The sequence below is a fragment of the Nocardia rhamnosiphila NBRC 108938 genome (genome assembly GCF_000720425.1).
GTDB classification, from domain to species: domain Bacteria; phylum Actinomycetota; class Actinomycetes; order Mycobacteriales; family Mycobacteriaceae; genus Nocardia; species Nocardia rhamnosiphila.
Window position 1 is genome coordinate 1 of record NZ_JOAJ01000012.1, and the last position, 115,343, is coordinate 115,343.

Consider the following 115,343-nt stretch of genomic DNA (forward strand, 5'->3'; position numbering starts at 1 on the left):
CGACGTCGGCGGAAAGGTGGGCGGTGGGGCTGGTGGTGGTCATTTCCGGTCCTTCGGGTCGGTCGCGCCGGGTCGGTGGCGCGTTCAACCGATACGACGACGCACCGCCCCGGAAGTCATCGCTGTGCGCGAGGATTTCTCGGAACCGCCGCGGGACATCTAGGCATCGAAGAGAAGGTAGAGCCCGGTGAAGGTGAACCCGACCATGAGCAGCATGAGCGCGAGCTGCCCGGTGAGGCGATGCGCCCGCGGCAGCAGCTGCAGGCAGCGATCGTGTGCGGCGGCGACACCGACAATATGCCCCGTCACCACCGCGAGCACCTTGAGTGTGCCCAGCACCGCCGGTTGCGCGGACAGCACATACGCGACCTCGCGATCGGCCAATCCGAACAGGTTCCAGCCGGCCCCGAAAGGGTCCGCGAACAAAATCACCGTCGCCTGGCCCTTCTCGACCAGGAAGCTCAGGTAGTGGGCGATCACGTACCCGGCGATGATCGGTGTCAGCGTATAGGCGAGTTTTCGTGGCAACATCCGGCGGTCGGCACGGGAGAGACCGCCGGTGGCCGCCGCGGCGAACCGGAAACTCACCCCGACCACGCCGATGAACACCAGCAACCCCAGAGTGGACACCAGCGTGGGCGCGAGCCCCGCGTCGGATACCAGTGCTCGCCACCACGGGAACAACGAAAAACTGTCGAATGCCGTGGAACCCAGCAGGGTCGCCGCCACCGCCACCGATCCCGCCCCCACCGGTGTCCCCGCGAGATTCGCCGACGGCGTACGCAGGACGAGGGCGCCCGCCTCGCCCCGGCCGAGCGGGCTCAACCGCCCGAGCAGACTGCTGTACACCTCGAGCGGGTCCGCCCGTTCGGCCCATGCGGTACCGAACACGACCAGCCCGGCCACGGTGACAACCAGGTACCCGGTGAGCCACAGGGTCACCCCGGTGACCGAGCCCGGATTCGGCGCGGCGAGTTCCAGCCAGACGAAGGTGAACAACCCCAGCGCCGCCGGCCACCTCCCCCACGCCTCGGGGTACCGCAGCAGGCCGGTCTCGGGTGGGCGGCGTGTGAGCGCGCAGTACCCGCGATACACCGCCCGCGCCGGGGACAGCACCTTCCACACCGGCCCGGCCAGGAGCGAGGCGACGGCCACCCCGACCCACAGGAAGATGTAGAGGACACCCGGGACCGGGTTACGGGCCGTATCGGCCGGGCCGAACACGCCGATCGCCAGTACCGTGCCGAAGGCCACCACGCTCATCGCCGCGATCCCCGCGCGCACCACCGGCGCGTCCACGACCGACCGCACGACCGCCGGCACACCGATACCGGGCGAATCCGGGTCCAGCCGCGGTTCCCGCCAGGCGAAGGCGATTACCGCGAACGAGAAAGTGAGTGCCCAGGCCGCGCCGATCAGCGCGTAGGTCAGCGGAATCGGCAGATCCGCGGCGCCGCCCAGGCCGTGGGCGAACAGGGTCATTCGCGAACGAGCAGGGTGGCCACCGTACGACCGGCGTGATGCAGTTCGATCTCCACCCGCCCCGGGATCTCGACGGTGAACCGGAAACGCTCGCCCGTTCCGGGTGTGATGGCGAAGGTGTGATCGGGCTCGGCGTGCACATGCAGTTCGTCGGCGGCGTCACTGTCGACGACGATCTCGATCGGCTGGCCCACCCGGGCCTCGAGCCTGGCGTCGGCCGGGGTCACCGTGCCGTCGGCGATACGCACCGGGACGACCACGGCCGCGGCGCTCGGTGCCGCACTCGCACTGCTCGCGGTGGGTTGTTGCGGTTCGCTGCGCGCGCAGCCGGCGGCGAGCAGCCCGGCGGCCAGCACCGCAACGCACCGGCGGGAGACGGACGGCATCAGTCCTCCTTGTCGAGATCGGGGTCGGCGGGCGGGTCTTCGTCGTCGTCCCCGCGCCTGCGGTCGCGCACAGCGACGACGATGACGACCGCGGCGATGAGGAACGCGGGGAGAAAGGCGGGAACCGCGAGCAGGATCGAATGGTCGGCGAGCAGATCCACGCCGTCGTATCGATCGGTCATCGCGCGGGCGCCCGTTCCTTCTGCCCGGTGGGTGACTCGCGCAGGTACCGATCGTTGATCCGGGCCGCGCCCCAGGACAGTGCGGCGACCAGCGCCAGGCTGCACCCCAGCACGACCAGCGAGGCCACCGCGAACAACCACGCCGGATGGTCGAACGAACGCTCCCGCTGCAGCACCGTGATCTCGGAGACGAAAGGCCGGGTGAACGAGTCGAGCGCCGGGATCTCCGCGGCGCCGATACCGGGGTCGGCGGCCATGAAGATCGGTAGCGCGGTCAGCGTCCGGCCGTCCTGGACCCGCAGCAGCGTTTTCCACGAGCCGTGTACCGGTACGGGTTTCGTCGAGACGTAGTGTCCCGCGCCCGCGCGCCGGAGCTGGTCGACCACCAGCCCCCGGCCGGGGCTGTCGCTGCCCACACCGCCCTGCCAGGACAGGATCTCGACCCATTCGGGGTCGGTGCCGACCAGATCCGCCGGCGTGATCCGGATATCGGCGTACACCATCCGTCCGCCCTGTTCAGGGGCGTCCCGCAGTTCCACCGCCGCCCGGGCCCTCTCCGGCACCTCGATCATCAGGCCGTTGGTGGTGGCCGCGGCCACCACCGCCACCGCCGCCACCACGAGTGTCCGGCGGACCGCGGGCCGCGGCAGCGGCTCCCCCAGCAGCACGATGGCCAGCATGGCCCCGACGACACCGCCCGCGATCCCGGTGGGCACCGCCATGGCCAGCAGTTCGGGCCACATCGCCGCCGGCCACGGATTCACGAACATGGCACCGACCCACAGGGATTCGAGCCAGAGTCCGAGGGTGGCCGCCACCAGACCGCAGACCGCGCCCCAGACGATCCGGCGCCGGACCAACGGCAGCAGGGCCAGCAGTTCCACCACCACCGCCACGCCGAGATACAGCGGGAACACGTTACGCGGCGCATCGATGATCGGACCGCCCACCAGTACGGCGACAACGGCCCGCACCGCCGCGGCGAAACCGACCACGACCAGCGTGCCGCCCGGACCGAGGACCGGCCGCGCGGCGACCAGGGCGATCGTCGCTGCCGCGACGATCAGCATCGGCTGTAGCACCAGCCGGAACTGTTCCACGCCGAAGTCGTATTCGACCTGGAACACCGACAGCCCGATGAGCAGGCCCCCGAACGCGAAGGCACGCAGCAGCCACATCCGGCGTGTCTCCCGCTCGCCCGGTTCCGGCCGGTTGTGCCTGCCCTCGTACTCGAGCAGCAGTACCCCGATCAGCGAGAACCCGGCGCCACCGATGAGCATCAGATGCGTCGGACCCCACAGGGTGACGTCCTGGCCGAAGATGCGGTGCCACACATCGTCGAGCGGGAAGCCGATCAGGGCGTAGAGGCCGGCCCCGGCCAGCAGGATTCCTCCGACGGGCGCGTACCACGTCCGGGTGATCCGCACCGCCGCCGGACCGGGTTTCTGGTCCAGGGGCAGCACAATGGCCGCCATCCCGGCCGTGAAGAGGAAGAACAGTCCGGCGAGGATGAAATAGTGCGCCGGATTGGCCAGCGGTCCCTCGTCGCGGCCGTTACCGATGTGCAGGCTCACATCCCAGATGAAACCCAGCAGCGCGGTCAGGATGGTCGCGAGGAACATCGCCAGCGGCAGCGCCACCCAGCCGGGCCGGTTGAATGCCCGGCCCAGGCGATCGGCGAGCCGTTGTAGCCAGGTGATGCGGCGGTTCCGGTGGAGGTATCCGACCCACAGCAGCGCCAGTGCGATCACCCCGGCCGCCCCGGTCATGATCGCGACCTGGTCCAGCGCCGCGCCACCACCTTCGCCGGCGGGCGCCGCCGACCACCCGAACAACTCGTACGTACCGTCCGGCACCGAACCTCCACACCCTGACTGGAATATGTGTGACGAAAAGTAGCATGAATTTTTACCGGAGAGGGAGGGTTACCGGACGTGTCACGATGTCACTGCGACACGCCGATTCCGTCCGTGACCGACCACAGCGGGCCCACACCCCACCGGGCCGCGGGCCCGGACGGCGGCCGACGGAAACCCGATGGTCGAGAGCCGCCCCGGCTGCTGCGAGCGTACGCCGGGAGTGCCGGTGAAAACCGTGTCCGGAAGTACCGATCGGATCGCGATGGGCGCGCGGTCAGCAGAACCTGATGACCGAAGCGAGACCGGCGATCAGCGAGTACACCGCGAAGGGCAGCAGGGTGCGGGTCTGGAAGTATCGCTCCAGGAACCGGACGGCGAACCAGGACGAACCGCCCGAGACCAGCGCACCCACCAGTATCGGCCCATGGATACCCTCGGCTTCCGGTCCCAGAAGTTCGGGAAGCTCCACCAGGCCCGCGCCCAGGATCGCCGGGGTGGCGAGCAGGAATGCGAATTTGGCGGCGTGCGCGTGTTCCAGGCCGCGCCACAGCCCGCCCACCATGGTCAGGCCCGCCCGGCTGAAACCGGTCAGCAGGGCACCGAGCTGCGCGACACCGATACCGAGGGCGTCACGCATATCGAGGGCGGCGAGCCGCCGGTCGGCATGACGGCGCGCGTTCTCCTTACCGGCCGATCGCCGCCGTCCCGACCCCTGGAGCGCGAAACGCCGGCCGTACTCCGCCAGCGTGGGCTCGTTACGCCGCCGCAGCCCCTCGCCGAGCAGCAACACGATGCCGTTGAGGGTCAGGAAGAAACCGGCGCAGACCGGCGCGGCGAACAAGGCGTGCAACGGGTGCACCAGCAGCGGGCCCAGGACCGCCACCGGAACAGAAGCGATCACGATCAGCCACGCCAGCCGTTGCGCCACCGTGGCGGCTCGCCGCGTCCGCAGCGTGGTGAGGAAACCGGCGACGATGGCGTACCAGTCCCGCCGGTAGTGGCAGAGCAACGCGACCGCGGTCGCCACATGCAATGCGACCACGAAGGCCAGGTACGGCGTTTCCGCTTCGGACTCGTCCGCGCCGATCAGGGTCCGCCAATCGCCCCCGAGCCAGGCGGCGAACAGCACCGAGTGGCCCAGGCTCGACACCGGGAACAGTTCGGTGACACCCTGCACCACACCGATGACCGTGGCTTGAACGTAGGTGAGCATCGCGACGATTCTTACACGGTCCCGACCGGGTCTCGCGGGCGACCGAAACGTCCGGAATCGCACTTTCGCAACACGTTTCGCGCCCGGCGACCGATGGCCCGAGGCGTAGCGGGGGGAGCCGGCGGGCGCCGGGACACGGTCGTTCACAGCGCCACCGCCACCGCTGCCGCGGGTAGGCTGCGGTGCATGGCCAGTCACGAATCGGAGAGTGCGCCCACCACACCGGCTCGTACGACCGCCCGCTATCTCTTGTCGGCGGCGCTGGTGTTCGCGGGTCTGAGTCATCTGTTCTGGGCCCGGAAGGAGTTCCAGGCCCAGGTGCCCGATTGGGTCCCGCTGGACAAGGACGGTGTCGTGATGGCCTCCGGCGGTGTGGAGATCATGCTCGGCGCGGGATTGGCGGTGATGACCCGGGATCGGGTCCGGATGGGGCGGATCGCCGCGCTGTTCTTCGTCGCGGTGTTCCCCGGCAATATCGCCCAGTGGCGGGACCACCGATCGGCCTTCCGGCTGGACACCGACGTAAAACGCTTCGTACGCCTGCTGTTCCAGCCGGTCCTGGTCCTGTGGGCGCTGTGGTCCACCGGTGTTCCCCGCGACGCCGGGAGCTGAGCGCCCGTGCCCGAAACAGATTCCGCGGGCGCGGTGCTGTTCGACATCGACGGAACCCTGGTCGATTCGAACTATCTGCACGTCTACGCCTGGACCCGGGCGTTCCGGGAAGTCGGCGCCGAGGTGGATGCCTGGCGGGTGCACCGGAGTATCGGAATGGACGGCTCACTGCTGGTGAGCACCCTGCTGCCCGACGCCGACGACGACACCCGCGACCGGGCGAAGGACCTGCATCTGCGCTACTACCTGGATTCCGGTGCGCTGATGCGCCCGGTCGGCGGGGCACGCGAGCTCCTCGAGCGGGTCGCGGCGGCCGGGCTCACCGTGGTGCTGGCGACCTCCGCGCCGGAGGACGAACTCTCGCTACTGCGCGAGGTCCTCGGCGCGGCGGAGGTGGTATCGGCACAGACCTCCAGCGAGGACGTCGATACCGCGAAACCGCGCCCCGATATCGTGCGCACCGCGCTCGACCGGGCCGGTACCGGGGCCGGGTCGGCGCTCTTCGTCGGTGACACGGTATGGGACGCCGAAGCGGCCCGGCGGGCGGGAGTAGACTTCATCGGATTCCGATCCGGCGGGATCAGCGCCGCGGAACTGCACGAGGCGGGCGCGGTCGCGGTCTACGACGATCCCGCCGAACTGCTGGCCGAGTTCGATCGCAGCCCGCTCGCCGAACTGGGCGGATCGGTGGGCGACCGGCCCCGCGGCGGGATGTGAGCGGGCCCGTCCCGGCAGGGCGGGCCGTCTAGGCTCGTGCCATGCGTGACCGAGTTCCCACCGTCGACCGGCTGCGGCCCTTCGCCGCCACCATCTTCGCCGAGATGACCGAACTCGCGGTCCGGCACGAGGCGATCAACCTGGGGCAGGGCTTCCCGGACAGCGACGGGCCCGCGGGCATGCTCGAGGCCGCCCGCGACGCGATCGCCGCCGGACTCAACCAGTATCCGCCCGGCCGCGGTATGCCGGTGCTGCGCCGCGCGATCGCCGCGGACCGTGCCCGCCGCTACGGGACGCACTACGACCCGGACACCGAGGTGCTGGTGACGGTCGGCGCCACCGAGGCGATCAGCGCAGCGGTCCTCGGCCTGGTCGAGCCCGGCGCCGAAGTGGTTTTGATCGAGCCCTACTACGACTCCTATCCCGCGGCGGTGGCCCTGGCCGGCGCGCACCGGCGCACCGCCCGGCTGGTCCCCGACGGAGACCGTTTCGTCCTGGACCACGACAGTCTGCGCGCCGCGATCACCCCGGCCACGCGCATGCTGATCCTGAACTCACCGCACAATCCCACCGGCACGGTTCTCGACCGCGCCGATCTGGCCGCCCTCGCCGAGCTCGCCTGCGCACACGATCTGCTGGTGCTGACCGACGAGGTGTACGAGCACCTGGTGTACGGCGACGCCGAACATTTGAGCATCGCCGCCTTCCCCGGGATGGCCGAACGGACACTGGTGGTGTCGAGCGCGGCGAAAACGTTCAGCGTCACCGGCTGGAAGATCGGCTGGATCTGCGGGGCGGCTCCGCTGATCGACGCGGTGCTCGCCGCCAAACAATTCCTCACCTTCGTGGGCGGCGGACCGTTCCAGCCCGCCGTCGCGCACGCGCTCACCCATGAACTCGAGTGGGTGGCCCGGTTGCGCACCAGACTCTCGGAGCAGCGGCTGCGCCTGTCCGCGGCGCTGACCGAGACGGGTTTCCGGGTACATCCGAGCGCGGGAAGCTACTTCGTCTGCGCCGATATCCGCCCCACGGGCGAGGACGACGGAATCCGGTTCTGCCGGGACCTGCCCGCACGACTCGGGGTCGCCGCGGTGCCGGTCAGTGTTTTCACCGACGATCCGGCCGCCTGGCGGCATCTCGTCCGCTTCACCTTCTGTAAGCGTCCCGAGACCTTGGACGAGGGCGTCCGGCGGCTACGAAAGGCGAGTGCCCGCCGGCCCCCCGGATAGCCGGCGCACCCCCGTGATCAGCGCGGCGCCCGCAGCATCCGGCCCGCCGCGTCGACAGCAGGACCGGAACTACCCGCATCGGCGACGAACACCGCGAAGGCCAGATCGTCCTGGATTCCGATGAACCAGCCGTGCGCGCTGCTGTTGTCACCGTATTCCGCGGTGCCGGTCTTCCCCAGCAGATTCGGTATATCGGTCAGCCGGGTGGCGGTGCCCGCGGTGACGGTTTCCCGCATCATGGTTTTCAGATCGCCGGTCACCGCGGCGGGCAGCGGCTGCGGGGTCCGGTCCGGTACGCCCGGCGAACCGGTCACCAGTACCGGAGCGGGCGCGCTCCCGTGTGCGACGGACGCGGCGACCAGCGCCATACCGAACGGTGAGGCCGTCACCTGGCCCTGGCCGATACTGGCCTCCACCCGCTCCGCCGGACTCTGCGCGACCGGAACGCTGCCGGTCACCGTGGTCAGCCCGGGCGTCACGTAGTCCACCCCGAGACCGAGCCGCTCGGCGGCGGTCCGCAGCGCGTCCGGAGGCAGCGTGACGGCGAGCCCGGCCATGGTGGTGTTGCAGGAGTGCGCGAACGCGGTATGCAGCGGGACCTGTCCCAGGTCGAAACTGTCGTCGTTGGGTATGCGGCGACCCTCGATATCGGCGACGCCGGGACAGGGCAGCACGGTGTCGGGGGTGGCGCGTCCCGCGTCCAGCACCGCGGCGGCGGTGACCGTCTTGAAGGTCGAGCCCGGCGGATACAGACCGGTGAGCGCTATCGCCCCCGCGCCGTCGGCGGCGGCATTCTGCCCGACCGCCAGGATCTCGCCGGTCGAGGGTCGTACCGCGACGATCGCCGCGGGGGTGCCGATCGGGTCCAGCGCGGTTTCCGCCGCCCGTTGCAGCCCGATATCGATAGTGGACCGGATATCGGCGGTGGGTCGCGGATCCGCGCCGGCGATACGCACCGTGCCGTCCGCGGTCTGCGCGCGCACCGCCCAGCCGGCGGCGTCGTCGGCCTGCTGCTGCCAGAGTTCGCTCAGCCCCGACAAGGTCGGGGCCGATATCGCCTTGTCGGTGGTCAGCAGCCGCGTCTGCGGGGCGAGAGTCACCCCGCGGACAGCGGTCAACGCGTCCCGCACCGGTGCGATATCGGCTTCGCGGAGGCTTATCGCCGTCACCGGTTTGCCCTGCGCGGCAGCCAGTTCGGCATCCAGGGAGGCCGGCGTGATCCCAGGGGCGAGCGGAGCGAGCAGGGCCGCCGCGGCGGCGGTATCGGCGCCCGGCGACAACTGGACGAGCGTCACCACCTGCTCGGTCATGAGCTCACCGCCCCCGGCGTCCAGGACCCGGGCGGGCTGCGGGTACACCGGTGCGTAGCTCAGCGGCCCGGTATCGAGCCCCGGCGCGACGGTGGCCGGGTTCCAGTGCACCTTCCAGCCGTCGTCGGTCTCGCCGGCGGTCCCGGTGGTCGTGTACTTCCATTCTTTGCCGCCGTCGGCCCCGAGTTTCCAGGTCGCTTCGAGGGTGAAGGTGTCCTCGTGCACCCCGGCGACCGCGAAGGTCGCCTCCTTGCCCAATCCGTCGTAGAGGGAGCCGAGCGTTTCACCGGCCTGCGCCGGATCATCGGTGAGCGCCGCGGCCACAGCGAGATCGTCGCTGTTCAGCGCCTCGGTGAAACGTTCGGCGACGGTGTCCGGCTCGGGCGGCGCGGAGGAGCAACCGGCCAGCGCCAGACCCAGGGCGGCCATGAGGACGACGAGTTTCCGATCGATGCGCACCGTTTCGACTGTATCGACCGGACGCGCGGCGGACGCGGATGGTCCACCTTCCGGTGTTGCGGATCGCATCGCCGGACCCGACCACGACCGTGCCCGGGCAAACCGGTTGCCCGCTACGCACCGGTGCCGAGATGATGGCGAGGTGAGTACCGCCGACCCGCCCGCACTGGCCCCCGGAATCGTTCCACCGCAGCGGATCGACCTCGGTGACCTCGTGGTACGGCGCTGGGAAACCGGAGATCTGACAGCCCAGTGCGAGGCGATCAACGCCTCGTTCGACCATCTCCATCCCTGGATGCCGTGGCTGCCCACGCCGCGCACCCTGGAGGAACAGCGAGTCTTCAACGATATCGCCGCCACCGGATGGCCGTCGGCCGACGGCGATTTCGGCTACGGCATCTTCGATACCGAAGGCACTCTGCTCGGCGCGGTAGGACTGCACGATCGAGTGGGACCCGCGGCCCTGGAGATCGGCTACTGGTGCCATATCGCGTATACCGGCCGGGGGATCATCACCCGCGCGGTCGCCGCGCTCACCGATGCCGCACTGCGGCTGCCCGGTATCGAGCAGGTACAGATCCGCTGCGACGCCGCCAACGAGCGCAGCGCCGCCGTACCCCGCCGCCTGGGCTACCGGCTGGACCGGACCGAGGTGCGCGAAGTGAGCGCACCGGCCGAAACCGGGCACGGGCTGGTGTTCGTTACGGGCGGTTGATCCGCGACCGGCCCGGTTACCGCGTCAGCGTGCGGGCGAACAGTTCGCGCAGTTCGCGAAAGTGCCGTTCCGCGCCCGCCTCCTGGTAGGCCGCGGTATCGGCCATGGTGTAGCCGTGTACCGCGTCCGGGTATACGGCAGTGCGGTGGTCGAGGCCGGCGTCTCGCAGCGCCGTGTCGAACACGGCGATCTGTTCGGGAGTGTTCGAGCCGTCGTTGTCGGCGTGTCCGGCCAGTACCGCCGCCCGGATGCCGGCGACCTCGAGATGCGGGCTGTCCGGTTCGTCGATGACTATTCCGCCGGCTTCGGCGGATCCACCGGGCATTTCGATCTCGACTGTCGGCACGATCGTGACCCTACCCAACATTTTCCGGCGAGCAGCGCGGCGCCCTCGCGCGGCAACGAATCAGGCCCGCAGTTCCTTCGCCGTGCCGAGCAGCAGCTCGACCGCGTGATCGACCACCTGGTCCAGGATTTCGGCGGGTTCGCCCTCGAACAGCCGGAACGAGGCGGTGACCCGACCCTCGACCGCGACAGCGAACCACACCGACCCCGGCTCCTGCCCGTCCTGCGGGTCGGGGCCACCGGCACCGGTCACTCCGACGGACAGTGTCGCGTCGAACAGCGTTCGCACCCCTTCGGCCATCGCCCGGGCCGACGGCTCGGAGACCACCGGCCCCTCCGGTACGCCGAGCACCCGGTGCTTCACCTCCCGGCTGTAGGCCACCACCGCGCCGCGGAACCACTCCCCCGAATTGCTCGCCGCGCCCAGCGCCGCCGCGAGCTGGCCGGAGGTCAGCGATTCCGCCACCGCCACCTGGAGACCCGTACGCTCGGCGATGGCAGCCAACTCCTCGGCGCGGTCATGGGCTCGCCCCAGTACAGCCGGCACAAGTACTCCTTCGGATTCGGATTCCGTCGACATCAGTACCCCACTTCCGCATGCCGTACCCCGCCGGTGACACCGCGAACAGTCCACGCGCCGCCCACCGCGATGCGCTGCCGTGCGGCCCAGGTCCGGGAACCGACCATTCCGTGCTGCAATACGCAGGACAGTTTAGACACGCGGGTACGCGGGCAGCCGACGGCGAATCCGCCGGGCGGGCCACCACCACCACCGCGCGCGACTTCGCCGACCCGCCCCGAGGCAACACAACCCCCGTCAGGGCCGGCGATCCGGGTACACCGGGACATCGTCGTCCCACGGCTGGCGCACGACCATATCGGCGACCCGCACCGAACCGCTCTCGAATTCTCCGGTCGCGGCGTCCACGAGCCGGTAACGCTGGGTCTGCCGATGGATCGGCTGCGCGTCCAGCAGCACCACCCGGACTTCCCCCGGCTCGAACCCGCAGCGCTGCTGCAGGGCGGCGATCAGTTGCTCGCTGTGCAGATGACCGTCGCCGAAGTTCCAGCCGAGCGCGGTGGAGCAGATGCGCTCCCCGTCGGTCAGGACGTAGTCGGCCTCGTCGTGACCGGCCATCGCGCGATGGGCGAGCGTGAACAGCGCCTTGCCGTGGGTGTTGAAGGCCCGGAAGGCGTAGCCGAGATACAGCGGGATCTGCGCGGCCTCCGGGCTGCCGTAGAACCGTTGCAACTGCGCGGCGGGCATGGTCGCGACGGCGACGATGCCCGCCCGGATCTTCGCGTCGGCCGAGGGCCGGATACACCAGAGCGTGGTATCCCAGTTGCCCGCGTAATAGCGCATCCCGGGCAGGAACGACACCTTGCGCGGGAACAGGTTCCCCAGGGTGACCACTCCGGCGAGAACGATCAGCAGCAGCACCAACGGCACCGGGTTGCCGACCGCGGAGAGGCCCACCTCGGCGTGTGCGACGAACAGGGTCAGCACACCGAATATCATGAAGACGTTCCACTCCAAGGGGACGCCCATCGGTATCGCGGTGAGGATCACCAGGTGGAAGCCGATCAGCGCAGTGGCGGCGACGGCCGTGGGCCAGCCGCCGTGCGCGAAGAAAAGCACCAGCGGCGCACCCATTTCGACCGCGGTACCGCCGTGGGCGAACCACCGCGACAACCGTCCCGGCCGCAGATCGTCGGGAAAACGTTCGAAGAACAGCCGTTTGAGGGCCCGGGGCCGCACCACCGGACTGTTCGACATCATGGTCGACACCACGAACGGGAAATGCTTGTTCAGCTTCGAGACCGCCGCGCCGATCCAGATGACGACGAAAACGATCTTGGCGCCGACGATCAGGTCCGCGCCGCCGAAGAGGAACGTGACCGCAAGCGCCGCGTACACCTCACCCCGCGCCGCCAGGAAGATGGTCTTGTCGCGTAGTCCCAGCACGGCGAGCACACCGAGTATCGCCGCGATCTGCCAGACCGGCAGGACACCCACGCTCGTCCCGAGCGCCGCGTCGGGTCCGGTCCCGTTCGACACCAGCGCCACCAGCAGCATGATCAACAGCGCCGCGTACAACACCACTTCGAACAGCGTGCGGCGGGTGCCCCGGGTACCCGGCACCCGATCCGGCCAGGGTGGCAGCCGGATGGTCCCCGGACGCAACCAATACAGGATCGATCCCATGGGCGGGAAGAACCGGTTGTTCAGCGGACCGAACCCGCAACCCAGCCCGACCACCTCGAACAACATGGTGAACAGCACGACCTTCTGGAAGACGATCGGCTCCGACCACCAGGTACCGACCGCGGTGAACCCGTCGATACCTTCGGTCGTCAGGGCGAACAACCACCCGCCGAGCAGGTAGAGGCCGATTTTGACGACGTAGAGCAGGTGCAGCGGCACCGGTGTACCGAAACCGACCTCGGCCCAGTGCCGCGCCATCGGCCGGAGTTTCTCCGCCCGGGTACCCCTGCTCCATTCGTCGAAATCGACCACCGGCAGGCTCGGCCGGAGGATGCCGAACAACCGATCTGTTCCGCCCACTACGCTCTCGTTCCTACGCCGTTCGATCAGTGCAGAGAACACCTCCGGTAGCGGATGCGCGTTTCCTCGGATGCTCTCTCGTCGCGCGGAGACCACCGTCCCCGGACGCCGTGACGGACGGGAGTCACCCTCGTGACGAACCGGCCGACGACCGAGATCATCGCACCTCCGCTGCCCCCACCGAGTGAAAATCGGCGGGCTCACGACAGGCGATTCGCGGGCGGGCCCGGCTCGGTTGCCGACGATCGGATCGTGCGGCGGCCTGCCATTGCCAGGTGAATCGATTTCGCATCATTAGACGAGTAGCGTGAAGACTCACAGGCACCCGAGAGGAGGCACAGCCAGCTGTCCGGCGCGGGAAAGGTGTATGCGGCCGTGCGCGAGACCGACCCGACAGATGATTCGGCGATCGGGTTCACCGTCGGTACGGTGGCCCAGGCCCTGGACATTCCGGTGGCGACCCTGCGCAGCTGGAACCAGCGCTACGGTCTGGGACCTCCCCGCCGCAACCCGGGTGAGCACCGGTACTACACGCCGAGCGACGTGGCGGTGCTGGGCCGCATGGTCGATCTCGTCCGCGCCGGCGTCGCCCCCGTCGCCGCCGCGAAGGCCGCGCGCTCAGCGGCCGAGCCGGCGCCCACGTTCGGCGATATGGGACCCGCCCTGGCGGCCGCCGACCGGCTCGACGCCGCGGAACTCCTGGCGATCTGCACCGCCCATCTCGCGCATTTCGGCGTGGTGAGCACCTGGAACCGGTTGTGCCGCCCGGTATTCGCCGACATCGTCGACCGGCAGACCGGCGAATCGGGGTTGGTCGAGGTGGAACATGTCCTGTCCTGGGCCGTCACCACCGCACTGCATCGGGCGGTGCCGCCCATCCGGTACACGGCCGGGCGTGCCCCGGTACTGCTGGCCTGCACCGCCGGCGAGAACCATGTCCTCCCGCTGGAAGTACTACGGGCCGCCCTGACCGAAGCCGGCATACCGGCCCTGCTGCTCGGCGCCGCGCTCCCCGCCGAGGCACTGGCCGCAGCGATCGCCCGGCAGCCGCGCGAGCCGGTGGTGGCGCTGTGGTCGCAGACGGAGCGGACGGCGGCACCGGCCCCGATCCCGCCGGGGTGCCGGACACCTGCCCGCCTGCTCTTGGCCGGGCCCGGATGGCCGGGGACCGCCGCATTCCCCGGTGCCCGCCGGGTCGACTCGCTCGAGGACGCGCTCGGCGACATCGTCCGGTCGGTGCACATTATTTGAACACGCATCGTTTACGCATCGAAAAGGGTCTACGATGGGATGTGACCCGCACCATGCAATGGAGTCGAGGAGCTGTGATGGACACACAGATCGTGGGATCCCGGCGCACAGAGCCCACCAGGACCCACGGTACGGCCGGGCTACCCCAGCAGACGACTGCCGAGTGGCAGCAGACGGTCCGCGCTCGGGTGCTGGCCGAGCTGGCCGAGTTCGTGCAGCAGAGATCCGTCGAGTCGGCCGTACGGCCGGCGGTGCAGCATGTGTTGTGGCAATACGTCGGCGGCGGCAAGTGCGTGCGGTCGGCCTTCATGTACGCGGGATGGTTGTGCGGCGCCACCGAAGCCGACACAGCATTGCGGGCCAGCGCGGCACTGGAACTGTTGCACGCGTTCGCGCTGCTCCAGGACGACGTAATGGACGAGTCCGCCCGGCGCCGGGGTGAACCGACCGCGCACCGGCGGCTCGCCGACCGGCACCAGCGGAACGGACTGCCCGGTTGCCCGCGCCGCTTCGGCGAATCCGCGGCCACGCTGCTCGGTGACATATGTCTGATCTGGGCCGAGCAGATGCTGCGCGAGAGCGGAATGGACGAGTCCGCGTTGGCGCGGGTCCGGCCCCATTACGACCGCATGCGAATCGAGCTGGCCATGGGTCAGTTCGCCGATCTGAGCAACGATATCCGCAGCACACCCACCCTGGACGGCGTGCTGGCGATCGCACGCGCCAAATCCGGCGACTACACCGTGAAATGGCCCCTCGTCCTGGGGGCGGCGATGGCGGACTGCGACCGGCACGTGACGGTCGCGCTGTCCGACTATGGACGGTCGATCGGCGAAGCCTTCCAGCTACGCGATGACATCCTCGGCGTCTACGGCCTTCCGGAAGTCACCGGAAAACCCGATAACGACATCGCCCAGCACAAGGCGTCCACCCTGATCGTGGCGGCAATGGAAATGGCCGGCTCGCGCCTGCATCGCGAACTGTACAGCCTGCTGCAGGCGCCGACGCTCGGCATATCCGAGGTTGCCCGGGTCCGCGCCCTGATCACGGCCACCGGCGCTCCGGCGCGCATCGAGGCGATGATCGACAACCGGGTCACCGAGGCCCGCCACGCGCTGGCCGCCGCGCCGCTGGCCGACGACCGGCGCCAACTACTGGACGGCATGGCCGCCCGGTGTACCGTCCGCGAATTCTGAGAGGAGAGACGATGCGCAGCGTCGCAGGCCGCTGTGATCACGTCGTGGTGATCGGCGCGGGGCTGGCCGGACTATCGGCCGCGATCCACCTGGCCGGTCGCGGGGTCGCGGTCACCGTCCTCGAGCGTGAACCGGTACCCGGGGGGCGCGCCGCCCGCGCCGATATCGGTGACTACCGCCTCGATCTGGGGCCGACCGTGCTCACCATGCCCGAGCTGATCGACGAGGTGTTCGCCGCCGTCGGCGCGCACACCGACGATCATCTGCGCCTCGTGCCCATCGACCCGGCCTACCGGGCCCATTTCGCCGATGGCCGCTCCCTCGACCTGCACACCGGTCCCGGACCGATGGCCCGGGCAATCGCCGAATTCGCCGGCGTCCGTGAGGCGGACGGCTACCTGAAATTGCGGGATTGGCTGACCCACCTCTACCGCACCGAATTCGATCATTTCATCGCCACCAATGTCGATTCACCGCTATCGCTGGTGACCCCGGCAGCGAGGCGGCTGGTCCTGGCCGGCGGGCTGCGCCGCTGGGACCGGGCGGTCGCCGACCATCTGCGCGACCCGGACGTGCGCAGACTCTTCACCTTCCAGTCCCTCTACGCCGGAGTCCCGCCGCAGCGCGCGCTGGCCGCCTACGCCGTGATCGCTTATATGGACACCATCGGCGGAGTCTTCTTCCCGCTGGGCGGAATGCGCGCGCTACCCGACGCCCTGGCCGCCGCCGCGACCGCGGCCGGGGTGCGCTTCCACTTCGGGATCACCGCGGAATCAACCCGGCGTTCGGGATCCCGGATCCAGGCCGTCACCACTGCCGACGGACGAGATATCGATTGCGACGCGGTCGTCGTCACCACCGAGTTGCACCACGCCTACCGGCTGATCGGTCACCGCTCACGACGCCCGCAACGGCCCACCGCGTCACCTTCGGCCGTAGTGGTGCACCTCGGCAGCGATCCCGCCCCACATCTCGCACATCATTCGCTGCTGTTCGGGCGCGCATGGCGGCAGACCTTCGACGACATCCTCCGCCGTGGGCAGCCCATGCGGGACCCGTCACTGCTCGTCACGCGCCCCACCGCCACCGATACTCTGCTGGCCCCGCCCGGGCGCGAGCTGCTGTCGATCCTCGCGCCCGCGCCCAACCTGGCACGGGCGCCGATCGACTGGGATCGGCTCGGACCCGCCTACGCGGACGAACTCGTCGCCACGGTGAACCAGCGCCTGCCCATTCCCTTGACCGGCGTGGACATCCTGCAGGTGATCACACCGGCGGACTGGGCGCGGCAGGGCATGCTCGCGGGCAGCCCCTTCGCACTGGCGCACACCCTGTCCCAGACCGGCCCCCTGCGGCCGGCCAATATGATCCGCGGCCTGGACAACGTCGTCCTCGCGGGCAGTTCGACCGTCCCCGGGGTCGGCGTACCACCGGTACTGATCTCGGGGCGGTTGGCCGCCGACCGCATCACCGGCGCGCCGGCCACCGACCGCACTGCCGCACCCATGAACACAGGGGGTCTCCGTTCATGATCAGCGCAGAACTCGACGCCGCCGCGATCACCGACCCGCGCCTGCGCCGGGCCTACCGGCACTGCCGCGACCTCAATGCCCGGCACGGCCGCACCTTCTTCCTCGCCACCCGCCTGCTCGCCCCCGCGCAACGCCCCGCGATCCACGCCCTTTACGGATTCGCCCGCTGGGCAGACGATATCGTCGACCTACCGGATCCCGGCGCCGGAACGCCCGGGGCACGCCTGGACGATCTGACCCGGCAACTGTCGAGCGGTCTCGATACCCCCGGGTGGGGCGAGCCGGTGGTCGCCGCGGTGGGTCACACCGCGGCGCGATACAACCTCGACAGCAATCTCTTCCAGGCTTTTCTGGACTCCATGCGGATGGATCTGACCGTCACCGACTATCCCGATCGTCCGGCCCTGGACCGCTATGTGTACGGATCGGCCGAAGTGATCGGGTTGCAGGTGCTGCCCGTCCTGGGCGCCGTCTGCCCACAGTCCGAGGCGGCCCCACATGCCGCCGCGCTCGGTAAAGCGTTCCAGCTCACCAACTTTCTGCGCGATATCGCCGAAGACCTCGATCGCGGGCGGGTGTACCTACCGGCCGATGAACTGGCCGCCTTCCGCGTCGACCGCGACCGGCTGCAATGGTGCCGCGATCACCGGCGCACCGATACCCGCGTCCGGGCTGCCCTGGCCGCCCAGCACGCCGTCGCCCGCCGGTGGTATGCCCGTGCCATGCCGGGCATCGACCTGCTGCACCCGATTTCACGACCCTGCGTGGCAACCGCCGCCGTCCTCTACGGCGAGATCCTCGACCGGATAGAGAAGCACGACTTCGCGGTATTCAGCGAGCGGGCCACGGTCGGGCGCGCCCGCCGCGCGCACGTCGCCGGTTCGGCGCTCGCCCGAGCGCTGTGGGCCCGCCGCAACGGCCGATCCGGCACTCTCACTCCGGCCACGACGCCGGTGTGACCGCCGCGGGAGCCGAACGTGCACGACGCGCTCCGGTGCCGGCTCCCGGCTGGGCCGGCCGCGGGACATCAGTTGGTGGGAAGGATTTTCGAGGTCAGCCAGATTCCCGCGGCCAGTGCCGCGGTCACGGCGACACCGATCAGCGCCGAGCCGGCGAGGACGGTGATTCCGATGGAGAACACCAGGCATGTGAACGCGGCCAGGACCGCCGTTCCCCGTTCGACACCGACGACCCGGGCAGGCTGGTTCCGAATCGCAGTCATATCTACAGGCTTCCCCACCGTCCGATTTATGAAACCGTTACCGGCGGTCCCGTGAAAACACTTCGTTTTTCGACCGCCCCGCCGAGATCGGCTCGAAATATCCTCGGGATACGTCCCACGCGCGACCACGTGGCCACCACGATCACCGGCGAGCGCTCCCATGGACCCCGCCGCCGCAGTATCGGCCGCACCGATCGAATGCCCGGACGATCGTGGTGTGCCTCACCCGGCGTGGCGGCAAAATCGCAGGCAACGGCACAATGGAGCCAATGAGACCTTGGCAGCCGAGCCCGTCCGCCGACACCGACTCCCCCGGTGCGAGCTCGATCACCGTCGACGACGTGCGCGCGCTCCGCGAACAGTTCCTCGACTTCATGCTCGGCTACAAATTCGCGATCGACGAGATCACCACCAAGATCAATATTCTGCGCGAGGATTTCAACAGCACCCACGAGTACAACCCCATCGAACACGTGGGATCGCGACTCAAATCCCCCGAAAGCGTCATGGAAAAGGTCCAGCGCAAGAAATACCCGATGACCCTGGCCGCCATCCGCGACAACATCCTCGATATCGCCGGAGTCCGCGTCGTGTGCAGCTTCATCTCCGATATCACCGTGATCAGAGATATGCTCGCCGGCCAGGAGGACATCACGGTCCTGGAGGAACGCGACTACATCACCCACCGCAAACCGAACGGCTATCAGAGCCTGCACCTGATCGTTTCGATCCCGGTCTTCCGCTCCCACGGCACCGAACACATCCCGGTCGAAATCCAGATCCGCACGATCGCGATGGATTTCTGGGCCAGCCTCGAACACAAGATCTACTACAAGTACCGCGGCGAGGTCCCGCCGAACCTCCGCAGCGACCTCGCCCAGGCCGCCGAAGTCGCCACCCAGCTGGACGAGAAGATGGAAGCCCTGCACCGCCAGATCGACCGCACCGAACCCACCCGGACCGGCCCGGCCGACACCCTGGACCTCCGGCACCTGTACAACAGCCTCGTGACGGACTCCTCGTCCGGCGTCCGGCCCGCACCGACCCTCCGCTCACCCGAGCTGTAGGCCGGCCGACCGCAGTGGGCCGCCGACAGGCCCGGGCACCGGCAGGCGTTCGTCGCTCACCTCGAGCTCCTGCCGGTCGCCTGAAGCAACCCTACGTCGAGGGCCGCGCTGACCGGATATGCATGGCGAGAACTATGTCACCGGTTCCCGGCGAGCGCGTGCGCGGGAATCCAGAAGTCCTTCGATGCCGAGCAGGAACGTCTCGCAGATCGGGTCCGGGTCGGTCAGGCATCCGGCGGCCATCGCGCCGTCGCGCAGCATCACGAAGTGCCGGGCTGCCGGTGCCGGATCGATATCGCCGACCTCGGCGAGGATCTCGGTGACGGTGTCCAGGAACCATTGCCGGTGCGCGAGAACGGTTTTGTGGACCGGATGGCCGGGGTCGGGGTATTCGGCCGCCGCATTGAGAAACGCACATCCGCGGAACCCGGGCCCTCGGATACTGTCGGCGATGGCCCGCCCGACGGCTCGGACGACGTCGACGGGTGACGGGCTCTCGCGGCGTGCGGCGTCGACCCGCGCGCGGATCGCTTCGTCGGCCTGCCTCAGGTAGGCGACGACGAGGTCGTCCTTGCCGGGAAAATGCCGATACATGGTCGCCCGCGTCACCTGGGCGGCGGCAATGATGCGTTCGACGCCGACCGAATGAAGCCCTTCGGAGTAGAACAGTCCGCTCGCCGTATCGAGCAGTCGCGCGCGCGCTTCCGACATCAGACTTCTTCCCCTCTCTCGCACTTTCACCCGAGGCTAGCAGAAAGAACGATCGGTATTGACAAGACGGACCGGCGCCCGTCAGACTCCAGGTATACCGATCGTTCTTTCTTCCTGACGCAGTCGCACCTCGACCGCCTCGACCATCGAAAGAGAATCTGATGTCCAGTTCAATCGAGACCGGCGCGCCCGGCACTCTCGCCGAGACCGCCGGCAGCACCGAGGGCCTGCGGAACCTGTACTACGCCCGCTTCGGATTCGCCGTCGTCTGGGCAGTCCTGATGCTGGGGGCCGCCGCGACGCTCACCCCGGTCGGCATCGCCCTGCTGGTGCTCTACCCACTGTTCGACGTGGCCGCGGCCGTGATCGACTTCCGCACCTCGGGCGCCGCACGCCCGAAGGCACCGCTGTACCTCAACATGGCCCTGAGCCTGCTCACCGCCGTCGCACTGGCCGCGGCCGTCACCTCGGGCATTCCCGATGTCCTGCGGGTGTGGGGTGTCTGGGCGATCACCGCGGGCATCGTGCAGTTGATCGTCGCGATCTTGCGGTACCGGCTCGGCGGCCAGTGGGCGATGATCCTGAGCGGCGGAATCTCCACCCTCGCCGGCGCGAGCTTCGTCGCGGGCGCCGGCGCACCGAATGCGTCCCTCACCCCCCTCGCCGGATACGCCACGCTGGGCGGCATCTTCTTCCTGATCTCGGCGGTCCGTCTGCACCGCCGCGGCGCACCGGCGCGATGAGCCGGCCGCCGGCACCCCCTCCCCGAGGCCCCGCCGGGCTGCTCCCCGCACACGGCCCCACCGTCCGACCACCGGCCGGATCCGGCCGTGACCGCTGAATCACCGCCTGCCCACACGCAGTAGCACCCTCACCACAGAAGGAGAACATCATGTCCGAATCCGTCTACACCGCCATCGCCACCTCGACCGGAGACGGCCGCGCCGGAGGACGCGCCGCCAGCAACGACGGGCTGATCGACATCACCCTCGCCATCCCGCGGGAAATGGGCGGGCCGGGTGGCGCGACGAACCCCGAGCAGCTCTTCGCCGCCGGCTGGGCCTCCTGCTTCCACTCCGCATTGAAGGCCGTCGCCGCCGGACAGAAGATCGGTTTCACCGATTCGGCGGTCGTCGCCGAGATCGGCGTGCACCGCACCGAGCAGGGCGGTTTCAGCCTCTCCGCCGCACTCCACGTGGAATTGGGCGGCATCGAACAGGCTGGCGCCGACACGCTGGTCGCGGCCGCGCACGCGGTGTGCCCCTACTCCAACGCCACCCGGGGCAACATCCCGGTCACCGTCGACGTCACCGTCAGCTGAACTGTGCCGGTGAATCCGCGGAAATACCGGCCCCGGCCCGGATCTGCTCGCGCAGGATGTCACCGTGGCCGGCATGCCGGGCGAACTCGGCGGTCATGGCCAGGTAGATCCAGCGAAGGCTGACAACTCCCACGCGCGGGTGCTCGCGGGTCTCGTCCAGAGGAATATCCGCCGCGACGGACCTGGCCCGAGCACTCGCGCGTTCGAATTCCGCGATCACCTCGGCCACGGTCTCCGCATCGCCCACGTGGAACCCGCCGTGTGCCCACAGCGGACCATCGCAGTCGGCGTCGGCGAGCCGTCCGAGCGTGCGCTGGAACCACATTCGTTCGGCGTACGCGGCGTGTTTGATCAGGGTGATCGGGGTGGTCAGCGACGGTACGAGCCGGCATCTGGCATCGGTTTCGGACAGTCCGCGCACCGTGTCGACGAGATCGGCGCGCGCCTGGTCGAGCATGGTCTCGAGCAGTTCGCGTTCGGTGCCGGTGGTGCGGGTCGGAGCAGTCATCGGGGATCCTTCCACGGCCGGTCCGGCGCGCGCCGAACAGACCGAAGTGCTTGTGGTGGTTCGGAATCGGCTCGCCGGAAGAAACGGGCGCCGGGTGACCGCGAATCTCGCGATCGTGAATCCTGGATTCGGCCGTAGAAATATTCGGCCCACATCAGAAGGGGCGCAACGAGCCGGTGCCGAATCTACCACCGGCCGCGGTGGTTGGCTACGGACTTCACCGACCGGCCGCCGGACTCCCTCGGTCGCCGGCACCGAGGATCGCCTGCGCTCGCACCGAATACCGCAGCCGCAGCCGGAGCCGGTTCAGGAATTCGCCTGCGGCCGCGCCGCGTGGCCGGGTCGGCCGTGGGTACGACGTGCTTCCTTCATCTCCGCTTCGTAGACGTGACGCCTGCCCTGGAGCAATTCGTCCCGGACTTCGCGTTCGATGTCGCGGAACACGCTGTAGTACCCGTCGTCGTACTCCTCGACGACCTGGAAGGTCCACCTGCCCTCCAAGACATTGCGGCCGATCAGGTCGGCCGTGATGCGATCGGCGAGATGGTCGTGACCCGCCTCCCGCAACAATGTCACCGCCCAGCCCACGGCGAAGTCGGCGCGGCCGGTCAGTTGGTGGAACGCGTACAGATGCCCCCGGGCGCGCTCGGCGATCTCGAAGGCTTCGGACAACTTCCCCACCGCCTCGACCGTCGTGTCGCCGACACCCGCCGGTCGGCGATGGCGTTGCGCGGGAACGTCCTCGTCACCGGTCTCGGTCACTGCCATGCCGACAGGCTATCGACATACCGACGGAATCCCGTCCCGCCCCGCGCGGGCGAGTCGGGTCCGGTCGAGGCCGGGTCCCGCCGCATCACGGACATTCGCACCCGGGCGAGGTTCGGCGGCACGCGTCCCCCTCAATGTTCATGACAGTTCTCTCACATGCAAGTTCTGGGGCACCCGTTCCACGCTTGCACAACACACATACTTTCCGGACGATTTCGCTCTCCGCCAAACAATTTCCACTCAATACGCTACCGATCGATGGATTGCTGCGTAACAGTAAATTCTTGCGACCCGCACCGCATAGCCTGATAAGTTATTGAGCATTCTCGCCTGGTCGGCGGATACCAGGCGGAGCCGTTTCGACTCGATGAGGAGCTGGGGACGATGGACCGACTCGACAGGCGCGAGACGTCGAAACCACCGGACGACGACCTTGTTCCGTACCCGTGACCCGGACCCGCCCCACACCCGTTCGCCGACCCCAGAAGGAAATCCGATGATGCGCACGTCCCTCCGCCTGACCGCCACCTCGATTGCGGCGGCCGGCCTGATCGGCACCGCGGCCGGCGCGACGGCCGCTCCCCCGGTTGCCCCGATCCCCGCACCGGTGGCCGCCGCCGAAGCCGGGACCGGCTCGGCGATGCTGGATTCGGGGTCGGCGGCCGCGCAGTCGGCGGTCGAAACCGTCCAGCGCGGCGACATCATCGGGATCATCGCGCTCCTGGCCCTCACGCCTTTCCAGATGCTGACCGGCGGCGTCTGCGACCTCGCCACCTTGTCGGCGCTGCCGAACCCCTGCGCACCGAGCGCCTACTGATACAGACGCGGCCGACTGCACGGCACCGACTCGGCCGGATGCGGCAGCAGCACTCCCCCGACGCCGGGATCGGGCCGGGCCGGTAACACACGAAACGCCGCCGGGCACGAAGTCCGGCGGCGTTCGGTCGGGGGTGTCGACGTCCCACAAGCGCCTCTCGGCGAGTGGTCGCTCGTAGCGACAAAAGGGGTGAGGCCCGGGGCTGTCCGGACGCCGACAGGTGTTCCAACGGGACCGGTGCCGGTTCTATTCCGCCGAGGATGTGATGCGGGCTACCCGGCATGTCACCGGCCCGCGCGACCGGTCCGGTGGTTGCGGATCCGGGCCTCGATTCGCGTCCGACCAGCGATGGCCGGACCAACCGGCACCACCGTGCGGAATATTCGCGCAGGAAGTAACCGCGGCCGATCAGGAGTAGGGGTCGGCGTGGATTTCGACGCAGCATTCACCGGCGGCGGGGGCGAGGTCGGCGTGGACGGCGTCCGCTTCCAGACCGTGAAGCAGCCCGGTGAGGTAGGCGTGGTTGAGCGAGCACACCAGGTCCGGCGCTCGAGCCGCCAGCGGGTGGAAGGGACAATTGCGCAGCCGGAGGCAGGCCGGGGCGGTTCGGGCAGGTTCGAAACCCTGTTCGCCGAGCGTGGCGGCCACGAGGGTGATGGCGCGTTCGGCGCCGAGCCGGCCCGGCCGTAACCGTTCCCGGATTTCGCGGCCGGTGGCGGTGCCCCGGTCTCCGGCGACGCGCAGGGTGGCATCGCGCGCGGACTCCCCGGTAGCCTCGGTGAGGACGGCCTGCATCAAAATTTCGGCGAGGATCTCGTGGCGGCGTTCGGGAATGCTGACACGTACCTCGATATCGGCGGGTTCGTACACCTTCGGCGCCCGTCCGACGCGCCGGATCCCGCCGACGTGTTCGTAGTGGGCTCGTAGTAGCCCGGTGTCGACGAGTTTGTCGAGGTGGAACGCGGCGAGTTTGCGGGATATCCCGACATGTTCGGCGGCTTCGTCACGGGTCACGGGACGTCCGGCGCGCCGGATGAACCAGTACATGTTCCGGCGTAGATCGTCGTCCAGTGCGGCAACGGCGCCGATATCGGCTTCACTGGTCACAGGTCCACAATAACGCCGATCGGATTGTGCGGAACCTGCCGGACGGCGAGCGGAGAGGTGGGACTTGACCCCTCTCCCCAATTGAACCAAAATCTATTGGTGTAATTACTTCCCGGATGGCGCGGAGGTTGTCATGATCGATGACTGGCAGCAGGCCAAACGCCCGGTCAGCGCCGTGCTGGCCGGGCCGTACGGACACCCGTTCCATCCGATCCTGGTCACCGTGCCGATCGGGTCATGGCTGGCCAGCGTCGTGTTCGATATCGGCTCGCACCTGGTCGACGACCCCGGATTCCTGGCGCGGGGCGCCCAATGGCTGATCGCGATCGGGGTGCTGGGCGCGCTCGCCGCGGCGACGGTCGGGTTCCTGGACCTGTTCGCCATCCCCACCGGCACCCCCGCCTTCCGGACCGGGCTGGTGCATATGAGCCTGAATCTGGCGGTCACCGTGGCGTTCGCACTCGATTTCTGGTGGCGCGCCGCCGGCACCGATACCGACGTCGCCGTCCCGGGTGGCCCGATGGCCCTGTCGATCGCCGCCGTCGCGGTGCTGGCGGTGTCGGGATATCTGGGCGGCAAACTCGCCTACCACTACGGCGTGCGAGTCGCCGACGAGCACACCCAGGCCACCGGTTTCCGGCGCTGACCTCTCCCCTGTCCCTTCTCGTCCTCAGGAGTCATCATGGGCATCGCAGCTCTGATCCTCTGGCTGCTGACCGCAGTCGGCGGCTTCGTCCTGTTGGGCACGTGGATCGCCAAAGGCGGTGTACGTGATTCGAATTCCAGCCATCTTCCCGTTCCGGTGGTGTTCGGGCACTTCCTGCTCGCCGTGGCCGGGCTGGTGGTGTGGATCGTCTATCTCGCCGTCGACAACGACGCGCTGGCCTGGGTCGCCTTCGGGCTGCTGGTTCCCGTCGCGCTACTCGGATTCGTGATGCTGGCACGCTGGCTGCCCGTCTACCGCGCGCGTACCACCGGACTGGTGGGCAAGACACCGCCCGAACGGCACTTCCCCGTGGCGATCGTCGGCGGTCACGGTGTGTTCGCGGTCGCCACCCTCGTCCTGGTGCTGCTCACCGCGCTCGGTGTCGGAGGAAGCTGATCATGTCCCAGCCCGCCCTACGCGTCGTCCACGACACCGGCGCGGTCGATCTGACCGCCGCCGAGGACGCCGCCCGCACTTTTCTCACCGCCCTCGGCGTGCGCCTGGACAGCGAACACCTCCAGGCCACGCCGGGGCGGATGGCCCGGGCCTATGCCGAGTTGTTCACCCCGCGCGCATTCGATCTGACCACCTTCCCGAACGAGGAGGGCTACGACGAACTGGTGCTGGCCCGCCGGATCCCGCTGCGGTCGGTATGTGAACATCACCTGCTGCCGTTCGTGGGCGTCGCACACGTCGGCTACCTGCCCGGCGACCGCATTCTCGGACTGTCGAAGCTGGCGCGGATCGTCGAACACTTCTCCCGCCGGCCGCAGGTTCAGGAACGGCTGACCAAACAGGTCGCCGACTGGCTCGACCGGCAGCTGCAGCCCAAGGGCGTCGGCGTGGTCATCGAGGCCGAACACACCTGCATGACCCTGCGCGGCGTGCAAGCCGTCGGCACCACCACCGTCACCTCCACGTTGCTCGGCACCCTGCGCGAAGACGCCCGATCCCGTCAGGAGTTCTTCTCCCTCACCGGAATCGGTCCGTAACGCGCCATATGCGGCCGCCGGGTCGCCGACCGCCGGTGCCGTCGGACCGGAGGTCGGTACCGGCACCGGGCCTCGACCCCTCCCCGGCGGGGGAATGTCGCAGCGCCGCAACGGGTTGCGCCGGGGTATGAAGGCTATCGGTTTCCACGAATTCGGCGGTCCCGACGTCCTGCGGGTGCTGGAATTACCCGCCCCCCAGGCCGGCCCGGGCGAGGTCCGCATCCGTGTGCACGCCGCCGCGGTGAATCCGACCGATGTCCTGTTGCGCACGGGCGGCCACGCCGTCCGGATGCCGGATCGGCGGCCGCCCTTCGTGCCCGGTATGGACGCCGCCGGCGTGATCGATCAACTCGGCCCGGGGACCGGCGACCGGCTCCGCGTGGGCCGGCGGGTGATCGCCATAGTGCTGTTCACCGGTCCGCATGGCGGAGCCTATGCCGAACATGTCGTGGTGCCGGCCGCCTCGGTGGTGCCCGCTCCCGAGGGCGCCGACTTCCCCGCCGCCTCCACCCTGCTGATGAACGCCATGACCGCCCGCCTCGCATTGGACGCGCTGGCCGTACCCGCCGGCGCCACCATCGCCGTGACCGGGCCGGCCGGCGCTGTCGGCGGATACGCGGTGCAGCTCGCGAAGGCCGATGGGCTGACCGTCATCGCGGATGCCGCCCCACACGACATCGACCGGGTCCGCGGCTTCGGCGCCGACCATGTCGTCGCGCGCGGCGCCGATATCGCCGACCGGATACGCGTGCTGGCGCCGCAGGGCGTTCCCGGCCTCGTGGACGGTTCGATGCAGACCACCCAAACCCTGCCCGCCCTCGCCGACGGCGGCACACTGGCCGAGTTGCGGGGCTGGTCCGGGCCGGCCGAACGCGGAATCCGGGTATGCCCGGTCATGGTCACCGACGGCATCACCGACACCGGACGCCTGGACACCCTGCGCCGCTACGCCGAAGACGGCACGCTCACCCTGCACGTCGCCGACGTGCTCCCCGCCGCCGAAGCGGCCGAAGCCCACCGCATGCTCGAACGCGGCGGACTCCGCGGCCGGGTGGTCCTGGACTTCTCCTGACCGGCCGGTGACCCGGGCGCCGCAGCAGGTCAGGCCCGCACGGAGATCGCTCGAGTCGCCGCCCCGGCTCCTTGCTCGACGATGAGCATGCGGGCTATTCGTAGCTGTCATCGTGCAGACCGCCGAGATAGGCGATCGCCCCCAGATACCGGTGGCAGAGCGGTGCGTGGTCGCGGTGTGCCGCGCGTTCCCGTAATGCCTCGTCCAGGGAATCGAACCCCGCATCGCGGGCGCAGTCGCCGCCGGGTGCCGAGATGGGTGTCGGCTCGGTCGCCGAGAGGCGCCCGGCCACCTCGGCCGGCCGCTCGCCGCGGGGCGGGCGCGTCTCGTAGAGGGCGATGAGCCGGTGCACGGCAAGCGAACTCACGATCATCCCGCGGTGGCGTCGCACGACGGCAGGTTGATCGGAGGGCCGGGACGGAAGGTGACCGGTAGCGCGGCCAGGGCCCGGTGGAACGGTCCCGGCCGCCACACCAGCTCCCCGGCCGGGACGGCCAGGGTCATATCCGGGATCGCGTCCAGCAGCTGATCGATCGCGTCCTGCACGATCAGGTAGGCGATGGTGCGGGCCGGGCACGCGTGCGGGCCCGTGCTCCAGGCCAGGTGGGAACGATTGCCGGTGTGGTCACGGTCGGCGATCGCCGGGCCGGTGTTGGCGGCGGCGAGGCTGATCAGCACGGGTTGGTGGGCGGGCAACCAGGTGTCGCCGATGAGGACGGGGGTGCGGGGGTAGGTGGTGCAGAAGTTCGCCATCGGCGGGTCGTGGAACAACACCTCGTCCAGCGCGTCCCGCGTCGCCAGGCTCCCACCGATCAGTCCCCCGCCGAAGCGCTCGTCGGTCATCATCAGCAGCAACGCGTTGGTGATCAGATTGGGTTGCGCTTCGCCGCCGGCACCGTAGAAGCTCATGAGCTGAGCGAGGACTTCGACGTCGTCGAGCGCATGCGGGTGGGCCAGCAGGCGGGAGGTGGCGTCGTCGCCCAGACGATCATGTTTCAGTTCGGTCAGTTCCGCCAGCGCCCTCCGCAACCGCACGGTCCCGTCGGCGGCGCCGACGGTGTCGAAACGCGCCGCCATCCCCACGGTTACCCGCGCCCCGATATCGGCCGGGCAACCCATGATCCGGTTGAGGACGGCGACCACCAGCGGGCGGGCGTAGTCGGCGACCAGATCGGCCGACCCGGTGCCGCAGAAGCCGTTGATCAGTGGGACCGCGAGTTGTTCGACGATCGAGTGCATGGCGTGGCCGTCGACGGCGTCGATAGCGGCCTTCGACGCCTGCCGATAACGCTGATGCTCGGCCCCGCTGCTGTAGCGGGCCGCCGGATACCAGCGCATCATCGGCAATACCGGCGAGTCCGCGGGTACCGTCTGCTGCCAGAGCCGCGGGTCGGTCGGGAAATGCTCGATATCGTGCAGGATTCGTACCGCGGTCTCGTAGCCGAGCACCAGCGTGGCCGGTACTCCGGGCGCGAGTTCGATCGGCGCCAGATCACCGTATGCGGCGCGCATCTCGCGATAGGCACGGTGCGGGTCGGCAGCGAACTCCGGGGTGTACAGGGGCACCCGCGGCCCGCCGGCGGCCTCCGGTTCGGTGTGCGCGACCGGGCACCGGCCGCGGCCACGGGGCCCGGCACCGGGATAAGAGATGGATGGTGGCGTAGACATGGTCCATTTCCGTGCAGAAGAAGGAGAAAAGCGGAGAATTCCGCCCACAGGCGATGAGGGAGCCGGCGAGCCCGCCGGTCAGGTCAGTGCTTCACGCAGTGTCGCGAACAGCGCGTGCTGTCCGGTGAGGTGGTAGCGGCCGCCGAGGTAGCCGTCGGGCCGGATCACGCACACCGCGTCGCCTTCGGTCACCCCGTAGAGGTCGTGGATGCGACGACTGTCCGCCGTGACGGCACCGACCGGAGCGGTCCCGTGGTGTCCGGGCGGGGTGACGACAAGCGGTTCGACCCGGTCGCCGAACTGCTGGTGAACCCGGGCGAGCAGTGCCGAGGTGTGCGCGACGCGGCATGGGGCGCGGTGGGTCACCAGCAGGGTGTGCCCGCCGTGGCGCAGTCGTTCGTACAGTCGCAGCCGCGGGGTGATCTCGGTGTCGGGCGCGCGATCACCGGCCGCCGGCCCGTCCAGCACCCCCTGCGCCGGCGAGCCCACTTCCACGGCGTGCCGGTATCCGAACGCCATGCCGGAGATCCGGCCCACCGCCCGTTCGGTGAACCCGGGCGCACGGGCGATCGCCAGCCGCTCGGCGACCGGGATACCGTGATTCATCAGTACCGAATGCAGCTCATGGGTGCCCTCGATCACCTGTTCGGCGATCGGGCGCCGCTCCGCCTCGTAGCTGTCCAACAGTGCTTCCGGGGCGTGGCCGGTGGCCACCGCGGCCAGCTTCCACCCGAGGTTGAACGCGTCCTGCATCGAGGTGTTCTTGCCCTGCCCGCCCGCCGGGGACCGTTCGTGCCCGGCATCGCCACACACGAAAATCCGGCCGTTGCGATACCGCGAGGTGAGGCGCCGCCGCGTCCGGAACACCGTCGTCCACTGCGGAGTCTGCATCCCGACCGTGCCGTGGAAATGCTCGTCGAGCACTTGCTGGAACGCTTCGGCGGAGGCATCGACAGTACGGGCATCGCCGGGCTCGCTGATCAACACGCGCCACACACCCCCGGGCAGCGCGGTCGTCAACAACATGTGATCCCGCGTGATGCGGTACTCGATACCACCGACCTCGATCGGGCGACCGCGCAACCGCAAACCCACGTCCATCATCCGCATCGCCGTAGCCGCGTACTCCGATCGGCTCACTTCCGCCCCCAGAGACTTGGCCACGGTGCTGTGCACGCCGTCGCACCCGATCAGCCACCCGGGGCGGACGGTTTCGGTGTCCCCACTGTTCGTGTCCCGCAGGGTGGCGGTGACCGCACCACCCGGGTCGGCGGTCACCGCAACCAGCTCGGTATGCCAGTCGACGGTCCCGCCGAGCGCGGTGAAGTGCCGGCGCAGAATCTCCTCGGTATCCCGCTGGCTGATCGTCCGGAAGTACGGGTATCGGCTGTCGAGCGCGGTGAAGTCCAGCCGCACCTTCTCGTCGAACCCCTGGAACCTGTAGTCCATCCACTCACCCCGCAGCCCCCTGTTCTGGAATTCGTCGACCACCCCGGCCAGCTCCAGCAGCTCGAGGGTGCGGGTGTGCACCGTGAACGACCGCGAGGTCAGTACGGGGCCGGTGAGTCTGTCGATCACGCGGCACTCCACACCCCGGCGCAACAGCTCGATCCCGAGCGTGAGCCCGGTCGGACCGGCACCGACGATGAGGATGGAATCCCGCGCAGAACGCGAAAAGGACATGGCTGATCACACTCCGAACAGATCGAGACGAAGACGGGTATCGCGTGTGTCCCCCAGCGACACACGCGTGATTCAGGGAAGACGACTACACAGAGCACACGCGTAACGCGAAAAGCACACGCGCAGAACAGGGTCGAGAATCACCGCAGTGCGGCGAATCAATTCAGCGAGGAAGTATTCGAGGCGGATTCGGGAGCGGCTTGTAGCCGAGTCCGCCGAGGATCAATCGTTCCTCGGGTAACTGCCGGCGAGTCGGCGGTCCCGGCGGCCACCAGCCCTCGAGCTCGGCCAGACCGGGTGTGAGGAGTTCCAGCCCGCCGAAGTATTCGAGCTGCTGTTCCCGGGTCCGGTACCAGCCCGAGCCCAGACCCAGCCCGGTGAAGGCATGCTCCAGTCGCCGGGCGAGTACGTGCAATTCGGGATTCTCGTCGGCCGGGTCCCAGAAATTGGTGGCCGCCACATACGAGCCGGCGGGAAGCCGCTGGATGTACTCGCGCATGACTCCTGCCGGATCGAGACCGTCGGCGATATGGTGCAGCAGCCCACACACGATCAGGCCGATCGGCCGGTCCGGCTCCAGATAGTCGGCGACATCCGAGTTCTCCAGCAAGGTCCCGTGCTCGAGAAGGTCACCGCAGGCATAGTGGGTGTTCTCGTTCTGCTCGAGCAGCGCCCGCCCATGCGCGACACACAGGGGGTCGTTGTCGACGTACACAACCCGCGCGTTCCGGTTCTCCTGCTGCGCAACCTGATGGGTGTTGATCACCGTGGGCAGCCCCGCACCGATATCCAGAAACTGATCGATCTCGGCCGAGCCGGCCAGATACCGCACCGCCCGACGCAGCCAATGCCGATTCATCCGCGACACCTCACGCTGGCGGGGCGCGACCGCAAGGACCAGATCGAACGCCGCCCGGTCGACCGCGTAGTTGTCCTTACCGCCGAGGCTGTAGTCGTACACGCGGGCGATGCTGGGCCGGGTGGGGTCGACACCGACCGGGGCACCAACACCAGTCGCAAGTGAGGTGGGGAGCGATTGCGTCGGCATCGAACCTTTCCTATGCAGAAGTTCATCGCGAGCATCCGGCGTTGAACTGGATTCGTAGTGACGTCTCCACGCGAGTTCAGATGTGGGCTGTCTCTGGCCACAAGTCGGAAGTGCAGGGGCGCTGAAGTGATGGAACAACGACCATGGACGCAGCTGGAGCAGATCTCGGATGCGCTCCTTATCCGAGACGAACCGGGACCCACCGAACGCTTGTGCGCGTAAGTACCACCGCGATTCGCAGCAACTTACCTTCACCGAGAACACCATGACCGCCCCTTATGTGTCGTTGGCTTGCTCGCCGACGCCAGGAACTCAACGCTTGCGCAGCGGCTGGAGCTGACCGTATGGGTCAGCGAACACCCCCGTCTACGACTATGCTGAATTATGCCGAGACTCGAATACTCACTGGCACAGACCTTTAATCTCTGTAACTATCGAGGTGCGGTTCGGCATAGTTCCGCATGACCGGGAGGAGAGGGGACATCATGGGGATACGGTTCTTGGGTCGCGGCGGGTCGGCAGACGGAGACTGCCCCACGTTGTACGCAACCGACCAGGGCAGTTACCTGGTCCAGGGGTGGAAAACCGGCCAGCGGGAGGTGGTGGAGATACCCCATCTGCTTCCCGGTTTCGCTGAGCCGGATACCTATATCGGAGCGACCATGATCGATACAGGGCGGGGCACTTTCCGGCTCAACGGGGTCCCGGTTACCGACCCGGGCACACTGGCTCAGATGTCCATCGCCGACCACGAGACGGCTATCGAGGTACCGAAGAAGCGGAGGGCTTACTACGGTGGAGCTGATACAAAATAGCCCTTGGTTCAGCCTGTTTCGGCAAGCCGAACGGTCGGCGTTTCACCTGGAGGTCCGAGATACGTACGCGGTGCCCAGCGAATCCGAACCGCTTCGACGGTTCCTCGCTGGTGAGCCGCCCACAGATGACGAGTTCCTATCCCGGCCGTGGACCGACCTCGTACGGGAGACGACAGGTCGGGGTGTGACCGTTGGCCGGGTACGGGTGGTCACTGTTCCACACAGTGATTATCAGCGCTGGTTGCTGTCCGTGACCGGCAGCAATATCGACGCCGGCGAAGACATCCGGTACTTGCCCCGACATTTGGCCGGTACAGTTACGCCGGATGACTTCTGGTTGTTCGACAGTCACACGGTCGGTTTCAACTTGGTGGATCATGATGGCAAACCGGCCGGTGCCGCAGTCACCCACGACCCCGATATCGCGGCTCACTGCCGCAGCATCCGTGATCGGCTGTGGGAAATGGCTACGCCTTACACCGAGTATGTCAGTCGGTGACCAGTTCGGTTCAACAGCAACGCGAAGCTCTCGGGGGGCGACTTCGAGAGCTTCGCCTACAAGCGGGATTGAGCGGTAGCGAGCTTGCCCGCCAGGCAGGCTGGCATCAAACACGGGTGCCGAAGATCGAATACGGCAAAACCAAACCCACGGAAGCCGACATACGACTCTGGTGCACGCTGACCGACTCCAGGGACCAAGCGGCCGACCTGATCGCTACGGCCCGGAACATCGAAGCCGCGTATGTCGAGTGGCGGAGAGTCTTGCAGGCGGGTACAAGGCGGCGGCAACACGTCTCGGTCAAACTCACCGAGCAATCCAAGCGCTTGCGGATCTTTCAACCGTCGCTCATCCCCGGCATCCTCCAGACGGCCGAATATGCACAGGCGATGCTGCGTCGGTCTATCGACTTCCACCGGATATCAGATGACCTGGACAAAGGTGTAGCAAAACGATTAGAACGGCAACAGCTTCTATACAAGGGCGAACGTAGGTTCTGGATTCTCATCGGAGAACAAGCGCTGTATACCACAGTTGGAAACGGCTTGGTCATGGCCGGCCAACTAGACCGGCTTCTAGCGGTCATCGGCCTCTCCCGGGTCACGTTCGGCATCGTCCCTGCAACGGCAGAACTACCTATGCAGACGACGAATTTCGTTATGTTCGATGATCGGATGGTGATGGTTGAGACGATGACAGCAGAACTCACGATTTCCCAACCGCGAGAGATTGCGCAATACCACAGAGCGTTTAATACGCTGGCGGGGAAAGCAGTCACCGAGGACGCTGCCCGGGGTGTGATCTGGACAGCGCTCGAACGCCGTAGGGGTATCTGAGCGGCAACGACCCGGTTGCGGCCCGTACATCAACCGGTCTCAACCATACGGTGAGGACGCCCGCGCATCGTCCACCGGACGGGGCAACGAGCGGTGCCCTCGGAGGGTCCCGGGTGGTCTTGACCTGGTGGTCGACGACTCCGGCGCGGCAACGGCGTGAGGATTCTGGCACTACGGCCGGGTGAGCGGCAGCCAGATCACGGTCAGTTCGGAGTCCACCGAGGTCCGGTCATGAGCCTCGAAGAGCTTGCCGGGGTCGCGGTTCACGACACGGTGCGACTCAGGTTGCGTCATCACGCCGAGCAACGCGACCGGCCTTATCTGGGGCGATCCTGGTATGGATTACAGGCTTTCGGATCAAAACCGTCCGGCGTCTCCCCACTCACCTGCCGCTGCCGAAACGGCAGTGTGGTCCAGTTTCATTCTTGAATCCTGACGACCGCTCCCCCAAGCCCCAAGCCATACCGATAGCCGAAGCGCGTGACCTCATTTTTCGCCGATTTGATCACAACGCATAGACCCTACGCGATGAATTAGTTCCTCGATAAACGACGTCGTAATTCGGATCAGTTCCACTTTCCGTGATATGTGGCTTGGGTGGGGCCGTCAGGCTGAACTCGACGATCTTCGATTCGGCATCCAGAACTGTACTTCGTGGTCACCGGCCCGATCCGGCAAGTGCCGCATCGCGGTATCGGCGCTGTCGGCCACCGCCGTGTATCCGGTGATGGCGGCGATTGTCAACGGGCCGAGCAGACCGAAAACGGATACAAACCGGACCAAATCGGACCGGAGATGCATTGCCGAAGTGCCTGTACCGGAGGATTACTGGATATATGCCCCAGTAACAGCTGGATCTGTGCTGCTGCGGGTGAGCTCGTTTCATTGATCACCAATCGAAGGTAAGCAAATGGCGCCTGTTATCACCTCGCTGACACCGTCTTCCGGCCCTGCAGCGAGTTTCAACACTGTCATCATCACCGGCTCCGGATTCAGTGGTGTCGGCCCGTTGACTGTCCGGTTCGGCACGACGGCAACCACATTCACCATCGACTCCAATACCCGGATCACGGCCATCGCCCCGCCGGGAACCGGCACGGTGAACGTCACCGTACAGGCACTGCTGGACGGCACGAGCAATCCGCTGCCCTACACCTATGTCGGGGTTCCTGCCTTGACCAGCATCAGTCCGGCTTCGGGGTCGGCGGCCGGTGGGACAACGGTCGTGCTGACGGGTACGAATCTGACGGGAGCGACCGCGGTGAGTTTCGGCGGTACCCCGGCGACTTCGTTCACCGTGAACTCGTCGACACAGATCACGGCGGTGGCGCCTGCCCATTCGGTCGGGACGGTGTTGGTCAGGGTCACCACAGCCGGCGGAACCAGCAACGGGGTCTCCTACACCTACGTCGCGGTACCGACACTGACCGCCATCGCCCCGAACACCGGTCCGGTGACCGGCGGGACGACGGTCGTGCTCACCGGCACGAACCTGACGGGAGCGACCGCGGTGAGTTTCGGCGGTACCCCGGCCACGTCGTTCACCGTGAACTCGTCGACACAGATCACCGCCGTCGCCCCCGCAGGAGCGGCCGGAACGGTGTCGGTCACCGTCACCACAGCCGGTGGAACGAGCAACGGGGTCTCCTACACCTACGTCGCGGTACCCACCCTCACCACCGTCGCCCCGAATGCCGGTCCGGTGACCGGCGGGACCACGGTCGTGCTGACGGGTACGAATCTGACGGGCACGACGGCGGTAAGTTTCGGCGGTACCCCCGCGACTTCGTTCACGGTCAACTCCTCGACGCAGATCACTGCGGTGACGCCCGCCCATTCAGCCGGGTCGATACTGGTCACCGCCACCACAGTCGGCGGAACCAGCAACGGGGTCTCCTACACCTACGTCGCGGTACCCACGCTGACCACCATTGCACCGAACGCGGGTCCCGTGACCGGCGGGACGACGGTCGTGCTCACCGGCACGAACCTGACGGGTGCCACCGCGGTGAATTTCGGTGGCACACCGGCGACCTCGTTCGTCGTCAACTCCGCCACCCAGATCACCGCCGTCGCTCCCGCAGGTGCGGCCGGAACAGTGCGCGGTACCCACCCTCACCACCATCGCACCGAACGCGGGTCCCGTGACCGGCGGCACCACGGTCGTACTCACCGGAACAGCACTGACCGGCGCGACCGCGGTGAATTTCGGTGGCACACCGGCGACCTCGTTCGTCGTCAACTCCGCCACCCAGATCACCGCCGTCGCTCCCGCAGGTGCGGCCGGAACAGTGCACCACCATCACACCGAACGCCGGCCCCGTGACCGGCGGGACCACCGTTGTGCTCACCGGAACAGGTTTGACCGGAGCCACCGCGGTGAATTTCGGGGCTACCCCGGCAACCTCGTTCACGGTCGACTCGGCGACGCAGATCACCGCCGTCGCACCCGCAGGAGCGGCCGGAACAGTGTCGGTCACCGCCACTACCGTGGGTGGAACAAGTAACGGCGTCGCGTACACCTACGTCGTAGTGCCGACCCTGACCACCATCACACCGAACGCCGGTCCGGTGACCGGCGGCACCACGGTCGTGCTCACCGGCACGGGATTGACGGGAGCCACCGCGGTGAACTTCGGGGCTACCCCGGCAACCTCGTTCACGGTCGACTCGGCGACGCAGATCACCGCCGTCGCACCCGCAGGAGCAGCCGGAACAGTGTCGGTCACCGCCACCACCGTGGGCGGCACCAGCAACGGCGTCTCCTACACCTACGTCGCGGTACCCACCCTCACCACGGCGGTGCCCAACGTGGGTTCGGTGGCCGGCGGCACCACGGTCGTGCTCACCGGAACAGGGCTGACCGGAGCCACCGCGGTGAACTTCGGTGCTACCCCGGCGACCTCGTTCGTCGTGGACTCCGACACCCAGATCACCGCCGTCGCACCCGCGGGAGCGGCCGGAACAGTGTCGGTCACCGTCACTACAACCGGTGGAACAAGTAACGGTGTCGCGTACACCTACATCCCGGTGCCCACCCTCACCACGGCGGTGCCCAACGTGGGTTCGGTGGCCGGCGGCACCACGGTTGTCCTCACCGGAACAGGGCTGACCGGAGCCACCGCGGTGAACTTCGGTGCTACCCCGGCGACCTCGTTCGTCGTGGATTCCGACACCCAGATCACGGCGGTCGCCCCCTCGGGTGCGGCCGGAACGATACTGGTCACGGTCACCACTGTGGGTGGAACGAGTAACGGGGTCTCCTACACCTACGTCGCGGTACCCACCCTCACCACCGTCGCCCCGAACGCCGGTCCGGTGGCCGGCGGCACCACGGTTGTCCTCACCGGAACGGGACTGACCGGAGCCACCGCGGTGAACTTCGGTGCTACCCCGGCGACCTCGTTCGTCGTGGACTCCGACACCCAGATCACCGCCGTCGCACCCGCAGGAGCGGCCGGCACAGTGTCGGTCACCGTCACCACCGTGGGCGGTACCAGCAACGGCGTCTCCTACACCTACGTCGCGGTACCCACCCTCACCACCGTCGCCCCGAACGCCGGTCCGGTGGCCGGCGGCACCACGGTCGTACTCACCGGAACAGCCTTGACCGGTGCCACCGCGGTGAATTTCGGGGCTACCCCGGCAACCTCGTTCGTCGTGGACTCCGACACCCAGATCACCGCCGTCGCACCCGCAGGAGCGGCCGGAACGATACCGGTCACGGTCACCACCGTGGGTGGCACCAGCAACGGCGTCTCCTACACCTATGCGGCGGTGCCGACGCTGACCACGGCGGTGCCCAATGTGGGTTCGGTGACCGGCGGGACGACGGTTGTGCTCACCGGCACGAACTTGACCGGTGCCACCGCGGTGGACTTCGGTGCCACGCCGGCGACCTCGTTCGTCGTGGACTCCGATACCCAGATCACCGCCACCGCACCCGCGGGAGCGGCCGGCACAGTATCGGTCACCGTCACCACCGCAGGCGGAACCACCAACGGGGTCTCCTACACCTACGTCGCGGTGCCCACGCTGACCACAGTGGTACCCAACACCGGTCCGGTAGCAGGCGGGACCACGGTCACCCTCACCGGGACGAATCTGACGGGTGCGACCGCGGTGAGCTTCGGTGCCACCCCGGCGACGTCGTTCACCATCGACTCCGTCACCCAGATCACGGCTATTGCCCCCGCAGGCACGGCCGGGACGGTACCGGTCACGGTCACCACCGTGGGTGGAACAAGTAACGGCGTCTCCTACACCTACGTCGCGGTGCCGACACTGACCACCATCGCCCCGAACGCCGGTCCGGTGGCCGGCGGGACCACGGTTGTCCTCACCGGAACAGGACTGACCGGAGCCACCGCGGTGAATTTCGGTGCCACCCCGGCAACCTCGTTCACGGTCGACTCGGCGTCGCAGATCACCGCCGTCGCCCCCGCAGGAGCGGCCGGAACGATACTGGTCACCGTCACCACTCCGGGCGGCACCAGCAACGGGGTCGCCTACACCTACGCGGCGGTGCCGACACTGACCACGGTGGTGCCCAACGCCGCTCCGGTGACCGGCGGCACCACGGTCGTGCTCACCGGGACGAATCTGACGGGTGCGACCGCGGTGAGTTTCGGTGGCAACCCGGCGGCTTCGTTCAGTGTCGACTCCAGCACTCAGATCACGGCCATCGCCCCGGCCGGGTCGGCCGGGACGATACTGGTCACCGTCACCACTCCGGGCGGCACCAGCAATGGGGTCGCCTACACCTACGTCGCGGTGCCGACACTGACCACCATCGCCCCGGACGCCGGTCCGGTGGCCGGCGGGACCACGGTCGTGCTCACCGGAACGGGACTGACCGGAGCCACCGCGGTGAATTTCGGGGCTACCCCGGCGGCCTCGTTCGTCGTGGACTCCGACACCCAGATCACGGCGGTCACTCCTGCCGGGACGGCTGGGGCGGTACTGGTCACCGTCACCACTGCGGGAGGAACCGTCGACGGCGTCTCCTTCACCTACGCGGCGGTGCCCACGCTGAGCGCGGTCGGTCCGGCTTCGGGTACGGCGGCCGGCGGGACCACGGTCACCATCGCCGGGACGGCGTTGACAGGTGCGACCGCGGTGAGTTTCGGTGCTTCCCCGGCGACTTCGTTCGTCGTGGACTCCGACACCCAGATCACCGCCATCGCCCCCTCCGGCGCGGTCGGAACGATACCGGTCACCGTCACCACCCCGGGCGGTACCAGCAACGGGGTCTCCTACACCTACCTCTGACGGCGGGTGCGGCCGGGCCGTCGGCGGGCGATTGCCTGCCGACGGCTCGATCGCGTTACGGTCGAGAGGGGGGCCGTGATCATGGACGACCGGTGCCGGCATGACGACCTCGGGTACGACGGCGCGATCGGCACCGCCGCCGCCACAGATTCCGTAATTCGCCGGCCCACCGCACATCGGACGGGAGAGCTGTTCACGAGTGCCGGCGATGGGGCAGGATAACTCTGCCGGTGGACCGATCGCCGGTGGACCGTCCGGATCCGGAAGTCCATGTGCCGTGGATGTCGAGAATGCTCGGGCGGCTCCGTCCCGGCGCGACGAGCAGCCACACGATCGGCGATACCGACGAAGGAGCGACCAGCATGCAACCGAACGAGATCACCGCGATCCTGAACCGCCCTGTCGGCCAAGAGCTCCTGGCCCGTGACCTGCTCCGCATGGCCTACGTCGCCAAGGACGGTACGCCCCGCAACATCCCCATCGGATTCACCTGGAACGGCTCGCAGATCGTCGTCTGCACCTCGAAGAACGCCCCGAAGCTGCCTTCCCTGCGCCGTAACCCCGAGGTCGCGCTGACGATCGATACCGAGGTGCATCCGCCGAAGATCCTGCTCATCCGCGGCCGAGCGGAGCTGGACGTGGTCGACGGCATCCCGGAGGAGTACCTCCAGATGAACGGCAGCTACGAGATGACCCCCGAACAGCGCGTCGAGTGGGAGGCCGAGGTCCGCTCGCTCTACGACGGTATGGTCCGGATCGTCATCACCCCGACCTGGGCGAAACTCATCGACTTCGAGACCACCCTGCCCAGCGCTGTCGAGGAGCTGATCCGGCAGCGGGCCGATCGTCAGCGCGCCTGAACCGATCAGCCCGGCAGTACCGAAACTGCGAAGGTCGAGTCATTCGGCCACCGCTACTACCCAGGAGTCGAGGTTGCCACCGATCCAGGTCGCCGTCTGCGGGCCCAGCAATTGCACCGGCACCGACGCCGCCAACGCTCGCGAAGTCGGCAGACTGCTGGCCCGAGCCGGGGCCACCGTGCTGTGCGGTGGCGGAAGCGGGGTCATGGCCGCGGTGGCGGAAGGGGCCTCCGCCGAGAACGGTTTGGTCATCGGCATCCGGCCCGATGCCGAGCCGGCCGGGATCTGCGAGGGTCTTTCGGCTGTCCTGTACACGAACATGGGAGAGGCGCGTAACGCCATCCTGGTCCGATCCGCCGACGCGGTCATCGTCGTAGGCGGTTCCTGGGGAACACTGTCCGAACTCGCGCTTGCCAACCACCGGGGAAACACCCCGGTGATCACGCTCGGCGGCTGGAAGATCCTCGACGCCGACGACAACCCCATCCACGCCGCCATCACGGCGACCAGCCCGCAGGTCGCCGTGCGGACAGCTCTGGCGCAGAGCAGGCGCTTCTAGCTCTTCGGTGCGCGCAGGCCGTCCAGCAGGACGCGGGTCAGATGATCGTCGACCCGGGCGCCGCAGCGGCAGACCGTCGATAAGCGGAATCCAGAATTCACCGTGGAGGGGCAATGCGACACCGGCGACGATCGCCGACCACATCCGCCCGCGGATCGACGCCGTGGCGAAGGCCCCGCGCATCGTGGCGTCGGTGATGCTGAGCGTGACGAACAGACCGGGCGCCGTCCGCGAGGAGATCGCCGGAATGCTCGGCTTCGCTTCCGATTTCGCCAGTTACCGAACGCTTCTCGACCGCCAGGGACAGCGCAATGTCGCGGAAACCGTGGTCGCCGGGGACGAGGAAACCGTCGCCGCCGCCGTCCGCGCATACTCCGCCGCCGGTGCGACCGACCTGCTGGTCAGCCCGGTCGGCGACAACGCCGAAAAAGCGAGAACACTGGAACTGGCCGAAGAATTGTCCCGCCCGCGGTAACGCTGCGGCTACGCTGGCCACGAGGTCTTATCGCGATTGCTCCGCGCGGACCCTCGGAGGAATGAATGAGCCCACTTCCCCAGAAAATGGAAAACCGATGGGCGAATCGCGCCGAACCCCTGCCGGGCCACGGGGTCGTCTCCTGGCATCTGCTGACGAGTCGATACCCGCAGGTGCGCGACGCCGCCACCGAGGCGCAAAGAGCTTTGAGTTCTTTTCCCGGACTGCATATGACGCCGACAGAGTGGCTTCATATCACTGCGCTCATGGCCGGTCCGACCGAGGCCATCACTCGCGAACAGATGTCCGCGATGGTCTCGGCCGCACGAGCCCGGCTGCGGGAGATCCCGCCCATTCCGGTATTCATCGAGAAAGTGCGCTACCATGCCGAAGCGATTTCGCTCGGCGTACAACCCGCGAAAGCACTGGTTCCCATCCGCGAGGCAGTACGATCCGCCACCCGGACGGTAATCGGACCCGCAGTAGCGACTGATCGCCACCCTTCGTCGTGGATTCCTCACGTCACCGTTGCGTACAGTACCGACGAGCAACCGGCGGGCCCGTTGATTTCGGCTCTGGGGATGGATGCACCGAGGCGTGAGGCGATGATCGATGCTGTCACGCTGGTCGTTCAATGGGGTCCGGAAAGGCAATGGAACTGGGAGCCCGTCGGAACAGCCTATTGTGCCGCCACCATGAGCTAGATTCTGCGTCGAGATGAGTCGAGGGCGGCACCGGATGCGGTACCATCCCTCGACTCGACCACGCCGGCCCTTCCCGAACCCGTTATCCGCGTGCGGTGTTCGCGGCGGTGATGAATTCGATCTGAGCCGGTGACGGTCCGCAGAACTCGCTCTCGATGCGGTCGGCCTCCCCGGCCTGCATCCGGTACAGGCTGTCGCGCAGGCCCGGGTCACCCCCGTGGAACCCTTCCAAGAGCTCCATCCACTGCGCCGCCATCTGCTGCGCCTCGGGTGAAGCCGGGTCCATACCGGCGGCGATTGCCGCGTCGACCTGCGGAATGAGCTCGGCCCATCCCGCTTCGGCTTGCCGGATGTGCTCTTCACCGAGATCCTCCCGACGCTGCGCGAGCTGCGTCAACTGTCCCTCGGTGAAATATTCCTTGAAGGTGTCGTCGACCATGACGGTCCTCCTGATCAATTCCAGGAAGCGATCGGCGGATGCGTCCGGCCTGTTCTCCGCCGTGGCGGCCAGTGCCGCGACCAAGGCGTGGAGTTCCTGGGTCGCGGCCAGTTGCGCGGCCAGGAAGTCGCGATGAGCAGACAGCACCTGCGTCATCGCCACAGTGCCCGCGAGCAGGTCCATGATCCGATCCAACCCCAAGCCCAGTTGACGCAAGGCCAGCACCTGGTAGAGACGCTCGACGTCGCCGGCGGTGTAGAGCCGGTGGCCGGTGCCGGTCCGCCCCGCAGGCCGCACCAACCCGATGCGGTCGTAGTGATGCAGCGTCCGCACCGTCAGTCCGGCCTCGGCCGCGAGTTCACCGACCTTCCATACGCGCTCGGTTCCGTGCCGGTCCATCCGTTTCATCCCACTTCCACCGGCGCACCGTGCGCCGGTGTCGCCGACGGTAGGACCTGACCTTACGTCAGGTTCAAGCCGAATCACCCGCACCGGATCCGGCAGCCACGCCGCGTCGGAGTGAGCCTTCTCGGGTGACAACTCCACACGCCCTTCCCTCAATAATTGAACGATGGTACAAGTAGTACGAGAGTTCAACTATCTTGAGGAGACGAGATGCGCGCGGGACAACCGGCCGGATGGCGCGAATGGAGTGGCCTTGCATTGCTGGCCTTGCCGACCATGCTGTTGGGGCTGGATGTGACCGCGCTCTACCTGGTCGTGCCGAGTCTGGCCGTGGACCTGGACCCGAGCGCGACCGAATTGCTCTGGATCATGGACGCCTACGGTTTCTTCATCGCCGGCTTCCTCGTCACGATGGGGACTTTGGGCGATCGAATCGGGCGGCGCCGGTTGCTGATGATCGGGGCGGCGGCGTTCGCCGCGGCCTCCGCCTTTGCGGCGTTCGCTCCCGGCACCCTGTGGCTGATCGTGGCACGCGCTCTTCTGGGCGTGGCCGGAGCCACGCTGATGCCCTCGACCCTGTCCCTGATCAGCACCATGTTCACCGACGCCCGGCAACGAGCGCTGGCCATCGGGGTGTGGGCCACAATGTTCGCTGCGGGGATGGCCGCAGGACCGGTCGTCGGCGGGGTCTTGGTCACCACCTTCTGGTGGGGCGCGGTCTTCCTCATCGCGGTACCGGTCGCATTGCTGGTTCTGGCCGGCGCACCGTTACTGCTGCCGGAGTACCGGACACGCACCGGCGGGCTGGACGCGCTCAGCGTCGGTTTGTCCTTGGCGGCGATGCTGCCGATCATCTATGCGATCAAACATGCTGCCGCCCACGGCCTCGATTTCCAGGCCGTGGCCGCCGTCGTGCTCGGTGGTGGCGCTACAGTCGCGTTCGTCCGTCGTCAGCTGCGTCTCGTGGAGCCGCTGCTCGATATGAAGCTATTCGCGAATCCGGCCTTCTCCGCGGCGCTCTCGGTGTTGCTGATCGGCTTGGCCGGGTTCGGTGGCGTGATGTACCTGGTGACCCAATACCTGCAGCTCGTCACCGGCCTTTCACCGACCGCCACCGGGTTGTGGATGGGCCCGCCCGCACTGGCCATGCTCATCGGCGCGATCGGCGCCCCGCTGTTGGCCGGCCGCATCCCGCCCGGCGTCATCATGGCGGGCACCCTGGCGCTGTCACTGGCCGGATACGGGCTGCTGGCCTCGGCCGGGACGGACAGCAGGCCGGCCGTCGTCGCCGGATTCGCCCTCGTCTACCTGGGTCTCGGTGTCATCGCCGCACTGGGTACCGACATCGTCATGGGTGCTGCGCCACCGGATAGGTCCGGTTCGGCGGCGGCACTGTCCGAAACCGTTCAAGAGTTCGGGATCGCCGCAGGCGTCGCGCTCCTGGGCAGCCTCACCACCGCCCTCTACCGCCGCGATATCGAAACACCCGCCGGACTGTCGGCCTCCGTGGCCGAGACCTACGGCGACAGCCTCGCCGGCGCCTCGTCGGTCGCGGACCGGATCCCGGCCGACGCTGTCGACCATGCGCGCAACGTATTCACCGGCGGCCTCAACACAGCCGCCCTTGCCGCGGGCGTCGCCATCGCCGCCGCTTCCTCGGCCTGCTTCGTGATGCTCCGGCACATCCGGACCCCCGACGAGCCCGACCGTGCAGCAGAGCCGATAGCCTCGACACCCGGGAGCAATCGATGACAGATGAAGCGATGACGGCCGCACACGACGGTGGGCACGAGACGGTCGACGGACGCAAACTGCGGGGCCGGCTTCGGCGCGCCCAGATCATCGAGGCAACGCTCGAGATCGTCCGCCGCGACGGCGCCACCGGCGTCACCCACCGCACCGTCGCCAAGGAAGCCGGTATCACCACCAGCCTCACGCTCTACTACTTCGCCACCCTGGACGATCTGCTGATAGCCGCCCTGACCAGCGTCACGGACGAATACACCCGCCGCATCCGTCACCTCATCGACACCGCCGACGACCCACTCACCGGGCTGGCGGAGCTCATCGCCGAATCCGGCGGACCCGGACGCGAGCGAGCACTCGCCGAACGCGAACTGTCGACCCTCGCCGCCCGCCGGCCCGCCCTACGGCCGATCGCGCGACGCTGGCGCGACAATGTCGCCGAACTCGCCCGAACACAAACCGACGACACCGAGACGATCGAAGCCTTCGTGGCCTTGTCCGACGGCCTGTGCACCGCAATCCTGCTCGACGACCGCGAAGCCGACTCGCATCACATCCGGGCGGTCCTCCGCAAGGCACTTATCCGAGACAGTCGGTAGCCGCATCGGGCAGGCCGACCAGCGGAGCCCGAAGACGTACCTGGGGCGCGGGCCGCCCGGCCGCAATGATGCGGGTCAAAGGGTCTTTTCGACGGCCGATGCGAGGCGGGCCGCGTCCTTCTCGTCGTGGGCGCCGACGGTGAGCGGGCGCGCCTTGGCGCCGCGGTAGGCGGCGCGGCCCGGGCTCGGAGTATCGATGATGTCGGCGATCGGCCGGATCGCGTCTTCCGGGCTTCGACCCAGCAGGGGTGCCAGGACGGCGACGGCGACCTTCATACCCATCCCCACCTCGCCGGCGAAGCTGGTGCGGACCAGCCGGTCCGGCCCCCAGGTGACGTAGCCGAGATAGGGGTTCTGCTCGACGGCAAGGATTCCCAGCAGTTCGTTGGCTCGGCGCTGCTGGGCGTTCGATCGTTTGAAGGTGAAACCGTCGACCATTTCCAGGTCGTCGAAACCGATGGCGTCCGGGCGGGCGCCGGGGACGGCGAAGTTCACGATGACCGAGCTGTCGCTCGCGCGCAGCAGGTCCGCGAGTCGCGTCACGAACAGGTACTTGGTGAGAAAGAACAGCGACCAGGACGCCTCGTACCCTTCGGGTGTCACGTGCCGGCGCTGCCGAATGAAAGACGCGGCGAGCACCAGGGCGTCGATCCGTTCATGGTGCTCGTGCAGATACTCGACCACGCGGCGGCTGTCCGCGACGAGGGATAGATCGGCCGCGATGAACTCGGCCCTGTCCGCTGCCGACGGGTGCCGGTGCGCCGTCCTCTCCACCAGCGCGTCGAACTTGGTGCTGCTGCGCCCGATAACCACTACTCGATCTCCTGCGGCGAGATAGTGGCGGGCCAGTGCCGCGCCCATCCCGTCGGTACCACCCGTGATCACGATCGTCCGCATGCCACTCCCACTCTTTCCGGAACATGTGTTCCGGAACAGGCTACATCCATCGGAACATGTGTTCCGCATTGTTAGGATGGGGCTATGACAGAAGGCCGGAAACAGCGGCGTGACGCTGCGGCGAACCGGGACAGGATCCTGACCGCGGCCGAGGACGCATTCCGCCGGCACGGCCTGTCCGTCGATATGCGTGCCGTCGCGGCCGCGGCGGGAGTCGGCATCGGCACGCTGTACCGGCATTTCCCCACCAGGGAAGATCTCGTGCGGGCCATCACCGGAACCGATCTGGCCGACCTCGCCGTAGCCCACCTCCGCGACGGGGCCACGGCGATCGACGGATTACGCGAGTTCTTCACCGGCGCACTGACTCGGCTCTGCGCCAACAAAGCCATGATCGACCTATTGGCCGGCGGGTCCCCGTCCGACACCGATCTCGAACGCTGCCTCGACCATCTGAGATCCGTCGGCCGTGAAGCCGTGGAGCGATCCGCCATCGACCGGACACTGGCCACCGATGTGACGGCCGACGATATCGCCTACCAGTTACTCGGCCTCATCCGTATCGCGCAGCTCGTCCCCGAGCCGGGCACGATCGAGCACCAGGTCGAACTCGCGTTGCGCGGGTTGGCCGCCTGACACTCCCCGTCGCCATGTCCGCCGGCAAGCGTCGCCCGCGGCCGTACCGGCCGTCACGACTCGTCCAGGCCGAGCCGGTGGCCGAGCCACGGCATCTCCTTCTCGAGGCCCGTGGACCATACGGTGAAGCTGTGCCTACCCGGCACTTCGGTGAGGTGAACGTCCATACCCGCGGCCCGCGCCGCGGCCGCGAGCCGCTCCACCGCAGCGCGATATTCGGTGTCCTCCAGACCCACCACGAACCCACCGGCCGAGCCGGGATAGCTGTTGTGTGCCAGCAGCTCGGCGGGATCGTTACGGGCGAATGCCGCCGCGTCGCCGCCGAAGACCTCCCGGATCGTGGTGTCCCGGTCGCCGAGGGCCGGTTCGGCCTGCCCGGACATGTCCAGGAATGTGGGATAGACGTCGGGTCGGGTGGTCGCCAGCTGCATGGCACACGTACCACCGGAGGACAGACCACCGACGGCCCACGCCCGCGGATCCGGGTCGACCTGCAGGTGGGTGCGCACCCACGCCGGCACGTCGACGCTCAGGTACGTCGCCGCATTTCCGAGGTGCGAATCGACGCAGAGCGGGTTGCGCAACCGGCCACCGGTGCCGTCGGCGAGGACGACGATCGGCGCGAGTCCCCGGTGCCCGGCCGCGTAGGCGTCCATGGTCGCGGTCAGCCTGCCTCCGACGAGCCAGTCGTCCGTACCGCCGGGCTGGCCCGCCAGGAGCACAAGCACCGGCAGGCCGGGTCGTGGTGTGGCGAAGTAGGCGGGCGGGAGATAGATCCGCGCCTCACGGGCGGAGAACCGGGAGACGTCCCCGGGAATGGCGGTCTTGGTCACCGCACCGGATTTCGGCAGATCGGCGGGAGGCGTCCAACTCGCGAGCGGCGGACCCGCTGCCGATCCCGGTCCGGGTGCCAGGGCGGCATCGAACGGAACGGTGCGGAAGTCGCTGATACCGAGGACGGTACGCACCGTCGGATACGCGACGTAGACCGCGTTGATCCCGCCGACGGCACAGAGCACCACCGCCACCGTGACACCGAAGAGCCCGGCGGCGGCGAGCGGCCGCGACCGGTCCCGTCGCCGGACGACACAGCGGCCGGCGAGCAGCGCGACAGCGAGAACCGCCACCACCGACCACACATAGACGACCGCGGGCAGGCGGTCGGGAAAAGGCCGCCACACCTTCTCGACGAACACCGCGGCGAGCGCCACCACCACCGCGCTCGCGGCCGCCACCGTGGTGAGCCCGGCGAGCAGCCAGCGGCGCTGCACCCGGGTGACCAGCGTCGCCAGGCCCACCGCCGTGACGACGACGAACACGAAGACCGCTCCCGTCGTCGTCACCGGGAGATCGAGCACCCCTTCGCCGAGCCCGGTCCACGACATAACGTCCAGTATGCGACGCGCCGCCGCCCCGCCCGGCCGCATGCCTGCCGGCCACCTTCGCGGTTGTCCACGAGAAGGGCCTGAGCCGCGGGTAATGTCGTATCCGAAGGCTGTAGGACCGATGGCTCGTACTGCCACCCGGCCGAGGTGGGAAACGCGGATTTCTCGGCGTCGGTAGCGCTCGGATGGGCTGTCACAGCCCTCGTGGCGAAGGACTCCACCGGAAGGGCCGCCGATGGGTGACACCGCTGATACCGGCCACGCCGTGCACCGTGGCACAGCCTTCCTGTGGCACTACGTGCGCAGCGCTCCGTGGACATTCACCTGGCTGACGCTGCTGTTGATCACCACGATCGTCCAGCATCTGCTGCCGCTCGACGATCTACAGCGCGTCCTGGGTGAACGGTCGACGAACCTCCGTCATCTCGAGTCCGACCCCGTGCACGTCCTCGTGGCCAGTCTGCTGTGGGTTGCGGGCTACTTCTGGTTTCCGTACCTGCTGCTGTTCTGTATCTTCCATGCCCCGGCCGAACGATGGCTCGGCTCGTTACGCTGGGCAATCGTCGGTCTCACCGCGCACGTCGGGGCCACCTATATCAGCCAGGGCATACTCGCCCTGGCCATTCACCGCGGTTACGCCGATCCCGGCATGATCGACGTCCGCGATATCGGCGTCAGCTACTTCCTCGCCGGTATCGTCGGGGTTCTCACCTATCACGTGGCACGCCCGTGGCGGTGGCCGTACCTCGGCGCGAGCCTCCTGTGGTTCGCCGTTCCACTGGTGACCGACCCCAACTTCACGGCGATCGGGCATTTCTCTGCGCTGTTGATCGGACTGGCTGCCTACCCGCTGACCCGTGGGCGAACAGCGCCGCAGTGGAACCCGGCCACCGAGCGGCAACGGCACCGGGTCCGTGCTCAGTGACCGGGCCCGAGCCGCGGGCCGGGTGGACTCGGCTATCCGTGCGGTTTCGCCAGCGGGAACGCCAGCGATTCCCGGATGCTGCCGCCGGTGATGAGCATGACGACGCGGTCGACGCCGAGACCGAGACCGCCCGTCGGTGGCATGGCATGCTCGAGCGCCTGGAGAAAGTCCTCGTCCACCTCCATCGCCTCCTCATCACCGGCAGCGGCCAGCAAGGACTGTGCGGTGAGCCGGCGACGCTGGTCGATCGGATCGGTCAACTCGCTGTAGGCCGTGCCGAGTTCGACGCCCCACGCCACCAGGTCCCATTTCGCCGCGACGCCGGCGATGGTCGGATGCGGCCGGGTCAGCGGTGACATCGAGGTCGGAAAATTCGTATAGAACGTAGGGAACCCGGTGTGGCCCTCGACCAGGTGTTCGTACATCTTCTGCGCCAGGGCGCCGGCGTCCCGATCCGGCTGGTGCGGGATCCCCCGCTCATCACACAACTGCCGCAGCACCGACACCGGAGTCTGCGGAGTGAGGTGGTAACCGATCGCCTCACCGACCGCGTCGTGAATCGTCTTCACCGGCCACGGCCCGGAGATGTCGACGTCGACCAGCGTGCCGTCCGGGCCGGGGCGTTGCACGATCGGCCTGCCGTGCGCGGCGAGCGCGGCCGCCTGGATGAGACTGCGGCACAACTCCATCATCTTCTCGTAGTCGCTGTAGGCCTCGTAGGCCTCCAGGATCGTGAACTCGGGGTTGTGCGCGAAGTCGGCGCCTTCGTTGCGGAACGCCCGGCCGAGTTCGAAAACCCGGGGTATACCGGCGACGCACAGGCGCTTGAGATACAGCTCCGGGGCGATCCGCAGATACAGATCGAGGTCGTAGGCGTTGATATGGGTGCGGAACGGTGCCGCGTTCGCACCCCCGTGCACCTGCTGGAGGATCGGGGTCTCCACCTCGAGATATTTGCGGGCGCCGAGCGTATCGCGCATCGACCGGACGATGGCGCTGCGCCGCCGCAACAAGCCGCGGGCGCTCGCGTTGACCGCCAGGTCGACATAGCGCTGTCGTACCCGGGCTTCGGGATCTACCAGTCCGCGCCATTTGTCGGGTAGCGGATGCAGGCATTTCCCGTCCAGTCGCCACTCGGTGGCGAGGACGGAGCCTGTTCCGTTCCGGCTGGTCCCGACCGTACCGCGGACACCGACCAGATCGCCGAGATCGAATTCGGCGAACTCGCGCACCCGGCAACGACCCACCCGAGCAGCGTCGACCAGCACCTGGATATCGCCGGACCAGTCCCGCAGCACCGCGAACACCACGCCGCCGAAATCGCGCAGCCGCAGAATCCGGCCCGCGATGTCCACCGTGGTGCCCCGCGCCGCTGCTGCGGCGTCACCGATCGTATGGGTCGGCGCCACAGCGACCGGATAAGGGTCGATACCGGCCGAGCCGAGCGCGGCGAGTTCGTCCATCCGGACCCGGACCTGTTCGGGCCTGCGGCGTGGGCGCGACAGCGGGGCAGGTGCGGCGACGCGAGGCGGGCTGCCGTCGGCGTGCAGTACACCGGAATCCAGCACCGCGGCGGGTACCGCGATCCGCGTGCCGGTGTACTCGCGCGCGGCCTCACCGCGATCGTCGCGCCACGGCATCGTGACGAAACCCTCGGCCAGCGCGGCGGCCCAACCGACCCGCGGCAGAGCGCGCTTGTCCTGGTAGCAGACGAACCGGGGTACCCACTGCGGCTGATATTTCGCATTGGACCGATACAGGGACTCCAGTTGCCACCACCGGGACGAGAACACCAACAGCGATCGCCACAGCCGCAGGACCGGCCCGGCACCGATGCGCGCGCCTTCCTCGAAGACCGAGCGCATCACCGCGAAATTCAACGACAGCCGCCGCAGGCCGAACCCATCGGCGGCGGCCGCGAGTTCGGTCACCATCAGTTCCACGCAACCGTTCGGTGCGTGCGGGCCGCGCCGCATCAAATCCAGTGACGCGCCGGAAGAACCCCACGGCACCAGTGACAGCAACCCGACGCACTCACCCTCCGCGGTCAGCGCCTCGACGAGCAGGCAATCGCCGTCGAGGCGGTCACCGAGCCGGCCCAGCGCCATCGAGAAACCACGCTCGGTCCCGGTATCCCGCCACAGGTCCGCCAGTCGAATGATCTCGCGCATCTCGTCGGGTGGGATATCGCGATGCCGGCGCACCCGGACCCGGAGGCCGTGGCCGCGGGCCCGGTTGGCGGCCTGGCGTACGGCACGCATCTGCTGGCCGCCGAGTGCGCGCAACGCACGGGTCGAGACGACGGCCTCGTCTCCCAGATGTAGTACCGCCGCCCCGGCCGCCGCGTGCGCGCGGGCGCCCGCCTCGCTCGCTCCCATCACCGCGGGTTCCCAGCCGTATCGCGCGCACAAGCCGCGCCATTCGGCGATCGCCTGTGGCCAGTGCGCGGCGGAGCCGAGCGGGTCGCCCCCCGCCAGGCATACCCCGGCCTCGACCCGGTAGGTGATCGCCGCGGTCGCGTCCGGCGCGAAAACCACCGACTTGTCGCGGCGGGTGGCGAAATAGTCCAGCGAGTCGGGATCGGCGGAGGTGGCGAGCAGACCGCGGAGGGCGGATTCATCGGTACCGGCCATCGCGTTGTCGGCACGCTGGGACCGGAACAGCACGAAGACCGCGGCCAGCACGGCGACCACACCGAAGAGCCCGAGCAGTGTGTTGAGTCCCGCTCCGGGACGGCCGTCGAACACTTCGGATTCACGGCTGATCGCCGCGGCGAGCGCGGTCACCCGGGCGAAGGACCAGAGGAGCCGTTGCCCGGGAGCCAATGTCCCGGGAAAGAGTTCGACCAGTCCCCAGCCGAGCATCGTCCCGACCGACAGCAAGCCGACGAGCACCAGCAGTGCGCGCCGGCCCGCGCCGCGCCGGACCCGGGTGCCGAATTCCCGGTGCGCGGCGATCAGTATCGCGAGTGTCACGAGGTGCACACCGAGAGCCACCCCGGCGTGCACGCTGTGGTCGGTGATCACCTCGAATAGGTTGAGCAGGGTGAACGCGGACAGATAGACCGTCAGCAGCCACCAGGCGACTCGTTTGCGGCGTGCCAGCGCGCCGGCCAGCAGGCCGAGTACCAGCGCCCAGGTGACGCTCGTATCCGGTGCGCCGAAGTAGTAGTGGTCGAGGTACGCGCGGGGCACGTGCACCACCTTGCGCAACGTCGGGGATACGCTCCACAGGGCAACGGTGGTGGCGAACACCCCGACCGTGAGCGCGGCGAAGTGCGGGACCCGGGCACGGCGGTCCGCCCACCGTCGCCCGATACGCGAAGGCGCCGGTTCCGCTTTCGTAGCCATCGGCGACCCCTCTCGCGATCGACCTCGGATATCGCTCTCGTCGCTGTATTCATCGAAATCCCCCGCCGCCCGATCGGATGCGCCGCGAGCAACAACAGTGCGGAGATCCGCCGGGGCGAGGAACACCGCGCCGACATCGGCTCGGCCCAGTACACATCCCAAGGGTCAGCACAGTGCGGTCCCGATCTCGAATACCGCCACCGGCACACAGAAGGCTACCGATATCCGGTTACCTGCGGGAGTCACCGTTCCCGGCCACTTCCAGGCCACTGGACGGTGCGGTCACATCGAACTCTCTCGGCGGCTCGCGCGGCATATCGGACCGGTGATCTCGTCGACCGTGACATCGGAGCGTCCGCTGCGCTCAGGTCACTACTTCGCGCAGCCGGGCCTTGGACATCGAATCGCTCAGCAATCAGTTGAAATGCCCGACCACACGGAGAGCTGCCGGCGACCTCAGTGACCGGGTGCGCGGGTCGACTCGAGGAAAGTATGGATGGCCGTATCCGCCGCGGCACGGCCCTCTCCCTTGGCCAGCGCGAGCTCGAAGAGCAGCCCCCGTGCCATCGCGAGTGTCATCCTGGCCGACAACATCGCTTGGTCCGGGCTGTGGCCTGCCCGGGCAAAAAGGGCTTCCAGAACGGTGGTCCATTCCGTGATCCATTGCCCCAGGGGCGCAGCCCATGGCTTGCCTTGCATCGCGGCGGCCGCTACCTCGAAGAACAGCGGACCCAACCGCGCCGCCTGATCGGCCATTCGATCCCAGAGAGCATAGGCCGCAATGTAGGGGTCTATGGGTGACTCGAGTAATTCCGCCAGAGCCCGGTGTTGCCGGCCCCACGTCGCTGTGACGACAGCCGTGAGAAGCCCCTCGCGAGAACCGAAATGATAGTGCAACATTCGATGGCTGGTGCCGAGGCCCTCGGCGATGGTGCGCAAACTTGTATCACCCACGCCCTGCTCGGTGAACCAGTCGGCCGCGCGTTCGAGGAGGGCTTCGCGCGCGTTACTCATGCGGCTCGGTCCTCTCCCCCGGGCAACGCGAGGGCGCGGCGGACTTCAGCGGCTTCTCGACCACGATAGGCCACGTGCCCGTCGGGACGGATCAGTACGAACCCTTCTCCGCGCATTGCGTACCGGTCGCGGGCCTCACCTGCCGGGTCGGATTCCTCATCGATCGCCACCACGACCAGCTGCTCGGTCGAGACCATCCCGACAATGAATCTGTCCGGTCCGTCGACCCGGCGGCCGAGGCGGAAGTGCAACAGCGTGAAGTGATCGACGCCCAGGCGGTCGTGCACAGTTCCCTCGGCGAGGATCGCGCCGGGTGCGCGGTCACCGGCTTCCGGGCGGTGCGACAGCGGCCACCGTGGCCCGCTGCGGTATCCGATCGCGAGTTGAGAGTTCTGCAGACTCGCTTGACGGGCAGCCCCGGGGACACGGACCCCGAGCCGGAGCATGCCGTCCCGTATCGATCGAGCGAGCGGGTTACGGAGCGCATACATTCGCCGGCGGTACTCGACGTCGCGGATGGTCGACGCGGCAACCGGCCGACGCTCGGCTTCGTAGTCGTCGAGCAGATCGGCCGGCGCGCCCGATTCCACCCACGCCAGCCGCCACGCCAGATTGACCGCGTCCTGAATTCCGAGATTCATTCCCTGCCCTCCGAACGGAGGGAAGATATGGGCAGCGTCGCCCGCCAGGAACGCTCGACCTCGCCGATATTCATCGGCCAGGCACACGCGGGTACGGAATATCGACGTCCACTGGACCTGCGTGATCCGCATACCGCTCGCGCCGCGTTCGTCGAGGAGACGCTGTAACTCCACGAGGCTCGGCTCGCCCAGCTCTTCGCGCCGCGCTGGATCGCTCATATCCACGAACACCCGCCACAGTCGACCTTCGCCGGGCAGACGCATCAGCATGAGCGGGCCGGCCGGACCGAGCCACATGGCGCTGTCCTGGAATGATGTCGCCGACTCCAGAACGATATCGGCGAGATAGTAGGTTTCACCGGTCGTGCCACCAGCGAACGAGATATCGAGAGACTTGCGGATATTGCTGCGAGCTCCGTCGGCACCTACCAGCCACCGGGCATCGAGACCGCGCCCATCGGCGAGCCGGACGCCGACATGCTCGTCATTTCGGACAACCGTCCGCACTTCCGCACCGTACTCGATGTCCACCCCGACTGCGCGCAACCGCGTACGCAATATGTCCTCGAGCCCAGGTTGCGGAAGAACATACGTATAGGGATACCGACTCCGCGGGGGAACCCACGTCAAACGAGACAGCTCGGCGTCACCACGCATGATGGAGGCCCCACTGAGGGGGTAGGCCACGCGCTCCACCTCCTCGGCAAGACCGAGTCCGGCAAGCAGCTCCATCGACCGGGCCTGCAGTCCGAGAGCTCTGGAGCCGCCGCTCGGGTGGGTGTGCCGTTCCAGCACGCGGCACGGCACACCGTTGGCGGCCAGGGTCAGCGCCGTCACCATACCTGTTGGACCGGCACCCACAACGAGAACGCTCATCACACACTTCCCCGGACATCGCCCCTGGAGGCACTACGCAACGTCGACATGTACCAAATGGTACATGTCCAATCGTCTCGGCGGGAGTTCACCAGGAGAACACCTCAGACAATTACGTAATCAGGGACCCATCGGCGGAGTTTGTCGAGGTCGCGGACAGCCGATATACGGGTGATCCGGGTCCGGCACGCGCATTGGTCAAGCTGCCACGGCCGACGATCTCGGCAACAAGGTCGACCCGTACCAACCCAGCCCATACTCGCCACCGCGTCGGACGACCATCCCCCACCGCCCGATTCGGGATCGATCAGCACCCAGTCGGCTATCCCGGCCCCGCGCAGTCCGCACCTCGATGCGCGACATGCCTGCTATCGTAGTGACCGATATCCGAAGTATGGTCACTACAACGGCAGGAGCCGTATGCCCCGCCCTCTCGTCCCCGACCGGCGCGGAAAGATCTTGACCGCGGCCGCCGATCTGATCCTCGAAACCGGCTGGCCGCACACCACGGTCGCGGAGATCGCCGAACGCGCCGGTATCGGCAAAGGCGCCGTATACCGCGAGTTCGCCGACAAAGCGGCAATCCTGGACGCCGCCCTCGGCCGCAGTATGCGCCGGATGACCGCGCGAGTTCACCAACAGGTGCTCGACGCCGAGGGCGTGGTCGATCTACCCGCCGTGTACCGGTTCAGCGTGGAGGCACTGCTGTCCGAACCGCTCATGCGCGCCCTGTATCTGGGCGATGACGCGGTCCTGGGCGAACACGTACGCGGGGTGACCGACCAGCGTTACGCGATGCGTTTCGGCTGGCTCGCCGAGTACATCGAACGACTGCAACGTGCCGGAGTGGTCGTGGACACCGTGCCGAGCGAGACCATCACCCGGATGCTCGGCTTCTTCACCGTCGGTCTGATCAACGCCCCGGGCGTCCTCGGCGCGGGAAGCCCGGCGGAGTTCGGCGATGTCGTCACACTGTTCGCGGATCTGACGGGTCGCGGACTGGCCGGCCACGGGCCGGTCGACGCCGCGGCGGCCCGCCGCGCCCAGCTCACCTTGCTCGATCAACTGTCGGATCAACTCACTCGGCCGGGGGACCCCCTATGACCATCACCGCTTTCGCCTCTCATACCGACCTCGTCGTTCGCGGCGGCCCGGTCCGCCACTACCGATCCGGCGACCACGGAGCTCCGGTGCTGCTCCTGCACGGCGGCATGCTCGACACCGCCGAAGGCGTCTGGCGCGATGTCGCGCACCGCTTGGCGACGAAATACCAGGTCCATGCGATCGACCTGCCCCGGCACGGCGCCAGCAGACCATGGCACGGCCGCCTGGACCGCAGGTTCTTCGACGACTTCCTCGACGACCTGCTCGAGCGGCTGGCGCTCCCCCGAACAGCGCTCATCGGGTTGTCACTCGGCGGCGGACTCGGTATCGGATACGCCCTGCGCCACCCCGAGCGGGTCTCGGCTCTGCTCGCGATCGGACCGGGCGGTATCGGCGCGAAGCGGCGCGCCCAGTTCACCACCTGGGCGATGATCAATACACCGGGACTCCTGAAACTCACGAGCAAATACCTCGCCCGCAGCCCGAAAACACTCCGGAAGTCCATGGTCGGCAGCCTCACCGCCGGAGTCGATACCCCCGGCTTCGACACCATCCTCGAACTGGTTCGTGCCGAAGCGCACGCCAAGGCCGAGCACGGCGAACCGGCGCTCGACGACTGGATGGTCGACGCGTACGGCCCCTGGAGCATGCGGCTGAACTACCTCACCGAACTGCCCGGGCTCGCGGTGCCCAGCCTCTGGATCCGCGGCGAACACGACACGCTGGTCGGCCATACCGAACTCGCCGCCGCCGCAACGGCGGCACCCGGCGGAGAGCTGATCACGATACCCGGAGCCGGTCATATCGTCACCCATGACCGGCCGGCGGAATTCGTCCGTGTGGCCGAAGAATTCCTCGGTCGAATCGAGCACCGTTGAAACGACCCCCGGTGGCGATTCCGGACCGGCACCGGAGCCCGGCTACGATTCAGCACATGAAACACGAAAAGTACTCTTTCGCAGCCATTCTCGCAGTCGCCGCAGTCACCGCGACGGCTCCCGCCGCGGCCGCGTTTCCCACCGGATCAGCCGGTTTCGGTGACGGCCGGGAAGTGGTGATCGTCGACAACACCCTGGAATTGTCCGATCTCGATGCGTGCTGGGCGAGCGGTTTCGCGCGTGATATCCGGTTCGACAACCGCAGCACTCGCGATTTCCGCGTGTACAACTCCCCAGACTGCAGCGGCGCACCCGTGGCCACGGTCCCGGCGGGGCATACCGCGACCCACTTCGGTTGGTCGGCTTCCGCCCGATAATCGTCCTCCCGGACGCGGTCCCGAGCCGCCGGAGCTCGGGAAACCGCGGGGGTCGATACCGAGAACTCACCTACCGTTTCGGTATCCGGAAGTCCGGCCGGATTTTTCGCGCGAAGGTTTCCAACGCAATGGATGACCCGGCCGGAATCGCTCGTCGGCCTTCGCCACCGACCCGGACCCCACTGCGCGGTCCGACATACCGAACATCCTGGCACGAACTCCGTCACCGGCATCAGCTTCGGCCGGCTGTCGCCATTCTCACAACCCATTGACCTCAATATTGGTCGAGGTTACAGGCTTTCCGCAGGGTCTCCCGACCCGGCGATACCGATTCGCCACCCCACCCGCACCGAAAGCCAGGGCCATGATCACCACCGAGACGACGCCGGCCCCACCGGCCGACGCCCGTAATCCACTGACCATCGCGCTCGTCCTCGTGGTCGGAGCGATCATGGCGACGCTCGATCAGACCATCGTGAACGTCGCCATCAACAAACTGTCCCTGCAATTCCAAGCGGATTTGAGCACGATCCAGTGGGTGGCCACCGGGTATTCACTCGCGCTCGGCGCGGTGGTGCCGGCCTCGGCCTGGCTGGTCGGGCGGTTCGGGGCGAAGCGGCTGTATCTGGCCGCGGTCGCCGTATTCGCGGCCGGCTCGGTGCTGGCGGGGCTGGCCTGGAACATCGAGTCACTGATCGCGTTCCGGGTCGTGCAGGGCGCGAGCGGCGGGTTGCTGATGCCGGTGGCGATGACGATCCTGTTGCGCGCCGCCGGGCCGGAGCGGCTGGGCCGGGCGATGAGCACGCTGGGATTGGCCGTGCTGGTCGGGCCGCTGCTGGGTCCGGTGATCGGCGGTTACCTCATCGACGAGGTGTCGTGGCGGTGGATGTTCTTCATCAATCTGCCACTGGGCGCACTGGTTCTGCTCCTGGCGGCGAAGGTGCTGCCCGGCGATGCGCCGGAGCCGCCGCGCGTTCTGGATGTCGTCGGCCTGCTGCTGATGTCGCCGGGGCTGGCACTGCTGATCTACGGAGTGACCGCCGCGGGTGAACACGCCGGTTTCGCCACACCGGCCGTGTGGGTGCCCATTCTCGTGGGTGGCGGGCTCGTGGCCGCGTTCGTGCGCCGCTCGCTGACCACTCCGGTGCCGCTGCTGGATCTGCGGGTGCTCGGCAATCGGACCACCGGCACATCGGCCGCGCTGCTGGCACTGTTCGCGAGTGGCTACTTCGGATCGATGTTGCTGCTGCCCCTGTACTTCCAGGTGGTACGCGGCGAATCGGCCCTGGTGGCCGGTGCGCTGGGCATTCCGTTCGCGCTGGCCTCGGGCGCGACCATGCAGGTGGCGGGCAGGCTGATCGACCGGATTCCACCCGGTCGCTATCTGCCGGGCTCGATCGCCGTGGCGCTCGCCGGTTTCGTGCTGTTCGTGATCCAGCTCGACGCGGACGCGCCGTACTGGGCTCTCGCTGCCACCATGCTGCTGATGGGCGCGGGCGGCGGCGGCACCATGATGCCGGTGCTGACGACAGCGACCCGGCCGTTACACCGGGACCAGCAGCCCGCGGGATCGACGGTGCTGAACATGATCAGCACCACCGCGCTCGCCCTCGGCACCGCGGCGACCTCGGTGACCCTGGCCGCGTTACTGCCGGCGGACGGTGGGCTGCAGGCCGTGCACGGTATGGACCCGGCGCAGCGGGCCGCGCTCACTCCCGCCTTGGCGGAAGCCTTCCAGCACACCTACCTGATCGCCCCGGTCATGATCGCGCTGGCCTTGATCCCCGCGCTACTGCTGCCCGGGCGCCGAGCACTCGGCCGGTGAGCACCGGCCCGACCGGTACGCAGCGGCAGCTGTCGATTGCCGGCTGATTGCCGTGGCGTGGATCAGAGGGCATTCGGCGTGGTCTTCGCGCGGCCACGCACCTGGAACGCCCCGATGACCTCCACGACGCCCGTGAAGATCAACCACCAACCGGCCACCAAGGTCAGGACCGCGACGGAGTTGAACGGCCAGACGATCAACATCCCGCCACCGATCAGCAGCACGATGCCGAAGAAGACGTTCCAACCGCGCCCGGAGGTGCCCGAGGGCGCGTCGGCGGCGGCGACCAGCACCGCGACGCCGCGGAACATCCAGCCGATGCCGATCCACAGGGCCATCAGCAGAATTGCATCACCGAGATGGCGTAGCGCGAAGAAACCCAGGATGAACGACAGCACCGCGCTGACGATCAACATGGCCCGCCAGCCGCCGGACACATGACCGCCGAACGCGGCGACCAATTGGAAGACGCCCGATACCAGCAGGTAGATACCGAACAGAACGGCCAGGACCACGATCGTCGGACCGGGCCAGACCAGCACGATCACACCGACGACCACCGACACCACGCCGATGACCAACATCGCCTGCCACGCGCTGCGGGCCAGTCGATGCAACGGCCCCTCGTACTGCGTATCGCTGGATGTCATGCAGGCATGATATGACGCCATCCGACGATTGCTGATGATTCGCCGGGATCGAAACGCTACGGTGACGACCTAACCGCCACCGGCAGTCCACTCACCTGCGAGTCCTACCGGCCGGGCGACCGGCGTCCCGGAGCCGGCCGGAGCCGATGGAAGGCCGCCAGCCGCTGCCGGTGGTATTCGAGATCGTCCTCGTCGTGTCGCACCCCGCGGGCGACGGCGAGGCCGAAGTAGACCGCTTCCCGGCGCAACCGGTGGCGCATGAGCTGGGCGAGCGCGATGTCGTCGAGATCTCTCGCGGTACCACCCGCGGCGACATAGGCATCGACGAACGCCCGGGCACCGGACAGGTCAGGGCCGAACTCGTCGGCGAACTCGAGCGCGGCCGAGGCCAGTTCGAGTTCCGGCGGGCCGATCGCGGCCTCGTCCCAATCGATCAGGGCCACCACATGGCCGTCGCGCGACAGCAGATTGCCTTCGTAGTAGTCGCCGTGCAGTGGCTGCGCACGCGCCGTCGCGGTGAAGGCGGCAAGCCAGCGGTCCAGGTCCGGGTCCGGTAGCTCGGCCGAGGGTGCGCCGTCCAGGCCGATCTCGAGAAACGAGGGCCGGGGCCGCGGCGGTGGCCGGTGCTCGGCGAGGGCCCGATGGACCCGGGCCAGCAGACCGGCCGCCTCGGTGAACTGGACCCGGTCCGTGCTATCGGTCCAGCGGCCGTCGACCAGCGGCCACACGGTGACCGGGTGCCCGGCCACCACCTCCACCGTCGATCCGTCCGCGCGGGGCAGCGGCGCCACGACCTCCGGTACGGCGCGCGCGGCGGCGGCGATCCCGTGGCACCACTCCATCTCCTGCGGGTCGCGTCGCGGCGATCCGATCCGCACGACCACCTCACCCACCCGGTATGCGGCCGATTCCTCACCGCCGTGGAGTCGTTCGCTGTCACCTTCGTATCCCCAGGACGCGGCGACCGCGGCCCGGATGTCCTCGGTAAGGGGCAGATCGATATAGATCACGGTCCACTACTACCGGGTGGGCGGTCCGGCTCTCGGCTCGGCCCCGGGCCGTACCGGTCCGAGAGCACCCACGACCGGGCAGCCACTCGGCTCGCCCCGGTGTGATCCCCGTCGGCGGCGATACGTTGCCGAGGTGATCGGGTATCGCCCGCGTAGGTGGATCCGCGCACCTGTGATCAGCCCAGGGCACCGCGTAGCGGAGGCGGTACCGCCGGTTAAGGTCGGAGCACACCGAGAAAGCGCCCGTGCCGGCGTGGCGCTCGGTGCGCAGGCAGAGGAGTAATCGTGACCAGTACCCGAGACCTACGCGAGCCCGCCGAATCGGCGCCTCGATTCGCGGAGCCCCCCACCGCGGCGGTCCGGATGCGCAGGCGACTGGAACGGCTCCTCGGGGTCGCCGCCACCGAGGGGAACGCGCTGGTCGCGCTCCGCAACGGTGACGAGATCTTCCCGGCGATGCTGGATGCCATCCGTGACGCCGAGCACACCGTCGACATGATGACCTTCGTGTACTGGCAGGGCGATATCGCTCGACAGTTCGCGTACGCGCTCGCCGAACGCGCCGAGGCCGGCCTCCGGGTACGGCTGCTGCTGGACGGTTTCGGCAGCCGGTCGATCGAGAAAGACCTGCTGACGCTCATGGAACGCGCGGGAGTCCAGGTCGCCTGGTTCCGCAGGCCGGCGTCGCTGTCTCCGCTCAAGCAGAACCACCGGTGTCACCGCAAAGTGCTGGTCGTCGACGAGCGGACCGCGTTCACCGGTGGGGTCGGTATCGCCGAGGAGTGGTGCGGCGACGCGCGCAACGAGCACGAATGGCGCGATACCCATGTGCGGATCGAGGGTCCGGCGGTGGACGGCGTCGCGGCCGCCTTCGCGCAGAACTGGGCGGAATGCCACGACGCGCTCTTCGACGAGCGGGACCGCTTCGCACCGCAGCAGCATCACGGTTCGGCGATCGTCCAGGTGGTTCGCGGGTCGGCGAGTCTCGGCTGGCAGGATATGCAGACCCTGCTACGGGTGGTCATCGAATCGGCCGAGCAGCGGCTGCGACTGGCCACGGCCTACTTCGCGCCGGACGCCTACTTCATCGAACTGCTCTGCGCCGCCGCGCGACGCGGGGTGGAAGTCGAGATCCTGCTGCCCGGCCCGCACACCGACAAACGCGTATGCCAGCTGGCCGGTCAGAATTTCTACGGCGACCTGCTCGCCTGCGGGGTGAAAATCCTGCAGTACCAGCCGACGATGATGCACGCCAAAGTCATCACGGTCGACAGGATCGCGGCCCTGGTGGGTTCGACGAACTTCAACCGGCGCTCCCTGGACCACGACGAGGAGATCATGCTCGTGGTCCTGGACGAACAGTTCACCGCGACCCTCGACGAGCATTTCGACGCCGACGCGAAGGTCAGCGAACTGATCGAAGAGACACGCTGGCAGCGCCGGTCACTCGCGCAGCGCGTCCGGGAGGCCGCGATGTGGCCGATCCGCCGATACCTGTGACGACCTCCACCAGCGGTTCGGCGGCATAGCCGGAAAACGAAGGCAACGGCTTCGCTTCCGGAACGGACCCGTCGTGGCGAACTCCGGACCGGTGTGCGGGCCTCGCCGTCGACGGCACGGCCGGTATCGCACAGCGGGTAGGTCACGAAACGAAGGATCCGGCGCGGACCCGGTCGCTACCGGCCGGAACGTTTAGGCTTCGGACGGGGGTTCATGAGTCGGCGTTGAGAGCCCAGGGCCGCTCCCACCAGGATGCGCAACGCGTCTCGAGCCGATTCGAGTGCACTATGAACCGTTCCTATACCCGCCGCCCGCCGCCTTTCTCCTCCGCACCCTGGCGGTCGCCTCGTGATCAATTGAGTTTCCGGATCCGCCGCCGCGGGGATATCGTCCTGCTGGCCGTACGTGGGCAGGCGGATGCCTTCACGCTGGCGCTGTGGCGGCAGCAGGTGCGTGCCGCCGCGGATACGGTGACCGCGTCCAAGGGCGCGCTCGTCGTCGATGCCACCCGGCTCGATTTCCTGTCGGTGCGCAGCCTCGCCGCGCTGTCCGACGAGGCGCACGAGTACCGGCGCGACGGGATCGAGATCTTCCTGGTCACCGCCGAGCCGGCCATCGCCCGGATAGCCCGCGCCGATACCCGCACCGCGTTGCTACCGGTGCGTTCGACCGTGGTGAGCGCGCTGACCGCCGTTCATCTCCGGGACCGGACACCGGAGGTGGTTTCGGCGGACGGCGCGCTACGCGACGGAGCGGGCCCGCGGGGTTCCGACGAGCGCGTCACCGCCGGAAACGCGCCCCCGGGGTCAGCGCCGCACCTCGGAGGGCAGCGGGTGGTCGAGGTCCAGCGCCGGTAGTCCGTCGATGCTGGCCCCTTGTCCCCGGTGATCCGGCGCGCGTACTTCTCGTCGGGTTGCCGGGCGTGGTGTGCGTCCAGTACCGGCCGTTCGTCGACGAATTCGTAATACGGGACGGAGTACCCGCACGAATCGGCGATACGGTCGACGGCGACCACGATCGCCGCCTGCGCTTCGATGAACTGCCGCAGCGGCCCGTCCAGATGCGAAAACTCCTTGGCCATGACTTCCTCACCGTCGATGGGCCGTGCTCTCAGCGTATCGATGACACCGGCGGCCACGAGGTGAGAAACCTCTCGGTCACGACCACGCCCCGGGCAGCGGGCGCCGAGCGGATGGTCCACGGTGCCGTAGCGGCCGGCGGCGCGGCACCCGATCGGATCGGCTTCGATCACCCGCGCATTCTGCGGGCCACCCGGTCACGCTCCTCGGCTATCGCGCGGCGGCGGGCGATCATGGCCTCGGCCGGCGAGCCACCGCCGACGATCGCGTGGTGCACCGCTTCGATGTCCTCGATACCTTCTCGCGCGCCCACCCCCGCCGCAGGCGTGATGGCGTGGTCCGCGTCGCCGACCAGGATCACCGGGGCCACCGGTGCCGCCGCGGTCGCGAATGCCACATTGCGCGCGTTGGATACATGGACCTGTTCGGTGGCCGCGACCAGCGTCGCGGCCAGTTCCCGCACGGAGCGGGGCGCCGCCTCCACCACCGCGGCGGCCCAGTTCCGCACCGGCACGATCCCGGTATCGCCGACCGGCAGCGGTTCCCGTTCGATGCGCAGGAACCACAGCGCCGCATCGGCGCCCGGCCGCCAGATATGGCCGAAGGTGGCCGCCGCGCGGGTGCCGGAGGCCGACTCGGCATCGAAGTGCAGGACGAACGGGTCGGTGGGGCATTCGACAGGGGTCGCGGTCATTCCGTAGACCACCACATCTCCCGCGTACTCCGGGGTCCGGCCGGGTTCGGTGCCCGCGCGCGCCACCGAATCGATACCGTCGGCACCGATCACCAGATCTCGCGCGGTCACGGTGCGGTCGCCGATACGCAGGGTGGTGTGCCCGGTGGTGGCGTCGACCACGACCTCGGCGACCGGGCTGCCGTAACTGATCTCGGCGCCCGCGTGTACCGCGAACCGTTTCAGCACGGCGATCAGATCGCTGCGCAACCAGAACCGGTGCCCCTCACTGGGCCGTCGCCGGGTCACACCGTCACCGGGGGTGTACCGCAGTTCGCTCAGCGGGTACGAAGCCGCGTGCAGTTCTTCCTCCGGCACACCCAGCGAGATGAGACTGCGATGGCCCCGGCCGTCGAGGATCAGGAACGCTCCCCCGCCCCCACCGTTGCGCTGCTCGTAGACCGTCACCGGCCGCCCGGCCCGCGACAGCGCGCCGGCCAGCGCGGTTCCGGCGATACCGCTTCCCAGGATGGTGATCATCGGATCTCCTTCGGCGAGTGGGCGCGCACGTAACCGATCGGTGGGCGACAAGCGACCACAGCCGCTCCGCCCGGGGCGGTGCTCCGGGTCCGGTGCCGCACCCGCTCGCATCCGGCCGGGCGGGCACCGCGGTCCCCGGTGCCCAACATACAAGACCGGCAACGCATCCGGTCTACTCGACGAGGTTCTCGCTCTTCAACCAGTCGTAGGCCACATCGGCGGGATCCTCGCCGTCGATATCGACCCGGCCGTTGAGGTCCTGCATCAGATCATCGGTGAGGCGCTCGGAGATCGTAGCGAGCAACGGTGCCAGTTGCGGGTAGCGGTCGATGATCTCGCCACGCACCACCGCTGTGCCGCTGTAGGGCAGGAAGAATTTCCGGTCGTCGTCGAGCACGACCAGGTTCAGGTTCTTCACCCGGCCGTCGGTGGTGTAGATCATGCCGAAATTACAGGGTGCGCTCTTGGCTGTCGCCGTATAGACGACCCCGGCGTCCATCCGCGTGACATTGCCCGCGGGAACGCCGTTGGGGTCGTTGTAGGGAATCCCGTACTTCTGCAGCATCGGAATGAAACCGTCGGAGCGACTGAAGAATTCGTCGTCGACGCAGAAGGTGCGATCGCCGACGGGAAGCGCCGCGACCTCGGACAGCGATGTCACGCCCAGTCGTTCGGCGGTGGGAGTCGCCGCGCCGAACGCGTAGGTGTCGTTGAAATTGGCCGGCGGCATCCATTCCAGGTCGTAGTCGCGTTTCTCGATGTCGTGGACGCGCTGCCACAGTTCCTGGGGATCGGCGATGGTCTCGGTCTGGTTGTGGTAGTTGACCCATCCGGTGCCGGTGTACTCCCAGAGGATATCCGCGTCGCCGTTGAGCTGGGCCTGGCGGGAGGAGGCCGAACCCGGCGCCCCGGTGAGATCGGTGACCTGCGCGCCGGCGGCCGCGAGATAGGTCGCGGTGATCTTGCCGAGCAGCACACCCTCGGTGAAGCTCTTCGAGGTCACCACCAGTTTCGCGCCGTCGAGTGGGAGCTGACCGTCCGGCAGGCGCGCGTCGTGGAAGGTGCCCGACGAACTCACCAGGCCACATCCCACGAGCAGCGAGATCGCCGCGAGGAGAATGGAAACCGTGGTGACAAGTCGTGCCGGTGCCGAACTCATGACACACCTCGCGGGGTCGCGGCCAGTTCGACGAGTCGGCCCAGCCAATCGATGGTCAATGCCAGGAGCCCGACCAGGATCGCGCCGGAGATGAGCAGCTTGGGCAGGAACAACGTGACGCCGGTGGTGATCAGCGTGCCGAGGCTGGTGGCGCCGATGAACGTGCTCAGTGTGGCGGTGCCGACCAGGATGACCAGTGCGGTGCGGACTCCGTTGAGGATTACCGGAACCGCCAGCGGCAGCTCCACCTGCAGCAGCGTCCGGGTGCCCGAATAGCCGATCCCCCGCGAGGCCTCGATGGTGCGCTGATCCACCTGCCGTAGCCCGACGATGGTGTTCTGCAGAATCGGCAGGACGGCGTAGACGACGAGACCGACTATCGCCGTACGGAACCCGGTGCCCAGCCAGAACGTGAACAGCACGAGCAGGCCGACGGCGGGCGCGGCCTGACCGATATTGGCGATATTGACCGCGATCGGCTCGAACCGCTTCAGCGCGGGCCGGGTCAACGCGATACCCAGTGGAATGGCGATCACCACCACGATCACCGTGGCCACCACGGTGAGTTCGATATGCGCGACGAGGGTGTTGCGCAGGTTCCCCCAGCCCAGCGCGGCCTGCTCGGTCGTGGTGAACGTCGTCGAGCGGTACCACAGCAGGTAGCCGATACCGATCACCGCGATGATGAGCGGTTCGAACCACACATCGAGCGGGAGACGGCGTAGCCGGCTCATGACTGCTCGACCGATCCGGGTTCGTCGTCGGCGGCGACCACCGGGGTCGGCGCCGGATCGGTACCGTCGACGTAGGTCACATAGGACGCGTCCGGCTCGTCGGCGCGTGCCTCGGCCAGTTTGTCCCTGATCAGCTCGGTCACCGAGTCGATGCTCAGCGAGCCGACCACCGCGCCGCGGCCGTCGGTGACCAGCGCGGCGCCCTGACTGGTCGCGAGCATCGCGTCCAGTGCGTCGTTGAGCGTCGAGGACCGCGCGACCACCGGCAGCCGCCGGTCGAGGAAATCGGAAACCTCGGGTTTGGTGGCCAGTTCGGTGAGAGTCGGCCAGGACCGCGGCCGCCCGGCGCCGTCCACCACGACCACCCAGCTGTGCCCGGCGGCTTTCGCGCGTTCGATCACCGCCGGGGCGGATTCGCCGATCCGGGCGATGACCACCTTGTCGGACGGGACATCACGAACGCGGGAGACGGTCAGGTACGCCAATTTCGCACCGGATCCGACGAACTCCTCGACGAAGGGGGTGGCCGGATCGGTGAGGATGTCCTCCGGGCTCGCGTACTGCTCGACATGCCCGCCCTCGGAGAGGATGAGCACCTTGTCACCGAGTTTGGTGGCCTCTTCGAAATCGTGGGTGACGATCACGATGGTCTTGCCGAGTTCGTGCTGGATAGCGATGAGACTGTCCTGCAGGCGGGCCCGGGTGATCGGGTCGACCGCGCCGAACGGCTCGTCCATCAACAGCACCGGTGGATCGGCCGCCAGGGCGCGGGCCACACCGACGCGCTGCTGCTGTCCGCCCGACATATCCTTGGGGAGCCGGTCGGCGAAGGTGGCGGGGTCGAGGCCGACCAGATCGAGCAGGTATTCGGTGCGTTCGGCGATCCGCTTCTTGTCCCAGCCGAGCACACGCGGGATAGCGCCCACGTTCTTGGCGACCGACCAGTGCGGGAACAACCCGCCGGACTGGATGACGTAGCCGATCGACTGCCGCAGTCTGTCCGGGTCCTCGCGGGTGACATCGCGACCGTCGATGAAGATCCGGCCCTCGGTGGGTTCGATCAACCGGTTGATCATCTTGAGAGTGGTCGTCTTCCCGCAGCCCGAAGGGCCCACGAAGGCGACGATCTCGCCAGCGGGAATCTCGAGGTCCAGGCGTTCGACCGCGGGCCTGCGCTGACCCTTGAACCGTTTGACGACCGAATCCAGGGTGATGGAAGCGCCGGTAACCGTACGCTCGGTCGTCGCCGTGGCCGTGGCGCCACTGGTCACATCGCCGGTCATAAGGCCTCCTTCGAAGCGAGTTCATACGGTCCACGGAGACCGGAGCCAAGCGGGAGGGGCCGCATCATGAGGCCTCCTCCGAAGCGCGTTCGTGCGATCCACGGCGACTGCAGCGAAGGCTGCAGATACCCCACCTCGTTCGAAGCGGTCCCCTTGGTCGGCGGAAGCCGAAGGTATCCCCTCATGAAACCTCCCCCGAAACAGCTCCACACCGACGGCGGAAGCCGAAGCGAAGCCGAAGGTATCCCCTCATGAAACCTCCCCCGAAACAGCTCCACACCGACGGCGGAGGCCGTAGCGAAGGCGGAGGTATCGCCTCATGAGAGCCCCTTCGCGATCGTGAGGCGTCCGAGCAGGACGAGGAGCGCGTCGAAGACCAACGCGATGATGACGATGAGAATCGTTCCGGTGAGCGCCATTTCGAGGGCGTTGGCGCCGCCGAGCCGGGACAACCCGTTGAAGATCAGCGAGCCGAGCCCCGGGCCGAGCACGTAGGCGACGATGGCCGCGACACCGACGATCATCTGGGTGGACACTCTGATCCCCGTGAGGATCACCGGCCAGGCGATGGGCAGTTCCACGGTGAGCAGAATGCGCCACCGCGAAAAGCCGATGCCTCGCGCGGATTCGACGACCGAGGCCGGTACCGACCGCAAACCGACGATGGCGTTGCCGATCACCGGCAGGGCCGCGAAGAACGCCAGCATGATGAACGACGGGACGACGCCGAGTCCGAAGGGCACCAGCAGCAACGCCAGCAGTGCCAGCGAGGGGATCGTCAGCGCGACCCGGCTGGAGGTCAGTGAGAGGGCCGACAGCAGCGGCAACCGGTAGACCGCGACGGCGATGAGGACGGCGACGACGGTCCCGACCAGTACCGTCTGGAATGCCAGGGAGGCATGCTGATACGTCAGAAATGTCAGCAGCTCCCCCCGACCTCGGATATAGCTCCACAGATTCACGGGATTCCCATCGTCGGCCGGAAATCGTTCGGCGCCCGTCCGTGCGGAGTCATCGGACGCGCAAGCTGTAAAAGGTTAATCGATAGCTCCCGGCCGGATAGGGAAGGCGCGCGGCGGATGCGGTACTCCGCCGCCACATTCGTGCGTCTCCGCACCCGGTACCGGCGGTAATACGACACGGCGCATTACTGTCCAGGATTTCGCTCACGGGGAATCCATAACAATTGCGGCGGTGCGCGGCCGAGCGTGCAGACTTTCGGCGTACGTGGGGTCCGTGGACGTCATCCGGGACGACCGGCGGACAGAGGCCGGGTATCGCGCGGGATCCGCGGTCGATACCCGGTGCGTTGTGCGGCAGGGTCATCCGGTGACCGTTCCGGCGGGTGAGCGCGGTTACGCGGCGCGGGCCGGCGAGTCGACCGCCGAATAGTATTCGGCATCGCCGGAGATCACGGCGCTCCGCCTACCGTCGACCCCGACCGGGATCCCCCCGGCCAGCGTGATCCGGGTCAGCCGGCGGTGCTCGGTGCCGTCGTAGTCGTCGATCGCGTAGTGCTGGGTGGCGCGGTTGTCCCAGATGGCGACATCGCCCAGCGACCAGTTCCAGCGAGTGGTGTTCTCCAGCCGCGTGATCCGGTCCTGGAACAGCCGGAACAGCGCCTGCGATTCGGTACCGGACAGACCCACGAACTGCTTCACGAATCCGCCGAGCAACAGGGCCCGTTCGCCGGTCTCCGGATGCACCTCCACCACCGGATGCTCGGTCTCGAAATAGCTCGACTCGAATTCGCGCCGGTAGGCGGTGGCGCCCTCGTCGGGGTTGTCCTCGGCGGTGGCGGCGTAGTCGTACAGGTTCGTATGCCGCGCGCGGAGGTTCTCGGCCAGCAGTCGCAGCGGTTCGGGCAGCGAGTTGTACGCGGCGACGGTGGAGGCCCAGGTGGTGGAGCCGCCGTAGATCGGCAGGACGACCGCGCGCAGAATGGATGCCTTCGGTACCCGGTCGACGAAGGTGACATCGGTGTGCCAGCTGTTCGAACGGCCGTGCCGCGAATCGATGGCCAGGCTCTTCACCCCGGCCGATCGGACGGTCGGATGCGGCGTCGTCGGGGTACCGAGCAGTTCCGCGAACTCGTACTGTCCGTCCTCGGTGAGGTGGTCCTGGCCGCGGAAGAAGATCACCTTGTGTTCGGCGAGCGCAGCGCGGATCCGGGTGACGGTCTCCGGGGGCAGATCGCCACCGAGCCGGACCCCGTCGATCCGCGCGCCGATATGGGTACCGAGCTTGGTCACCTGCACGGTGGTCGCGGTGTCAACAATGTCGACGGGCATATCCGGGGCCTTTCGCTCGTATCCGACGATCGACTCGGATGAAACCAGCGCGGGACCGCCGCGACCAGGGTTTCGGTCACCGGGATCGTAATGGGCAACCACTCGGCGAACCGGTCACCGGCCCTGCTCGGCGACCCCGGCACCCGGCCGGAGCGCCTCGTGCCACATCGGCCGCACCGCCGGAGACAGGCCGGGGACCCATAGAATGCGGGCCGCGGGCCGAGGCAGCCGTCGCCGTTGAGCACGCCACCGGCGAACCGGAACGAGAGGGAGATAACGAGATGATCCTCGCCGAGGAACCGCTGTTACGCGCGCCCCACCTCTATATCGACGGCGCATGGGTCGAACCGGCCGCCGGCGGGATCCGGGAGATCCGCAATCCGGCGGACGGCGCGGTGATCGCCGCTGTCGGCGAGGCCGGTGCGGTGGACGCGCGGCGTGCGGTCGGCGCGGCCCGTACCGCGTTCGCCACCGGCGAGTGGCCGGGCACTCCGGTCGCGGAGCGGGCCGCGCTCCTGCTGCGCACCGCCGAACTCCTCGCCGGATATCGCGACCCGATCGCCCGGATCGAGACCCTGGACACCGGCAAGACCCTGCGCGAGAGCCATATCGATATCGACGACGTCATCGCGGTGTTCCGGTACTAGGCGCAGCTCGTCGGCACCACCGGCGACCGGGTCGTCGATACCGGCGATCCGTCGGTGATCAGCCGTGTCGTCCGCGAACCGGTGGGCGTGTGCGCGCTGATCGCGCCGTGGAACTACCCGCTGTTGCAGATGTCGTGGAAGCTCGCCCCCGCACTGGCGGCCGGCTGCACGGTGGTCGCCAAACCGAGCGAGGTCACTCCGCTGAGCACGATCACCCTTATCCGGGTGCTGGAACAGGCGGGGCTGCCGCCGGGCGTGGTGAACCTCGTACCGGGCGAGGGACCGGTGGTGGGGTCCGCGCTCACCGGTACGCCCGAGGTCGATCTGATCTCCTTCACCGGTGGCGCCGCCACCGGGGCGGCCATCGCCGCGCGGGCCGCCCCGCACATCACCCGGGTGGCCCTCGAACTGGGCGGTAAGAATCCGCATATCGTGTTCGCCGACGCGAACCGTGCGAGCGCGGTCGACGCGGTGCTGACCGGCGCCTTCCTGCATTCGGGCCAGGTGTGTTCGGCCGGTACCCGGCTCATCGTGGAGGAGTCGATCGCCGACGGGTTCGTCGCGGAACTCGCACGGCGTGCCGGCGGGATCCGGGTCGGCCCCGGGACGGAGCCCGCGTCACAGACCGGACCGCTGGTCTCCCCGGAGCATCGCGCCGCGGTGGAGACCCACGTGGCCCGCGGTCTCGCCGAAGGGGCGGTTCTGGTCGCCGGGGGGAAGCGGCCGGAGGACCCCCGGTTGGCCGCCGGCAGCTACTACCTGCCGACCGTGCTGGACCGCTGCCGCCGCGATATGCGGATCGTCCAGGAGGAGACCTTCGGCCCCGTACTCACCGTGGAGCGGTTCGCTACCGAGGCCGAAGCCGTCGAACTGGGTAACGACACGTCCTATGGACTCGCGGCCGGCGTGCGCACCGGCGACGCGGCCCGCGGCGAACGGGTGGTCCGCGCCCTCCGGCACGGCACGGTGTGGCTCAACGATTTCGGCCCCTACACCCCCGCCGCCGAATGGGGTGGGTTCGGGCGTTCGGGTATCGGCCGCGAACTCGGGCCGAGCGGACTGGCCGAGTACCAGGAGATCAAGCACATCTGGCACAACACCGCGCCGGCGGTGGGCGGCTGGTTCACCTGAATCCGGGCCGGTGTACAGATAGGCAACGGCTCCGGCGCCAGGCGGATCGCCCCAGGTCGCGCCCGGCGCCGCGACACTCGCGTCGGTCCCGTGACAGCCTATGGGAGCGCCCTAAGCTGAAGCCGTGACCACTTCCGGTTCCTCCTCCAGCAGGCCCGGCGAATCCGGACCGGTGGCCCCCACCGGTGTGGGCCGCACCGCACTGATGGTCGCCGCCGCCCGGGCCGCCGAGTCGGCACGACCGGACGCCCTGTTCGTCGACCCCTACGCCGCCGATTTCCTGGCGGCCGCCGGCGGCGAGGAGTTCGCCGGCGGCGCCGACGCGGCACGCATGTGGGACTCCTTCAGCAGCTACCTGCCCATCCGAACCCGCTACTTCGACGACTACATCCTCGACGCCGCCCGTACCGTCGAGCAGGTCGTGCTCGTCGCGGCCGGACTGGACACCCGGGCCTTCCGGCTTCCGCTGCCGCCGGAGGTCGTGGTGTACGAACTGGACACCCCGGAGATGCTCACCTTCAAACAGCGGGTTCTCGACACGCAGGGCGCACAACCGGCCGGCCGCCGGGTGACGGTGCCGGCCGACCTCCGCGAGGACTGGGGTGCCCGGCTGGTGGCGGCCGGGTTCGACCCGTCCGCTCCGGCGGCCTGGCTCGTCGAGGGGCTGCTCCCCTATCTGAGCCCTGAGCACAACGATCGGTTGCTGGCCGAGATCAGTGGCCTGTCCGCCGCCGGGAGCCGGTTGTCGATCGAGTATCTGCATGTGGACTCGGTCGCGCTGATGGCCGCCGCGGCGGCCGGCGGAGGCGGCTCGGAGATCACGGCGATGTGGCAGGGCGGCGGCGTAGGCGAGCCCGCACAGCCCTGGCTGGCCCGGCACGGCTGGGACGCCGAGGCCTCCGACACCTACGAACGCGCCGCCGCCTACCAGCGGGACCTACCCACGCTCGGCGACACCATCATGGAACGCTTCGCTGAGGCGTCCCGCCACGGCCTGGTCACCGCCCGGCGGCGCTGACGGTCCACCCGGGGCCGGCACGGGATGATCGGCCGGGGCGGATCGGCCTGCGGTCGCTGGTGGGCGAGTCGTATGACGAGGTTCTGTTTCGGATGGCTACGAGACGGGAGTGCGATGAAGTGCCGATGCCGGCGGTCGTGGGCGATGGTCGCGGCGATGACAGTGACCGCGATCGGCGGTGGTGTTGCTGTCCCTCCTGCCACGGATGCCGCACCAGGGGAAGTCGTGGCCGATGGGTTGCGGGTGGTCGCGGTGGTCGATTCCGGCGCTGTCGTGCCGGTCGGTGCCGATACCGCGCCTGGTGTTCCCTTTGCGCACGCGGTCGAGGTATCCGGCAGCTATTCGGTCGGCCTGGACTCGGTCGCGGTGCGTGCGGGAGAGATCGTCGTGGGGTATCTGGTCGGGTGCGCGGTCGACGTCTCCAACGGCATCTCGATCGGGATCGCCCCCGGCGTCAGTATCGGCGCAGGGATCGCACAGGGTGTCGGCGTCGGTGCCGGCGTGACCCTGGCCATGGACGCTCCGCCCGGCATCACCCTCACCACCGCAGCATCCATCGCACCCGGCATCGGCATCGGCGCGGGCCTGGCCGGAGCGCTCGGGGTGAATCTGGCTCCCGGCACTGTCACCGCGGCGGTGATCGGCGCCACGGAACTCGACAGCAAGGCGGTCTTTCCGTACACGTTCGGCCACACCGATACGCCGTTGCATGTCAGCGGATGCTTGTCACCGGCCTCGGCCATGCCCTTCGTCACCGCCCGCGTCGACGGTGTCGACACCACAGTGCAGACCACCGGATACGGCGACCCCTTCTGGTTCTGACCCACTACCGCAACCGCCACAGATTTCGGGTTCTCGACCCACTCCGGTGCGCGGCACTCAGACCAGCGGTTTGCCCAGCGCCCGGCGGCGCCGCATATCGGCCAGATGCTTGTCCAGCGGGTACATCCGCCAGCGTTCGGGCCCGAGCCGCATCACGGTACCGATGGCGCGCATGATCAGCTCGAAGGCGCGTTGCCGCCGCGGGCTCCAGGTCAGTCCCAGTTCGTCCCGGTACGGCTGGGGCAGGAAGCCGGTGGTGAAGAACCGGTTGGCGGGCCGGAACAGTACCCGTTCGACGCGCCCGTACGGTCCGAGCTCCACGACCTGTTCCCGCAGATACCGTTTCACCTCGTCGTCGATCGAGAGCTGCGCGGACTTGCGCTCCCAGTACTCGGCGAACGCGGCCCGATCGGCCGGCCACATCTCCGGGCGCATCTGCAGCGTGGTCCCGAATCTGCTCGACTCCCGGTACAGCTCGTCGGCGTAGTCGGCGTCGAGCGGACCGTACAGGTATTCCAGTGAATCGACGACGCCACGATAGATGCACGCGGCGACCCACAACTGCAGTTCCGGGTCGAAGGCGTTGTATTTCACCGCGCTGCCCGGCCGGGACCGGACCTGCCGGTGTGAGGTGTTGGTCGCCTCGCGGTAGGCGGCACGTTCCTCGTCGGTACCGAGCATGGCCACCGCGAGATAGGTCAGCGTCGTGCGGCCGCGTTTGCGCGGATGCAGATCGAACCGGCCGCTGTCCACGGTGCTCTCGACGACACCGCGGCCGACCGGCGCCTGGCTCAGCTGCATCACGACGTTGGCCGGGCCGCCGAGCAGCGCGGCGGGGCCGGCCAGGTATTTGCGGCGGGCGATCTCGTCGGGCAGATCGGCGCTCGCTGCCGGTGACGCTGGGCGCGACATAGGACCTCCATGCAAGACTGATAGATATTCTGCTCCATTCTCTCACACTCGAGAGGCGCCGATGTGAATCAGCGGTACGAGATCGCCATAACGCATACGCACGGACATTGCGCAATAAGTGAACGCGCATTCTGCCTCTGAGCTACCCTGGCCGAACCAATCGGCCGCCCGGCGCCGCGTAGTCCCGCGCCCCGGTCGGACTGTTCCATTCCCTGGAGGTGACCCATGCCGACGAACCTGCCCGCACCCCGCGCGCCGCTCCGTTCGGTGACCGAATCGCTGGCCGCGGTGAGTGTGCTGCGGCGGCGCGGAATGCTCGACCCGAAGCGCCCCGGCGAACTGCTCCGCACCGTCCGCGACGCGCGGATCCACGGACCGTTCGTCACGGTGCTGCGGGCCGCCGCCCGGCGCGACGGCGCGGCCGAGGCCATCGTCGACGACCGCGGCACACTCACCTTCGACCAGCTCGACGCACAGTCCAATGCCCTCGCCCGCGGTCTCGCCGCGCACGGCATCGGCGCCGAATCCGTGGTGGCGGCCCTGTGCCGGGACCACCGCGGCATGGTGCTGGCCCTGCTGGGTGCGGGCAAACTGGGCGCCCGCGTCGTCCTGATGAACACCGGTTTCGCCGGACCGCAGCTCGCGGATGTCGCCGAGCGCGAAAAGGTCGGCGCCCTACTGCTCGACGCCGAGTTCATCGGTCTGCTCGACGCGATCCCGGCGGCCACCCCACGCTTCCTCACCTGGGGCGAATCCGGTGACACCCCCACGATCGATGAGTTGATCGCGGCGCATTCCGGTGCGGCAACGACGCCGCCGCCGCATCCGGGCAGCACCGTGATCCTGACCAGCGGCACCACCGGGACACCCAAAGGCGCTCCCCGGGACAAGGTTTCGCCCCTGCAGTCGGCCCAGTTCCTCGATCGGATCCCGATCCCCCGCGACGATACGATGGTGATGGCGGCGCCGATCTTCCACGGCACCGGACTTTCCCAGTTCGCCCTCGGCTGGGCCCTCGGCAACAGGATCGTGTTCCGGCAGGGCCGATTCGACCCGCGCGCGACACTCGCCGCCGTCGCCGCGCATCGCGCCGCGAGCCTGGTCGTGGTGCCGACGATGCTGCAGCGCATCATCGACCTCGGGCCCGAGGTGCTCGCCGAATACGACACCTCCTCGCTGCGGGTCGTCTTCTCCGCCGGCTCCCCGGTCTCCCCGGATCTGAGCCGCCGCACGGCGGAAGCGTTCGGCGATGTGCTCTACAACCTGTACGCGTCCACCGAGGTCGCTGTGGCGGCGGTGGCGACGCCACAGGATATGCGGGACGCGCCCGGCACGGTCGGCAAGCCGCCCGTCGGCTGCCGCGTCGCCCTCTACGACGAACAGCGCCACCGGATCACCGCGCCCGGGGCCGTGGGCACCATTTTCGTGTCCAGCGGGCTGAGCTTCGGCGGATATACCGACGGACGGCACAAGGAGATCGTCGACGGCCTGCTGTCCAGCGGCGATGTCGGGCATTTCGACGCCGAGGGCCGGCTGTTCATCGATGGCCGCGACGACGACATGATCGTTTCCGGCGGGGAGAACGTCTTCCCGCTCGAGGTGGAGAATCTGCTCGTCGAGCGACCCGACATCCTGGAAGCGGCGGTGGTGGGGGTACCCGACCGCGATTTCGGCACCCGGCTGCGGGCTTTCGTGGTTCCCGCCGCGGGCGTGACGGTGAGCGAGGCGGATATCCGGGAGTACGTCAAGGCGAATCTGGCGCGCCACAAAGTACCGCGCGATGTGATCTTCCTCGACGAACTCCCCCGCAATGCGACGGGCAAGCTGATGCGGCGCCGGCTGGTGCCGGCCGGCGAATCCGGGACGGCACAGCCCACCGCGGGCACACCGGACTGAAATCCGCACCGCGAAGAGCGTTGCCGGCGGGCCGGGCTCAGGCCGCCAGTTCGTGGTCCGGCCGGCGGCGGGCGTACTCGTCGACGTACTGCTGGCCGGTCCGGGCGGCGAGGGTCCGCATCAGCGCGTCGGTCGCCCGCCGGGTCCCGTGCGCACCGGCGGCCCGGTACCCGGTCAGATCGATCGGGGGCAGAATTTCCAGCGTCACCCGGCGCCGCCACCACGGACGCCCCGGTTCGGGGCCGGTGCCGGTGATCGCCACCGGGAGCAGCGGCACACCGGTGGTCATGGCGACCCGGACCGCGCCGGTGTGCCCGCGGTAGAGCCGGCCGTCCGGCGATCGGGTCCCTTCGGGATGGATACCCCAGACACCGCCGCGTTCGATGATGCCGATCGCGGCGGTGAGCGCGGGTGCGGCGCCGCTCCCGCCCCGGCGATCCACGCGGATCTGGCCGACACCGCGGAAGAACCAGCGCTGGGCCACGCCCAGGGGTCCGGGGCGGTCGAAGTAATCGGATTTCGCCAGGAAGAACACCTGCCGGCGCAGCGCCCGGGTGAGGTAGAAGGAGTCCAGCACCGCCAAGTGGTTGGCGGCGACGATATAGGGTCCGCGACGCGGAAGGTGCTCGCGGCCTTTGACTTCCGGCCGGCCGAGCAACCAGAGCGCGGGACCGATGAGGACATACCGGCACAGGCGATAACAGAACGCGCTCCACGGAGACATAGACATTGTCTACCCGAGTTGGTAGACAATGTCTACATGACTGCGAGCGGAACCCGGGACGCACTGGTCCAGGCCGGTGTCGACCTGCTGGAGGAAACCGGTTCGACCGAGATCGGCCTCCGGGAGATCGCGCGCCGGGCCGGCGTGTCGCACGGTGCGCCCCGGCGCTGGTTCCCGACCCACAAGGCGCTGCTCGGGGCCATCGCCGAGGTCGGATTGCATGATCTGGCGCGCGCCCTCACCGCGGCCGGCGATACCGACGCCACCGCCGATATCGCCGGCTGGGCGCGGGCCTATATCGAATTCGCCGGGACCCGGCCGGCGATGTTCACCCTGATCTTCCGGCACGATCTACTCGAGGGCTCCGGCGCCGGTCTGCGCTCGGTGTCCACACCCCTGTTCGACCGATTGGTGAATCAGGTGCGTACCGCCCACCCGGTCCCCGACCCGCTCACCACCGCCACCGCGCTGTGGGTGGGCGTCCACGGTATCGCCGTCCTCTCCACCACCGGCGCGCTCACCCTGGCCGCTCCCGGCGTGGATATCGACGCACTGATCCAGCGGGTGGTGCGGGACGCGCTCGGCTGACCCACCGCCGCGGCGGGATCCGTGAGATCCCGCCGCGGCGACCGTCAGCGGCCGGAACGGGCCATCCGGAACTCCGCACGCTCCCCGTCGGTGTGGACACGAGCGAAGCCCGCTTTCTCCAGCACCCGCACCGAGGCGGGATTGGCGAGTTCCACCGATGCCGATACGGTGTGCACATTCGGTGCGGTGAAGGCGTACTCGGCCAGCGCCCGGGTGGCCTCGGTCGCATACCCGCGTCCCCGGCGCGACGGCACGATGCCGTAGCCGAGTTCGAGCACGCCGTCGGCCGGGGGCCAGAACAATCCGATGGACCCGACCACCAGGCCACTATCGCGTTCGGACACCACCCGGTGACCGAAGCGATCCAGCCATTCCGGCCGGACGGCGAGGGCCTCCACTATTTCCCGGTCACCGTCGGACGGGAAATCCGCGGCCCAGGACCGCTGCCGGACGCCGGTTCGTACGGCGGCGAGGTCGTCCGGCGTCCAGAGCCGGAGAACCAGGCGCGTGGTACCGATATCGGTGGGGTCGGTGTGAAAAGAAATGGACACGACAACTCCAGATCGTGGTGACGATCCGGTCGCGCGAGTCAGTGGTGCGCGAACCGGATGAGGACAGGTCGAAACAGGCCTGGGCGGGCCATATTCATCAACCTCCTCATCCGCCGAGCACGAATCGGTTGCCGACACTAGCCTTGATTCCGTGTGACGGCAAACCCGGGCACGAGGCAGCCCGACGGCCGCGCGTCGCGCCGAGGCCACCCGGTGACGGTCGCCGCGACCTGTCAGATCGGCGTGGTGGGTGCCGAATACTTCGCGCGGAGTTCGGTTTTGAGTACCTTCCCGCTGGCGTTGCGCGGCAGTTCGGCGACCATCGCGACCTCCCGGGGACATTTGTAGCCGGCCAGTTGCGTCCGGGCGAAGGCCTCGATATCCGCGGCGGTGGGCGGGGCGGCGGGATCGACCGGCACGACGACCGCCAGCGGTGTCTCGCCCCAGGTGGGATCCGGGACGCCGATCAACGCGATATCGGCGACCCCGGGATGCCCGGCCAGCACGTTCTCCACCTCGGCGCAGTAGATGTTCTCGCCACCGGAGATGATCATGTCCTTCTTCCGGTCGACGACGTACAGGTAGCCGTCCCCGTCCTGGCGCACCAGATCACCGGAGTGGAACCAGCCGCCCGCGAAGGCCTCCGCCGTAGCCTCCGGTTTGTTCCAGTACTCCCGCATCACCGTCGGGCCGCGGTAGACGATCTCGCCGACCTCGCCGGGCGCGACGTCGTTCATCTCGTCGTCGACGATCCGGACCTCGACGTTCAGGATGGGGGTGCCGACCGAACCGATCTTGCGGATGGCGTCCTCTCCACGCAGTGTGCAGGTGACCGGACTGCATTCGGTCTGCCCGAACGCGGTCGACACCGAGGCCTGCGGGAAGGTTTCGATCATGGTGCGCAGCAGGGTCGTCGAGGCCGGGGCCGCGCCCCAGGAGATGTGCCGCAGCGCGGACAGATCGTACTCGGCGATCCCCGGGAGCGCACAGATCGCCTGCCATTGCGCGGGGACGAAGAAGCAGCTCGAGACCCGTTCACGCGCGAGCAGCTCGACCGACGCGGCCGGGTCGAAACCACCCGAGGGCGTGATCACGAATGTCCCCCCGGGCAGCAGACACATCAGATAACTCGACAGACCCGCGATATGGAACAGCGGCGCACCGTTCAACGCGACCCGGTCGTCACCGGATACACCCTGGTGCAGGGCGACACTGAAGGCGTGCAGCAGCAGGTTGTCGTGGGTCAGCACCGCACCCTTGGGGCGTCCGGTGGTCCCCGAGGTGTACATGATGTACGCCGGGTCGCGCTCGTCGACGGCCGGTGCGGCGAACGTGAGGTCCGCATCGCGCAGCGCCGCCTCGTAGTCCTCACCGTCCTCGCCGCCGGTGCCCCCGATCACCAGGCAGGACCGCAATTGCGGCGCCTCCCGCCGGGCTTCGGCGAGTCCGGTGGCGAACCGCGCGTCGACCACGGCCGCTGTCGCGCCGGAATCCGCCAGCAGATAAGCGATTTCCCCGGCCACCAGCCGGAAATTGATGGGCACGCCGATCGCGCCGAGCCGGTTTGTGGCCAGAAACGTTTCCACGATCTCCATCGAGTTGAGGCCGAGAACGGCGATCCGGTCCCCCGGGCCGATACCGCGGGCCCGCAAGGCGTCGGCCAGCCGGGAGACGCGCTCGTCCAGTTTTCGGTAGCTTCGGGAGACTCCGGCGAACCGCAGCGCCGGGATGTCCGGGATCTTGCGGGCATGCCGCGCCAGCTGTTCGCCGGCGGTCATTCCTCGAGATATCGGGTGTGAACTACTGGCCATGGCGGGCTCCACATCTCGGGTCGATCGATGCGAAGCGTACGCCGGTCACCGCGCACCCGGACCGCATTCGCCATACCCGTCCGGACCCACCGAGCCCCTCGATCAGGCCGACCCTGCCCGATCCCCGACCGATATCCGGCCGGTGACCAGTAGCAGTATGTCGGCGATCGGCGCGGCCAGCGGAGCGCCTACTCCGGCCGACCACTCCGTATCCGTCGCGATCAGGCGGTGACCGGCCAGTACGCGCTGCGCACGGAAAGGCCGTCCCATCCGCCACACCCGCTCGACCGACCACCGCGCCGCGTCCACCGGCATCTCGCGCCGCATACCGAGCGGTACCGCGATGTCCTGTCCGTGTACCAGCAGATCCATCAGCCGATCGAGGGCTGTCGTACCCACTGGGGTGTGGCGCAGTTCGATCACGGCGCGCAGTTCGGCGAGAAGAGCCTCGGACGAGCGGCGGTTCGCGTAGCGGACAGCGGTCGCGAAGCTCATCCGGTCGAGATCGCCGCGAGCGCGAAGCAGTTCCCACAGGATTTCGCCGGCTCCGGCGCGTGAGGTGAGCAGGATATGGGCGACGACGTCGCGGATCCGCCACCCGGCACACCATGATTGCCGATCCCACTGCTGTTCGGTCAACCCGTCCAGCAGCTCCGCCAGACTTCTGCGTTCGGCAGCGACGGCCGCCCAGACTTGTTCGCCGGAAGCGATCTCGGTGCTCACTGTCCTACTACCTCCTGTGCTCGATGGCCTCCGCTACGGTAGGAACTCCACCCGGGTGGAGGTTCCAGTAGAAGTGACTCACATCACAGACTTGCGCGGTGCGGTGGGCATCGGAGAAGCGTCGCGGCGCACCGGTCTCCCCGTCCGGACCATCCGGTTCTACTGCGACGAGGAGCTCCTGCCGACCCACCGCACCAGCGGCGGCCATCGGGTGTTCACCGCGGAATCCCTCACCCGATTGACGTCGATCCGGCGGTTGCGCGCCCTCGGCCTCGGCCTGTCCGTGATCGCCGCGATACTCGCCGACGAGGACGCCACCCGCGATGCCGTGGCCGGCGAGCGGGTGGCGGTGGAAGCCGAACTCGACGCGCTGTCGTGGCGGCACGCGGTGTTGCTCGCGCTCGAGGGGACCCGCGACGAGGATCGTACGGTGACGCTCGCGCGGCTCGCCGGGGTGGCCGAACGCGGGGCGGCCCGCGATGTACTCGTCGGATTCTGGCGTCGCGTCCTGGCCGCGATGCCACCGGGGCTCTTCGACGAGTTCGTGGCGATGGATATTCCGGCGGTACCGGCGACGCCTACCCCCGGACATGTTCTCGCGGTCGCCGAGCTGGCGGAATTGGCGCGGAGTCCGGAACTCGGGCGGGAGATATCCCGTCAGCTGTGGCTGTCCGATCGTGTGTCGATCCGCGACGAGCGGGCCCTGATCGCCGAACTGGCGCCCGCGCACACCGGCGCCGCGCAGCGCGTACTCGCCGGTGCCGACCCGGGGCCCGGCCCGGAATTGGACCTGTTCGTCGCCGCGCACGCCGCGGCCCGGGGCAGCCGGGACACTTCGGCCTTCCGTCGCAGGCTGGCGGACGGTGCGACCGGTCATCCCGCGGTTACTCGGTACTGGGCGCTGACCGCCCGGGCGCTCGGCACCCCGTATACCACCGGCACCACTCAGGAATGGCTGCACACCGCTCTCGCCCGGTCACTGGAGCCGCGCGGCGGGTGACCCAAGCCGACGCGCCGGCACCGTAGGGTGCGGTGGTTCCGCTACGGGCGCGACGCCGACAGCACTGCGCCGCACGAACCCGGTGGTTCGTGCGGCGCAGGATATGCGGAGCGGACGGGCGTCAGTTACCCGGGCGCGGGACGTCGCCGCGCCAGCCCCCGCTCTCCTGGGGCCTGGACTCGATGAAGTTCTTGAACCGCTCCAGATCGCCCTTGATCCGGCGATCCAGCAGGCCCGCCTTGTCGGCGACGTTCTCGGCGAATCCCTCCGGATCGATATCCATCTGGGTGATCACCCGGGTGGTCGAATCATCGATACGGTGGAAGGTCACGACACCGGCGTGTTCCGGACCGCTGTTCGAGCGCCAAGCGACCCGTTCCTCCGGATGCTGCTCGGTGATGGTGGCGTCGAATTCCCGATCGGCGGGGCCGATCTTGATCTTCCAATGCGTATGTGTGTCGTCGATCTGGTCGACTCGTTCGACGCCTTCCATGAACTTCGGGAACGACTCGAACTGCGTCCACTGGTTGTACGCGGTGCGGATCGGTACCTTGACCTCGGTGGACGCGGTGACAGTGCTCATGGGACAACAACCTCCCTCGGGTCCGGTACGACCGCTGCCGCCCGTAGTTCTGCGGCACCGGCCGGCCGGACAGTCGGCTTCGGTACGTCGAGCGGCTACCCCCGCCCCGGAGGCACAAACCCCGCTACCGAAGATCGACTCGGCGGATTGACCGGACGGATTCGGGGAAACCCGGGTTCGACAGGTACACAAACTCTTTCGAGGAGGTGGACCGTGAGCACCGTCGCCACGACACACAGGAACCGCCGAACAGCCGCCATGATGACGACCCGGTTCGGACGTCCGGGGTCCGCGCGCTCACTGCTGATCGCCTGGATGGCCCTCATGGCCTTCGTCAGCCTGGCACTGGCCCTGCTCTGACCGGCCGCCGGCACCCGCGGCGGGGTCAGTAGGCCCCGTCGCCCCGGGCGACCGCCCGCAGGGTGCGGGCAATGATCCGCAGGTCCAGCAGCATGGACCAGTTCTCCACATAGGAGATGTCCAGTTCCACCGATTCCTCGGGAGACAGGTCCGAGCGGCCGCTGACCTGCCACAGTCCGGTGATCCCAGGCCGTACCAGCAGTCGCCGGCGCATCACACCGTCGTAGGAATGGACCTCGCGGCGGACCTGCGGCCGCGGTCCGACGACGCTCATATCGCGGAACAGCACATTGAAGAACTGCGGCAGCTCGTCGAGGCTGTACCGGCGCAGGAACCTGCCCACCGGGGTCACCCGTGGATCGTCCTTGAGTTTGAAGAACAGCGGGTTGCCGCCGTGGGCGCTGATCAGTGCGGCGGCTTCCCGGTCGGCCCGCACATACATACTGCGGAACTTGATCATCCGGAACGGTTTACCGTCCATCCCGATCCGCTCCGACAGATAGAAGACCGGCCCGGCGCTGGTGAACTTGACGGCGGCGGCCAGCACCAGCAGTACCGGCGCGATCGCGGTGAGGACCAGGGCGGAGAAACACAGATCGAACACCGCCTTGCCGAACGAGAGCGCCCGATCGTACTGGGGCCGTTCGATGTGCAGCATCGGAATACCGGCCAGCACCTGGCTCGACATCCGGGTACCGGAGATGTCCATGATGCCGGGCGCGACGATGAGTTCGGTGCCGAACGCGTCGAGATCCCAGGCCAGCCGGCGGATATCGCGCGGGCCCAGCCGGTCGGTGGCCATGACGACCACGGTATCGGCGCCGCTGCGGCGGACCGCGCTGCGCACCGACCGGTCGTTGCCGACGATCGGGATTTCCCGCTGCCCGACGCGCAGTGCGGCGGGTTCGTCGAGGGCGTCCCCGGTGGGGGTGCAGACCCCGACCACGTGATAGCCGTGCATCTCCTGCGCGGACAGCGCGGTCGCGACGGCACGGGCGGCGTCCGGACTGCCGACGACCAGGACCGAGCGGCGATAGCGGCCCAGCGCCCGGCGCCGCACCGCGTGCGCGCGCCACAGCGCCCGGGTCGACATCAGGCCGAGCAGACCGAGCGGGAGCGCGATCACCAGGTGGGCGTGCGCGATATCGACGCGCAGGATCAGCGAGACGATCGCGATCGTGCCGAACAGCTGGAGAGTCGCCGAGAGCAGGCGGCGGTATTCGTCGGCGCCGGCACCCACGGTATGGGGGGACCGGGAGCCGTTCCAGCCCAGCAGAATCGACCATCCGGCCGCAATGCCGAGCGTGAGCGCGGTGGTACGCGGCTCGAATTCCCAGCCCAGGGAGCGCCCGGGCGCGATGCTGAACAGTTGCGCGCACAGAGCCGCCGCGGTGACCACCGCGATATCGGTCCGGGCGAGCCGGCGGACATATCCGGCCCGCCAGGAGTCCCGGTCACCGGGATTCGGCAGGTGCAAATCGACCGCGCCACCGACCACACGGAGATCCAGAACCATGAAACGTACCCGCTTGAACTTCGAACGACCGTGCCCCGGCTGTCGTGCGCGACAGCAGATCACACGCTTTTTCCAGGAAGCCCGGCCTTCATGACAGGAAGGCCGGGCCGATCTTGTTGCAGAAGTATTGCCCCCATCGACGCCGGGCACAAGTGCTGGAATCGGAATTCCCACCAGAGACGGTTCCGTACCGGCGCCGAATACCGGGAAAGGACCCATTTCGGTTGTCCACCATCGTTATCCGGGCACCGATCGTTACAGGGTTTGCTGAACATATGCCGTAGGTCACTTCTGCGCAAAAGTCCGCGCGGACCGTGTCGCAGATGCGCCGGATTGGTGCTATTTTTTCCGTCGATCGGCAGAGAGAAGATGCTTCTCGGGGCTGCGGGGCGCCGCCGATGTACGTGACCGTTCGAGTGGAGCCCGAGTGCATTGTCGTTTGTGTGAGTCGTCCCGGCTGGCCAGTGTCGTCGACCTGGGGGCGACACCTCCTTGCGAGAGTTTCCTCTCCGAGGAACAGCTAAACCTGCCGGAATCCACCTATCCGCTACATCTCCGGGTGTGCGCGGACTGTCTGCTGCTGCAGATACCGGCGCTCATCACGCCCGAGGAGACATTCACCGAATACGCCTACTTCTCGTCGTATTCCGAGTCCTGGATGCGGCACGCGCGCGAGTTCACCGGCGCGGCGGTCGCCCGGGTGGGTCTCGGCCCGGATTCGTTCATGGTGGAGGTCGCGAGCAACGACGGCTATCTGCTGCGCAATGTGGTGGCGGCCGGTATCCCCTGCCTTGGCATCGAGCCCTCGGCGAACGTCGGCGCGGCCGCGCGGACGGCCGGCGTGCCGACGCTGACCGAGTTCCTGACCGAGGACTCGGCCCGCCGGGTGCGCGCCGAATACGGTGCCGCGAACCTGGTGGTCGCGAACAATGTGTACGCCCACATCCCCGACCTGCGCGGTTTCACCCGCGCGCTACGCACGCTGGTCGCCGAGGACGGCTGGATCTCGATCGAGGTCCACCATGCGCTGAACCTCGTGCGGCACGGCCAGTTCGACACGATCTACCACGAGCACTTCCAGTACTACACCCTCGCCTCGGCGCAGCGGGCGCTGGCCACGGCCGGGCTGGCGGTCGCGGATGTGGAAACACTGCCGACCCACGGCGGATCGCTGCGCATCTGGGCGCGTCCCGAGGCGGTGGCCGAACCATCGCCGCGGGTCGCCGAACTGCTGGCGATCGAAGCGGATACCGGCCTGCACGCGATCGAGGGCTACCGGTCCCTGCGCGAACAGGCCGAACGGGTACGCCAGGATCTGCTGCGCTTCCTGCTCGACCAGAAGGCGGCCGGACGGCGGGTGGTCGGCTACGGCGCGCCCGGTAAGGGCAACACCCTGCTCAACTACTGCGGTATCCGCCCCGACCTGCTCGAGTACACGGTGGACCGCAATCCGTACAAGCACGGCCGATACACCCCGGGCACCCGCATACCGATCCATCCCCCGGAGCGGATCGACACCGACCGCCCCGATTTCGTGCTGGTGCTGCCGTGGAATCTGGAAACTGAACTCACCGCGCAGCTGCGCCATATCGGGGAATGGGGTGGACAGCTGGTGTTCCCGCTGCCCACCGTCCGGGTGGTCGCCCCGAGCCCGGCGGAGGTCGCCGCGCGATGAAGGTCGTGTTGTTCTGCGGTGGGTACGGAATGCGGATGCGCAGCGGGGAGAACGACAGCCCGCCCAAACCGATGCAGATGGTGGGCCCGCGGCCGCTGATCTGGCATGTCATGCGCTATTACGCGCATTTCGGGCATACCGAATTCATTCTCTGCCTGGGCTACGGCGCCCACCACATCAAGAATTTCTTCCTGACCTATCAGGAGACGATGTCCAACGATTTCGTCATCCGCGACGGCCGGGTCGAATTACTGCACTCCGATATCGCCGACTGGACCATCACCTTCGTCGATACCGGCCTGGAATCGGCCATCGGGGAAAGATTGCGCCGGGTGCGCCCCTACCTCGAGGGCGACGATATGTTCCTGGCCAACTACTCCGATGTGCTCACCGACGCCCCGCTGGATCTGATGATCGACCGGTTCACCGCGTCCGGCGCCGCCGCATCGATGATGATCGTGCCGCCGCAGTCGTCGTTCCACTGCGTGGATGTGCTGCCCAGTGGCGAGGTCAAGCAGATCACCGCGGTCGGCAAACTCCCGATCTGGGAGAACGGCGGCTATTTCGTACTCACCCAGGAGATCTTCGATCATCTGCCGGAAGGCGGCGACCTGGTGGAGGACAGCTGCGGGGCGCTGGCCGCGCTCGGCCGGCTCTACGGTTACCGGCACGACGGCTTCTGGAAACCGGCCGATACGTTCAAGGAACGCGCCGAACTCGACGCCGGATATCACCGGGGCGACCGCCCGTGGATGGTCTGGGAGCGGGCCGCTTCGTGATCACTCTCGCTCCCGCGCGACTCGGCGAGGTCGCGCTGCTCGGCGCGCACTGCGACGATATCGCCATCGGAATGGGCGCCACCCTGCTGACCCTGACCCGCGGAAATCCGGGACTACGCGTGCGGGCGCTCGTCCTGTCCGGCGGCGGCACCGCCCGCGCGTCGGAAGAGAACGCCGCCCTCGAACGTTTCTGCGCGGACGCCGAGCTGGACCTGACGGTGCTCGACGTGCCGGACGGGCGGGCTCCGGCGCACTGGGACCGGGTCAAGAGCGCGCTCGCCGAGTTCCGGCGCGATACCGACCCGGAGCTCGTCTTCGCCCCGCAGCGCGGCGACGCCCATCAAGACCACCGGCTGCTGGCCGAACTGGTGACCACGGAGTTCCGCGATCATCTGGTACTCGGCTACGAAATCCTCAAATGGGAGACCGATACGCCCCGGCCGGTCGTCCTGCATCCGGTGGCACCGGAGATCGCCGCGGAGAAGGCCCGGCTGCTGGCCGAATGCTATCCCTCGCAAGCGCACCGCGACTGGTTCGACGAGGCCGCGTTTCTCGGTCTGGCGCGGATCCGTGGCGTGCAGTGCCACAGCGAGTACGCGGAGGGGTTCGAACTGATCAAAGCCGTCCTCGATCTGGGAGGTGTGTAGGAGTGCGCGTTCTCGTCACCGGTCATCAGGGTTATCTCGGCACCGTCATGGTTCCGGTGCTGCGCGCCCGGGGGCACGAGGTGATCGGACTGGACGCCGGCTGGTTCGCCGACTGTGTCCTGGGCCCCGCCCCGCAGGACCCGCCGCAGCTGGCCGTGGACCTGCGGGATGTGACGATCGAGCAGCTCGAGGGCTTCGACGCCGTCGTGCATCTCGCGGCGCTGTCCAACGATCCGCTGGGCTCGTTGGTCCCCGAGATCACCCACGACATCAACCATCACGCGTCGGTGCGGCTGGCCCGACTGGCCAAAGAGGCCGGGGTGCGCCGCTTCCTGTACGCCTCCACCTGCTCGGTCTACGGCGCGGCCGGCGACGGACTGGTCGACGAGAGCGCACCGCTGCGCCCGCTCACCCCCTACGCGGAGAGCAAGGTGCGGGTGGAAGACGACCTGGTGGCAATGGCGGACGACCGTTTCGCACCGGTGTTCCTGCGCAATGCGACGGCGTTCGGCTTCTCGCCGCGGCTGCGCGCCGATATCGTGCTCAACAATCTGGTCGGCCACGCCGTACTCGACGGCGTGGTGAAAGTGCTCTCCGACGGCACGCCGTGGCGGCCGCTGGTGCACGCCGCGGATATCGCCGAAGCGTTCGCGGTCTGCCTGGAGGCGCCGGTCGCGGCGATTCACGCCCGGGCCTACAACATCGGCACCGAGTCCAACAACCGCACGGTCGCCGAGATCGCGCAGGCGGTCGCGGAGGTGGTGCCCGGCTCCGAGGTACTGATCACCGGGGAATCGGGGGCCGATCCGCGGTCCTACCGGGTCGACTTCGGCGCCGCGCGCCGGGACCTGGGGTTCGAGGCGCGCTGGACCATCCCCGAGGGGGCCGCGCAGCTGTACACCGAGTACACCGCCGGCGGACTGACCGCGGCCGATTTCTCGGGCCGGTTCGTACGTCTGGCGCGGTTGCGGCAACTGGGTGAGTCGGGCGCGGTGGACGAGACGCTGCGGCGGGTCAGGACCGGTGTGTGAGGTGTGTGGTGAGCAGTTCCCGCCAGCTGCCCGCGGCCCGGTCGCGGGCGGAGACCAGCGTGACCTCCTGCGGCCAGGTCAGTGCGAGATCGGGATCGTCGTAGGCGACGGCGAGGTCCTCGGCCGGATCGTGCGGTCGGTCGATGCGGTAGCACACGTCCGCGGTGTCGGTGAGCGCCTGGAAACCGTGCAGGAACCCCGCCGGCACGTAGAGATGCCGGAACTCCGCGTCGTCGAGCAGGAACGCCTGGCTGCGACCGAAGGTGGGCGAATCGGGCCGGATATCGACGAGAATGTCGTGCACCGCGCCATGCGCGCAGCGCACCAGTTTGGCCTCACCGCGCCCGCCGCGGCCGTGCATACCACGCACCACCCCGCGCGCCGACCGCGACTGCGAATCCTGCACGAACGCGGCGGACGCGCCGGGACCGAGATGGGCGTCGAAGATCTCGGTGTCGAAGGTACGGGTGAACAGGCCGCGGGCGTCGCGGAAGGGTTCGGGCACCAGGATCAGCACATCGGCGAGGTCCGCCTGTTCGATTCGCACCGGGTGATGGTGCCATGAGCGGATCCGATACGGCGCGCGGCGGCCGCGCGGCCCTGCTCGAACCGCCCCCGGCCGACCCACCGGGCTGCCGGGCCTGCCGCGGCACGGAGCTGGTGACGGTACTGGATCTCGGGGCGATGCCGGCGGCGGATCACTTTCCGCCGGCCGACACCACCCCGCGGCCGGACGAGGCCGCCCACCCGCTGGCGATGGTGGTCTGCCGCGGCTGCGGGCTGGCGCAACTGGCACACGACGACACGGTCACCGCCGAACCGCGCGGCGTGGAGCCGCGCGCACTGCGCGAACAGGCCGCCGCCGCGGTGCGGCGGGTCGCCGGCGCCGGTCTGCTGCGGGGCCGGACCGTGCGCGAGTTCGCCAGCCCGCACGGGGGCAGCTGGCTGGAGTTGCTGGCCGAGCGCGGGTTCGCCGTCTCCGCCGGGCCCGCCGATGTGGTGCTGGATTCGTTCGGTCTCATGCACGAGCGCGATCAGGCGGCGGCCGTGGCCGGCCGGGCGGCGGCCACCGCGCCCGCCGGGGTGCTGCTGCTGCAGTACCACCCGCTGCACACGATCGTGACGCAGGGCCAGTGGAACGCGCTGCGGCACGGCCATTTCGCGTACTACTCCCTGCCCGCACTGCGTGCGCTGCTGCGCGGCGCCGGGATGTCGGTGGTGGACGCGTGGGATTTCGACCTGTACGGGGGCACGGTGCTGCTGGCGGCGGTGCACGGCACCGCCGAACCCGGTGCGGCGGTATGGCGGATCCTGGACAGAGAGGCCGGCACGGCCGACCCGGATGTGCTGCGCGGTCTGCAACGAGCGGCCGACCGGCACACCGAGAGCCTGCGCGCCACCCTGGAATCCGCGGCGGCACGCGGCGAGCGCGTGTACGCCTACGGAGCGGCCTCGCGCGCGGTGGCGTTGTTCTGCCGTGCGGGGGTGCGGCGGGAACTGCTGGCGGGGGTTGCCGATGCGGCACCGGCCAAACAGGGCCGGCGGATGCCGGGGACGGATGTGCCGATCATCGCCCCCGCCGACCTCGTCACCGCCCGGCCGGATCGAGTGCTGCTGACGGTGCCCGACCTGCTCCCCGAGGTATCCGAGCGGTTCCCCGAATTGGCCGGACGCTGGTTCACCGACGATCCGGCCGAACCGGCGCGGGAGCGGCCCATCCGGTAGTACCCCCAGCCCGCGGGCGTGCGGACCACTGCTCCTTCGCACCCCGGACGGTTCCGCGAAACCACACGTTCCGGCGATCGGACCAACCGATCCACGGGCAGAAAACCGTTGCCTCGGATACGCCGTCATCCCCCGGCGTATCCCCTTCCATTCCATCGAAAGGATCACCAGTGGTCAGCGTGTCGATCTGTGTCCCGGCCTACGAGGCCGCGCGGACACTCGAACAGACGCTGCGTTCGATTCTGAGTCAGGACGTCGACTTCGAACTGGTGGTGCTCGACAACGCGAGCACCGACGCCACCGGCGAGATCGCCGCGTCCTTCCACGATCCGCGGATCCGGGTGGAACGCAACGCCACCACGCTGGCCATCGGCGACAACTGGAATCGCGCCATCGCGCTGTCCACCGGAGAGCTGGTGAAAGTGGTGTGCGCCGACGATATCCTGTTGCCCGGTTCGCTCGCGGCGCAGCTCGAGGTGATGGCCGATCCGGCATTCGCCATCAGCTCGAGCCGATTCCAGGTGATCGACGAACAGGGCGAGCTGGTGGAGACCGGTCTGGGCCTGCCGGGTCTGGACGGGGTCCGCACCTCCCGGGCACTGGCCCGCACCATTGTGCGCCGCGGACCCGCCGAATTCGGTCCCACCGCCGCGGCGATGTTCCGGCGCGCACACTTCGACCGGGTCGGCGGACTGCGCGGGGACCTGGTGTTCCCGATGGATGTCGACCTTTTCGCGCGGGTCGGGCAGTTCGGATTGTTCTTCGGCCTGACCGAGGTGGCGGCGGCCTGGCGGGCGTCGTCGTTCAATCTCTGCGCGCGCACCTCGACGGTGAGCAAACTCAGCGAAACCCTGCGGTTCCACCACCGTCTGGCCCGGGACTGCCCGCCGCTGGTCTCGCCGCTGGATGTGACCATCGGCGATCTGCGGCTGGCGCGGACGGCACTGGAACGGTTGCGGGTGCGGGCGGGGCAGTTCGCCCGGGCCCGGATCGGGTCGCGCCGATGAGCGCGCCGGCCGCGGTGCCGCGGGTCCATATGACCGGATCGGAGTGGTTCGGGGCCGCGGCGGGCGGGCTGAACCGCTACTTCACCGATCTCTTCGCGGCGCTGGCCGACCGGCCCGACGTCGAGGTCTCGGCCGCCGCGTTCGGTGACGCACCGGCGGGCGGGCGGTCGTGGGGACCGGTCGGGGGCTCCACATGGCATCGCGCGCGCACCGCGTTCCGGGACGACCGGCCCGCCGCGTCCGGCCGGGCGACCGTACTGGACCGGCATTTCGCGCTGTACGGACCGCCCGATGCCCGCACACGGCACCTGGTGGTGCATTTCCACGGGCCGTGGGCGGCGGAGAGCCGGGCGGCCGGCGGCAGTGCGCTGGCCGCCGGCGCGAAATACGCCCTGGAACGGTTGCGCGCCCGGCCGGCCGACCGGTTCGTCGTCCTGTCCGAGCACTTCCGGGACCTGCTGGTGCACGACTACCGGGTGCGACCGGAGCGAGTGGCGGTGATCGCGCCGGGTGTCGACCTGGACCGGTTCCGCCCCGCTCCGCTGCCCGGCGACGCCGCGCCGCTGGTGCTCTGCGTCCGCCGGCTGGAACACCGGATGGGTATCGATGTCCTGCTGCGGGCCTGGCCCGCGGTGCGGGCCGCCCACCCGGAGGCCCGGTTGGTACTGGTCGGCACCGGTACGGCCGAGGCGTCTCTGCGGGAACAGGCGCGCGATCTGGGGTCGAGTGTCACCTTCACCGGCCGGGTCACCGACGCCGAACTCACCGGCTGGTACCGGCGGGCCACGGTCACCGTGGTGCCGTCGGTGGCGCTGGAGGGTTTCGGGCTCATCGCGCTGGAATCGCTGGCGGCAGGCCGCGCGCCGGTCGTCACCGCGTGCGGCGGCCTGCCGGATTCGGTCCGCGGCCTGGACCCGTCGCTGATCGTCGCCCCGGGCGAGGCCGGCGCGCTGGCCGCCCGGCTGGCCGCCGCGCTCGACGGCACGGTCCCCGACCCCGGCCGCTGCCGGGCGCATGCCGAAACCTTCTCGTGGTCGGCGGCCGCCGACCGGCATATCGCCCTCTACCGGGAGCTGACCGGATGATCCGCGCCGTGTTCCTCTCCCATACCGCTGAGCCCTCCGGCGCCGAACTCGCGACACTGCGGCTGCTGACCGCCTTGCGCGCGGGCGGCACGGTGGACGCGTCGATGCTGCTCACCGCCCCCGGGCCGCTGGTCGACCGGTTTCGCGCCCACCGGATACCGGTCACCGTATGCGGCAACGCATTCGACAGCCGCTCGCTCACCGTCGACGGTTCCGGACCGCTGCGGTTGCTCAGCGGGGCGGCCGGCCTGATACGGCTCGGCGCCCGCCTCGGGACGATCGTCCGGACCGAAGGCGCCGATGTGGTGGTCGCCCAGAGCACGAAGGCGCTGCTGATGGGCGCCGTGGCCGCCCGGCGCGCCGGAGTGCCTCTGGTCTGGCAGGTCCACGACCGGGTCAGCGGCGAATATTTCGGCCGTGTCCTGGCGTTCGTGCTGCGGATGCTGGGCTGGACGGTCGCGCGCGGCCTCGTCGCCAACAGCCGGTCCACCCTGCGCACCCTCTACACCGGGGGCCGGGTCGCGGTGATCGCCCATCCAGGCGTCGAGCCCCTCGCGGCCCCGCACCGGGCGGCCCAGCGTGATCCGGACGCGGTGCGGATCACCATGGTCGGACGCCTCACTCCGTGGAAGGGGCAGGAGATCCTGCTGCGCGCACTTCCCCTGCTGCGCCACCGGCCGGCCACCGTCCAGTTGGTAGGTGGCACATTCTTCGGCGAGCAGGACTACCGCGCGCACCTGGAGCGGACGGCCGCCGCGCTCGGACTGCCGGTCGAATTCACCGGTCACGTCGACGATCCGGGCGCCTACTTCGCTCGCGCCGATATCGCGGTGCACTGTTCGGTGCTCGCCGAACCCTTCGGACAGGTGGTGGTGGAAGCCATGGCCGCCGGGTGTGCGGTCGTGGCGGCGGACGCGGGCGGCCCGGCCGAGATCCTGCGGTCCGAGGTCGACGGTCTGCTGACCCCACCCGGCGACCCCGCCGCGCTCGCGGCCGCACTGGATCGGCTCATCGCCGACCCGGCCCTGCGCACCCGGCTGGGTGCGGCAGCACGGGAACGCAGCGCCGAGTTCGGGATCGCGGCCACCGCCCGGGCGGTCACCGGGGTACTGGAACAGGTCACCGGCCGGCGGGCGGTGCGCGCACGATGAATCCCGCCGATCCGCACACCATTCCGATCCGTATCGTCCACCGCCACTATCCGGTGTCGATGGACGGTCTGCGCGTTCCCGACTACGACCTGCCGACCGAGATCATTCCGGCCTTCGCCGACTGGCCGACCGAGAAACTCCCGCTGATCACGACGATCCCGCCGGCGGAGACGGCGCCGCGGACCAAGGCGGCCCGACTGCGGGAACTGGCGACGGTCCTGCGCGATATCGCCTACGTCAGCTTCGGCAAGTACGGCCAGTACCTGGTCACGGTGGCGACCCTGCCGCTGATCGCGCGGTTGCTCGGCGCCTCCGGGATGGGACTGCTGGCCATCGGGATGTCGGCGTACTTCCTCGGCTCGCTGATCGTCGACCTGGGTATCACCTCCTATCTGGCCGCCCGCATCCAGGAGTCGGGTACCGACCGGGAGGTCGTGAACCACACCCGCGGCACCTACCTGGCGATCCGCGGCGGCATCCTCGGCGTGCTCGCGGTGGCGCTGGTGACGGCGGTGCCCGCGGGCGCACCGGACTATCTGGGCATGGTGCTGCTGGGGTTGTTCGTCGGCGGCTTCTGGTCGATGTCGGAGGACTGGGTGCTGATCGGCCAGGGCCGCTTCGGTGCGTCCACGCTGTACCAATCGATCGCCCGCGTGGGTTATCTCATCGCGCTGCTGACCCTGCTGCCCCGGTTTCCGACCGCCGCCATGGCCATGCTGTGCCTGCTCGCCTCCTCGGTGATCAGCCTGGCGCTGACCTGGTGGGACACCTGGCGTGCGTTCGGTCCGCCCAGCCGTCCGCGCGGGGCGTGGAAACTGATCCGCGCGGCACTGCCCGTCGTGACGGGAAGGCTGCTGACCACCAGTTACGGGCAGGGCGCGGCCGCCGTCTACGGCGCGGTGCTGAACGCGGCGTCGCTCGGGCTGTACTCCGCCGCGGACCGGTTGGTGCGGGCGGTGCAGTCGCTGCTGGACCCGATCGGTTTCGCGCTGCTGCCGCGGATGGCCAAACGGAGTGGCGAGGAACGGTTCTGGCCGGACGCGCTCCGCGCGCTCGGGCTCTGTGTGGCGGCGGCGTGCGTCGCGACCGCGGCGCTGTGGGTGGCGGCGCCGCTGGTCATCGGGCTGGTGTTCGGTGACGAGTTCGGCGGCGCGGCCGGTGTACTGCGGCTCGAGGCGCTGATCCTGCCGGCCACCACCGTCACCTCGTTCGTCACCACCGCGATCCTGCCGGTCCGGCAGGACACCGTCGGAGTGCTGATCGGTTCGGCCACCGGCACCGTCGTGGCGGGTTGCGCGCTGCTGCTCACCCTGCGCACCCATTCGGTGTGGACGCTGGCGGCCGGGATCGTGGCCGCGGAATTCGCGGTGGCGATCTGGTATCTCGCGCGGATGCGCGCACTGATCGTGCGGGAACGCACCGCGGGCGCTGCGCAGCCCGCCGGTGCGCAGAGGAGAGGGACGCGATGAGGATTCTGTTCGTCGGCGACGACTGGCTGGGCAGCAACGCCCGCTCGCTCGCCGAGGGGTTCCGCCGACTCGGCCACGAGGTGATCGTGGTCGACTCCACCCCGGTGACCCTGCCGCCGCGGCTGGCGCCGTCGTGGCTGTACGCGAAAACCGGTGAGCGCCGGGCGCCGTGGACGGTGGACCGGGTGCACACCCGGCTGGAGCGAGCCGCCGCCGAACTGCATCCGGACCTGGTGTTCGGTTTCAAATCGGTGTATCTCGACCAGTCCCGGCTGCTGGAGATCCCGGCGGCGCACCATGTGCACTACAGCCCCGACGATGTCTCGAATCCGGCCAACACCACCGCGGATTATCTCGCGCACGAGTCCGAATGGGACATGGTGGTCACCACCAAACGCCACAACCTGCCCGAACTCACCGGCCGCGGCGTCTCCCGGACCCTGTTCGTGCGCAGCGCCTACGATCCGGCCTGGCATCATCCCGCGGCCCGGCGTGGAACCCGGCAGTTCCTGGTCGGTTTCATCGGCGCCTGCCGCCCGGACCGGCGGCCCGGCATGGTCTCCCTGGCCCGCACCTACGGGTCCCAGCTGCTGGTGCGCGGGCCGGGCTGGCGTCGGGTACGCCAGTTGCAGACCACCCGCGCCGCGGTCGCGGGACCGGTGTACGGCGAGGATTTCGCGATCGCGGTGGCGTCGGTGACGGCGAACCTGGTGCTGCTCAACTCCGCCAACCGCGATACCCACACCTGCCGCACCTTCGAGGTGCCGGCGTCGGGCGGGTTGTTCGTCGGTGAACGCACCGACGAACACGCCGAACTGCTCGACGACGGCACCGAGGCCTTCCTGTTCTCCAGCCGCGACGAGCTCGACGAGATCCTGGAACGCTGCGCGCTGTATCCGGATCAGGCGGCCAAGACCGCCGAGGCCGGGTACCGCCGGATCGTCGAGGGCGGTCACACCTATACCGACCGGGCGAAGGAGATCCTGCGTGCGCTGGACTGAACCGCCGACCGCGCGACGGTGCCGATGGTGATCCCGGACCTCATCACCTCGAACGGGCCGCTGCTGGTCGTCGTCGCGGCGCTGGCGACCATGGTGTGCGCCGCCCTGCTCACCCACGGCGTCCTACGGGTGCTGCTGATCGCCCAGGCGGTGTACTGGGCGATGTCCTACGTCGCGCGCCCGGTGGTGCTGCTGACCGTACGACCCGACCCGCATTTCGGTGACAATGTCGCCGACCCGCGGCTGGCCGAAATCGGATACGACGTGGGGATCGAGGCCGCGTTGCGTCCGGTGGCGTTCGGTCTCACCGTCTACGCGCTGATCGTGCTGGTTTTCGCGCTGTGGACCCGGAGCCGGCCCCGGCCGGGGCGGGCGCCGCTGGCCGGCGATCCGGATCTGATCGCGACCCTGTGGGTCCTCTACGTCCTGGGCACCTTCGCCCGGCTGCTCAGTGTGGCCACCGGCGCCGCCGGCCAGGCCGGCGATGTGCAGAGCGCCTCACCGGTGCTGAGCCTGCTCACCATGCCCGCCATCCTGGGCGCGATCGGACTGATCGTCTTCGCCCGGCCGCCTCGGCAGTCCGGCACCATCGCGGTGCTGGGCGTGCTGATGGCCGGCGAACTGTGGTGGACCATGGCCACGGAATCGAAAACGCCGATCCTGGGGGCCGCGCTGGCAGTCGCGGTGCGTTTCGCGCTCACCGGCTGGACCCGGGGCAAAGTGCTCGGTATCGGGGCGGTCTCGGTGACCGGTATCGCCGGCTTCGACTGGCTGCAGTCACTGAAGACCTCACCGTATCTGCGCGCCGAAGCGGCCGCCGTGGACGGGGCCTACCCCGAGAGCGTGCGCCCGTTCCTGAGTCTGCTGCGCCGATTCGACCTGCTCGAAGCCGCCACCGACGCCTACTACGTGGGGCCGAACACGTGGTTGAGCCCCGGCGAGGTGGTCGGACACCTGGCGCGCAGCATGGTGCCGGCGCAACTGCTGGCCGAGGAGAAGCTGCACGCCGGAACCGCCTGGGCGAGCGAGGTACGTGGCGCCTCGGTGGATATGAGCCAGGTATCGGTATCGCTGGCCGAGGGCAATATCAGCGAGGGCTACGTGATCGGCGGCCTGCCGGGGGTCGTCGTCGGAGTCGCGTTCACCGCGGTGGTCCTGGTGGGCTGGGCGCGGTCGCTGTATGCGCGGCATCTGGTGCCGGTGCTGTTCGGTGTCGCGCTGATCGAGGTGCCGGTCGTCTTCGAACGCGGCATGCTCGGCAGCGCCGAAACTCTCGGAAAATATCTCCAGGTCGTGGTGCTGGCCTGGCTGGTCCGGCTGGCCGTGGGCCAGTGGCGGCGCATACACGGACCGCCCGGGCCGCCCGGTGAACCCGATGGACAACCACCGGCCGGACCCGTCGCGGTACCGGTCGGCGCAAGCGTGGGAAGTGAAGGAAAACAATGATGGAACTGCCCGACTACTTGCGCCTGCTGCGCCGCTACTGGGCGGTGCTGCTGGCGGGTGTGGCGCTGGGCGTGGGACTGGCGGCGTATCAGGTCGAATCGACGCCGACCACCTATACGGCCACCAGTACCCTGTACGTATCGATGGCCACCGGTACCTCGGTGGCCGATTCCTACCAGGGCGGGCTGGCCGCTCAGCAGCGAGTGCGGTCCTATCTCGAGCTCGTCACCAGCGACCATGTGGTGGACCGGGTCATCGGCCAGCTCGGACTGAACCTGGACCGCGACGAACTACGCGCCGCGATCGCCGCCGACACCCCGCCGGCCACCTCACTGCTGCGGGTCTCGGTGACCGACGAGGATCCCGAGACCAGCCGGGTGCTCACCGACCAGGTGGTCGCCCAGTTCCGCGCGCTGGTCGACGAACTGGAGACCATCGAGGTCACGGCCGCCCCCGCCGCACGCGTCGCGGTCGTCGACGCGGCGCAGGCGCCCGTCGAGGCGAGTGGCCCGGGCGGGTCCCGGTTGTACGCGGTCGGCGCACTCGCCGGCCTGCTGCTCGGTGCGGGCCTCGCCTACCTGCTGGATCGGCTGAACACCCGGGTCCGCGACAGCGCGGAACTCGCGGCGCTGGGACAGCCGGTGCTGGGCACGGTCGCGCCGGGCACCGACCGGGAGCCGGCCGAGCTGCGGGCGCTGCGGGCCCGCCTGCCCGAGGCGAAACCGCTGATCTTCACGGCACTGGACGCGAATCCCGAACCCGCCCTTGTCCTCGGCGCGGCCTCGGTACTCGGCGCCACCGGCGCACAGGTCCTGGTGATCGATGCGAACACGACCGGTCACGGTGTCTCGGCGCTGCTGCCCGAATCCGCACTCCAGTCGCCCGCGCCGACCGGTGACTGGCCGGTCCGGGACGGAAAGCAGGCCCGCGAGCTGGTGACCGCCGCGTCCGGCCGCACCTCCGCGGCGATCCGCGGGGAGATCTTCGACCCGCCGACGGTGAAACTCGATCTGCGGGGCAAGCCGGCCGCGGCGCTCGACGAGCTGCCGGCGCCCGCGCCGGCGGTCCCCACCGAGACGGGCGCCCGGGCGGCGGACGGGCTGGCCGCCGTCCTGCGTGAGGACGTCCATCTCGACGAGGCCTTCGTGGCCTGGCCGCAGCGATCGGTGGTCGTGCTGGCCCTGGGCAGCCCCGACGAACGGACACCGGATCTGCTGGCCTCCGCGCGCTTCGAGGCGATTCTCGGCGAGGTCGCGAAACGCTTCGACCGCGTGATCGTCGATGTCGCCGCTGCCGACGCCCCGGCCGTGGCGGCCAAGGCGGCGGGCACCGTCGCGGTGGTGCGGCTCGGCAGCGGCCGGCGCGACCGGATCGAGTCGGCGCTCACCGCGCTGACCGCGGCCGGTGCCACCGTCTCCGGGGTGGTCGCGGTGGCGCCCCGCCGGACCTGGTGGCGGCGCTCGTGAGCGAACATCGAGCGCACCGTGACGACGGAAAGCGGCGGATCCAGCGGCGCGATCTGCTCGCGGCGAGCCTGGGCGCCGCCGGAATCGGCGCCGTCACGGTCCCGTTGGTCGCGTCGGGCCCGCCCGCGCCCATCGTGCTGGCGACCGGCACCGCCTCGCCGACCGTGCGCGATATCCGCGCGTTCGGGGCGGTCGGCGACGGGCAAGCCGACGATACCGAGGCGCTGGCCGCCGCGTGCCGCACCGACGGCGCCCCACCGGTGGTGTATCTACCCGCCGGCGAGTACCGGGTCACCGCCTGGCCCGATCTGCCCGACCATTCCGTCGTCTACGGCGACGGCGCCGATGTGACCACGGTGTTCTGCGACCAGGACACCACTCTGGTCGATCTGGAGGGCAAACAGCGGGTCCGTTTCGCGCGCATGGGGTTCTATCTGTCCGGGCCGCAGGCCACCGCGGTCCGGCTCACCGAATGCTTCCGCTGCAGTTTCGATACCGTCCTCATCCGCGGCAACCATCTCGCCGACAACTATCCCCGCTACGCCGCGCAGACAGGTGTGGTGCTGGAGGCGAACACCGGCGGCACCTCGTTCATCGACTGCGATATCAACAATTTCGGTGTCGGGCTGGCCACCTCCTGTATCCAGAATTACGTCACCTCCTCGAAGTTCTCCGGTAATCGCATCGGGGTGCTCGGCACCGGCAACGACCACAACGCCGGATTGTCGCTCGCCAATGTCGAATTCGTCTCCGACAACGACCCGGCGACCACCGACCGTCACCTGTTCGTCGACGGCGCGGCCAACAACTGGTGGCTCACCAATGTGTGGTTCGAGGGCGCCGATATCGCGGTGCAGGTCGGCGCCGCGGGCAAGGGCGGCCCGTCCCAGTTCGGCATGGTCAACTGCAAGGTCGCGGCGCGCTCGTGCGATATCGACCTGATCTATTGCCGGCAGCCGTATCTGGCGAATATCGCCTTCGACGCCGACCCCGGCGGCAGCCCGGCCGAACTGCGGATCGCCGAGGCCGGGTGCCCGGAGGGTATCGCGGTGAATCTGATCTCCGGCGCGGGCACCGAGATCGGCCCGCGGGTGTTCCCCAGCAACTGGCAGGTCCTGGGCCGCGGTCAGACCCACCGGCCGACATTCACCGGCCCGGTCACCGCCCGCGCCGAGGGCGCGGAGGAGATCCTGCGTGCCGTCGCCCCCGACGGTGCGGGCCTGGCCTCGGTACTGGCCAGTGGGGCGTGGTTGTCCGACCACGCCGACGCCGGTGTCGTCCTACGGGATCCAGAAGGCGGGTACTGGCGCCTCGTGGTCGCCCCCGACGGCGCCCTGCGCACCGCGCCGCTGGGCCGCGACCGCCCGGTGCGCTGAGATGACCGCACCTATCCCGGGCACCCGCCGCCGGCGGTGGCGGGTGCCGGTCGCCCTCCTCGTCCTGGCGACCCTGGCGGCGGTCGCCGGATGGCCGGTGTTCGTCCGGCCACAGGTGGATCCGCTCCGCCGCGCCGACGCCATCGTGGTGCTCGGCGGGACCCCGTACGAACGATTCGATGTCGGCCTCGAACTGGCCCGGCAACAGTGGGCGCCGGAGTTGCTGATCGCCGCGTCGACCGGACTCGACGATCCCCGGATGGACCGATACTGCCGTACCGGATATCCGTTCCGGGTCACCTGTTTCGAACCCCACCCGTGGACCACCCGCGGGGAAGCCCAGGAGATCCGCCGCCGGGCGGAGGCGGGCGGCTGGCGGCACATCATCGTCGTCACCTTCACCCCGCATGTCTCCCGGGCCCGCTATATCGTCGGCCGCTGCTTCGACGGTGAACTCACCATGATCGCCAGCCCGAGCCGTACCGACCCCGTGTTCCAGGCCTGGATGTATGTGCGGCAGACCGCCGGATACCTCAAGGCCTTCACCGAATCCGGCTGCTGAGCCGCGAAGGAGCGAGTGTGATCACCGATTTCGGCCGCAGCGCCGGCGTCCAGGCGCGGCTGCACGACCTGGTGCCCGGCGGCGCGCACACCTATGCCCGCGGCGCCGACCAGTACCCCGAGCATATGGCACCGGTACTGGTGCGCGGACAGGGCTGCCGGGTCACCGATTGCGACGGTAACGAATTCGTGGAGTACGGGATGGGGCTGCGATCGGTGACGCTCGGGCACGGCTACCGCCCGGTCGTCGACGCGGTGACCGCCGCCGTCGCCGACGGCGTCAGCTTCTCCCGGCCCACGGTCACCGAACTGGCCGCCGCCGAGGATTTCCTGGCACTGGTCCCCGGCGCGGATATGGTGAAATTCGCCAAGAACGGCTCCGATGCCACCACCGCAGCGGTGCGGCTGGCACGCGCGGTGACCGACCGGATCACCGTCGCCGTCTGCGCCCAGCCCTTCTTCTCCGTCGACGACTGGTTCATCGGGACCACCGCCATGTCGGCCGGAATCCCACCCCAGCCGACCGTCTCCTTCCCCTACGCCGACCTGCCCGCCCTGGAACAGGTGCTGGCCGGGCGCGAGATCGCCTGCGTGGTCATGGAAGCCGCGACCGCACTGCAGGAACCGCCGCCCGGCTATCTGCTCGGCGTGCGAGAGCTGTGCGACCGTTACGGAACGCTGCTGGTGTTCGACGAGATGATCACCGGGTTCCGGTGGGCGGCCGGCGGGGCGCAGCAGGTGTACGGCGTGGTGCCGGATCTGTCATGCTGGGGCAAGGCGATGGGTAACGGTTTCCCGATCGCCGCCCTCGCCGGGCGCCGGGAATACCTCGAACTGGGCGGTTTGCGGACCGACGCGGACCGGGTGTTCCTGCTCTCGACCACCCACGGCCCGGAAACCGGTGGGCTGGCCGCCTTCCGGGCCGTCGTCCACGCCTACGCCACCACCGACCCGGTGGGCCGGATGGAGGCCGCCGGCCGGCGGCTGCGGACGGGGATCGAGGAGATCACCGCCGGACTGGGTATCGGCGACCGGTTGTGTCTCGCCGGACGCCCGTCGTGCCTGCTGTTCCGGACACTCGATCCGGACGGCAACCCGTCCCAGGAGTTCCGCACGCTCTTCCTGCAGGAGTTGCTGCGACACGGCGTACTCGGGCAATCGTTCGTCACCTCCGCCGCGCATACCGACCGCGATATCGACCACACGATCGAGTCGTGCCGCCACGCCGCCGCGGTCTACCGACGGGCCCTCGACCAGGGCACGGTCACCGGCCTGCTCGAAGGCCGCCCGGTGGCCCCCGCGCTGCGCGCCCACGCGGCACCCCGCCGGCTGCTCACCGAGGCCGCCCGGTGACCGCGAACGCTGCCACCCCCGGCCCGGCCACCCACCCCGACTCCAGCGAACGGCCAATGGCGACCGATCGGCCGGGCGGCCCCCGGCTGGCGATCGTGCACGAACGGTTCACCGAATACGGCGGTTCGGAAGCGGTCGTCGGTGAACTGTGCCGGACCTGGCCCGACGCCCGAGTGTTCGCGCCGATCGTCGATCCCGCCGCCGCCCCGGCGATCGCGCATCCACCGTGGGACACCGTCTCCGGAACCCGGTTGTCCCGCCTCTACGCGCTCACCGGAAAACGTTCCCACGCACCACTGCTGCCGCTGGTACCGCGCGCGCTGCGCCGGCTCCCTCTGCGCGCGGAGTACGACGCGGTGGTGGTCAGCCATCATGCCTTCGCGACCCAGGCGGTCTTCGCCACCGACGCGCCCGTCATCGCCTACGTACACAGCCCCGCGCGCTGGGCATGGGATCCCGCGTTCCGGGCCCGGGAAGCCGACGGCCCCGCGGGGCGCGCCGCGCTCGCCGCGCTCGGCGTGCTGGCCCGGCGCACCGAAACCGCCGCGGCGCCCCGGCTGGCGGCCGTGATAGCCAATTCCCGCGCGGTGGCCGACCGGGTCCGGGACTGGTGGGGGCTGCCCGCCTCGGTCGTGTATCCCCCGGTGCACCTGGACCGCTTCGCCGCGGACCCGGCGGTACCGCGTGAGGATTTCCTGCTGTTCGCCGGCCGGCTGGTCCCCTACAAACGTCCCGACCTGGCCATCCGTGCCGCCCAGCGGGCCGGCCTGCGCCTGGTGGTGGTCGGCGACGGCCGGTACCGCCGCCGGCTCGAGGCGCTCGCCGGTCCGGAGACCACCTTCCTGGGCGCCGCCCCGGACGCTGTCCTGGCCGATATGTACCGCCGCTGCCGCGCCCTGCTCATGCCCGGGGTGGAGGATTTCGGAATCGTGCCGGTGGAAGCGATGGCCTGCGGGGCGCCCGTCCTGGCGGTCGGGGCAGGTGGCGCCCTGGACACCGTGCTCCCCGGGCACACCGGCGGACATATCGCGGGCGGAACCGACGAGGAGGTGATCGACGGTTTCGCGGCCGCCCTGCGCGACCCGTCCACCACCGATCTGAACCCGGCCCGGATCCGTGCTCACGCGGAAACATTCGCTCCCCCGGTGTTCCGGGCCCGCATGGCGGATTCCGTCCACCGAGTACTCGAAACCCCGGCCCTGACGCCTGTGCTGCCGGACCGCTCCGGCTCCGATCTGCCTTCCGATACTATTCGTCGACCCGATCACGAAAAGGCGCGTACCAATCCCGGGGACGCCCCTGGATCTCCCGTAACTCCCCGACCGTATCGTTGACGATCGCGAAACTGGTGAAGGTGAGTGGATAGTATTCCGGCGCCATGGCGTCCCGGCGGGTCAGCACGCGCAGCTCACCCCCGGTTCCTCCGTACGTTTCCAGAACCGCCCGGAAACCGGCCTTCTCGTCCTGATGCACCGCCAGGGTCTGCCGTGCGCGGGGTGCCGCGAAGGTGAGACGCCACACCGTCTCCCACCGGCCGTCGTCGTATCGCGCGCGGCTGCCCCACACCGTGGGGCGCAGGTCGGCGGCGGAATACGCGGGCGGTTCTTCTGTCATATTTCGGGAGTCACTTTCGTGATCCATTCCATCTGGTCGTTCAGCAGGTGGAACGACCACGGATGGAAAATGGTTTCGTCCGGTACACCGTGTCCGACCGGCCGGACCGTGATCAATCCCTGCTCGACCAACTCCTGATAGGCGGATTCCGGCAGTCGGCCGACCAATACAGTAGACGGAGAATCTCCGGTGCTGTGCCGCAGACCCCATTCGTAGGCGGCCTGGAAGCCCGGCGACTGCCCGTTCTCCACCTCGTGCGTGAAGAACGCGCCGGGCCGGCCCATCGCGCCACCCGCCGAGGCCGTGCGGGCCACCTCCGATTTGAGCCCGTATACCGAGATGTAATCCGCGTGGGCGGCAGAGGTGCCGTGTGCGAAATCCCGGTGCGTCCGCACCGGTGCGCATTCGTCCGGCACCAGTCCCGTGGGGTCGCACCACACGACGGGATTGTGCGGATAGGTGACCGGATTGGGCGCCGGCACCGGACCCAGCGGATCCCGTGTGAGATACCGTCCGGTCGCGGGATCGTAGGTGCGGTGCAGGTTGTAGTGCAGACCGCTCTCGGGATCGTACTGCTGTCCGGGAAATCGCAGCGGCGTATCCGTGCTCCCCGACCAGGTCGTCTCACCCCACAGGGTGCCCGTCGCGGCGGCGGCGACCTGCCCGGACGCAGCCACCAACCGGATCGGCGCGCCGACGAGGTCGGTCACCACGGCCACGAACTCGCGGTCGGCCGCCGCCCGGTCGACGATCTGGGTGAGCGGGATATGGGTGCCGGGCCGGTAGGACCAGTGCGTGGTGGTGTCCTCGGTCGTCTGCTCGGTCACCCGGTTCCCGTCCCAGGCGTAGTGGGTCCGTCCGAGCACGGTTCCGTCGTCGGCGAGTCGTAGCTTCGCCACCCGCCGCCCCAGCGCGTCATAGCCGTAGCGCCAGCGCTCACCGGCCTCGGTGCGCAACTCGGTCAGCTGGTCGAATGCGTCGTACCGGTAGTGCCGGATCGCCGGCGGGCGAGAGGGCCGGGCGGTGGCGGTGCGAACCAGGCGGCCGGCGGCGTCGTAGTGGAACCGGGTACGGCCGCGACGAACCAGCCGGTTCTTCCGGTACTCGCGCCGCGCACGGCCGTCGGCCGGGTCCGGCGCGACGTCGACGCGGGAGGAGACCGGTGCGGAAGTCGCCCCGTCCGCCGCGGCGGACAAGATATTGCCGAGCAGGTCGTAGCCGTACTGTTCGACGACCCGGTCTCCACTGACCATGCCGGTGACGCGCCCGATCTCGTCGAGGGTGTACCGGCGGCGAACCGCTGCCCCGTGACCTTCCACTGTCGTCTGCTCGATCGGATATCCGTCGGGACGCCACGAATAGTCGTCGCGACGAACGAGTCCTCCGGCATTCGCTCCGGTGGCCACGGTGCCGACGATCTGCGCCGTGGTGTGGCCCACGCCGGAAAGGACGCGGTCCACTGTGAGATCACCCGTTCGCCAGCCGGTGAGGCGGCCGAGCCGGTCGTGCACGAAGCGCAGCCGCCTTCCGCCGCTGCGCATCGCCGTGACCCGGCCTGCCGGATCGTACTGCCAGGCGGTGACCACGCCACTCGGTGCAGTGTGAGCGCGGCGCCGCCCGTGGCGGTCGTATTCGACGGTGCTCGGCGCCCGGTCGTCCAGCTGCTCGGTTTTCAGCCGCCCGTCCCCGGTGTGGGTGAACCGGACGGTATGGACGGCGGAATCGCGAAGGCCGGACACCGCGCTCGTCATGCGCCCGGCCGCATCGTAGGTGTAGCGCAGCCAGTCCCCGCTCTCGGCCACTATCGCCGTCACCCGCCCGAGCGAGTCGTAAGTATGGGTGCGGGTGACTCCGGTGGCCGGGGTCACGGTGACGACCCGGCCGCACGGGTCGTGGGTATATCGGGTGAGTGCGCCCGTGTCGTCGGTTTCGCCGGTGCACCGGCCCACGGCGTCGTAGGTGTAGCGCCAGATGTCCCCCAGCGGACCGCTGATGCCGACGAGGCGGCGCTGCGTGTCCCAGGTGTACCGGGTTGTGGCGCCGTCCGGACCGGTCCGGCTGTGCAGCAGATCGAATGCGCCGTAGTCGAAACGGGTCCGGCCGCCCCCGCGGTCCATGTGCTCGGTGAGGTTGCCTTCCCCGTCGAAGACCCAGGCCTCACCGTGACCGTCGGGATCGGTGCGCGCCACGAGCCGGTCGTCGCCCGACCAGGTGTAGGACGTGACTCCGCCGATCGCGTCGGTGACGGTGACCGGGCGACCGAAATGATCACGGACAACGGTCGTGACCGCGCCGTCGGGTTCGGTCACCTGCACGGGTAGTCCCGCCGCGTCGACTTCGATCCGGGTACGGGCACCGGCGGATCCGGTGATGGTGGCGACCGCGCCCGAGCGGTGGCGGCTGTACTCGGTCCGGACTCCGTCCGGCGTGGTCATCGCCGAGAGTTCACCCGCTTCGCTCCACTCGCGGGTGTGCGACGCACCGTCGGCCTCGATGATCGTGGCGGCCCGTCGGCGGCCGGCGTAGAAGATACGGATCGGTAGCCCGTCGGGCCGGATGATCTCCACCGGATTTCCGTCGGTGTCGTATCGGTACGCTGTCGTGGTACCGTCCGCGGCGAGAACTCGAATCGGGTTCTCGCCCTCGGCGTATTCGATGTGGGTCCGTCCGCCGAGCGGATCGATGCGCTCGCACACTCGGAACTCGCGGTCGAGGACGTAGTGCGTCGCCGCTCCGGCGGAGTCGATGTGGACCGTACGGCGGACTCCGCTCTCCTCGTCGACGGAGTACTCGAAATATGCGTCGAGAATTCCCGCGCTGCCGTGCTGGGCGACGACCCGACCGACGTCGTCGTAGGTATTGCTCATCCGATTACCGTTGGAATCGGTCCACGAGGTCATCCGTTCCGCGGCGTCATAGGTGTAGCGCGTTTCCGCGCCCACCCCGTTGCGGACCGTCTCCAGTCTCCCCTCGCGATAACCGAATTCACGGACGGTATCGACGGTTCGGTCGTCTCCGGCGGCCTTCCCCAGCACCTGGAGCGCGACCACCCGGCCGTGTGCGCTGTCGATGCGCACCCGGTAGCCACCGGAATGTTCGATCTCCGTCGGGGCGCCGTCTTCGTCGTACCGGAAACGGATGTGGTTCTCGTACCGGTCGGTAATGGCGGAAAGAACGTAACCGCTGCGTTGCCGGTCGGGCGTACCCGGCTCCGGCACAGCGAAATACCAGGTCAACTCCCGGTCTGGCTCGGTCACGACATAGCCGCCGCCGGGCGCCGCACTCAGCGGCCACTGCGGTCCGCCGTTGATCGGCAGGACCGACCGGCCCGGTGCCGGATGCGCGTAGACCAGCAGCAGTCCGTCCTCCCCGACGAAGGTCACCGTGCCGGTGTCGACGACGACGCGCATATCGATGGTCGCCGACCAGGACGGGCCGAACCAGCGCCCGAAGCGATAGCCCGATCGATGCCGGCGTCGCAGCATCAGAGTCAGTACTCCGGGTAGCCGTAGATCGGTCGCCGGGAGTACGAATTCGCCGGTGGCGATATCGACCGGATCATTACATACGGTCACCTGGTCGGCGGTCCGATTCATTTCGGAACGATCGGTCAGGGCCGCGTGGGCAACTCCGCGGTCGGCCTCGGCACGATCGCTCGGGAACCGGTGATCGGAGCGGGGCTCCGGGTTGAATATCCGCGGCGTATCGGCCGGCGTGGCAGATGCCCCGCTGGGCACGACGGCTGCCGCGCGGGAGTCGTTGTCGGAATGTATCTTCGCCACCGTGCTCAGCGCGTCGTCGTGGTTGGGTGAAGCCCTGTTCCAGCCGAAGGCGACGGTGCGCCCTACCTTGCTCAGCCGCTCACCAGCCGACACCAGGATTTTCGACGCGAACACGAAACGCCCTCCCGCTCCTCCGACCCTTGTGCATCATCGCACGGGCCCTGGGGAACCTCCGGCCGTCCGCCTCGGCATTCACGTGCCCTCCGGCCCGCTCGCCTACTGTTTCTCCATGCCGACCCACCCGGCGTAGAAGTGTTTCAATGCGCATATCTACGTAACGGAATGCCATTTGCTCGACACGGTCCCGCACCGGACCCAACCCCACCCCCGTCCTGGCCTGTCGCTCGACGAATTCGCCTATCCATTTCCGGTGGACCGCGCGACGTCTCAGAATCGGTCTCTACACCACCGGAGCGCGGGCCGGCGACGACGTTCTCCCAACCCGCTCGACCCTTGCGGAAGTTTGTGTAGCGGCGGCACTTCACCTGCGTAATCTGCGAAACCCGTTGCGGCAGAATACGAGCAGATCTGTCCTACGAATGACCGCCGGGTGAGCCGAGTCCGCCGCATCCACCGGCAGCCGCGAGGGCGGCGGCCGAACACCGGACCCCACCCCGCCATACGTGTTCCACATCACCGCTTCCAAACGCTAACGAAAACCATTATCGTTAACGTACGATGCTGGACATGACGATCTCGAAGCGCCGAATACATTGGATCGCAACGCTTCTCAATCCTCCGGGGAGCTTCTACCTGCCTCCGTGGCCCGCTCGGGCCGCTACCGGAGGCTCGGCCAGGACGAATTCAGCGGTTCCGGGCACCGCCCGCGCCGTCGGGCGCGCGCCGCCGGGTGCCCCGCCCGGCGTCACCGCTGCGAGCGCGTCTCCGTCGTACCGGCCCGGCTCCCGAGTCGGGCAAGCCTGCGCTGTACCGCGTTCGGACGACCCGCCCCCGCGCGCCGGTCCCTGTCTCGTCGAACCACACGACATCGGAGTTTCATGAGCAACGCCCTGCATATTCTGACCCGTACCGATCTCGCCGATATCGATATCACCCCGGACGAGGTGATCGAACTCGTCGAGGAGGGATATTCGGCCTTCGCCCGCGGTGAATCACGCTGTCCGGTCAAACTCATGATGTCGCTACCGGATACCGGACGCGACGCGGTCTCCTATTCCATGCTCGGCTACGACGGTTCACTCGAGCATCTCGGCTTCAAGACCTCCTACCGCCAGGGCAGTACCAGCGCGGAGAAGTACTACACGACCATCAGCCTCTACGACGACGCCACCGGCCTGCCGTTCGCGCTGATGGACTGCCAGCGGGTCGGTGCCGCGCGCACACCGGCCACCACTGCGATCACCGCGAAACACGCCGCACGCGAGGGCGCGACGAGCGCTCTCATGATCGGCACCGGGATCCAGGGCCGCAACACACTCCCGTACCTGCTCACCGCCTTACCAGGGCTGGAACGACTACGCCTGTTCGGCACCCATCCCGACGGCATCGCCGAGAGCCGCGCGGCGCTGCGGCGCTGGTTCCCGGACCGGGAACTCGAACTCGTCGACGATGTGCCCGCGGCGGTCGCCGAATCCGACATCATCGTGGTGGCCTCCGGGCGCGCCGCACACCCGAAGGTACGCACCGAATGGCTGCGGCCGGGTGGCCTGCTGATCTCGGTGGCCAGCAAGGGAGTCGAGAGCGGCGCCCTGCGCGGCGCGGACTACACGATCGCGACCAGCGCCGGCCAGCTGGGCGTCACCGGAACCCGGCTGGCGGGCGCAGACGGCGAACTGGTCATCGACGCCGAACTCCCCGAGATCGTGGCGGGCCGGGCCCCGGGCCGACGGGGCGCGGACGACCGGGTGTTCGCCTTTTCCAGCGGAATGGTCATCACCGATATCCCGGTGGCGCACGCTCTGGCGACCCGGGCCGTGGCGGCCGGTCGCGGGCAGCAGGTGCGATTGTGGACCTGACCGTGACGGCCGCGCTCCCGGCCCTGCCCGCGATCGAACCCGGCTGGCAGCGCGCGCTGCGGGCCGACCGGGGTCTGCTCTTCGATATCCACCATGCGATCGATGGACCGTTCCATATGGTCCATCCCCCGCGATTCGCGGCCAATTTGCGCGCTTTCCAGGACGTGCTGACCCGGCACGAGGTGCGCGGTCAGGTGTACTACGGCAAGAAGGCCAACAAGGCCGGATGCTGGCTCGCGGTCGCGGCCGACCTCGACGCCGGGGTCGATGTCGCTTCCGAACCGGAACTCGTCCACGCGTTGGCCCACGGTGTGCGCGGGCGCGATATCGGCGTGACGGGCGCGGCGAAAACCGATGCGCTGCTGCGGCTGGCGGCGCGTCACGGCTGTCTGGTCGCCATCGACGCCCTGGACGAATTCGAACGCGCCGCGGAGATCGCCCGCACGGCGGGCCGGTTGCGGATCCTGTTGCGCCGGTTGCCGCCGGGCGCGCCACACAGCCGCTTCGGTTCCTCGGATGCCGACCTCGAGCGCGCCCTGGACCGGTGCGTGGAACTGCGTGAGCACCTCGAACTCACCGGGTTCTCGTTCCACCTCGACGGTTACGCGGTCGCGCCGCGCGCCGCGCTGGCCCACGACACGATCGAGTGGTGCACCCGGGCGCGAGTGCGGGGGCTTCCGGCCACCGCGATCTCGATCGGTGGTGGTTTCGCCTGCCGCTACCTGCGGGACGAGGATTGGGCCGCCTTCACCCGCGACCGGCGCGACGACTGGTTCCATGCGGGACGACAGTTCGAGAAGTTCTATCCCTACGCGCAGGACCCGACCGGTGCGGCCATGCTCGACGCCGTACTGACCGAGCAGTTCCGGGGCCGGACCCTGGCCGAACGGTTGCGTACCGCCGATATCGCGCTGCTGCTGGAACCCGGGCGCGCGCTGCTCATCGACGCGGGCTTCACAGTGTTTCCGGTCCTCGGTTTCAAACAGAACGCCGATTACGGCATCACGACCGCGCACGGGCTGAGCATGAGCGTTTCGGAGCAGTGGAAGGGTAGTGAGTTCCTGCCCGATCCGGTTCTGATCCCGCGTATCGCCGACCCGGAAGCCCGGCCGGTGGCCTCCTGCGTGGGCGGGGCCAGCTGTATGGAATACGACGTGCTCACCTGGCGCAAGGTGGTCCTCTCCCAACGACCGCGACCCGGTGATCTGCTGCTGTACCCGAACACCGCCGGCTATCAGATGGACAAGAACGAAAGCGAATTCCACCAGCTTCCGCTTCCGCCGAAGATCGTGGTGACCGGCGCGGAGGCGCGATGGCAGTGGAGACTCGACCGGTGACCGCCACCCTGCCGGTCGGGGGCGAGAACGTCGTACGCCGCGCCTCCGACCTGATCGGTGCCACTCCCCTGCTCGAACTGGTGCGTACCGGGTCCGGCAGCAGGCTGCTGCTCAAACTCGAACAGTTCAACCCGACCGGTTCGGCGAAGGTGCGGATGGCCCGGGAGATGGTGCTGGCGGCCGAACGCAACGGCGATCTCGCCCCCGGCGGCCATATCGTGGAACCCACATCCGGTAACACCGGCACCGGCCTGGCACTCATCGCCCTGGAACGCGGATACGCCTTCACCGCGGTGGTCGACGGCCACGCCGCGACGGACAAACTCCGTGCCATGCGCGCCCTGGGAGCGCAGCTGGTCACCGTCGACGGCGACGGCAGCGACGGGCCCAGCAGCGTGCGGCGGAGGCAGATCGCCGCCGAGATCGCCGCCGCCACCGGGGCCTACCGGCCCGACCAGCACAACAACCCGTACAACAACGCCGGCTATCGGGAGCTCGCCGGCGAACTGCACAAGGATCTGGCGACCGATATCGACTATCTGGTCGGCGCGGTGGGCACCGGCGGATCGCTGTGCGGCACGGTGGAGGAGCTGCGCCGGCTGGGTTCGCGGGTGTACGCCATCGGTGTGGAGCCGGTGGGCTCCATCATCTTCGGCGGCGAACCGGGCGCCTACTGGCAGACCGGTGCGGGCAGCCCGGCCGACTTCCCGGTGGGCGGCAATGTGCGCTACGACCTGATCGACGAGGACTGCCGCGTCAGCGATATCGACGCCTTCGCCACGGCCCGGGTGGTCGCACGGCGCACGGGCGTCCTGATCGGCGGCACCGCGGGCGCGGCCGTCCACGTGGCACTGCGCCGGCTGGTCCGGCTGCCACCGGGCAGCACCGTGGTGGTGCTGGTGTGCGATGCGGGCGAGAAGTATCTCGACACCGTGTACGACGAGGACTGGCTCACCGCGCGCGGCCTCTACGACCGGGCCGCTCAGCAGCGCATCGTGCGGCTCTGCCGCGCCTATGACGAATCGGTGCGGCTGGCGGCCCTCGATCTCCGGCGACGGGGAGCGTGAGGAACCGATGACGTTTCGATGGCAGCCCTATCGGGCGATCCTGGCCCTCGCCGCCCCGATCGCCGGAATCCAGCTCGCCCAGGTAGCGCTCACCACGGTCGATCTGGCCATGATGGGTTTTCTCGGCGTCGCGGCCGTCGCGGCGGGCGGGCTCGCGCTGCTGCTGTACAACCAGTTGCGCACCATGTGCGTGGGTATGGTCACCGGCGTCGGGAACCTCATCGCGGCAGCGGCCGGACGAGGTGAGAAGCGCACCGGCAGCACGGAACTCGACGACGCGGCGCGGGCCGAGATCCACGGATATCTGCGCGCCGCGCTGTTCGTCGCCACCGTGACCGCCGCGTCCGGCGCGCTCGCGCTGGTCGCCCTCGGTTACGCCCTGCGATGGATGGGGCAGGACGCCGCGGTGCTCGAGCTGGCCCGCCCGATCATCTGGACGCTGGCGCCCGGTCTGGTGCCGATGCTGTGGTTGAACGTCCTGCGGCAGTTCGCGGTGGGAATGCGCCGGGCGGGGTCGCTGCTGCGGGTCACGCTGTGGTCGGTCGGGGTGAACGCCGTGCTGGACGCGCTGTTCGTCTTCGGCTGGTTCGGCGTGCCGACACTGGGACTCGCGGGGATCGGGCTGGCCACCACCCTGGTCCAGTGCTGGACCTTCGCCGTCTATCTGCGCAGTGTCCGGCGTGATCCGGTGCTCGGCGCTCTGCTGTCGCTGCGCGCGTGGCAGGCCGACCGGGCCACGGTGGTGCGTATCGTGCGCATGGGGACGCCGATCGCGCTGACCTACGGCGCAGAAGCGGCGATCACCTCGATCGCCACCGTCCTGATGGGTGGATTCGGCGCGGTCGCGCTGGCCGCGAGCAATATCGTGAACCAGCTCGCCTATATCGTCTACCAGGTCAATATCGGTCTGTCGCAGGGCTCGTCGATCCTGGTGAGCCGCACCGTGGGCCAGGGTGACCGGGACGCGGTGGCCGTCATCGCGCGCCGCACGTTCACCATCGGTTTCACCTTCATGACGGCGATCGGCCTGTTCTACGTGCTGGCGCCGCATCTCGTGCTCGCGCCGTTCCTCGGCTCGCACCGCGACGACACCGCGGTGATCGCGGCCGCCTCCACCCTGCTGTGGTTCGCCATCGTCCAGCAGTACTGCAAGGGTTCGCAGAATCTGTGCATCGGCCTGCTGCGCGGTATCGGGAACACGAAGGCCGGTATGCAGAGCACCCTCATCGGATACTTCGCCCTCGGCGTACCCGCGATGGCGGTGTTCGGTATCGCGCTCGGCTGGCACGGTCCTGGTATCTGGCTCGGCCTGTGCCTGGGTTTCGGGGCGACGGCCGTCCTGGTCCAGCGGAAGTTCCGGCGCGGGCTCCGGGACAGTGTGCAGGGCGGACACCTGGCCGCCCGGAACTGACCCGGCCCCGCGGACTCCGAAGCGGCGCCGTCCCGGCTCACCGCGGCCGGGCGAAACCGGGTCCCGGATGCCACTGACACCCCGGCGTTTCCACGCGCCGGGGTGTCAGGGCATCGCCCGCACGAAACGATCGAGCAACCGCGCGAATTCGCCGCGCTCGCGCGCTGTCCACCCGGCCATGGCGGTATCGAAGGCCGCCCGGCGCCGCGCGTGGGACCGCTCGAGGATCTCCCGGCCGCGCTCGGTGAGGACCAGTACCGAACGTCTGCCGTCGGCCTGATCGGCGACCCGGCGGACCAGGTCTTCGGCCACCGCGGCAGCCACCAGCTTGCTGGCCCGCGGCTGGTCCACGGCCAGCGCGGACGCCACCACCGACACCGTGGGATCCGGCGTCGCTTCGATCACGTCCAGCACTTCGAAGGACTGCCCGGCCGGTTCTCCCTCTTTCGCGAGCGCTCGCCGGGTCTGCCGACGGCGGATCGCGACCATCGCTCGTTCTACGCGCTCGACATCGTCCACCCGGACATGTTATTACAGACATGCACATGTCAAATGACAACTACTTACAGTTGGTCATGTATCCGACGGGAGCCCAATGAACGTCCGCACCCTGCTACTCGGCGCCGCCACCGCGCTACTCATCCCGCTGGCCGCCGCCTGCGGCGATCCCTCCGCCGACCCCACGCCGGTGGAACCGGCACCCGCCGGCGAGCACCGGCTCATCGGCTACCAGGTCAAACGCCTCGACCAGTTGATCGACCTGACCTTCGACCGGCTGGTCGCCGAAGCCGGGCTCTCCCGGCGCGAATGGCAGACCCTCAACGCCCTGGCCGGCGGCCCGGCCGGCGACGCGGAACTGACCGACGCGCTCCGCCCGTTCTGGGAGGTCGAGAAGGAAGACCCACGCGACGTGGTCGCCACGCTGACCGAGCGCGGATGGGTCGGCCGGGACGGCGACGGACGGTACACCCTCACCGAAGCCGGACGCACCGCCCGGGCCACAGCCGCCGACTCGGTCGGCCGCATCCGCGACCTCTCGGCGGATGGCGTGAGCGAGCAGGAGTTCACACAGATGATGGACGTCATGGCACGTATCATCGGCAACCTCGAACGAGCTACCACCACCTGAGCGTCCGTACGGCGGTACCCGGTTTCGCACGCCTATCATTCGAATGCGCGATTCCGGCCCGCCGGCCCGCCGGCAGCGCCGGGACGGTCTCCACCTACGGACCGGCACCGCGCCGGGCGCGCCGGCGAGTCGTCCGTCGAGCGCGTACGCGGCGGCACCACTCGGTCACGGGTCGACGCGTGACCCGTGACCCGTGACCCGTGACCCGTGACCCGTGACCCGTGACCCGTGACCCGTGACCCGTGACCCGTGACCCGTGACCCGGAGGGCAGTATGAGCGCGACCTCGATCGAGAGCATTCTCCTCGGCAGCACCGACCCGGACAGTCTCCGCGCGTGGTATGCCCAGGTGCTGGGTGTCACACCCGATATCGACGGCTTCCTCGAATTCGGTGGTGTCGGCGTGCTCACCGACACCCGTGACGATCTCGCCCCGCGCACCGCCGAACCGGGACGGGTGATCATCAACTATCACGTGCCCGATATCCACGCCGCCGCGCGACGATTGGAGGCTTTCGAAGTCCCCTGGGTATCCGGCGTGCAGTACCGCGAGGCGGGACTGTGGTTCGCCACGGTCGAGGACCCCGACGGCAACTATGTGCAGCTGATCCAGACCACGCCCACCTATTGGGCCGAGAAGAAGCGCCGCGCGGGAGCGACCGCCGGGCCGCTGGACCACGCCCGGGCGGCGGTCCGGTTGCCGGCGCGGGATCTCGGACGCGCGCGGAGCTGGTACGCGCGACGGCTCGGACTCGAGCCCGTCGAAGAACGTGAGGGCGGGTTGCGCTACCGATGCGGCGGTACCGAATTCGTGGTCTTCGCGTCGGCCGGCCGGGCCTCGGGCGACCACACGCAGATGGGGTTCACGGTGCCCGATCTCGATTCGGCCGTCGCCCAGTTGCGGGAACGCGGAGTGGAATTCGAGAGCGAGATCGTCGAGGTGCGGGGGCACTACCCGTCGACCGGCGCGTCCGGGGAACGCGCCACCTGGTTCCGCGACAGCGAGGGGAACCTGCTCGGCCTGGGCCAGTACGTCTACGACTGACACCGGCACCCCGGCCGCCTCGGCATCCCGAGCACCGTCCGGCCGAACCGGCTGCACCCGCCGGGCGAGCCGGGTGCGACGAGGTGTCGGGGCGAATCGATAGTCTGCCGGAATGGTCAGACCGGATCCGGCACTGCGGCGCCTGCTGCG

106 protein-coding genes and 4 pseudogenes (1 of these 110 running past the window's edge) are annotated in these 115,343 nt (G+C 68.7%); 66 read left to right on the plus strand and 44 right to left on the minus strand.

Features of this window, described 5'->3' with window-relative positions; genetic code table 11:
* Positions 1-159: 159 nt before the first annotated feature.
* From IG75_RS0131935 to IG75_RS0131955, 5 genes are all read right to left on the minus strand, one after another.
* On the minus strand, positions 160-1,482 hold the full coding sequence (locus IG75_RS0131935; protein WP_030525222.1) for a hypothetical protein: 1,323 nt from the start codon (positions 1,480-1,482) through the stop codon (positions 160-162).
* Positions 1,479-1,868 (minus strand): hypothetical protein, encoded by a 390-nt coding sequence (locus tag IG75_RS0131940; protein WP_030525221.1) that lies wholly within the window; start codon positions 1,866-1,868, stop codon positions 1,479-1,481. The genes IG75_RS0131935 and IG75_RS0131940 overlap by 4 nt, the downstream gene beginning before the upstream one ends.
* Positions 1,868-2,050: a hypothetical protein gene (locus tag IG75_RS0131945; protein WP_030525220.1), complete on the minus strand. Its 183-nt coding sequence runs from the start codon at positions 2,048-2,050 to the stop codon at positions 1,868-1,870. The genes IG75_RS0131940 and IG75_RS0131945 overlap by 1 nt, the downstream gene beginning before the upstream one ends.
* Positions 2,047-3,819 carry a hypothetical protein gene (locus IG75_RS0131950; RefSeq protein ID WP_245713471.1) on the minus strand — a complete coding sequence of 591 codons (1,773 nt, stop codon included), beginning with the start codon at positions 3,817-3,819 and terminating at the stop codon, positions 2,047-2,049. Before IG75_RS0131950 ends, IG75_RS0131945 begins: the two co-directional genes overlap by 4 nt.
* Positions 3,820-4,183: 364 nt before the next feature.
* Positions 4,184-5,122, minus strand: a complete 939-nt coding sequence (locus tag IG75_RS0131955; protein ID WP_030525218.1) for an undecaprenyl-diphosphate phosphatase — start codon at positions 5,120-5,122, stop codon at positions 4,184-4,186.
* A gap of 186 nt (positions 5,123-5,308) precedes the next feature.
* On the opposite strand from IG75_RS0131955, the gene IG75_RS0131960 reads away from it, so the two are divergent.
* Genes IG75_RS0131960 through IG75_RS0131970 form a run of 3 tightly spaced genes read left to right on the plus strand, consistent with a single transcriptional unit; the run spans position 5,309 to position 7,680 of the window.
* Entirely contained in the window at positions 5,309-5,734 is a 426-nt protein-coding gene (locus tag IG75_RS0131960; RefSeq protein ID WP_030525217.1) for a DoxX family protein, read from the plus strand.
* A gap of 6 nt (positions 5,735-5,740) precedes the next feature.
* Entirely contained in the window at positions 5,741-6,451 is a 711-nt protein-coding gene (locus tag IG75_RS0131965) for an HAD family hydrolase (RefSeq protein WP_030525216.1), read from the plus strand.
* Positions 6,452-6,492: 41 nt separating this feature from the next.
* On the plus strand, positions 6,493-7,680 hold the full coding sequence (locus IG75_RS0131970) for a pyridoxal phosphate-dependent aminotransferase (RefSeq protein ID WP_030525215.1): 1,188 nt from the start codon (positions 6,493-6,495) through the stop codon (positions 7,678-7,680).
* 17 nt (positions 7,681-7,697) lie between these two features.
* On the opposite strand, the gene IG75_RS0131975 is transcribed toward IG75_RS0131970, so the two are convergent.
* Complete coding sequence (locus tag IG75_RS0131975; RefSeq protein ID WP_036515798.1) at positions 7,698-9,419, minus strand: penicillin-binding transpeptidase domain-containing protein; 1,722 nt, start codon at positions 9,417-9,419, stop codon at positions 7,698-7,700.
* A gap of 172 nt (positions 9,420-9,591) precedes the next feature.
* Here IG75_RS0131975 and IG75_RS0131985 point away from each other — a divergent pair, with 172 nt between their 5' ends.
* The gene (locus IG75_RS0131985) at positions 9,592-10,164 is read left to right on the plus strand and encodes a GNAT family N-acetyltransferase (RefSeq protein ID WP_030525213.1); all 573 of its coding nucleotides are present in this window, start codon (positions 9,592-9,594) and stop codon (positions 10,162-10,164) included.
* 16 nt (positions 10,165-10,180) lie between these two features.
* Here IG75_RS0131985 and IG75_RS0131990 read toward each other — a convergent pair whose 3' ends face one another.
* From IG75_RS0131990 to IG75_RS0132000, 3 genes are all read right to left on the minus strand, one after another.
* Positions 10,181-10,510 carry a dienelactone hydrolase family protein gene (locus IG75_RS0131990; RefSeq protein WP_244204479.1) on the minus strand — a complete coding sequence of 110 codons (330 nt, stop codon included), beginning with the start codon at positions 10,508-10,510 and terminating at the stop codon, positions 10,181-10,183.
* Between the two features lie 60 nt (positions 10,511-10,570).
* Entirely contained in the window at positions 10,571-11,056 is a 486-nt protein-coding gene (locus IG75_RS0131995; protein WP_244204478.1) for a CinA family protein, read from the minus strand.
* A gap of 270 nt (positions 11,057-11,326) precedes the next feature.
* Positions 11,327-13,075, minus strand: coding sequence for a DUF3556 domain-containing protein (locus tag IG75_RS0132000; protein WP_245713464.1), 1,749 nt, complete (start codon positions 13,073-13,075; stop codon positions 11,327-11,329).
* 375 nt (positions 13,076-13,450) lie between these two features.
* Here IG75_RS0132000 and IG75_RS0132005 point away from each other — a divergent pair, with 375 nt between their 5' ends.
* The 4 genes from IG75_RS0132005 (at position 13,451) to IG75_RS0132020 (ending at position 18,013) form a co-directional block, all read left to right on the plus strand.
* Complete coding sequence (locus tag IG75_RS0132005) at positions 13,451-14,326, plus strand: MerR family transcriptional regulator (protein ID WP_030525209.1); 876 nt, start codon at positions 13,451-13,453, stop codon at positions 14,324-14,326.
* Between the two features lie 77 nt (positions 14,327-14,403).
* On the plus strand, positions 14,404-15,522 hold the full coding sequence (locus IG75_RS0132010; protein WP_081877300.1) for a polyprenyl synthetase family protein: 1,119 nt from the start codon (positions 14,404-14,406) through the stop codon (positions 15,520-15,522).
* 11 nt (positions 15,523-15,533) lie between these two features.
* On the plus strand, positions 15,534-17,054 hold the full coding sequence (gene crtI / locus IG75_RS0132015) for a phytoene desaturase family protein (protein ID WP_030525207.1): 1,521 nt from the start codon (positions 15,534-15,536) through the stop codon (positions 17,052-17,054).
* Positions 17,051-18,013, plus strand: a complete 963-nt coding sequence (locus IG75_RS0132020) for a phytoene/squalene synthase family protein (RefSeq protein WP_030525206.1) — start codon at positions 17,051-17,053, stop codon at positions 18,011-18,013. The genes crtI and IG75_RS0132020 overlap by 4 nt, the downstream gene beginning before the upstream one ends.
* 68 nt (positions 18,014-18,081) lie before the next feature.
* Here IG75_RS0132020 and IG75_RS0132025 read toward each other — a convergent pair whose 3' ends face one another.
* Complete coding sequence (locus IG75_RS0132025; protein WP_030525205.1) at positions 18,082-18,276, minus strand: hypothetical protein; 195 nt, start codon at positions 18,274-18,276, stop codon at positions 18,082-18,084.
* A 269-nt stretch (positions 18,277-18,545) separates the two neighbouring features.
* On the opposite strand from IG75_RS0132025, the gene IG75_RS0132030 reads away from it, so the two are divergent.
* Complete coding sequence (locus tag IG75_RS0132030) at positions 18,546-19,343, plus strand: GTP pyrophosphokinase (protein ID WP_245713465.1); 798 nt, start codon at positions 18,546-18,548, stop codon at positions 19,341-19,343.
* A 132-nt stretch (positions 19,344-19,475) separates the two neighbouring features.
* On the opposite strand, the gene IG75_RS0132035 is transcribed toward IG75_RS0132030, so the two are convergent.
* Positions 19,476-20,054 (minus strand): TetR/AcrR family transcriptional regulator, encoded by a 579-nt coding sequence (locus tag IG75_RS0132035; RefSeq protein WP_030525203.1) that lies wholly within the window; start codon positions 20,052-20,054, stop codon positions 19,476-19,478.
* 161 nt (positions 20,055-20,215) lie between these two features.
* On the opposite strand from IG75_RS0132035, the gene IG75_RS0132040 reads away from it, so the two are divergent.
* Both IG75_RS0132040 and IG75_RS0132045 read left to right on the plus strand, forming a co-directional pair.
* Positions 20,216-20,797 (plus strand): hypothetical protein, encoded by a 582-nt coding sequence (locus IG75_RS0132040; protein WP_030525202.1) that lies wholly within the window; start codon positions 20,216-20,218, stop codon positions 20,795-20,797.
* A 149-nt stretch (positions 20,798-20,946) separates the two neighbouring features.
* Positions 20,947-21,375, plus strand: coding sequence for an organic hydroperoxide resistance protein (locus IG75_RS0132045; protein WP_030525201.1), 429 nt, complete (start codon positions 20,947-20,949; stop codon positions 21,373-21,375).
* On the opposite strand, the gene IG75_RS0132050 is transcribed toward IG75_RS0132045, so the two are convergent.
* Together IG75_RS0132050 and IG75_RS0132055 are read right to left on the minus strand one after the other, a co-directional pair.
* Positions 21,368-21,883, minus strand: coding sequence for a DinB family protein (locus IG75_RS0132050; protein WP_030525200.1), 516 nt, complete (start codon positions 21,881-21,883; stop codon positions 21,368-21,370). The two genes, IG75_RS0132045 and IG75_RS0132050, sit on opposite strands and share 8 nt — an antisense overlap.
* A 306-nt stretch (positions 21,884-22,189) precedes the next feature.
* Entirely contained in the window at positions 22,190-22,651 is a 462-nt protein-coding gene (locus IG75_RS0132055) for a hypothetical protein (protein WP_030525199.1), read from the minus strand.
* Positions 22,652-23,147: 496 nt separating this feature from the next.
* On the opposite strand from IG75_RS0132055, the gene IG75_RS0132060 reads away from it, so the two are divergent.
* On the plus strand, positions 23,148-23,468 hold the full coding sequence (locus IG75_RS0132060) for a hypothetical protein (RefSeq protein WP_063045454.1): 321 nt from the start codon (positions 23,148-23,150) through the stop codon (positions 23,466-23,468).
* Between the two features lie 408 nt (positions 23,469-23,876).
* Here IG75_RS0132060 and IG75_RS0132065 read toward each other — a convergent pair whose 3' ends face one another.
* Positions 23,877-24,575 (minus strand): helix-turn-helix transcriptional regulator, encoded by a 699-nt coding sequence (locus tag IG75_RS0132065; RefSeq protein ID WP_030525197.1) that lies wholly within the window; start codon positions 24,573-24,575, stop codon positions 23,877-23,879.
* Between the two features lie 133 nt (positions 24,576-24,708).
* Between IG75_RS0132065 and IG75_RS0132070 the strand changes: the two genes are divergently transcribed.
* From IG75_RS0132070 to IG75_RS0132085, 4 genes are all read left to right on the plus strand, one after another.
* Positions 24,709-25,221 (plus strand): DUF2231 domain-containing protein, encoded by a 513-nt coding sequence (locus IG75_RS0132070; RefSeq protein ID WP_030525196.1) that lies wholly within the window; start codon positions 24,709-24,711, stop codon positions 25,219-25,221.
* Positions 25,222-25,257: 36 nt separating this feature from the next.
* Positions 25,258-25,677: a hypothetical protein gene (locus IG75_RS0132075; RefSeq protein ID WP_030525195.1), complete on the plus strand. Its 420-nt coding sequence runs from the start codon at positions 25,258-25,260 to the stop codon at positions 25,675-25,677.
* A gap of 2 nt (positions 25,678-25,679) precedes the next feature.
* Positions 25,680-26,273 (plus strand): GTP cyclohydrolase I FolE, encoded by a 594-nt coding sequence (gene folE / locus IG75_RS0132080; protein WP_030525194.1) that lies wholly within the window; start codon positions 25,680-25,682, stop codon positions 26,271-26,273.
* Positions 26,274-26,400: 127 nt separating this feature from the next.
* Complete coding sequence (locus IG75_RS0132085) at positions 26,401-27,345, plus strand: NADP-dependent oxidoreductase (protein ID WP_030525193.1); 945 nt, start codon at positions 26,401-26,403, stop codon at positions 27,343-27,345.
* A 94-nt stretch (positions 27,346-27,439) separates the two neighbouring features.
* On the opposite strand, the gene IG75_RS0132090 is transcribed toward IG75_RS0132085, so the two are convergent.
* From IG75_RS0132090 to IG75_RS0132105, 4 genes are all read right to left on the minus strand, one after another.
* Entirely contained in the window at positions 27,440-27,712 is a 273-nt protein-coding gene (locus IG75_RS0132090) for a hypothetical protein (protein ID WP_156059329.1), read from the minus strand.
* Between the two features lie 2 nt (positions 27,713-27,714).
* A complete protein-coding gene (locus IG75_RS0132095; RefSeq protein WP_030526041.1) occupies positions 27,715-29,013 on the minus strand; it encodes a cytochrome P450 family protein in 1,299 nt (432 codons plus the stop codon).
* Positions 29,014-29,091: 78 nt separating this feature from the next.
* Positions 29,092-30,696 (minus strand): FAD-dependent monooxygenase, encoded by a 1,605-nt coding sequence (locus IG75_RS0132100; RefSeq protein WP_051715362.1) that lies wholly within the window; start codon positions 30,694-30,696, stop codon positions 29,092-29,094.
* A 163-nt stretch (positions 30,697-30,859) separates the two neighbouring features.
* A complete protein-coding gene (locus IG75_RS0132105) occupies positions 30,860-31,744 on the minus strand; it encodes an SAM-dependent methyltransferase (protein WP_030525189.1) in 885 nt (294 codons plus the stop codon).
* A 539-nt stretch (positions 31,745-32,283) separates the two neighbouring features.
* Between IG75_RS0132105 and IG75_RS0132110 the strand changes: the two genes are divergently transcribed.
* From IG75_RS0132110 to IG75_RS0132120, 3 genes are read left to right on the plus strand one after another with little or no spacing between them, the layout of a single operon-like run.
* Entirely contained in the window at positions 32,284-32,559 is a 276-nt protein-coding gene (locus IG75_RS0132110) for a hypothetical protein (protein WP_245713467.1), read from the plus strand.
* A complete protein-coding gene (locus IG75_RS40785; protein ID WP_030525187.1) occupies positions 32,540-33,058 on the plus strand; it encodes a DUF6879 family protein in 519 nt (172 codons plus the stop codon). Before IG75_RS0132110 ends, IG75_RS40785 begins: the two co-directional genes overlap by 20 nt.
* On the plus strand, positions 33,055-33,894 hold the full coding sequence (locus IG75_RS0132120) for a helix-turn-helix domain-containing protein (RefSeq protein WP_030525186.1): 840 nt from the start codon (positions 33,055-33,057) through the stop codon (positions 33,892-33,894). The genes IG75_RS40785 and IG75_RS0132120 overlap by 4 nt, the downstream gene beginning before the upstream one ends.
* Positions 33,895-34,065: 171 nt before the next feature.
* Here IG75_RS0132120 and IG75_RS40670 read toward each other — a convergent pair whose 3' ends face one another.
* Positions 34,066-34,188 (minus strand): hypothetical protein, encoded by a 123-nt coding sequence (locus IG75_RS40670; RefSeq protein ID WP_281181668.1) that lies wholly within the window; start codon positions 34,186-34,188, stop codon positions 34,066-34,068.
* Positions 34,189-34,804: 616 nt separating this feature from the next.
* Here IG75_RS40670 and IG75_RS0132135 point away from each other — a divergent pair.
* The 7 genes and pseudogenes from IG75_RS0132135 to IG75_RS0132165 form a co-directional block, all read left to right on the plus strand.
* Positions 34,805-35,986 (plus strand): annotated as a pseudogene (locus IG75_RS0132135) (IPT/TIG domain-containing protein); the annotation flags it as partial.
* Between the two features lie 52 nt (positions 35,987-36,038).
* Positions 36,039-36,128: pseudogene (locus tag IG75_RS40975) on the plus strand (hypothetical protein); the annotation flags it as partial.
* A 109-nt stretch (positions 36,129-36,237) separates the two neighbouring features.
* Positions 36,238-39,165 carry an IPT/TIG domain-containing protein gene (locus IG75_RS37920; RefSeq protein ID WP_247904487.1) on the plus strand — a complete coding sequence of 976 codons (2,928 nt, stop codon included), beginning with the start codon at positions 36,238-36,240 and terminating at the stop codon, positions 39,163-39,165.
* 362 nt (positions 39,166-39,527) lie between these two features.
* Entirely contained in the window at positions 39,528-40,025 is a 498-nt protein-coding gene (locus tag IG75_RS0132150) for a pyridoxamine 5'-phosphate oxidase family protein (protein WP_030525183.1), read from the plus strand.
* Between the two features lie 73 nt (positions 40,026-40,098).
* The gene (locus tag IG75_RS0132155; RefSeq protein WP_245713401.1) at positions 40,099-40,584 is read left to right on the plus strand and encodes an SLOG cluster 4 domain-containing protein; all 486 of its coding nucleotides are present in this window, start codon (positions 40,099-40,101) and stop codon (positions 40,582-40,584) included.
* Between the two features lie 163 nt (positions 40,585-40,747).
* Positions 40,748-41,059 (plus strand): LLM class oxidoreductase, encoded by a 312-nt coding sequence (locus tag IG75_RS0132160; protein ID WP_030525181.1) that lies wholly within the window; start codon positions 40,748-40,750, stop codon positions 41,057-41,059.
* A 65-nt stretch (positions 41,060-41,124) separates the two neighbouring features.
* Positions 41,125-41,763: a 2'-5' RNA ligase family protein gene (locus IG75_RS0132165; protein ID WP_081877298.1), complete on the plus strand. Its 639-nt coding sequence runs from the start codon at positions 41,125-41,127 to the stop codon at positions 41,761-41,763.
* A gap of 82 nt (positions 41,764-41,845) precedes the next feature.
* On the opposite strand, the gene IG75_RS0132170 is transcribed toward IG75_RS0132165, so the two are convergent.
* Entirely contained in the window at positions 41,846-42,610 is a 765-nt protein-coding gene (locus IG75_RS0132170; protein WP_081877297.1) for a MerR family transcriptional regulator, read from the minus strand.
* Between the two features lie 207 nt (positions 42,611-42,817).
* Between IG75_RS0132170 and IG75_RS0132175 the strand changes: the two genes are divergently transcribed.
* Together IG75_RS0132175 and IG75_RS0132180 are read left to right on the plus strand one after the other, a co-directional pair.
* On the plus strand, positions 42,818-44,359 hold the full coding sequence (locus IG75_RS0132175; protein ID WP_030525178.1) for an MFS transporter: 1,542 nt from the start codon (positions 42,818-42,820) through the stop codon (positions 44,357-44,359).
* The gene (locus IG75_RS0132180; protein ID WP_245713400.1) at positions 44,356-44,952 is read left to right on the plus strand and encodes a TetR/AcrR family transcriptional regulator; all 597 of its coding nucleotides are present in this window, start codon (positions 44,356-44,358) and stop codon (positions 44,950-44,952) included. The genes IG75_RS0132175 and IG75_RS0132180 overlap by 4 nt, the downstream gene beginning before the upstream one ends.
* A gap of 75 nt (positions 44,953-45,027) precedes the next feature.
* Here the strand turns inward: IG75_RS0132180 and IG75_RS0132185 are convergent, their stop codons facing one another.
* Positions 45,028-45,849, minus strand: coding sequence for an SDR family NAD(P)-dependent oxidoreductase (locus IG75_RS0132185; protein ID WP_051715364.1), 822 nt, complete (start codon positions 45,847-45,849; stop codon positions 45,028-45,030).
* Positions 45,850-45,933: 84 nt separating this feature from the next.
* Here IG75_RS0132185 and IG75_RS37640 point away from each other — a divergent pair, with 84 nt between their 5' ends.
* A complete protein-coding gene (locus tag IG75_RS37640) occupies positions 45,934-46,485 on the plus strand; it encodes a TetR/AcrR family transcriptional regulator (RefSeq protein WP_051715366.1) in 552 nt (183 codons plus the stop codon).
* A gap of 53 nt (positions 46,486-46,538) precedes the next feature.
* On the opposite strand, the gene IG75_RS0132195 is transcribed toward IG75_RS37640, so the two are convergent.
* Complete coding sequence (locus tag IG75_RS0132195) at positions 46,539-47,870, minus strand: alpha/beta hydrolase (RefSeq protein WP_030525174.1); 1,332 nt, start codon at positions 47,868-47,870, stop codon at positions 46,539-46,541.
* A gap of 235 nt (positions 47,871-48,105) precedes the next feature.
* On the opposite strand from IG75_RS0132195, the gene IG75_RS0132200 reads away from it, so the two are divergent.
* On the plus strand, positions 48,106-48,795 hold the full coding sequence (locus IG75_RS0132200) for a rhomboid-like protein (protein WP_051715370.1): 690 nt from the start codon (positions 48,106-48,108) through the stop codon (positions 48,793-48,795).
* Between the two features lie 32 nt (positions 48,796-48,827).
* Here the strand turns inward: IG75_RS0132200 and lysX are convergent, their stop codons facing one another.
* The 3 genes from lysX to IG75_RS0132215 all read right to left on the minus strand — a co-directional run bounded on the left by lysX (position 48,828) and on the right by IG75_RS0132215 (position 54,676).
* Positions 48,828-52,145: a bifunctional lysylphosphatidylglycerol synthetase/lysine--tRNA ligase LysX gene (lysX, locus tag IG75_RS0132205; RefSeq protein ID WP_081877295.1), complete on the minus strand. Its 3,318-nt coding sequence runs from the start codon at positions 52,143-52,145 to the stop codon at positions 48,828-48,830.
* A gap of 456 nt (positions 52,146-52,601) precedes the next feature.
* The gene (locus IG75_RS0132210; RefSeq protein ID WP_030525171.1) at positions 52,602-53,159 is read right to left on the minus strand and encodes a TetR/AcrR family transcriptional regulator; all 558 of its coding nucleotides are present in this window, start codon (positions 53,157-53,159) and stop codon (positions 52,602-52,604) included.
* Positions 53,156-54,676 (minus strand): FAD-dependent monooxygenase, encoded by a 1,521-nt coding sequence (locus IG75_RS0132215; protein WP_081877294.1) that lies wholly within the window; start codon positions 54,674-54,676, stop codon positions 53,156-53,158. The genes IG75_RS0132210 and IG75_RS0132215 overlap by 4 nt, the downstream gene beginning before the upstream one ends.
* 420 nt (positions 54,677-55,096) lie before the next feature.
* Between IG75_RS0132215 and IG75_RS0132220 the strand changes: the two genes are divergently transcribed.
* The 4 genes from IG75_RS0132220 to IG75_RS0132235 all read left to right on the plus strand — a co-directional run bounded on the left by IG75_RS0132220 (position 55,097) and on the right by IG75_RS0132235 (position 58,860).
* A complete protein-coding gene (locus IG75_RS0132220) occupies positions 55,097-55,780 on the plus strand; it encodes a TetR/AcrR family transcriptional regulator (protein ID WP_030525169.1) in 684 nt (227 codons plus the stop codon).
* Positions 55,777-56,658, plus strand: a complete 882-nt coding sequence (locus IG75_RS0132225; protein WP_030525168.1) for an alpha/beta fold hydrolase — start codon at positions 55,777-55,779, stop codon at positions 56,656-56,658. Before IG75_RS0132220 ends, IG75_RS0132225 begins: the two co-directional genes overlap by 4 nt.
* Before the next feature lie 56 nt (positions 56,659-56,714).
* Positions 56,715-57,035, plus strand: coding sequence for a hypothetical protein (locus IG75_RS0132230; protein WP_030525167.1), 321 nt, complete (start codon positions 56,715-56,717; stop codon positions 57,033-57,035).
* A 364-nt stretch (positions 57,036-57,399) separates the two neighbouring features.
* A complete protein-coding gene (locus IG75_RS0132235; protein WP_030525166.1) occupies positions 57,400-58,860 on the plus strand; it encodes a DHA2 family efflux MFS transporter permease subunit in 1,461 nt (486 codons plus the stop codon).
* A 62-nt stretch (positions 58,861-58,922) separates the two neighbouring features.
* Here IG75_RS0132235 and IG75_RS0132240 read toward each other — a convergent pair whose 3' ends face one another.
* Entirely contained in the window at positions 58,923-59,510 is a 588-nt protein-coding gene (locus IG75_RS0132240; RefSeq protein ID WP_030525165.1) for an HdeD family acid-resistance protein, read from the minus strand.
* Positions 59,511-59,614: 104 nt separating this feature from the next.
* The gene (locus IG75_RS0132245; RefSeq protein WP_030525164.1) at positions 59,615-60,520 is read right to left on the minus strand and encodes a phosphotransferase enzyme family protein; all 906 of its coding nucleotides are present in this window, start codon (positions 60,518-60,520) and stop codon (positions 59,615-59,617) included.
* A gap of 285 nt (positions 60,521-60,805) precedes the next feature.
* On the opposite strand from IG75_RS0132245, the gene IG75_RS0132250 reads away from it, so the two are divergent.
* Both IG75_RS0132250 and IG75_RS37645 read left to right on the plus strand, forming a co-directional pair.
* A complete protein-coding gene (locus tag IG75_RS0132250; protein WP_030525163.1) occupies positions 60,806-62,020 on the plus strand; it encodes a phospholipase D-like domain-containing protein in 1,215 nt (404 codons plus the stop codon).
* A gap of 356 nt (positions 62,021-62,376) precedes the next feature.
* Positions 62,377-62,877: an STAS domain-containing protein gene (locus tag IG75_RS37645; protein ID WP_051715372.1), complete on the plus strand. Its 501-nt coding sequence runs from the start codon at positions 62,377-62,379 to the stop codon at positions 62,875-62,877.
* 391 nt (positions 62,878-63,268) lie between these two features.
* Here IG75_RS37645 and IG75_RS0132260 read toward each other — a convergent pair whose 3' ends face one another.
* The 6 genes from IG75_RS0132260 to IG75_RS0132290 form a co-directional block, all read right to left on the minus strand.
* The gene (locus tag IG75_RS0132260) at positions 63,269-64,312 is read right to left on the minus strand and encodes an FAD-dependent oxidoreductase (RefSeq protein WP_030525161.1); all 1,044 of its coding nucleotides are present in this window, start codon (positions 64,310-64,312) and stop codon (positions 63,269-63,271) included.
* Positions 64,313-64,484: 172 nt separating this feature from the next.
* Positions 64,485-65,471, minus strand: coding sequence for a glycine betaine ABC transporter substrate-binding protein (locus IG75_RS0132265; protein WP_030525160.1), 987 nt, complete (start codon positions 65,469-65,471; stop codon positions 64,485-64,487).
* Positions 65,468-66,205: an ABC transporter permease gene (locus tag IG75_RS0132270; RefSeq protein ID WP_030525159.1), complete on the minus strand. Its 738-nt coding sequence runs from the start codon at positions 66,203-66,205 to the stop codon at positions 65,468-65,470. The genes IG75_RS0132265 and IG75_RS0132270 overlap by 4 nt, the downstream gene beginning before the upstream one ends.
* A complete protein-coding gene (locus IG75_RS0132275; protein WP_030525158.1) occupies positions 66,202-67,488 on the minus strand; it encodes an ATP-binding cassette domain-containing protein in 1,287 nt (428 codons plus the stop codon). The genes IG75_RS0132270 and IG75_RS0132275 overlap by 4 nt, the downstream gene beginning before the upstream one ends.
* A 317-nt stretch (positions 67,489-67,805) precedes the next feature.
* Positions 67,806-68,450, minus strand: coding sequence for an ABC transporter permease (locus IG75_RS0132280; RefSeq protein WP_030525157.1), 645 nt, complete (start codon positions 68,448-68,450; stop codon positions 67,806-67,808).
* Positions 68,451-68,843: 393 nt separating this feature from the next.
* A complete protein-coding gene (locus tag IG75_RS0132290; RefSeq protein WP_030525156.1) occupies positions 68,844-69,779 on the minus strand; it encodes a TauD/TfdA dioxygenase family protein in 936 nt (311 codons plus the stop codon).
* A gap of 281 nt (positions 69,780-70,060) precedes the next feature.
* Between IG75_RS0132290 and IG75_RS36775 the strand changes: the two are divergent.
* From IG75_RS36775 to IG75_RS36780, 3 genes and pseudogenes are all read left to right on the plus strand, one after another.
* A pseudogene (locus tag IG75_RS36775) lies at positions 70,061-71,557 on the plus strand (aldehyde dehydrogenase family protein).
* Between the two features lie 124 nt (positions 71,558-71,681).
* A complete protein-coding gene (locus IG75_RS0132300; RefSeq protein ID WP_156059320.1) occupies positions 71,682-72,575 on the plus strand; it encodes an SAM-dependent methyltransferase in 894 nt (297 codons plus the stop codon).
* Between the two features lie 156 nt (positions 72,576-72,731).
* Positions 72,732-73,397 carry an MspA family porin gene (locus tag IG75_RS36780; protein ID WP_162183825.1) on the plus strand — a complete coding sequence of 222 codons (666 nt, stop codon included), beginning with the start codon at positions 72,732-72,734 and terminating at the stop codon, positions 73,395-73,397.
* A gap of 57 nt (positions 73,398-73,454) precedes the next feature.
* On the opposite strand, the gene IG75_RS0132310 is transcribed toward IG75_RS36780, so the two are convergent.
* Positions 73,455-74,309, minus strand: a complete 855-nt coding sequence (locus IG75_RS0132310; RefSeq protein WP_030525154.1) for an oxygenase MpaB family protein — start codon at positions 74,307-74,309, stop codon at positions 73,455-73,457.
* A gap of 225 nt (positions 74,310-74,534) precedes the next feature.
* Here IG75_RS0132310 and IG75_RS0132315 point away from each other — a divergent pair, with 225 nt between their 5' ends.
* Positions 74,535-76,205 (plus strand): acyl-CoA synthetase, encoded by a 1,671-nt coding sequence (locus IG75_RS0132315; RefSeq protein ID WP_051715375.1) that lies wholly within the window; start codon positions 74,535-74,537, stop codon positions 76,203-76,205.
* Positions 76,206-76,242: 37 nt separating this feature from the next.
* On the opposite strand, the gene IG75_RS0132320 is transcribed toward IG75_RS0132315, so the two are convergent.
* Entirely contained in the window at positions 76,243-76,929 is a 687-nt protein-coding gene (locus IG75_RS0132320; protein WP_036515745.1) for a lysophospholipid acyltransferase family protein, read from the minus strand.
* A gap of 36 nt (positions 76,930-76,965) precedes the next feature.
* Here IG75_RS0132320 and IG75_RS0132325 point away from each other — a divergent pair, with 36 nt between their 5' ends.
* Entirely contained in the window at positions 76,966-77,517 is a 552-nt protein-coding gene (locus IG75_RS0132325) for a TetR/AcrR family transcriptional regulator (protein ID WP_030525151.1), read from the plus strand.
* A gap of 44 nt (positions 77,518-77,561) precedes the next feature.
* On the opposite strand, the gene IG75_RS0132330 is transcribed toward IG75_RS0132325, so the two are convergent.
* From IG75_RS0132330 to IG75_RS0132340, 3 genes are all read right to left on the minus strand, one after another.
* Entirely contained in the window at positions 77,562-78,068 is a 507-nt protein-coding gene (locus tag IG75_RS0132330) for a GNAT family N-acetyltransferase (RefSeq protein WP_051715378.1), read from the minus strand.
* A 233-nt stretch (positions 78,069-78,301) separates the two neighbouring features.
* Entirely contained in the window at positions 78,302-79,846 is a 1,545-nt protein-coding gene (locus tag IG75_RS0132335) for a long-chain-fatty-acid--CoA ligase (RefSeq protein ID WP_245713399.1), read from the minus strand.
* Between the two features lie 135 nt (positions 79,847-79,981).
* Positions 79,982-80,602 carry a maleylpyruvate isomerase family mycothiol-dependent enzyme gene (locus tag IG75_RS0132340; protein WP_030525148.1) on the minus strand — a complete coding sequence of 207 codons (621 nt, stop codon included), beginning with the start codon at positions 80,600-80,602 and terminating at the stop codon, positions 79,982-79,984.
* 73 nt (positions 80,603-80,675) lie between these two features.
* On the opposite strand from IG75_RS0132340, the gene IG75_RS36785 reads away from it, so the two are divergent.
* Entirely contained in the window at positions 80,676-81,602 is a 927-nt protein-coding gene (locus tag IG75_RS36785; RefSeq protein WP_051715381.1) for a helix-turn-helix domain-containing protein, read from the plus strand.
* 121 nt (positions 81,603-81,723) lie between these two features.
* On the opposite strand, the gene IG75_RS0132350 is transcribed toward IG75_RS36785, so the two are convergent.
* The gene (locus tag IG75_RS0132350; RefSeq protein WP_030525146.1) at positions 81,724-82,185 is read right to left on the minus strand and encodes an SRPBCC family protein; all 462 of its coding nucleotides are present in this window, start codon (positions 82,183-82,185) and stop codon (positions 81,724-81,726) included.
* A gap of 213 nt (positions 82,186-82,398) precedes the next feature.
* Between IG75_RS0132350 and IG75_RS39435 the strand changes: the two genes are divergently transcribed.
* The gene (locus IG75_RS39435; protein WP_156059317.1) at positions 82,399-82,545 is read left to right on the plus strand and encodes a hypothetical protein; all 147 of its coding nucleotides are present in this window, start codon (positions 82,399-82,401) and stop codon (positions 82,543-82,545) included.
* Positions 82,546-82,570: 25 nt separating this feature from the next.
* Here the strand turns inward: IG75_RS39435 and IG75_RS0132360 are convergent, their stop codons facing one another.
* Entirely contained in the window at positions 82,571-84,061 is a 1,491-nt protein-coding gene (locus IG75_RS0132360; RefSeq protein WP_051715384.1) for a sugar transferase, read from the minus strand.
* A 427-nt stretch (positions 84,062-84,488) separates the two neighbouring features.
* Here IG75_RS0132360 and IG75_RS0132365 point away from each other — a divergent pair, with 427 nt between their 5' ends.
* The 4 genes from IG75_RS0132365 to IG75_RS0132380 are packed head-to-tail and all read left to right on the plus strand — an operon-like array spanning position 84,489 to position 88,193.
* Positions 84,489-85,736 (plus strand): class I SAM-dependent methyltransferase, encoded by a 1,248-nt coding sequence (locus tag IG75_RS0132365; RefSeq protein WP_030525144.1) that lies wholly within the window; start codon positions 84,489-84,491, stop codon positions 85,734-85,736.
* Positions 85,733-86,515, plus strand: a complete 783-nt coding sequence (locus IG75_RS0132370; protein WP_030525143.1) for a glycosyltransferase family protein — start codon at positions 85,733-85,735, stop codon at positions 86,513-86,515. Before IG75_RS0132365 ends, IG75_RS0132370 begins: the two co-directional genes overlap by 4 nt.
* The gene (locus IG75_RS0132375) at positions 86,512-87,162 is read left to right on the plus strand and encodes a PIG-L deacetylase family protein (RefSeq protein WP_030525142.1); all 651 of its coding nucleotides are present in this window, start codon (positions 86,512-86,514) and stop codon (positions 87,160-87,162) included. Before IG75_RS0132370 ends, IG75_RS0132375 begins: the two co-directional genes overlap by 4 nt.
* A 2-nt stretch (positions 87,163-87,164) precedes the next feature.
* Positions 87,165-88,193, plus strand: coding sequence for an NAD-dependent epimerase/dehydratase family protein (locus IG75_RS0132380; protein ID WP_030525141.1), 1,029 nt, complete (start codon positions 87,165-87,167; stop codon positions 88,191-88,193).
* Here the strand turns inward: IG75_RS0132380 and rfbC are convergent.
* Positions 88,177-88,740 carry a dTDP-4-dehydrorhamnose 3,5-epimerase gene (rfbC, locus tag IG75_RS0132385; protein WP_030525140.1) on the minus strand — a complete coding sequence of 188 codons (564 nt, stop codon included), beginning with the start codon at positions 88,738-88,740 and terminating at the stop codon, positions 88,177-88,179. The genes IG75_RS0132380 and rfbC overlap by 17 nt on opposite strands.
* Before the next feature lie 14 nt (positions 88,741-88,754).
* Between rfbC and IG75_RS0132390 the strand changes: the two genes are divergently transcribed.
* The 12 genes and pseudogenes from IG75_RS0132390 to IG75_RS0132445 form a co-directional block, all read left to right on the plus strand.
* A complete protein-coding gene (locus IG75_RS0132390; RefSeq protein WP_081877289.1) occupies positions 88,755-89,918 on the plus strand; it encodes a class I SAM-dependent methyltransferase in 1,164 nt (387 codons plus the stop codon).
* Between the two features lie 170 nt (positions 89,919-90,088).
* Positions 90,089-90,925: a glycosyltransferase family 2 protein gene (locus IG75_RS0132395; protein ID WP_030525138.1), complete on the plus strand. Its 837-nt coding sequence runs from the start codon at positions 90,089-90,091 to the stop codon at positions 90,923-90,925.
* A 29-nt stretch (positions 90,926-90,954) separates the two neighbouring features.
* Positions 90,955-92,010 carry a glycosyltransferase family 4 protein gene (locus IG75_RS0132400; RefSeq protein WP_030525137.1) on the plus strand — a complete coding sequence of 352 codons (1,056 nt, stop codon included), beginning with the start codon at positions 90,955-90,957 and terminating at the stop codon, positions 92,008-92,010.
* Entirely contained in the window at positions 92,007-93,161 is a 1,155-nt protein-coding gene (locus IG75_RS0132405) for a glycosyltransferase family 4 protein (protein WP_030525136.1), read from the plus strand. The genes IG75_RS0132400 and IG75_RS0132405 overlap by 4 nt, the downstream gene beginning before the upstream one ends.
* Positions 93,158-94,630 carry a lipopolysaccharide biosynthesis protein gene (locus IG75_RS0132410; protein WP_245713398.1) on the plus strand — a complete coding sequence of 491 codons (1,473 nt, stop codon included), beginning with the start codon at positions 93,158-93,160 and terminating at the stop codon, positions 94,628-94,630. Before IG75_RS0132405 ends, IG75_RS0132410 begins: the two co-directional genes overlap by 4 nt.
* A complete protein-coding gene (locus IG75_RS0132415) occupies positions 94,627-95,631 on the plus strand; it encodes a CgeB family protein (protein ID WP_030525134.1) in 1,005 nt (334 codons plus the stop codon). Before IG75_RS0132410 ends, IG75_RS0132415 begins: the two co-directional genes overlap by 4 nt.
* Positions 95,632-95,655: 24 nt before the next feature.
* On the plus strand, positions 95,656-97,077 hold the full coding sequence (locus IG75_RS0132420; protein ID WP_063834223.1) for a hypothetical protein: 1,422 nt from the start codon (positions 95,656-95,658) through the stop codon (positions 97,075-97,077).
* Positions 97,074-98,543, plus strand: coding sequence for a hypothetical protein (locus tag IG75_RS37650; RefSeq protein ID WP_081877288.1), 1,470 nt, complete (start codon positions 97,074-97,076; stop codon positions 98,541-98,543). Before IG75_RS0132420 ends, IG75_RS37650 begins: the two co-directional genes overlap by 4 nt.
* A complete protein-coding gene (locus IG75_RS0132430; protein WP_245713397.1) occupies positions 98,540-99,919 on the plus strand; it encodes a glycosyl hydrolase family 28-related protein in 1,380 nt (459 codons plus the stop codon). Before IG75_RS37650 ends, IG75_RS0132430 begins: the two co-directional genes overlap by 4 nt.
* 1 nt (position 99,920) lies before the next feature.
* Positions 99,921-100,481: a YdcF family protein gene (locus IG75_RS0132435; RefSeq protein WP_051715390.1), complete on the plus strand. Its 561-nt coding sequence runs from the start codon at positions 99,921-99,923 to the stop codon at positions 100,479-100,481.
* 20 nt (positions 100,482-100,501) lie between these two features.
* Positions 100,502-101,833, plus strand: a complete 1,332-nt coding sequence (locus IG75_RS0132440; RefSeq protein ID WP_030525129.1) for a glutamate-1-semialdehyde 2,1-aminomutase — start codon at positions 100,502-100,504, stop codon at positions 101,831-101,833.
* Positions 101,834-101,889: 56 nt separating this feature from the next.
* Positions 101,890-103,008: pseudogene (locus IG75_RS0132445) on the plus strand (glycosyltransferase); the annotation flags it as partial.
* A 73-nt stretch (positions 103,009-103,081) separates the two neighbouring features.
* Here IG75_RS0132445 and IG75_RS39440 read toward each other — a convergent pair.
* Both IG75_RS39440 and IG75_RS0132450 read right to left on the minus strand, forming a co-directional pair.
* Positions 103,082-103,447 carry a hypothetical protein gene (locus tag IG75_RS39440; protein ID WP_030525127.1) on the minus strand — a complete coding sequence of 122 codons (366 nt, stop codon included), beginning with the start codon at positions 103,445-103,447 and terminating at the stop codon, positions 103,082-103,084.
* Positions 103,444-107,343 (minus strand): RHS repeat-associated core domain-containing protein, encoded by a 3,900-nt coding sequence (locus tag IG75_RS0132450; protein ID WP_051715393.1) that lies wholly within the window; start codon positions 107,341-107,343, stop codon positions 103,444-103,446. The genes IG75_RS39440 and IG75_RS0132450 overlap by 4 nt, the downstream gene beginning before the upstream one ends.
* 884 nt (positions 107,344-108,227) lie before the next feature.
* On the opposite strand from IG75_RS0132450, the gene IG75_RS0132455 reads away from it, so the two are divergent.
* From IG75_RS0132455 to IG75_RS0132470, 4 genes are read left to right on the plus strand one after another with little or no spacing between them, the layout of a single operon-like run.
* Entirely contained in the window at positions 108,228-109,205 is a 978-nt protein-coding gene (locus IG75_RS0132455) for an ornithine cyclodeaminase family protein (protein WP_030525125.1), read from the plus strand.
* The gene (locus IG75_RS0132460) at positions 109,196-110,542 is read left to right on the plus strand and encodes a type III PLP-dependent enzyme domain-containing protein (protein ID WP_030525124.1); all 1,347 of its coding nucleotides are present in this window, start codon (positions 109,196-109,198) and stop codon (positions 110,540-110,542) included. Before IG75_RS0132455 ends, IG75_RS0132460 begins: the two co-directional genes overlap by 10 nt.
* Entirely contained in the window at positions 110,518-111,609 is a 1,092-nt protein-coding gene (locus IG75_RS0132465) for a PLP-dependent cysteine synthase family protein (RefSeq protein WP_051715395.1), read from the plus strand. Before IG75_RS0132460 ends, IG75_RS0132465 begins: the two co-directional genes overlap by 25 nt.
* 7 nt (positions 111,610-111,616) lie before the next feature.
* Positions 111,617-113,020 (plus strand): MATE family efflux transporter, encoded by a 1,404-nt coding sequence (locus tag IG75_RS0132470; RefSeq protein WP_030525122.1) that lies wholly within the window; start codon positions 111,617-111,619, stop codon positions 113,018-113,020.
* Positions 113,021-113,125: 105 nt separating this feature from the next.
* Here the strand turns inward: IG75_RS0132470 and IG75_RS0132475 are convergent, their stop codons facing one another.
* Positions 113,126-113,539, minus strand: coding sequence for a MarR family winged helix-turn-helix transcriptional regulator (locus IG75_RS0132475; RefSeq protein WP_030525121.1), 414 nt, complete (start codon positions 113,537-113,539; stop codon positions 113,126-113,128).
* Positions 113,540-113,615: 76 nt separating this feature from the next.
* Here IG75_RS0132475 and IG75_RS0132480 point away from each other — a divergent pair, with 76 nt between their 5' ends.
* From IG75_RS0132480 to IG75_RS0132495, 3 genes are all read left to right on the plus strand, one after another.
* Positions 113,616-114,149, plus strand: a complete 534-nt coding sequence (locus IG75_RS0132480) for a helix-turn-helix domain-containing protein (RefSeq protein WP_081877286.1) — start codon at positions 113,616-113,618, stop codon at positions 114,147-114,149.
* Positions 114,150-114,422: 273 nt separating this feature from the next.
* The gene (locus IG75_RS38665; protein ID WP_081877285.1) at positions 114,423-115,193 is read left to right on the plus strand and encodes a VOC family protein; all 771 of its coding nucleotides are present in this window, start codon (positions 114,423-114,425) and stop codon (positions 115,191-115,193) included.
* Between the two features lie 112 nt (positions 115,194-115,305).
* Positions 115,306-115,343: the 5' portion of a hypothetical protein gene (locus IG75_RS0132495; protein WP_030525118.1), read on the plus strand. The gene runs 631 nt beyond the window's last position; only the first 38 of its 669 coding nucleotides appear in the window; it begins with the start codon at positions 115,306-115,308; its stop codon lies off the right edge, out of view.

Coding starts and splice junctions, on each gene's coding strand:
- IG75_RS0132390 (WP_081877289.1), top strand. CDS start 88,755: ATGAGCGGATCCGATACGGCGCGCGGCGGCCGCGCGGCCCTGCTCGAA.
- IG75_RS0132240 (WP_030525165.1), bottom strand. CDS start 59,510: ATGACATCCAGCGATACGCAGTACGAGGGGCCGTTGCATCGACTGGCC.
- IG75_RS0132220 (WP_030525169.1), top strand. CDS start 55,097: ATGCCCCGCCCTCTCGTCCCCGACCGGCGCGGAAAGATCTTGACCGCG.
- IG75_RS38665 (WP_081877285.1), top strand. CDS start 114,423: ATGAGCGCGACCTCGATCGAGAGCATTCTCCTCGGCAGCACCGACCCG.
- IG75_RS0131935 (WP_030525222.1), bottom strand. CDS start 1,482: ATGACCCTGTTCGCCCACGGCCTGGGCGGCGCCGCGGATCTGCCGATT.
- IG75_RS0132010 (WP_081877300.1), top strand. CDS start 14,404: ATGGACACACAGATCGTGGGATCCCGGCGCACAGAGCCCACCAGGACC.
- IG75_RS0132325 (WP_030525151.1), top strand. CDS start 76,966: ATGACTGCGAGCGGAACCCGGGACGCACTGGTCCAGGCCGGTGTCGAC.
- IG75_RS0132320 (WP_036515745.1), bottom strand. CDS start 76,929: ATGTCTCCGTGGAGCGCGTTCTGTTATCGCCTGTGCCGGTATGTCCTC.
- IG75_RS0132175 (WP_030525178.1), top strand. CDS start 42,818: ATGCGCGCGGGACAACCGGCCGGATGGCGCGAATGGAGTGGCCTTGCA.
- IG75_RS0132085 (WP_030525193.1), top strand. CDS start 26,401: ATGAAGGCTATCGGTTTCCACGAATTCGGCGGTCCCGACGTCCTGCGG.
- IG75_RS37640 (WP_051715366.1), top strand. CDS start 45,934: ATGACAGAAGGCCGGAAACAGCGGCGTGACGCTGCGGCGAACCGGGAC.
- IG75_RS0131950 (WP_245713471.1), bottom strand. CDS start 3,819: ATGACCGGGGCGGCCGGGGTGATCGCACTGGCGCTGCTGTGGGTCGGA.
- IG75_RS0132020 (WP_030525206.1), top strand. CDS start 17,051: ATGATCAGCGCAGAACTCGACGCCGCCGCGATCACCGACCCGCGCCTG.
- IG75_RS0132350 (WP_030525146.1), bottom strand. CDS start 82,185: ATGAGCACTGTCACCGCGTCCACCGAGGTCAAGGTACCGATCCGCACC.
- IG75_RS0132095 (WP_030526041.1), bottom strand. CDS start 29,013: ATGTCTACGCCACCATCCATCTCTTATCCCGGTGCCGGGCCCCGTGGC.
- IG75_RS0131960 (WP_030525217.1), top strand. CDS start 5,309: ATGGCCAGTCACGAATCGGAGAGTGCGCCCACCACACCGGCTCGTACG.
- IG75_RS0132230 (WP_030525167.1), top strand. CDS start 56,715: ATGAAACACGAAAAGTACTCTTTCGCAGCCATTCTCGCAGTCGCCGCA.
- folE (WP_030525194.1), top strand. CDS start 25,680: ATGTCCCAGCCCGCCCTACGCGTCGTCCACGACACCGGCGCGGTCGAT.
- IG75_RS0132415 (WP_030525134.1), top strand. CDS start 94,627: ATGAGGATTCTGTTCGTCGGCGACGACTGGCTGGGCAGCAACGCCCGC.
- IG75_RS0132035 (WP_030525203.1), bottom strand. CDS start 20,054: ATGTCGGAAGCGCGCGCGCGACTGCTCGATACGGCGAGCGGACTGTTC.
- IG75_RS0132265 (WP_030525160.1), bottom strand. CDS start 65,471: ATGAGTTCGGCACCGGCACGACTTGTCACCACGGTTTCCATTCTCCTC.
- IG75_RS0132470 (WP_030525122.1), top strand. CDS start 111,617: ATGACGTTTCGATGGCAGCCCTATCGGGCGATCCTGGCCCTCGCCGCC.
- IG75_RS0132235 (WP_030525166.1), top strand. CDS start 57,400: ATGATCACCACCGAGACGACGCCGGCCCCACCGGCCGACGCCCGTAAT.
- IG75_RS0132070 (WP_030525196.1), top strand. CDS start 24,709: ATGATCGATGACTGGCAGCAGGCCAAACGCCCGGTCAGCGCCGTGCTG.
- IG75_RS0132025 (WP_030525205.1), bottom strand. CDS start 18,276: ATGACTGCGATTCGGAACCAGCCTGCCCGGGTCGTCGGTGTCGAACGG.
- IG75_RS0132400 (WP_030525137.1), top strand. CDS start 90,955: ATGACCGGATCGGAGTGGTTCGGGGCCGCGGCGGGCGGGCTGAACCGC.
- IG75_RS0132195 (WP_030525174.1), bottom strand. CDS start 47,870: ATGTCGTGGACCGGGCTCGGCGAAGGGGTGCTCGATCTCCCGGTGACG.
- IG75_RS0132370 (WP_030525143.1), top strand. CDS start 85,733: ATGAAGGTCGTGTTGTTCTGCGGTGGGTACGGAATGCGGATGCGCAGC.
- IG75_RS0132185 (WP_051715364.1), bottom strand. CDS start 45,849: ATGCGGACGATCGTGATCACGGGTGGTACCGACGGGATGGGCGCGGCA.
- IG75_RS0132180 (WP_245713400.1), top strand. CDS start 44,356: ATGACAGATGAAGCGATGACGGCCGCACACGACGGTGGGCACGAGACG.
- IG75_RS0132260 (WP_030525161.1), bottom strand. CDS start 64,312: ATGATCACCATCCTGGGAAGCGGTATCGCCGGAACCGCGCTGGCCGGC.
- IG75_RS0132055 (WP_030525199.1), bottom strand. CDS start 22,651: ATGGCAGTGACCGAGACCGGTGACGAGGACGTTCCCGCGCAACGCCAT.
- IG75_RS0132200 (WP_051715370.1), top strand. CDS start 48,106: ATGGGTGACACCGCTGATACCGGCCACGCCGTGCACCGTGGCACAGCC.
- IG75_RS0132420 (WP_063834223.1), top strand. CDS start 95,656: ATGGTGATCCCGGACCTCATCACCTCGAACGGGCCGCTGCTGGTCGTC.
- IG75_RS0131945 (WP_030525220.1), bottom strand. CDS start 2,050: ATGACCGATCGATACGACGGCGTGGATCTGCTCGCCGACCATTCGATC.
- IG75_RS40670 (WP_281181668.1), bottom strand. CDS start 34,188: ATGACGCAACCTGAGTCGCACCGTGTCGTGAACCGCGACCCCGGCAAG.
- IG75_RS0132335 (WP_245713399.1), bottom strand. CDS start 79,846: ATGACCGCCGGCGAACAGCTGGCGCGGCATGCCCGCAAGATCCCGGAC.
- IG75_RS0131975 (WP_036515798.1), bottom strand. CDS start 9,419: ATGGCCGCCCTGGGTCTGGCGCTGGCCGGTTGCTCCTCCGCGCCGCCC.
- IG75_RS0132405 (WP_030525136.1), top strand. CDS start 92,007: ATGATCCGCGCCGTGTTCCTCTCCCATACCGCTGAGCCCTCCGGCGCC.
- IG75_RS0132435 (WP_051715390.1), top strand. CDS start 99,921: ATGACCGCACCTATCCCGGGCACCCGCCGCCGGCGGTGGCGGGTGCCG.
- IG75_RS37650 (WP_081877288.1), top strand. CDS start 97,074: ATGATGGAACTGCCCGACTACTTGCGCCTGCTGCGCCGCTACTGGGCG.
- IG75_RS0132455 (WP_030525125.1), top strand. CDS start 108,228: ATGAGCAACGCCCTGCATATTCTGACCCGTACCGATCTCGCCGATATC.
- IG75_RS0132210 (WP_030525171.1), bottom strand. CDS start 53,159: ATGAGTAACGCGCGCGAAGCCCTCCTCGAACGCGCGGCCGACTGGTTC.
- IG75_RS0132290 (WP_030525156.1), bottom strand. CDS start 69,779: ATGCCCGTCGACATTGTTGACACCGCGACCACCGTGCAGGTGACCAAG.
- IG75_RS0132215 (WP_081877294.1), bottom strand. CDS start 54,676: ATGAGCGTTCTCGTTGTGGGTGCCGGTCCAACAGGTATGGTGACGGCG.
- IG75_RS0131970 (WP_030525215.1), top strand. CDS start 6,493: ATGCGTGACCGAGTTCCCACCGTCGACCGGCTGCGGCCCTTCGCCGCC.
- IG75_RS0132170 (WP_081877297.1), bottom strand. CDS start 42,610: ATGAAACGGATGGACCGGCACGGAACCGAGCGCGTATGGAAGGTCGGT.
- IG75_RS0132040 (WP_030525202.1), top strand. CDS start 20,216: ATGTCCAGTTCAATCGAGACCGGCGCGCCCGGCACTCTCGCCGAGACC.
- lysX (WP_081877295.1), bottom strand. CDS start 52,145: ATGGCTACGAAAGCGGAACCGGCGCCTTCGCGTATCGGGCGACGGTGG.
- crtI (WP_030525207.1), top strand. CDS start 15,534: ATGCGCAGCGTCGCAGGCCGCTGTGATCACGTCGTGGTGATCGGCGCG.
- IG75_RS0132050 (WP_030525200.1), bottom strand. CDS start 21,883: ATGACTGCTCCGACCCGCACCACCGGCACCGAACGCGAACTGCTCGAG.
- IG75_RS0132165 (WP_081877298.1), top strand. CDS start 41,125: ATGAGCCCACTTCCCCAGAAAATGGAAAACCGATGGGCGAATCGCGCC.
- IG75_RS0132075 (WP_030525195.1), top strand. CDS start 25,258: ATGGGCATCGCAGCTCTGATCCTCTGGCTGCTGACCGCAGTCGGCGGC.
- IG75_RS0132410 (WP_245713398.1), top strand. CDS start 93,158: ATGAATCCCGCCGATCCGCACACCATTCCGATCCGTATCGTCCACCGC.
- IG75_RS0132030 (WP_245713465.1), top strand. CDS start 18,546: ATGAGACCTTGGCAGCCGAGCCCGTCCGCCGACACCGACTCCCCCGGT.
- IG75_RS0132045 (WP_030525201.1), top strand. CDS start 20,947: ATGTCCGAATCCGTCTACACCGCCATCGCCACCTCGACCGGAGACGGC.
- IG75_RS0131940 (WP_030525221.1), bottom strand. CDS start 1,868: ATGCCGTCCGTCTCCCGCCGGTGCGTTGCGGTGCTGGCCGCCGGGCTG.
- IG75_RS0132465 (WP_051715395.1), top strand. CDS start 110,518: ATGGCAGTGGAGACTCGACCGGTGACCGCCACCCTGCCGGTCGGGGGC.
- IG75_RS0132275 (WP_030525158.1), bottom strand. CDS start 67,488: ATGACCGGCGATGTGACCAGTGGCGCCACGGCCACGGCGACGACCGAG.
- IG75_RS0132310 (WP_030525154.1), bottom strand. CDS start 74,309: ATGTCGCGCCCAGCGTCACCGGCAGCGAGCGCCGATCTGCCCGACGAG.
- IG75_RS0132225 (WP_030525168.1), top strand. CDS start 55,777: ATGACCATCACCGCTTTCGCCTCTCATACCGACCTCGTCGTTCGCGGC.
- IG75_RS39440 (WP_030525127.1), bottom strand. CDS start 103,447: ATGACAGAAGAACCGCCCGCGTATTCCGCCGCCGACCTGCGCCCCACG.
- IG75_RS0132105 (WP_030525189.1), bottom strand. CDS start 31,744: ATGCCGACGCAATCGCTCCCCACCTCACTTGCGACTGGTGTTGGTGCC.
- IG75_RS0132360 (WP_051715384.1), bottom strand. CDS start 84,061: ATGGTTCTGGATCTCCGTGTGGTCGGTGGCGCGGTCGATTTGCACCTG.
- IG75_RS0131955 (WP_030525218.1), bottom strand. CDS start 5,122: ATGCTCACCTACGTTCAAGCCACGGTCATCGGTGTGGTGCAGGGTGTC.
- IG75_RS0132315 (WP_051715375.1), top strand. CDS start 74,535: ATGCCGACGAACCTGCCCGCACCCCGCGCGCCGCTCCGTTCGGTGACC.
- IG75_RS0132150 (WP_030525183.1), top strand. CDS start 39,528: ATGCAACCGAACGAGATCACCGCGATCCTGAACCGCCCTGTCGGCCAA.
- IG75_RS0132100 (WP_051715362.1), bottom strand. CDS start 30,696: ATGTCCTTTTCGCGTTCTGCGCGGGATTCCATCCTCATCGTCGGTGCC.
- IG75_RS36780 (WP_162183825.1), top strand. CDS start 72,732: ATGACAGTGACCGCGATCGGCGGTGGTGTTGCTGTCCCTCCTGCCACG.
- IG75_RS0132060 (WP_063045454.1), top strand. CDS start 23,148: ATGATGCGCACGTCCCTCCGCCTGACCGCCACCTCGATTGCGGCGGCC.
- IG75_RS0132480 (WP_081877286.1), top strand. CDS start 113,616: ATGAACGTCCGCACCCTGCTACTCGGCGCCGCCACCGCGCTACTCATC.
- IG75_RS0132270 (WP_030525159.1), bottom strand. CDS start 66,205: ATGAGCCGGCTACGCCGTCTCCCGCTCGATGTGTGGTTCGAACCGCTC.